The sequence below is a fragment of the Neptunomonas japonica DSM 18939 genome, from assembly GCF_000422765.1.
GTDB lineage: Bacteria > Pseudomonadota > Gammaproteobacteria > Pseudomonadales > Balneatricaceae > Neptunomonas > Neptunomonas japonica.
Map to the genome: position 1 here is coordinate 1 of NZ_AUGR01000010.1, position 115,343 is coordinate 115,343.

Consider the following 115,343-nt stretch of genomic DNA (forward strand, 5'->3'; position numbering starts at 1 on the left):
ATGATATAGGATATACGCATCGACGCTCGGTTCATCTTGGGTCAGATGTTGCTGCTCATGAATCTATGCCAGGCGTTCATCGCGTTGCTGCCTTATTGCAACGGTGGTTGCTAGGCACACATCATGGGGCGATACAGCCAAAACAACTTGATTCATATCTAGATGAGTTTGTTTTTCGTTTTAATCGACGGACCTCAAAATCTAGAGGCTTACTTTTTTATCGACTGCTTCAGCGTAGTATTTTAACATCCCCAATTACCTACAAGGATGTGATAAAAAAGTAAAATGTTGCTGATTAGTATATGAATGGAGCTAAAGGGATACCCCTTTTTTATATACAGCATGGTAATATTTGCCCTTTTTGCATATGTTATGAGGCCAATGGCAACACTAATGGATTTGTGCTTTATGACAAGGAAACTAAAAGTGTCTTCAAATCATAACGTTAATTCTCTTTTTTTAAACAGTTCATTTTTTCGTGCCGGCCCTCTAATAACTGTTATGAGGCCAACGGCCTCTTAAACGGGCTGTTAAGTGTCACGGAGATGATGGAGCAAATAAGCAAACTCAAAGATCGGCCAGTATTAACCAGCTTCTTTGGCTGGTTGTTGTTTCCTGGTATGTATTTACTTGTTGGTGTTTTTACTGCGCTAGGAGTTTCTGTAGAGACTTCATTTATCGTCGCATCACCGGCAGGATTTCTAGGGTTTTGTTGTTGGGTCGCTGCATTTATCATTAGTTCGCGACAACTGATAAAAGGAAAAAATGTCGCAGTTTCAATTGTGGGGCTGATTTCTAGCTTAATCCCATTGGCATTTTTAGGTTTCGCATTTTGGGTGGCTGTAAATGGTGGTGTATAAAACACTTAACAAGTTTGTCAACGAACGCACTTCGTGCTGGACAGCTTTAAGCGTGGCTTCGCCACAAAGCTGCCCGTTACAAAGGCGTTAGCTTTACATCACCGGAGAACGGATAGCTCCATGAACGATTTTCAGAAATACTTAACACCAAACAGAGATGGCTTTGGCAAAGATCCTTTTGGTTATAGTGCTTTAGCAAGGCATAAGTGGGGCATGGCTAGTACAGTCGCAGGCTTCCCAATCGATATATCAAAGCCTGCAACTGATGAAGAACTCAAAAACCCTGTACTCTGGATGTCACAAGCCCATGCGCTATCAGAAGCTGCGGTAGCTGTCCTAAATAAAGATCAACAATTCCAAGTTATGCCCCCTACTGTACGTAGTGCATGTGACAGTCAGTATTGTGCAGTGGGGTTAATGCTTGTCGGTTATAGCTTAGAAATATGCCTAAAATCGATGATAATCATTAAAGAAGGAATTGATGGTTATCGAAAAATCGAGAAAAAAACGAAGCATCATCGTTTGCACGATTTAGCTAAATTCATTCCTAGTCTTAGTAAAAAAGAGATCGCCATCCTAAGGGGGCTGACACATTTTGTTTATTGGGCTGGTAGGTATCCAGATCCAGGCACTGGAAAAGAAGGCGAAGCGGAACAGATATTCGATATCTCAGAAAAGTACAAAATTTCAGCTCAGGACCTGTTCAAATTGTCAGCAAAGGTTATGCAGCATGCACAGACAGTGACGGAAAATTTATGAGCAAATTAAAAGCTAACAAAGCAATCAACTGCCGCCAGCAAGCTGGCTCGGAACTCCAAACTGCTGCGCAGTGTTCCGTCCCGTTATTGCGGCGTTATATTTCAAGGAAGTCATGCATAAAGATTCAGCTAATCATTTAAAGCCTATTCCCAAAACAGGCGCTAGGATCATTGGATTAGTATTATGTGCTCTTGCCTTGTTAAATGCCTATGCAATATATAGTTCTCCTAACGAATCTGGTTTGTACATTGTGCTAATGGTTGTTGTTGGAGCACCTCTTGGTTTAATGGGCTTAAAGTTGCTTTTTACATCTAATTCGCAAAGAGAGCATGGGTTGTTTTCGCCTATCACTTTAGTTGTTCTTGGTGCTTTAACTTCTTTCGCGGGAGTCTACTTATCCTTTGAAGGTGCAAAAGGCGCTTCAATTTTTGTGGGTGGTGGATTAGCGTTAATTGGGTTGGCAAAAGTTAGAGCGAAAACACGCAAAAACAATCGTAGATTATTTAGAAAATGAAATATAACACATATGAGCCTTCTCAAGTAAATAAGCCAAAGTAACTCTTATCGGCCGCGTTAGCGGCCAATAATAAAACCATTAGCAAGACCGTTTACTTCATCTGTCTTTGTCGGCTGTTAAGTACACTTACAGCAAACACATATTGAGGCTCTCTTATTGCGGCGTTTACCGCTGCCTGCTTACCAGTCCTTTAGCAATTCAGGGGCACTAGACATTCATCGGTTAACCTGTGGCTGTCCTATTCAAAAGACGGGCTGCATACTCCAGTTAGTTTCAGGTTCAGCCCAGGTGTAAGCGCACTTGCTGATGATATTAATGCACGCCAACGAGGTGTCTAATCAAGAGCAAGGGGCTTCATGAATAGAAGTAGAGTATCTTTTCAGATGTCGAGCATCAGTTAACACACGTAGATACTCAGCACTCTCCGGTGCGATCCAGTTAGACGTTCAGCTCACCTCGTTGCGTGACTAACCCGCTAAAAACTTACGCTCATCGAAAACCTTCTCCTGCTTCAGCATAAAATACACCGCACGCCCCAGCTTATGAGCTAATGCCGATAACGCTTTGGCTTTATTCATCCGTTTCTGAAGTCGTTGTAAGTACTTTTGAGCCTCTGGATTACCGCGTAAAAAGAGGACAGCGGCTTCAGAGAAAGCCCATTTCAAATGGGCATTACCAATCTTATTGCCCTGAGTACCATAGGTTTTACCGGCGGATTCTGCTTTACATTTGACTAGCCGTGAATAGGACGCAAAGTTCTGTACTGACTCAAAGCGTTGAATCTCGCCAATCTCATAAAGAATTGTTAGTGCCAAAATACGGCCGACACCGGGTATGCTTCTGAGCAAGGTGAAACAGACGGGATTATGATGTTTAGCCTGTTGTTCCAGGTGCCATTCGAGCTTGCTTAACTCGTGGTGATAGCAGTCTAAAATACTCAGATCCAAATCGATATTACGTTGCGCTTCAGGATTTTCAAACGTCGATTTGAGTTGCTCACGCGCACAGACATTTTTCAGATTAACCTTGTTTGGAGGCAGGTTGTATTGACTTGTCGTGTTAACGATATGTGCTTTCAGATCTGCACCGTGGCGAACAATACGTGTACGTCGTCGCAGCAAATCGCGTGTGGCCCGCAACGCTCGCGGATAGACATAAGCTAATGGAAAATTGCCACCACGCATCAATTTGGCAATTTTGTAAGAATCGATCCGATCATTCTTGGTTTTACCGCCATGTATGGCTTTCATATACAGCGCGTGGCCCAGAATAAAGTGAATGCCGTGATCCTCACAAAAGTCGGCCACCCAATACCAGCAATGCATGCACTCGACACCCATAACGAGATCGTCAAGATAGGGGGTAATCAGTTGGTAAAGTGTTTCGGGGTTGGCGGCTATCTCTTTATGCAGCAGCGTTTTGCCATCTTGGTCAATGATACAGACGTAAAGGGATCGAGCATGTAAATCGATTCCACAATAATGGAGATGAGTGGTATTGTAGAAATTCATGGGTCTTCTCCTTTTTTGGTTTGGTTGCCTTCCAGCTTACCGCTACTGCGGTGGCTGGGGGAGAAGGCTCAATAAGTATCAAGCAAAGGCAGCGGACGCTAGAAGCGCAGCTGCTTTGAGCGTTAAAGTGCCCTTCGACTATGAGCATTGAAATGAGTGCGATGCCAAGATATGAAAAAATACAAATGGTGCTTTTGGGCATCATTTCGGCGTCTGTTCTTTTCGGTTACGGTCTATATGCATTCTTTCAAGCCACGTGCACCTTAGTTGGCAGGGGTAACCCGCCTTTTGGAACATTTGTAACTTTCTATGGTGCTGAGGCGAGGCTGCTTAGCACGATTTATATTGGGGCTGGTATTTGGCTATTTGCGGGTTCTTTTCTCAGCAAACGCCATGCACGCCACAGCAGCAAGGCGCTCTCTTGGGTTGGTGCCATTACATTAATGTTTGGTATGTGTTCACTAGTGACAATTCTATGTTTACCTTTGTTCCAGCAGTGAGCACATTAACAAGTCAATCAACGAACGCCAGCAAGCTGGCTCGGACCTCCAAACTGCTGCGCAGTTTTCCCGCCCGTTATTGAAGCGTTATACACCTTATGGAAGATGAAACTCAGTACTATCGTGGATTACGCAAAATCATAAGCAAAAATGAGACATGTAGATCTTACTTCATGCCGCTTGTGCTTATGTTGCTTGTATTCGGAGCATTAGGAATAGTGTTTCGACTCTTTTGGGTGCTTGAAACAGCCTCGTTATGGTTTCTTCTGTTCCTGATGTACAGGACGTGCTTTTCAAGGTGCCCTCGATGTAACGGTTTCTACTGGGGTATACCGCTGTTCGGTTATATACCTGGAATTTGGGGGCACAGCCATACAAGCAGATGTGCTAAGTGCGGTTTAAGGTTAAGTACCTTGCCAGAAATTACAGTACCAACAAATGACAAAGATGGTGGTTGGGGTGGCTAAGGGTATAACACATATGAGCCTTCTCAAGTAAATAAGCCAAAGTAACTCTTATCGGTCGCGTTAGCGGCCAATTATAAAACCATTAGCAAGACCGTTTACTTCATCTGTCTTTGTCGGCTGTTAAATACACTTACAGCAAACACATATTGAGGCTCTCTTATTGCGACGTTTACCGCTGCCTGATGAGCGGCCTTCAATCATATCATGGGCACTAGACATTCATCGGTTAACCTGTGACTGTCCTATTCAAAAGAAGGGTTGCATGCTCCAGTTAGTTTCAGGTTCAGCTCAGGTGTAAGCGCACTTGCTGATGATATTAATGCACGCCAACGAGGTGTCTAATCAAGAACAAGGAGCTTCATGAATAGAAGTAGAGTATCTTTTCAGATGTCGAGCATCAGTTAACACACGTAGATACTCAGCACTCTTTAGTGCGATCCAGTTAGACGTTCAGCTCACCTCGTTGCGTGACTAACCCGCTAAAAACTTATGCTCATCGAAGGCCTTCTTCTGCTTCAGCATAAAATACACGGCTTATGGGCGAGCGCCGATAACGCTAGGGCTTTATTCATGCGTTTTGGAGCCGTTGTAAGTACTTTTGAGCGTCTGGAAACCTAGCAGGTCTTGCATTGTGCAGCTTTGGATATTTTGAGTGATTTTTTATCCGGTTTATATATTTAAAGCCTCTTATTCTTAGGGGTTCGTAATGTACCTGAGAGTGTATCTTGGTCTTCTTCTATACCGTCAAGCGCACTTTCTAGGTCGGCCAGCGCTGGCAGTGTTCTATTAAAAAGCCTTTCTCCTGCACCGTTTAATGACATTCTTCGTGTGGTTCGTTCGATTAACCGCACCCCTAAACGGCTTTCAATTCGCTGTAATCGTTGCTAATTTCGTTGTGCAGATGACTAATGAAAAGTCTGGTGGCAAAGGGCGAGTAGTGATTGGCTATTGTCGTGATGGAAAGGGTAGTTGGAAAATGGCGCTTGATGTAGACAACAACGACTAGCCAGCTTGTGTAAAAATACATTGAAGGCCATTTGTATTAAACCGTATGGATGGTTGTCTTTCTGCGAAAAGGTGCACTCTACATGTTGGGCTGTGGCACGCATATGGGTGAAGTGCGCAATGTGAAATGTTAAGTGATGTGAAGGGGTGACCTATTGGCAAATATATTCAGTAATATTCCATCAGAATTACCCAATGAAATATTCGAAGATATTATCACTACAGAGAAGCTAAGAGTCGAGCGTATCGTATCTAAGGGGCAAATATCTCCAGATACCGGCTGGTACGATCAAAGTGAAAATGAATGGGTTATTGTTTTATCAGGTTACGGTGTAATTGAGTTTATCGATGGTGTGAAGGTTACCCTTAAACAAGGTGATTACTTAAATATCAAAGCGCATGAAAAACACCGGGTGATAGAAACATCATCTGATGAAATGACGGTTTGGTTAGCCATTTTCTATTAAGCGCAATAATTGTACGGTTGTATTTTTTCGGTGGGTTCATCAATTATAGGCAGACGCTATGTGCCTTATATTAACCATAAATATGGCAAGAGCGGCTCAATCTGGGAGGGGCGATATAAAGCCTGTTTACTTCAGGGTGATGTCTATTTTCTTACGGTAATGAGACGAATTCGAGAAGCTTCGCAGACGGTTAGACCGCTAGGTAACGATATTTTTCGTGATAAGATCGAGGAACTGCTTCAATGTAAAGTCGGACAGGCAAGACGGGGGCGTCCAAAGAAAACTACTGATTAAAAAGGGCTTTGACCCTTTTAATGCTCTATTTTAGTCCGCATGTTGAGGAGTTAGCTGGTATTGAGTTTTACGTACGTTACATAAATCGGAGGATCTATGAAAGGTAAAGGTAAGTGCTTGTGTGGCTCTGTTGAATTGGAAGTAGAGTACGCTAGTAGCGAATTAGCAGCTTGTCATTGCAGTATGTGCAGAAATTGGTCGGGTGGCCCGATGTTAGCCATTGACTGCGCTGATTCGGTAAAAATTTCAGATGAAACAAGTGTTGTTAGGTATCCATCATCAGAATGGGCTGAAAGGGGATTTTGCGGTAAATGCGGGACGCACCTGTTTTACTATCTGAAGCCGAATAACCAGTACCACCTTCCTGTTGGCTTACTGTCCAGCGAAGACACCTACAAACTAACTCATCAAATATTCATCGATGAAAAATCCGACTATTACGACTTTGAAAATGAAACTCAAAATATGACGGGGCCCGAAGTTTTTGCGCATTTTGACGGTGGTGAGTAAACGGCTAACTAAAAGGGGTCCTAGAAAAATATACTCGGCTCCCGTTTTTATTTACATTGGACGCTTCTGTTATTATTTACCTAGTGACAAACAAGTAGATAACAAGACTAGCATCGAGTTAGGTATCAAAACGTTCAACTATCATTTACAAAATTTACTTTGATCCAAAGGACAGTTATGACAACTACTTTAATCCCTAATAACACATTAATTACAGAAACGCCTGAAGAGGGCCGTGCTTTGGCAGTAAAATTGTCAAGGCTCATTATTAAAGCGACGCAACCCGACGAAGAGGCTCGCAATAAAATGCGCGGTGTTTATGCCAATGACCCAGCCATGCTTATTAGCATTGGTCAGGTTGTCGCAACCGAGTTTGCTACCATCGCTGCTGCCAATAACTATTGGCGTAAATAGAGCTACCTAAAGCTGCGTGTTTATGAATATCTACCCCATCGATTGGTGAGGTTAAAAATGGGGACATAGTATATCTATGTTGCCCTGTATTTTTTGAATCGAATTAGGTTCTGGCAACAACTTGCTTAATAGTTCTAATAAGCAACGCCGCTGGTTCTGGTGAATCTTTGCTGCATGCACTAAATGTGCTGCTGAGATAGGAACTCTATCGGTGATATATAAATTATGCGTGTAGTTATTGTCTGCTTCCTTATGCTTGTTTCCGCCGTAGTGAGTGCCGAAAATATAAAGCCTTTCACTTCTGACGGCTGTAGCGCCTTCCCAGACGGGACGTTTGAGCAAAACGAATTATGGTTATCTTGCTGTACTGCGCATGATTATTCTTATTGGCAAGGCGGTACATATGATGAAAGGCTCATCGCAGATCAGCAGTTGCAACAATGTGTTGCTAAAGTAGGCAAGCCGAAAATCGCAAGTTTAATGTTAGCAGGCGTTCGTGTTGGAGGAAGCCCTTACTTTCCTACATCATTCAGGTGGGGGTATGGTTGGTCTTATCCTCGCTTTTATAAGGCATTAACGACAGCCGAAAAAAAGCAGATAAGCGCTCAATAAAAGGATAGATATGTATACAAACGAAGATCTTAATTTTGCAGTTAAAAAGGGAATATTTACTGCATGTGCGGTTGACGAGTTTAGGGCGCAGCTAGAAAGTGATAAAAAGACGCACTTTGCAGATGAAGAAAATTTTCGTTTAGTGAGCAGTTTTAACGATATCTTTGTCGTGATTGCTTGCGCGTTGCTGTTGTTTTCTTCGCTATGGGTTGGAGAAGGTATCAGGGAAGGTCTTGGCGGGCTTATTTTTGCCTTGCTATCGTGGCTGCTAGCTGAGGTTTTTACCCTCAAAAGAAAGATGGCTTTGCCTTCAATCGCTTTGCTGTTGTCATTTATTGGCGGTGTATTTAGTTTCTGCCTGAGCTTGTTTGATGATCCAGCTGAGCTTGCGTTCATTATTGCTTCAACAGTGTCGGCCTTTGCCGCATGGTTACATTGGAAGCGTTTTGGTGTGCCCATCACTATTGCGGCAACTACGGCAGCGTTAACAACGCTCATTGTTTCTATCGTGCTAAGTTTGTTCCCCGATACTAAGGCTTATATGTTATTTGCCTTCTTTTTATGTGGCATCGTTATTTTTAGCTTTGCGATGTATTGGGACTCTTCTGATATTACACGAACTACACGTAAATCGGATGTGGCGTTTTGGCTGCATTTATTAGCAGCGCCTTTGATTATTCATCCTGTTTTTACAGGGCTAGGTATATTTGAAGGTAATGAAGATCTCGGCAATATGTTGGTTGTGATAGTGCTTTATATCTTCATGACGATGTTATCCATAATAGTGGATCGTCGTGCCTTTATGGTGTCGTCATTGGCTTATGTTATATACGCGATTACTGCTATTTTGAACGAGATTGGGGGCGTTGGTCTAAGCTTTGCACTAACCGGCATCTTTTTAGGCAGTGCGTTATTAGTCTTGTCGGTATATTGGCACTCAATTAGGGCGGGTTTGTTAGGGCGTCTGCCTTTGAATGTTCAGCGCTATGTTCCTAAGATTAACTAGCAGTCACAGAGATTAAACTGAATATACCATGGATAAAAATTATACCTATCGAGATCGTCACGTTGAGCTCGATACCGATAAGCAGTTTCGACTTGGCGAAGGGAAAATCAGCGGCTACTGCTCGGTGTTTCTTGGGGTGTTGAGCCTTTTAGCGGTTATTGCTTATCTGTTTCCTTCTTATTTAACTACTAACGAATTACGCAATCTATATGATGCTGCTGTTCTGCAAAATGTATTGAAGTATGGAATGTACTTTTCTTTGTTGTTTGGGTTTATCACCTTTTATCTAAAGAGATACCGCCTTATGGGGGCTGTCGGGATCTCTTTAACAAGCTGTGCATTTTTACTCGGGGGGTACACTGTGCCAGTTGGTCCGGTAGAAGCCAAGCGCTTATCGTTAGGAGTGGACTGGTTAATACTGGCGTTTTTAGGTTCTGTTTTTATATTCTTGGCGCTTGAAAAACTATGGCCCAGATATAAGAACCAAGTCATTCTGCGTAGCGGCTGGGGTTTAGATCTTTTCTATTTTTGCTTTAATCATTTAGCTATTTCGGCGGTGTTGGTTTATGCAAACTATCATGTCAGCCATTTTGATTGGGCCTTGAGTGCTTCGCTACAAGAAAGCATACAGTCAATGCCGGTACTACTTCAGTTTTTGCTGGTGGTATTGAGTGCTGATTTTGTACTGTATTGGGAGCACCGTTTGTATCATGAGGTTAAATGGCTGTGGCCCATTCATGCCGTGCACCATTCAGTTGAAAATTTAGACTGGTTGGCAGGTTCTCGTGGGCATTTCATCCAAGTGTTTTCAGAGCGAGCGATGGTGATGGTACCGCTGTACTTGCTGGGTGTTGATGAAACCGCGTTGAATATTTATGTAGCCTTTGCCGCATTACAAGCCGTGCTTATTCACTGTAATACTAACCTGCCATTTGGCTATTTGAAGTACATTATTGTTACGCCTCAATTCCATCATTGGCACCACAGTTCGGAGAAACCGGCTATTGATACCAATTATTCAGCGCACACTATTCTTTTTGATTGGCTGTTTAATACGATGCACTTGCCGAAAAAGCATTGGCCTGCAGAATATGGTACAACTAAAAAGCTGCCGGAGTCTTTTATTGGCCAAACGTTATATCCTGTTACTAGCCAGTTGAAAAATAGCAAAAGCGAAACGCATCAGTAATAGGGTTAATTTTTTTGAACAACAGATCTATTAAGTACTAAAAGTAGTTTAATTCGCCGTTACGCTTCATTAATCTAGAGGTTTTACGATGAAAGAGATCACAAGAATCAATCACGTTGGGCTGAGGGTGGCAAGCTTAGAAGTGGCTCGTGGGTTTTATGAAAAGCTTGGGTTTGATTTTATCGTTGGCCCAGTAGGGCCTGAGCCTGTTGCAGTGATGGAGCATCCTTCGGGGATTAATATTAACTTTATTTTAAATGCCTCTGCTGGAAAAAAACAAAATGTACTGATGGATGTGCCCGATAAGCATACGGGTTTTACGCATATAGCGTTGGAGGTTACAGACCTTGCGGCAGCGCAGGCGTACTTGGAATCAATAAGTTACACGATTACAGAGGGGCCTATTGTCACCCCTCAGGGAGCCTCGTTCATTTTTATACGCGACCCAGATGACAATGTGATTGAGTTTCACCAGCCCGCATCATAGCAAAGGATTATTTGATTCGTTAATTTAGGCTAGTAATTAGCTTAGAGAGGTGGCTTGAATATAGTGCTGTTAATTTATAAGGAATTGTATGAAAGAGTCGGATCTTTACCTTCCATTAAAACACTTTTTAACCTCTCAGAATTATGAAGTGAAGGGGGAAGTTCACGACTGCGATGTCTTAGCCGTACGTGCTGAAGAGCCTCCGGTTATTGTTGAGCTTAAGCTATCGCTTAATCTTAGCGTAATTCTCCAAGCCGTTGAGCGGCTTTCGTTAACATCTAGTGTTTATATCGGTGTGCCTAATCGTTGTAGTAGCTTAGAGCGTAAACGTAAGAAAATTATTAAGTTACTGCGCATGCTGGGTTTAGGTCTTATGGTGATAGAACCAGTAAAGGAGGGCTATGTGAAGGTGCTTCTTGACCCTGGTGAGTACAAGCCCCGTAAGTCAGAGCGGCGAAAAGTTTGTTTGTTAGGTGAGTTCTCAAGACGAGTAGGTGACCCTAACCTCGGTGGAGTCGATAGAAGAAAAGGCCTTGTAACGGCTTATCGGCAAAAGGCTTTACTCATTGCTCAATTTTTAAGGGAGCACGGGTCAACAAAAGCTGGGCTAATTTCCCAGCGTATTCAGGAGCCTAAAGCGCGAGATATTTTATATAAAAATGTTTATGGTTGGTTTGATAGGGAGTCGCAAGGTATTTACGCACTCTCTCCTCGTGGGGAGCAAGAGATACCTTTTTGGGAGAAAAAATCAGATCAATCCTAAACTATAAACCTAGCTAATGATGCTATCGCCTCTTGTTAACGCTCCGTTATAACACCACAAACCTTTAATTGATTTAGGGTTTGTGGTGTTTATCCAGAAAACCGCAGCTCTCTAGCGCAGTACTCATAGATAATAACTATCGTATGCATAGCTAAAGCTAATTAAGAATGTTGATGCAGGTCAGGTCTATCAAACAGCGTTTGCTCTAATGTTGTTCGTGCTGGATTTTCCAGCTTTCTATAGACATAAATACGCTTAATAAAGAGCCCACAGATGGCGCTCTATCCTTCTCAACTGGCAGGCTGCGTAGGATAAAGCCCCATCGTGCGGACCTCTCAAGGAGATTGATATCATGAAACGGCCATCCAGTCTGTTTTTTTTTAGTTTAATTGCTTCATTATCTGTTCAAGCCGCAGAGCCCATTCAGCCTATTGTTGCTCACCAGGCTACCGATCAGGCCAAAGTAGAGTTAGGGAAAAAGTTGTATTTTGATCCACGGCTATCCAAGTCAGGGTTTATTTCTTGTAACTCGTGCCATAACTTGAGTATGGGTGGCACTGATAATATGCCGACGTCGATTGGCCATAATTGGTCATTAGGCCCTATTAATGCCCCGACAGTGTTGAATAGTAGTTTAAATGTGGCGCAGTTCTGGGATGGCCGTGCTAAAGATTTACAGGAACAAGCGGGAGGGCCTATCGCCAATCCGATAGAGATGGGTTTTAGCCATCAACTGGCCGTCGAAATGTTAGAAACCATTCCTGGTTATCGGCGTGAGTTTAACCAGGTATTTAATGACAAGCAGATTAATATTAACAGTGTCACAGATGCCATTGCGGCCTTTGAAGAAACCCTCGTAACACCTAATGCCCCCTTTGATCTGTACCTAAAAGGAGATCAATCTGCCATTTCTGATCAAGCCAAAGCAGGCTATACATTATTCAAGTCTATTGGCTGTACCGCATGTCATAATGGTGTAGCGGTGGGGGGCAACTCTTTTCAGAAGATGGGGTTGGTGAAACCTTATAAAACAACAAATAAGGCAGCAGGAAGGTCTGCTGTTACGGGGCAAGAAATCGACCGGTTTAATTTCAAAGTGCCGACTCTGCGAAACGTCGAACTTACCTATCCCTACTTTCATGATGGTGCTGTTTGGAGCCTTGAGGAAGCCGTAGGAACAATGGCAGAGCTACAATTAGGTAAAAAGCTGAAAGAGCAAGAAGTGGCTCAGGTCGTTGCTTTTCTGAAAACACTCACTGGGGACCAGCCGAGTTTCAGGTTACCGCAATTGCCTCCATCAACTAATCAAACTCCACGACCAGACCCCAGTGCTAATTAGTGCTATGAGTCTCTGAAAAAGGAAGCAATTTTCCATTACTATCTTACAGCCTTGGAGTAATGACAAAGCCTTAATTCATATTGTTAAAGTGATTATACAAGCAAACACTAACAACTCAGAAATTAGGCTTTGTCACATTGTTAAGTGTTTGTACTTAAAGTAATTAGAAATTAACTTCCGTTTTTGAATAGTTCCTTATCGTGAAGCAGTTGTCCTTTTAACCAATCAATAAATACTCGTATGCGTGTTAGTTCCAGAAGCTTAGGGTGTTGCAGCAGCCACAACTCTCGTATTGAAAAAGTTTTTGTTAATGGTCTGAGTTGGTAGTGGCTAGCAAGGTAACATGGCAGGCAGGCTACCCCAATCCCTTGTTTTACAGCTTCTACTGAGCCTAAGCCAACATTAGTACGTAATACCGGCCTTGCTGAAGATACATGCTGCCTTACCCACTTGGCTTCTGGCAGGTTGGCATACTTATCATCCAGTATGACCCAAGGATGGTTACTTAGTGTGGTTTCTGGCTGCGTGTCTTTATTGCCATATACCGCATAGGCAATATCTGTGAGTTTACTAATGATGAGTTGGCCTGTTTCAGGGCGCCCCATACGGATAGCAATATCTGCTTCGCGCTGGCTTAAACTGAGCTGGCTAGCATCTGCAATCAATTCTAGTTGTATATCTGGATAGCGGCGCTGAAAGTCAGGTAGTTTTTTTAATAAGTAACCATTGATGAAGGTGCTAACGGATGTAATGCGCACTATGCCAGATAAGTTTTTATCTCGGCTATTGAGTTGTTGGTTTATTAAACCAAATTGTATTTCAAGCTGCAGGGCTGTTTGCAGAATGTCTTCTGCGTCGACGGTAATAACATAGCGCCCATTGGGGCGGTCAAATAATCGACAACCAAGGTCTAGTTCTAGTTGCACAATGCGGCGCGCTACTGTGGTGCTGTTCACTTTTAGTGTTTTGGCAGCACCAGCGAGTGTTTCATTGCGATAGAGTGCAAGAAAGTATTTAAGATCATTCCAGTTCATGCTGCAATTTTGCATTAATAGTCTGCAATTTAATAGGTTTTCGCTGTATTTATGCAGGTGTAATCTCATAGCTCTTAATAAAAATATGAATAGGGCAGGTAGATAAATATGATCACTTTATATACTCATCCAATGTCACCTTGTGCTCAAAAGGTCCGGATTGTTCTTGCAGAGAAGAGGGTCGCGTGGGAGCCAAAACTTATTAATTTGCAGCAAAAGGAGAATCTTCAAGCGTGGTATCTCAAGCTTAATCCGCTGGGCGTCGTGCCTACATTGGTTGAAGGTGGGCAGCCTGTGATTGAGTCCTCTATCATCTGTGAATATTTAGAAGATTGTTATCCTACTCCTTCATTACGCCAAGGAACGCCACATCAGATAGCCCAAATGAGACTATGGCTGAAACACATTGATATCAAGTTACATCCTTCATGTGGTGCATTGCAATGGCCCTTGATTATGCGCCCTGCGTTACTTGAGAAAACATCTGAAGAGCAACAAAGTCTGATTAGTCAGGTTATAGAAAAACCACGTAGGGAACGACAAAGAAGGCTTTTGGATATGGGGCTAAACGCGCCCGATGTGGTGGATGCGGTACGTACTTACGCGTTCACTATTGAGCAAATGGAGGAGGCTTTGCAAAGTCAAAAGTGGTTGGCAGGTGACCACTTTTCATTAGCAGACTGTGCTATGGCGCCTTACTTTCAGACGCTTTTACAGTTTGGCTGGGCAGCGTTTTTTGCAGCGTCCCCCAAGGTTGAGCAGTGGGTTAAGCAGGTGTGTGAGCGTCCTTCATTTATCAGTGCAGTGAGTGCTGATTTTCCAGAGGATACTTGCCGTGAGCTTCTGTTGTTAGGTGCAGATGCATGGCCAATTATTGAACAACATTTACAGGAAGAAAAATGAACAAGAGTTAAAAGAAGGGTGGCGGTGTGATTTTACAAACACGATGATGGGAGTACTCTAGAGGTTGTCGGGCCTTTCTCTTTATGGGTTTGAGTATCTTTCAACTGACGGTTGTTAGTGATGATAAAGGCTCAATCAGTATCTATACCCTTTGCTTATCTTGCGATACATAAGGGTAAGGAGAGGGAGAGTTATTATGAGTAACTATAAAATTGGCAGAGATATTGGCAATTTGTTTGCTCGGGTTAATATTCTCGAAGAAAAAGCCGCGAGTAATCACGACAAAAGCGCTTTTACAAAAGACGACTGTTGTGGCTCTTTGTGTACTAAACCGGTCGTTTCAGATGAAGAACTGTTTGAAAGCCTTAGCAATGCATCGCCGGATGAAAAAACCTTTGAAATCCTTAAATGTTTAGTGACTGATGCCGGTGATCTTACTATCAGAGATCTATTTGCTCGCACCAGTGAAGATGTGGGCTTGGCCGCATCTAATGCGATTACTCAGGCCAAAATGATTGGCTTTTTGACGTTGAGTAATAATAAGTGTTGTCACCAGGTTGATGATCCTTTCAAGGATGATTATTGCAAGAAAAAAACAGGTAAGTGGTGCAGTCTAGTGAAAAAGACCACTAAATACATGTGCACGCTAGCAAGCGACAAATGTTAATTGTTTGCCCGTTACCTGACACTACTTATATCAAGCTGCTGCGGGCTCAATGGCCAGCACGCAGCTATCTTGCTGGACTGAAGTAGCTTGGTGTAGGTGTTTTTTAGTAACACTGAGTCGGTTTCTTCAAATGATAAGCAATACAGCCGCGTTGGAGTTAATGGAGTAAACTCGAACGTCTGCTGCTTATTTGCCCCACTGACGTACACGGCCTACATCAAGGTGTACAAAATCGCTACGAGTATAAAGGCCAACTCCGCCGCCTTGTAGCGCTAAAGCCGCATGGTGCAGGTGTTTTGTGTCAACGCCTGGTAAGCGAATATCAATTGCTTTGCCTTGCATATGTAAGCTCTTTTTGGCTACTTTGTTACTGCGCTGGCTGAGCATAGCGTTAGTTTCTGCTGATCGGTAACCAGAAATAACATGAAAAGGGTCTGCTGTGCCCAGCATGTTTTTTAAGTCATGTAATAGCGTTAAAAGCTGTGGATCCATGCTGCCTACTTGGTTATTACGATGGTCACGTAATAGGTAATTAATATTGTCTAGGCTCTCGCTAACGTAGTCGCCACCGGTGTAGAAGGTTGTTTTGAGTGCTTCACCGGTATGAAGATTCTGGAACATCAATGTTTTATCAAATAGTGGTGTTTGGATGTTGCCCAGTGCCGTTGAGGATACGGCTAAACCGGCTGTAAGACAGCCCATTTGGCGCAAAAAGGATCGGCGAGACTGATGATGTGAGCGTTGGTGTTTATTTGGCATATTTCGCTTCAATTGGTCATTATTGAATTTAAAAGTCGCAATTATGCCTAATATCGGCCGATCTGTATATTAATTGACCATTTGTTTTATTTTAGTTCTGTTATTCAATGTTTGGATCGATGGCACTTATTTGATTTTCTGCACTTTTTAGCTTGGCAAGATCATTTAAATCACGCTTATAGATATCATCTCTAAAGTGTAGAGTTCCTTCTTTATCCAACCATGCTGTCCAATAAACAACATAAAGAGGAACAGGGTCCGCGAAGTTTATGTTACGTGTCTTATCTGTTTTAGCGAGTTGCTTTAATCGTGTTTTTTCAGGGCGGTTTGCAAGCGACAACAGTGCACTTGCAAGATCTTGTGCTTTCTCTAAGCGCACGCAACCGGAGCTGTAATCGCGTCGTGTACGATTAAATAAGTGTTTTGCAGGAGTGTCGTGAAGGTAAATGGCATAGCGGCTTTGCGATAGAAATTTGAACTGCCCTAGTGTGTTTCTTTTACTAGGTGGCTCAAAAAAACGTAAATATTCTGCACCTTGATACATGCTTGAAGGTACAACATTTTCGGCTGGAATAACGTCGCTATTAGGTCCCCAACCGGAGCGAATTTGTAGATTATGGCTGTTTAAAAAATTATCGTCTTGTTCCCATTTTGGCAATATATCTTTAAAGGCGATACTTTTTGGGACATTCCAAGAAGGGTTGATTACGAGTGTTCTTATGCTGGTGTCAAATACAGGTGTTTGTCTTTTTTTACGGCCCACGACTGTTTTCATCTCAAGGGTTACTTGCTCTTGATCATATAACCTCAGTTTGAACTCTGGAATATTTACCCGGATATAATGTTGCGCCGCGGGCGTACCAAAGCTTTGTTGGCGAGAGGCATTGATTTGCAGTTGCTTGATGCGAAAAGCAGGCGAGGTGTTCAACAAGCGTCGAGTATGGGGGCCTAAAATACCATCAGCTTCGGCGCCGTGTCGAGATTGGAAGTTAGTTAGAGCTTGAGCAAGCACTTGGTCAAATAGTTCCGGGTGCTCTGGTGCATCGAGAACGGCTTCTAAATCGCCGAGTAATTGCAGTTTTTGGCGTAGTAAAGGGATACTTGGATGGGTGTCATTCACACGTATAGAAGGACCTTTGGGTATTTTCTTCCACTGGTCTGAGTTTTCTAAGTCTGCATAAAAGCTCAACGCATCAGATAAGTGAGTAAAAGACTTAGCTGTGGCCATGAAGGGCCAGCTCATAAGTGATAACGATACTATAAATACGAAAAGCTTGTGTTGTGACATAGCTGCTTCCATCTGCTTTAGGGATTTTGACCCTATACCCGTTGTACACAGTACTCAGGATAGACCCGATTAGATGAGATGCACACTTTGCCAGACCGGCAGCCTACTTAAATGTTAATAACTTCCCTTTAAAATTGCCTCTGTGCCCTGTTACTAATCGATTTTATTTTTAAAAGGTTTAATAACTTTGAGTGTTGGAGGTGTTGATACGTTCCATTTGTCGATAAATGGTTTTACAGCGGGCTTAACTAGCGTGACTCAAGAAGGGGGAGAGTAACCCATACTTTGTTAGAGTATGGGCTTGTGGTGCGTTTACAATTCAGCGCTGTGGAATATGTTTTGAACATCGTCTAAGTCATTCAGCATCTCTAAAAACTTTTCAAACATCGGGATATCATCTTCAGCGATGGGAGCTGTGTTTTGAGGTACAAACTGAATTTCAGCAACGTCAAAATCAATTTCGCCAAAGGCATCAGCCAGTGCGTTTTTAGCTTTGAAGTAATCTGTATGGGGTGCAAATACAGAAACAGTTCCGTCTTCGCACTCGATATCGGATACATCAACATCGGCCATCATGAGTGCTTCTAGCGCTGCTTCTTCGTCATCACCTTTAAATACCAAGATAGCACTGTGGTCAAACATGTGGCTAACGCTGCCAGATGTGCCAATTTTACTCTTGGTTTTAGTGAAGCAGTTGCGCACATCGCCAAAGGTGCGATTTGGGTTATCAGTAAGGCAGTCAACAATAACCATGCAGTTACCGGGTCCAAAGCCTTCATAGCGAGCAGAGGAGAAGTCTTCACCACCACCGCCTTTTGCTTTGTCGATAGCCTTGTCAATTACATGGCTTGGGACTTGGTCTTTTTTAGCGCGTTCAATTAATCCACGTAGTGTTAGGTTACCGTCCGGGTCAGTACCACCGGCTTTAGCACATACATAAATTTCACGACCATACTTACTATAAATCTTGGCTTTATTATCTGACGTCTTAGCCATGGATTCTTTGCGGTTTTGGTAGGCTCTGCCCATTACGCTGTTCCATTAAAAGTATTAAAAAACAAATATTACAGATAAGTAATTATATAGGGAACCGCGAATCAGGAGAAAGATGAGATAAGGTTGTCAGCATTATCTGCTAATTCATGGCTGGAAAGCGCTATTAGGCTAATCTTTGATGGCTAATTGTCAGTAAATAACAGATAAGAGTATGGTAGAACTATTCGGATTATTGATATTAGCCATCTTTTTGGAGACACATCATGAAAACACTTCATAAAAATAACTTCTATTGCTGGAGTGTCTTTGATGAAGATCGAAATATCGATTTTCACAGTTATCTATGGGTTCGGCCGCAGGGGAATATCGTTTTTGATCCTCTACCTCTAACAGAACATGATAAGCAGCATTTGCTGTCGTTGGGTGAGATAAGTCATATCTTCATCTCTAACTCTGACCATGTTAGGGATGCGCAAGCTTTAGCTGCGAAAACGGGAGCCCTTATATGTGGACCAGAAGCAGAGAAAGATAGTTTTCCTATGGAGTGCGATCAATGGGTGAGCGCCGAAAGCCCGTTAGTAGATGGGTTGGATGTTTATAGTGTTTCAGGCTCAAAAACAGATGGCGAGTTGGCGTTTGTCGTTGAGGGCGATACCTTGATTACGGGTGATTTGGTGCGCGCGCATTCAGGGGGCAAGTTGTGTATTCTTCCAGACGGAAAGTTACAGGATAAGAGCCAAGCTGTTTCTTCGGTAACGCAGTTGGCAACTATCCGCGGCATAACGGCGGTGTTGCCAGGGGATGGCTGGCCTATTTTCAGGGATGGTGATGCTGCTTTGGCTGAGCTGGTGGCTTCCTTATCTTAAGTTAGCCAAGCTTTATTCCTATTTAAGGTGGCGCCCGCCATCAACATGCAGTGTTCTACCTGTCACGTAATGGCTATGTAGCAGGTAGTTTACGGCTTCAATGATTTCTTGTGAGCCTGGCTCAATTTCCATTAGCGACTTTTTCAGTGTTTTTATTCGATACTCGGCATCATCATCTGGGTTGAACATGATCATGGCCGGTGCAATTGCGTTAACTTTTACTTTAGGCGCTAATAGCGCCGAAAAGGATAAAGTCATATTTGCTAAGGCGGCTTTACTTGCTGCATAAGCGATGTGCTTTTTACTGCCTTTATCAACCACATAATCGGTAAAATGAATAATGTCGCTAGACTCTCTATGGGAAGACTTTTCAGCGTAGGCTTGTAACCTATCCATCAATGCTAAGTTGATTTGGTAAGGTGTATTGACGTGTATTTGCATCATTCTTTCGAGTGTTGTTGCAGGTGATAAAGAATTGCTGTCAGGTAGCCAGTCGGATGCGTTGTGAATAATCGCACGCAATCGTGGGTGGTTAGTTTTTATTGAGTGGGTGAATGCTGTGATTTGCGCATTATCATAAAAATCACAGCAATATAGTTCTGCACCTAGCTGGCGCAGTTCTTCGATGGACCCATATTCTGTTCGGTAAGTACCTATTACGGGGTGTCCTGAGTTGAGTAGATACTTTGCTAATGCATAGCCAATCCGCTTGCCGATACCTGTAATGATAATGGGGGCGTTCATAGAGGGGTCCTTAGTCACAGTACTTTTCTAATGTTAGCGAAACAGAGTCGGCAAAGCGCAATGCGTGCGGCTTATCAACAGTGACAGAGGCGTACTTAACCCAGACGTGCTGTGTACAGATATCGAGAACATCAGCGACCAATTTTTCTAATAATAAGAAACGCCCCTCCTCAACGTGGTGAATCACTTGTTTAGTAATCACTTTGTAGTTGAGTGCTTCTTCTACATTGTCAGTTTGATAGGCTTTCTCTGCAGGATAATGAATCTTGATATTGATGATGACGTCCTGCTGCTTCTCCATTTCATCTTGGTTGAAACCTATATAAGTGCGTAGCCTTAAATTGGTAATTCGAATGATTGCATCACTTATATTCATAGTGTTATCCGTAAGTTGCTTCTTCCTGTAATGAACTTTTAAGTATACATGAGCGTTATGCAGCGCAGTAGGCTATCCCTTGTACTCCCTATATTGCTCATTAGATATTTAGAGGTACACGGGGTGTTTTGTTAAGTTCAGCGTCATGATTATTTTAAAATGAACTACACTTGGTTTTGTATTCATTTTTCGTTCAGATTTGTTGAAATCTTTTATTTATGCACGACGCTAACAGTTACCGCAATACATAGGATCAGGAAGTTTTTCCATGAAAAATTTAAGTTTTAAATATAAATTGCTGCTGTTGATAGCCCTTCCGGTACTTATTAGTACAGTGATGCTGCTGCAACAGGTATTTAATAGTTACTCTGTGAGTCAGCAAAGCGGTGAGCTAGCGCTTTATACGCAGCTGACAACAGTTAATAGCGCATTGGTGCATGAGTTACAAAAAGAAAGGGGAGCAACCGCTGGCTTTCTTGGGTCATCGGGTGAGCAGTTTTCGGATGTATTGAGACAGCAGAGATCAACAACACAGAAATTCTTGACGAACTGGCAAGACTTCATTGATACCAACGCTATTAGCAATACATCACTAGAAGCGTTAATGAGGGATGTTAAGCAAAAGCTAAATAATCTTGAATCTGTTAGAGCGCGAGTCACTGCTTTAGATATTCCGCTTTCTGAAGCGCTAAAGTATTACACGGGACTGAACGCAAAACTGCTATCGGCAGGTTCTATTACCGCCAACTTAAGCCAAGATGTAAATTTAACGCGTGCTTCACTAGCCTATTACAACTTTTTGCAGGCAAAAGAGCGTGCGGGAATCGAACGAGCTGTTTTGAGTAATTCATTTGCAGGCGATGCATTCGCAGCAGGAATGTACGAAAAATACATCACGCTAGTGACTGAGCAAGATACTTATAGCCGTATCTTTAATAATTTGGCATCTGATAAGCATATCGCTTTATTTCGTGAGCTTTCAAACTCCGGTGTTGTACAGGAAGTAGAAAGGCTCAGATTAATTGCCTCAGATAAGGCTATGGCAGGAGTGTTTAATGTTGATTCCAAGCACTGGTTTGGTGAAGCGACAAAGCGTATAAACCTACTCAAAAAATTAGAAGATACTCTGGCTGAAGATGTTATTAATGACGCTAACTCTGCTCAAGATCAGGCGTATTCTGCGCTTGTCTTTTACATTGTGCTGCTATTCGCATCTCTCTTAGTTGTTGCTGTTATTGCCTTTAGTATTATTCGCGGTTTAAACCGCCAGGTGGCGTCGTTGTCTTCTGTCATGAGTAAAGTACGCCATGAGCATGATTTACGCTTACGGGTTGAGGTGTTTAGTCAAGATGAGCTGGGTCATGTAGCTGAAGGCTTAAATGATACGCTTGCTAACTTTTCAAAGGCAATACATCAACTATCGGGTAGTTGCGATACGCTAGTTGTTATCGCAGATGAAACATCTGATGTCGTAGGGCATAGCGTACAGAAATTACAGGAACAGAGGGAGCGCACCACGCAAGTGGCCGCGGCAGTGGAAGAGATGTCCGCCGCCGTTCAAGAAGTTGCTGGTAGTACCGCAAATACAGCAGACCAAGCTAATACCGCAAGCCAGATGGCTAATGACGGGCATGTGGTGGTTCAGGCATCTGTCGCTTCGGTTAACCAATTGGCAGATGATGTTAGTTCATTAAGTCAGTTGGTTAATAAACTGCACGCCAGTAGTACTAATATATCTAATGTGGTTGAAGTAATTCATCATGTCTCGGATCAAACCGGTTTGCTTGCTCTAAACGCGGCAATTGAAGCGGCACGTGCAGGAGAGCAAGGACGGGGGTTTGCAGTTGTCGCCGATGAAGTCAGGACGTTGGCTCAGCGAACACAAAAATCGACAGCAGAAATTGCGGCCATTATTCAAGAACTGCAAAGTGAAGTAGAACAGGCATTCGCTTTGGTTGAAGCTAACCATGCGAAGATGCTAGAAACTGTTGATAGTACGCATAATGTTGAAAGCTCTTTGGATACTATTGTGAATGCGGTTGCGGGCATTATGGATATGTCAGGCCAAATAGCGACAGCTTCTGAGGAGCAGGCAGCTGTGATTCAGGATGTTAGCAACAACTTAACAGTGATTGATGATAACTCTGATGAGGTGGCAACTGCTGCAGGTCAGATATCAAACTCTGCACAAAGCCTTGCAAAAATGGCGCATGAGTTAAAAGAACTAGTGCATGGCTTTAAAGTGTAATCAGCATATGGTGTGAGTTGGATAAAAAGCAGGCTTTAATGCAATGCCTGCTTTTTATTGCTCATAGCTCATTACTTATCATTGTGCTTGCTGTTAGATGAAAGCGTTTATTAAACGGGCACAGGAATGCTAAAAGACTCTTTTACTTCTTCCATGACAATATAGCTTTTTGAGTTTTTCACTCCTGGTAGCGTAAGCAACATATCCCCTAGTAGCGCACGGTATTCAGACATATCTTTGATACGTGCTTTAAGTAGGAAATCTGAATCCCCTGATACTAGATGGCATTCCATAATGTAGGGCAGTTGATTAACGGCTAGGTTAAAACGCTCGAATGCATCCGGTGATTGGTAAGACAGAGATATTTCGACAAAAACTAACATGCTGTACCCTAGGGCTTCAGGATCTAGCCTGGCATGATAACCTTGTATAAAGCCGTCTTTTTCTAGGCGTTTAACCCGTTCAATGCAGGGTGTAGTCGATAGTCCTACTTTATCTGCAAGGTCGGTGTACGATATACGGCCATCTTTTTGCAGCTTAGTTAAGATATTTTTATCGATTCGGTCTAACTTCTTCATTATATAAAATTCTGTTTATTTTTGAATAGATAGTAAAAGTAACTATTTTTTGCAAATAAAACAATAAAATTTTATTGCTATTTTCATTTATTCTAGTCGTATATCTTGTATCGACTCTGAGAATAAAAATGAAAATATTGGTGTTGGGTAGCGGTGTTATCGGTGTTACAAATGCGTATTATCTAGCAAAGGCTGGTCATGAAGTGACGGTGATTGATCGTCAGCCTGCTGCTGCGTTGGAGACTAGCTATGCAAATGCTGGCCAGATCTCTCCGGGTTACTCTTCTCCTTGGTCTGCTCCAGGTGTGCCGCTGAAAGCGGTTAAATGGATGATGCAAGATCTTGCTCCTTTGCGTATTCAGCCTGCATTAGACCCTGTGTTATTCAAATGGATGACCAAAATGCTAGGGAACTGTACGGAAGCGGCTTATCGAGTGAATAAATCTCGGATGCTGCGTATTGCCGAGTATAGCCGCGATAGCATGAATGAACTGAACAAGGATGTCGCTATTGATTACGATCAGCGTTTTGGTGGCACATTACAGGTGTTTCGAACAGAGAAACAGGTAGCTTCTTCTAAGGCCGATATAGCCATTTTAGATGAGTGTGGTGTTAAGTACGAAGTACTAAACCGTGAAGCATGTATTGAAAAAGAGCCTGCTTTAGCTCATGTAAAAGAGAAAATCATTGGTGGTCTACGTTTGCCGGGTGATGGTACTGGTGATTGCTATAAGTTTACGCAAGGCTTAGTTGCTGAGTGTGAAAAACTAGGTGTGACTTTTAGATATAACACTGAAGTGAAAGGGCTTGTTAAAGAGTCCGATGAGATTCAGGGTGTTCAGCTAGCAAATGAAGTACTTAAAGCTGACCGTTATGTCATGGCATTGGGTAGTTATAGTCCAATTTTATTGGCGAAAGTGGGCATTAAAATACCGGTATACCCTGTAAAAGGTTACTCACTAACGCTGCCTATTATTGATGAAAGTCGTGCACCTGTTTCTACCATTATGGATGAAACTTACAAGATTGCAGTGACACGTTTCAATGATCGCATTCGTGTAGGTGGTACCGCTGAATTAACAGGTTATGACCTGAGCTTGAAAGAAAAGCGCAGAAATAATGTAGATTTTGTTGTGAGCGATCTATTTTCGGGTGGTGGTGACTTGTCTAAGGCCGAATTTTGGACAGGCCTGCGTCCGATGACGCCAGATGGTACGCCTGTGTTAGGTGCGACTAAGTATTCTAATCTTTATCTCAATACTGGGCATGGCACTCTGGGTTGGACGATGGCTGTTGGTTCTGCTCGTTTTGTGACCGATTCAATCATAGGTCGCAAGACAGATATCGATCCATCAGGGCTTGGCATAGAAAGATATGTTTAAAAAAAGTGTCTGACCCATTATTGTTATGCTTTTGAACTACATGACCCAACATAATTATTTTAAAGAGAGCTTATTATGAATCGCAGCATTATTTCTACAGACAAAGCCCCAGCAGCTATCGGACCTTATTCTCAGGCTGTTAAAGCGGGTAACACCGTATATATTTCTGGTCAGATCCCATTGGACCCAGAGACCATGGAAATGGTAACAGAGTCTTTTGAAGCGCAGGCTGTTCGTGTATTTGAAAACATGAAAGCAATTGTAGACGCTTCAGGTGGTTCTTTTTCAGATGTTGTTAAACTTACTATTTTACTTTCTGATCTTAAGTATTTTGCCGAAGTAAACGAAGTTATGGCGCGTTATTTCTCTGAACCATACCCCGCTCGTGCTGCTTTTGCCGTAAAAGCATTGCCTAAAGATGCTGATATTGAAGTTGAATCCATCATGGTTATCGCAGAGTAATTCTGGTTTAGCTAAAGACTGAAAAGGGGATACCTATGGGGCGGGCAACACGGGCGATTATTGATTTGTCGGCTATCTGTCAGAATTATCGTTTGGCAAAATCATTAACGGCGGGTGCTGATGCGGTCGCTGTGATTAAGGCTGATGCATACGGTCATGGTGCTGTACGTGTTGCTTTATCTATGGAGCCTGAAGTGCCTGCGTTTGGGGTGGCTTGTATAGAAGAGGCCATTGAAATACGTGACGCAGGCGTGCAGAAACCTATCTTATTATTAGAAGGTTTCTTTACGGCTGATGAGCTGACGACTATTGCAGAGAAAAATTTCTGGACAGCGATTCATCGTGTAGAGCAGATAGCAATGCTAGAAGAGGCCCAGCTAGTAGCGCCTGTTAACGTTTGGCTTAAGTTAGACTCGGGTATGCACCGTTTAGGTCTGGATGCTCCGGACTATCGACAAGCATACGAGCGCTTGCAGGCATGTAAGAATGTTTCTGATATCGTTTTAATGAGCCATTTGGCATGTGCGGATGAGCTGGATAAGCCTCATACCATGCAGCAGGCAGCGTTATTTGATCAAACAGTTGAAGGCATATCTGCACCTCATAGTATTGCTAACTCTCCTGCAACGTTAGCGTGGCCGGCTTTGCATCGTGATTGGGTTCGCCCTGGCTTAATGCTGTATGGAGCGTCTCCATTTGAAGCGTCTCAACCTAATGCAGATAAGCTGTTGGCAGCAATGACACTTGAGAGTGAAGTGATTGCTGTTCATGACTTAAAAGCAGGAGAGGCGGTTGGCTATGCGGCTTCTTATGTGTGTGAAGAAAATACACGCGTAGGAACGGTAGCGATTGGTTATGGTGACGGTTATTCGCGCCATGCAGGGACTGGCACGCCCGTTATTGTGAACGGCCAACGAACCAAAATTATTGGTCGTGTATCAATGGATATGTGCGCAATAGACCTGACAGGCCTAACAAATGTGGATGTGGGATCAAAAGTAGAGTTGTGGGGGGCGCAATTAAGCGTCAATGAAGTGGCACGCCACTGCGGCACTATTCCTTATACGTTGTTTACTGGTATTACCAGGCGAGTTCCAAGGCATTACATTTAACCGAATGTGACAGCTTTTATCTAAAACCCCGATAATTCAATCGGGGTTTTTTATTATGAGCGATAGCTACTTACTTTTCAGGGGCGTGAAATAGTAAGAATAGATCAACTAAAATATCAGGTATTTCGTTAGCCATTTGTTCTGCTACAGCGCTATTTTTGCGGATCTCTTTGAATTCTTTTTCATCAAATAGATTCGAAACAACCATGATAGGTAGCATCAACTCAGCAACAGTTTCTTCTTTAGATGTGCCTTCTGAGAACCACTCGTCTTCGTTAAGAAAGACGCCTTCCATAAAGGCTTGTGCCCAAATCTCAAGCTCGGATTCTTCATTTTTTGTTTCGAGTGTAAGTTCGCAAGGCATGCCGAGTTCACTGTCGTTGCTTAAGTCACTGTAAATTGAGCTTTTCCAGCGATTCAGCGTGCTAGTGATCTCTTTTTCTTGCTCTGCAGAAGTCCATTTAGGTACTCCATCAAACAGAACGTCCATCCATTCCTCTTCAGAAGCAGGAGCAGGACTAATATTGAGCGCGCATAGGAAACCATGAATGCCGATAAGATCAAGAGAATCTTCTGATACAACGTCTGAAAAGATGAAAGTTTCTAGACGATCGAGTTCATCATCGGATAAAGGCGTACTATTTAATGTACTTTGCATATTCGGGTTTCCTAAAAGAAAGGCAGTTTTCGCTATTCTACTCCTAGACGAATGCGTAGTCAGTGATAATTTGAGATGACAGTGGTCTAGCCTTTACGGATAATCAACGGATGACGAATAAAACCCTCCATGTGTTAAAAGAAATATTTGGTTATGACCAGTTCCGCGCACCTCAAGATGAGGTGATTCAGAGCTTGTTGGATAACCGAGATGCTTTAGTGATTATGCCAACGGGGGGAGGAAAGTCGCTCTGCTATCAATTGCCAGCTTTGTTACGTTCTGGAACTGCGTTGGTTATATCGCCATTAATTGCTTTGATGTATGACCAAGTTACGGCGTTATCGCAATTGGGAGTTAGAGCCGCTTGTCTTAATTCATCCCTGGATTATGTGATTCAAACAGAAGTTGAGCAGGCGCTGCTTAGTGGTCAGTTGGATCTATTGTATATTGCACCAGAGCGTTTGACGCAGCCAAAAACACTCGCACTATTGCGGCAGTGTGAGATTGCTCTTTTTGCCATTGATGAAGCGCATTGTGTATCACAGTGGGGGCATGATTTTAGGCCCGAGTATTTAAAGCTGGCATCATTGGCTGATGCATTTCCTGATGTGCCTCGTATAGCGTTAACCGCCACGGCCGACCCGAGAACCCAGCAAGAGATTGTTGATCGCTTAGGGCTACACAATGCGCGTATTTTTATTCAAGGTTTTGACCGTCCTAATATTCGTTATCGTATTGGTCAGAAAAATCGTGCGCGTGAGCAATTGCTTTCTTTTCTAAAGCAAGAGCACCCCAATGATGCAGGTATTGTTTACTGTCTATCTCGTAAAAGTGTTGAAGAAACGGCGGCATGGCTGACGGAGCGAGGCTTTAACGCGTTGCCTTATCATGCCGGACTCTCTACTGATTTGAAAAATCATAACCAGCATAGGTTTCTTACGGAAGAGTCGATCATTATCGTTGCCACTATTGCGTTCGGCATGGGTATTGATAAGCCTAATGTGAGGTTTGTGGCGCATTTGGATTTACCGAAAAGTATCGAAGCTTATTACCAAGAAACAGGGAGAGCTGGGCGTGATGGTATGCCCGCTGATGCTTGGATGGTTTACGGTCTGCAAGATGTGATTTTTTTAAGGCAGATGTTAGAAGGCTCGCAGGCGGCGGAGCAGTTCAAGCAAATTGAGCGACAGAAGCTTGAAGCAATGATGGGTTTTTGTGAAATTACCACCTGTAGGCGACAGGTATTGTTGGGGTATTTTGGTGAGAAAGACCATGCGCCATGTGGTAACTGTGATACCTGTTTAGAGCCTGTTCCGCAATGGGATGGGACTGAAGCGGCGCGAAAAGCATTGTCATCTGTATACCGAACAGGGCAGCGCTATGGTGTTAATCATGTCATTGATGTTCTCTTAGGTAATCTAACCGATAAAGTGAAATCTGAGCGCCATGAAAAGGTATCAACATGGGGTATTGGTGTCGGTCTTAATCGCAATCAGTGGCGGTCTGTTTTTCGGCAATTAGTCGCGCGTGGTTATCTTAATGTAGACCCTGATGGCTATGGTGTTCTCCATCTGAGTGATCGTTGTCGGTCTTTACTTAAGGGGAATGAAACACTGCTGCTTCGAGAAGATAAGCGAGAGCGCAGTAGTGGTTACCAGAAAAATAGAGGGCCTCAGCAGCAATTAGATGCTGCGGATCATAAGCTTTGGGAATTGTTAAAGAGGTTGCGTAAACGCTTGGCGGATGAGCAAGATGTGCCTCCGTATGTGATTTTTCATGATGCAACCTTGATGGAAATGGTGATGTATCGCCCGGCGACTAATGCGCAGCTGCATAAAATTAGTGGTGTAGGTGAGCGAAAGTTAGAGCTTTATGGTGAAGTGTTCCTAGAAGCTATTTGTCAGGAGCCTTCCGCTGAACAAGACAAGGGTAGTCAGGCGCAGGAATCGGTCGCACTTTTTAAAGCGGGAATGACCATAGCTCAGGTTGCTAAGATGCAAAAGCTCTCAGAGAAAGTGATTTTTATTCACCTATCCGCGGGCATTAAAAAGGGTGAACTGTCTGTTGAAGAGGTGGTTGAGCTGCCAGAGGCGGAGTTGCAGCATATCCAGCAAGTTATTTTGGATTGTCAGGAGCGTTTTGGTCAGGCGTTGAAACCTGTTTATGATGCGTTGGCAGGTGTGTACGAAATCGGTGTTTTGAGCTGTATCCGCCAAGGGTTGGAGCGATAATGGATGCTGATCTTGTCGGTTTGTTTTTTAGTAGTTTGGTCTCTTCTACCTTGTTGCCAGGAGGTTCAGAGGCTTATCTTGCTTGGTTAGTCTCTGATGGTGCAATCTCGGCTTGGGTGCTGATAATAGTGGCAACGTTAGGTAACACCTTAGGTGGTGTAATTACCTATGGCATGGGAAGGCTTGTTGCCATGCGCTATCCATTTAAACTGTTGGATAAGAATAAGCACCAAAGAGCAAAGCGCTGGTTTGAAAAGGTTGGTAGTAGTGTTTTGTTGTTATCTTGGTTGCCTGTTGTTGGTGATCCGCTGTGTTTTGTCGCCGGTTGGTTAAAGGTCAATGCCATCGCTGGAATCTTCTTTATTGCCTTGGGGAAGGCAATCCGGTATATGCTGATAGCGGGTCTATTTGTATAGCAGGAGGTCGCTGGCATATTGCTGGTTTCTGATATGTTTCAAAAACTACGTTTGGTATTACTTATAGCTGTGCTGGTGGTAGTTAGTTTAAATGCCGTGCTATCTCAAATTCGCACGACAGATTGGAGCACCACTTTATGGGTTGTTGTTTATCCGCTTAATGCTGACGGTAGGGAGGATACGCAGCGTTATATTGATTCATTAAAGGAGTCGCGGTTCGATGATATTGAAAGCTTCTTTTCAAAAGAGTCTAAGCGTTATCAGTTAAACATAGAAGCCCCTGTGCAGGTTATGTTAGCGCCTCTGCTTAAAGAGCAGCTACCAGAGCCCCCAGAGAATCCAAGTATTATTGATAACGTGCTTTGGAGTCTGCATATGCGCTACTGGTCTTGGCGACAAGATAGCTGGCAAGGGCCGGATCCTGATGTGAAAATATATATGCGTTTTTATTCTCCTGAGAATCCCAAATTGTTGCGCCATTCGTTAGGTTTGCAAAAAGGTTTGATTGGTATAGTGAATGGTTATGCGGATGTTGAGTATCAGGGGCAAAATAATTTAATTGCAGCGCATGAGTTGTTGCATACCTTAGGTGCTTCAGATAAATATGACCCAGCCACCAATTGGCCTATATGGCCTGATGGGTATGCAGACCCCACACAAGAGCCATTGTTACCACAAACCAAAGCCGAAATTATGGGAGGGAGAGTGCAAATATCACCCGCCATCGCATTAATACCACCGAGTTTAGAGCATGTAGTGGTGGGGGCTGCCACTGCGATAGAAGTTAATTGGCATTCAGGTGAGTAGCTTTTTGTATTCAATGACTTTTATTTAGGCCAAAAAAAACCCGCACAAAGCGGGTTTTTTTATAGCGTTGCAATTACTCTGGGTAATCGCGCTTGCTTGGGCCCATATACAGCTGACGAGGGCGGCCGATTTTATTCGGGCTGCTGTGGAACTCGCTCCAATGAGAGATCCAGCCAATAGTACGAGACAGAGCAAAGATTACCGTGAACATATTGGTTGGAATGCCGATAGCTTTCAAGATAATACCTGAGTAGAAATCAACGTTCGGATACAGCTTACGGTTTACAAAGTACTCGTCTTCAAGTGCGATCTGTTCAAGACGTTTAGCGATTTTTAGTAAAGGATCGTTCTCAATACCTAGTTCAGCTAGTACTTCGTCACATGTTTGCTTCATAACTTTAGCACGAGGGTCAAAGTTGCGATATACGCGGTGACCAAAGCCCATTAGGCGGAAGCCATCTTCAGGATCTTTAGCGCGTTCGATGAACTCAGGGATATTTGCTTCATCACCGATCTCTTCAAGCATCTGTAATACGGCTTCGTTTGCGCCACCGTGAGCAGGTCCCCAAAGTGCAGCAACACCGGATGCGATACATGCAAATGGGTTCGCGCCAGAAGAACCGGCTAAACGTACAGTGGATGTAGAAGCATTTTGCTCATGGTCTGCATGTAGTAAGAAGATGCGGTCCATAGCTTTTGCAAGAATCGGATTTGGGACGTATGTTTCGCAAGGCGTACCAAACATCATATGCAGAAAGTTGTCAGCATAGTCTAAATCGTTGCGTGGGTACTGGAATGGCTGTCCCATGCTGTATTTGTAGCACATCGATGCAATAGTAGGCATTTTAGCAATAAGGCGGTATGCACATACTTCACGATGATGCGGATCATCAATATCCAAAGAGTCGTGATAAAAGGCAGATAAAGCACCCACTACACCCACCATGATAGCCATTGGGTGAGCATCACGACGGAAGCCGTTAAAGAAGTGGTTCATTTGTTCGTGAACCATTGTGTGGTTTTTAATGGTTCCAACAAATTTAGCTTTCTGTTCTGGAGTAGGTAACTCGCCGTTTAACAGCAAATAACACGTTTCCAGATAATCAGAGTGTTTAGCAAGTTGTTCTATCGGGTAACCGCCGTGTAGCAAGATGCCTTTATCACCATCGATATAAGTAATGCTGGATTCGCAAGCTGCGGTAGATACAAAACCTGGGTCATAGGTGAAAAGACCAAGGCCGGTTAGAGGGCGTACGTCAATAACGTCCTGTCCTTCAGTACCGGAATAAACAGATAGTTCAATTACTTCTTCAACACCATCGATTGTCAAACGTGCTTTTTTATCAGCCATTATAGGCTCCTATCATTTTATTCATTATATTAGACTGCTGTGATATATAGGTTATATCCAAGGTTATATCCAGAGTCTTAGTCCGCTTGGGATATGCTCAATATAAAGATTGATTCAGGATTGTCAATCTGGACACTCAGTGCTTTTTCTGCATTGCAGCAATCGAGGGTGATTTTTACCAACAATAGGCCTTGGGAAGAATACTCTTTTAGTTGTATAAGGCGTTCCTAAGTAGTTGATGGCTAGGGTTTGTATTCACTAGACGTTAGGCTTATAGCTTGATCTGGCGCGTTGTATTCTAATTTTTAACTGTCTATAATCTCACTCCGAAGTACGTGTATGGTAAGTGTTGACACGTATTTTTGTCTGAGGAACTACTCTCTGAACACTACCTAGCAACCTTGCCCCACGATGGGCAGCAAAGTGTGAATAAGAGCCGTGAACAAAAAAAGACCTGTAAACCTAGATCTAAGAACTATCAAGCAGCCACTTCCTGCGATTACATCCATATTGCATCGTGCAACTGGTGTTGTGTTGTTTTTCGGCACACTCTTTATGACATATGCATTGGGAATGTCCCTCGAATCAGAAGCTGGCTTTAACGAAGCAACTACCATGTTAGAAGAGGGCTTCTTCGCGAGGCTGATTACATGGGGATTAGTATCTGCATTACTGTATCACCTGCTTGCGGGTGTTAAGCATCTCATTATGGATGCTGGGCACTTAGAAGAGCTTGAGAGCGGAACAATGGCAGCGAAAGCTACCTTGATCGCTGGTGCAGTCGCAATTCTACTGGCAGGAGTTTGGGTATGGTAACAAGTATCACTAGCTTTGGCCGAAGTGGCTTATATGACTGGATGGTCCAGCGAGTCACAGCAGTAGTATTGCTGGCCTATACAATCTTTATGATTGGTTATCTGCTGTTTAATTCAGATATGGATTATTCGCAGTGGAAATCACTATTTGAGTGCACATCGATGCGCATCTTCACCCTGCTGGCTTTACTATCTATGGCTGCACATGCCTGGATCGGTCTATGGTCAGTAACTACAGACTATATCAAACCAACTGGCTTACGTTTTGTTGTCCAGTCTGGTTGTGGTTTGTTGACGTTTATCTACGTCGTTTGGGGTATTCAGATTCTGTGGGGTGTCTAAGCGATGAATGAACTGCGCACGTTAACTTTTGATGCGATTGTAGTTGGTGGTGGTGGTGCAGGTATGCGTGCCGCACTACAGCTGGCGCAATCTGGGTTAAATACAGCCTGTGTGACTAAAGTGTTTCCAACACGTTCACATACTGTATCTGCTCAGGGCGGTATTACCTGTGCAATCGCAAGTGCTGATCCAAATGACGATTGGCGCTGGCATATGTATGACACCGTTAAGGGCTCTGATTATATCGGAGATCAGGATGCTATTGAGTATATGTGCTCTGTAGGTCCTCAGGCTGTGTTTGAGCTTGATCATATGGGTATGCCATTTTCTCGTACTGAGATTGGCCGAATTTACCAGCGCCCTTTTGGTGGTCAATCAAAAGGTCCTGATAATCCAACTCAGGCTGCACGTACATGTGCTGCTGCTGACCGTACTGGGCATGCTTTGTTGCATACTCTTTATCAGGCTAACTTGAAAGCCGGTACAACTTTTCTTAACGAATGGTTTGCTGTAGATCTAGTTAAAAATGAAGACGGTGCTGTTGTCGGCTGTATTGCCATCTGTATAGAAACAGGCGAAACAGTTTACATTAAGGCCAAAGCAACAGTGCTTGCTACTGGTGGTGCTGGCCGTATCTTTGCTTCTACTACTAATGCCTTGATCAATACTGGTGACGGTATGGGCATGTCTTTGCGTGCTGGTGTTCCGGCGCAGGATATGGAAATGTGGCAGTTCCACCCAACCGGTATTGCTGGTGCGGGTGTGCTTGTTACTGAAGGTTGTCGTGGTGAAGGTGGTTACCTGATCAATAAAGACGGTGAGCGTTTCATGGAGCGTTATGCGCCAAACGCAAAAGACCTTGCTGGTCGTGATGTGGTTGCGCGTTCAATGATTCTAGAAATTCTAGATGGCCGTGGCTGTGGTCCTGATGGCGATCATGTATATCTGAAACTCGATCATTTGGGTGAAGAGGTGCTGCTATCTCGTTTGCCAGGTATCTGTGAGCTTTCTAAAACATTTGCTCATGCTGATCCAGTGAAAGAGCCGGTTCCAGTTGTTCCGACTTGTCACTATCAGATGGGTGGTGTTGCTACCAATATTGGTGGGCAAGCCTTGGCTCCTAACAAAGATGGCGATCATGCAATTATTGATGGTCTGTTTGCTTGTGGTGAAGTGGCTTGTGTGTCAGTTCATGGTGCAAACCGTCTAGGTGGTAATTCATTGCTTGATTTGGTTGTATTCGGTCGTGCTGCAGGTATTCAGATTGAGAAGCAGATGCGCGAAGGCTATGAAGCCAAAGAAGCAACTGCGGCTGATCTTGATCGTGCTATGGCGCGCTTGAATCGCTTGAATGGATCTACTTCAGGTGAAAGTGTTGCTGATGTTCGTAAAGAGCTTCAGGCAACGATGCAGCTTTACTTCGGTGTTTTCCGCGATGGCGAAAGCATGCAGAAGGGTCTTGAGCTATTGGGTGAAATCCGCGCTAAAGTCGGTAACCTGTATCTTGAAGATAAGAGTAATGCATTCAACACAGCACGTTTAGAAGCATTAGAGCTTGAAAACCTAATGGAAGTTGCAGAAGCAACAGCGATTGCCGCGGAAGTTCGTAAAGAATCTCGTGGTGCGCATGCTCGTAACGACTTCACAGAACGTGATGATGAAAACTGGTTGTGCCATTCGGTCTTCTTCCCGCAGGATAAAACAGTTGGTAAGCGTGCAGTTAACTTCTCGCCAAAAACTGTTGAAGCTTTCCCACCAAAAGTTCGTACATACTAAGGGGTAATTACAGTGTTAGTAAGCGTATATCGTTACAATCCTGAGACTGATGATGCTCCTTACATGCAGGATATCCATATTGATATCCCTGGTGGAAAAGACATCATGGTTTTGGATCTCCTTCAGCTATTGAAGGATAAAGATACATCACTGGGTTACCGTCGTTCATGCCGTGAAGGTGTGTGTGGTTCTGATGGTATGAATATGAATGGTAAGAATGGTCTGGCTTGTATTACTGCGCTTTCTCAGGTGGTAGTAGATGATAAGCTCGTTCTTCGTCCTCTTCCTGGGCTGCCTGTTATCCGCGACTTAGTTGTTGATATGTCGCAGTTCTATAAGCAGTACGAGAAAATTAAGCCATTCTTAATTAACGACACGCCAGCGCCGCCGATGGAGCGTTTGCAGTCTCCTGAAGAGCGTGAAGAGCTGGATGGTTTGTATGAGTGTATCTTGTGTGCATGTTGTACAACGGCTTGTCCTTCATTCTGGTGGAATCCTGATAAGTTTGTAGGGCCGTCTGGTCTATTGCAGGCGTATCGTTTCCTAGCCGATAGTCGAGATACCGCAACTCGGGAGCGTTTAGCGGAGCTGGATGACCCGTTTAGTGTATTCCGCTGTCATGGCATCATGAACTGCGTAAGCGTTTGCCCGAAAGGTTTGAATCCTACTAAGGCAATCGGGAAAATTCGCAACATGCTGATCCAGCAAGCGACATAGAAATAACAAACGGCACCTTGGGTGCCGTTTTTTTTGCCTGTTTAGCCGAAAGACTTATGCTTCAATGCGGTAACTTTCTGTAGAATTGGGCATTGTTTGATATATAAAGGCTGATATAAAAGGCGTACAATATTGCCCGCATTTCCATGCCACATCGTGGTAGTGCAGGGTTAAGACAACGGAAACACAAGAAGGGGCATCTGCACGGGTTAACGCCGGTATTCTAAAGCCGTCTCCGTAGACAGTCCCTCGAGCCAGGGTGAACAACTAATGCAAGAAGGCGTAATGGAGTTGCTGTGGAAAAATGCTCACCTTTATGGTGGCAACCTTTCTTACATCGAGCAACTATATGAAACTTACCTTATGGACCCCAATGCTGTTCCTCAGGAATGGCGAGAAGAGTTTGACCGCTTGCCAAAAGTGGGAGAAAGCATTTCTCTGGATGTCCCTCATTCTCCAGTGCGTGAGCACTTCCTTCATTTATCTAAAAACCAGAAGCGTAGCCAGCCAAGTGCTGTGAGTAGTGTTTCTTCGGAACATGAGCAGAAGCAGATTCGCGTGTTGCGAATGATCAATGCTTACCGCGTTCGTGGTCATCAGGTAGCGAAAATTGACCCGTTAGGGTTGATGGGACGTGAAGATGTGCCCGATTTAGAGCTGCGTTACCATGAATTGTCAGAAGCTGATTTTGATACAAAATTCCAATTAGGTTCTTTGTTCTTCGGTCCTGATGAAGCTCCACTTAAAGATATCCTTGCTGATCTGAAAAAAACTTACTGTGCGACAGTCGGTGCTGAGTACATGCATATCGTGGATACGCAAGAAAAGCGTTGGATTCAGTCTCGCCTTGAGCCTGTGCGTTCTCATCCACAGGTAGAAGTTGGCAAGAAAAAGATGATTCTGGAGCGTTTGACGGCTGCAGAAGGTTTGGAAAAGTATCTGGGTTCACGTTATGCCGGCGCTAAACGCTTTGGTGTGGAAGGTGGTGAATCACTGATAGTTTCATTAAATACCTTGATTCAACGCGCAGGTAAGCAGGGGGCCAAAGAAGTAGTCATTGGTATGGCTCACCGTGGACGCTTGAATACGCTGGTTAATATTTTTGGTAAAAACCCAGCTGAGTTATTTAGTGAATTTGAAGGTAAGAAGACGCTAGAAACATCAGGTGATGTTAAATATCACCAAGGCTTTTCTTCTAATGTTATGACTGCCGGTGGTGAAGTTCATATTGCGATGGCATTTAACCCATCTCACTTAGAAATTTCTGCGCCTGTTGTTGAAGGTTCTGTTCGTGCTCGTCAAGATCGTCGAAGTGACCCAATAGGAACGTCGGTTGTTCCTGTTAATATTCACGGTGACCAAGCGTTTGCCGGCCAAGGTGTGGTGATGGAGACATTTCAGATGTCTCAAACTCGCGCCTATAAAACCGGTGGCACAATCCATCTTGTGATTAATAACCAAGTCGGTTTTACAACGAATAAAAAAGAAGATTCTCGTTCGACTGAATATGCAACCGATGTTGCAAAAATGATTCAGGCACCGATCTTCCATGTTAACGGTGACGATCCAGAAGCTGTGCGTTTTGTGACGCAGGTTGCATTGGATTACCGTAACGAATTTAAAAAAGACGTTGTAATTGATTTGTTCTGTTATCGCCGTCGTGGTCATAACGAAGCTGATGAGCCATCTGGAACACAGCCGTTAATGTATGCGCAGATTAAAAAGCAGAAAACAACGCGTGATCTGTATGCTACTCAGCTTATCAGCGAAGGTGTCATTACTGCTGAAGAGAGCAAGTTGCAAGAAGTTGAATACCGTAAGTTGCTAGAAGACGGTGAGCATGTTGTTCAGTCTTTAGTGCAGCAACCAAACTCTGAGTTGTTTGTCGATTGGCAGCCATACTTAGGGCATCAATGGTCCTTTGAGTGTGATACTCGTGTGGATCTCAAATTGCTTCAAGAGATTGGTGCGCAGATTTGTGAAACCCCTGAAGGGTTCTCGGTACAGCGTCAAGTTCAAAAAATCTACGATGACCGTAAGCGAATGGCTGCGGGCGCAATGGAATTGAACTGGGGTATGGCTGAATCACTTGCTTATGCCACTATTCTTGCGGAAGGACATCCTGTACGTATAACAGGTCAGGATGTTGGGCGTGGTACGTTCTCGCACCGCCATGCTGTATTGCATGATCAGAAAACGCAGGAAACTTACTTGCCGTTGGAGAACTTATCTGCTGATCAGCCGCGCCTTACTTTGCACGATTCTTACTTGTCTGAAGAAGCTGTATTGGCATTTGAATACGGTTACTCAACTACCATGCCTAATGCATTGGTTATTTGGGAAGCTCAGTTTGGTGACTTCGCCAACGGTGCTCAGGTAGTAATTGACCAATTTATTACCAGTGGTGAGCATAAATGGCAGCGTCTATGCGGCTTAACGCTACTCTTGCCTCATGGTTTTGAAGGGCAGGGGCCAGAGCATTCTTCTGCACGTTTAGAGCGCTTCTTGCAGCTATCTGCTGAGCATAATATTCAGGTTTGTACACCGACTACACCTGCACAAATTTACCATTTGTTGCGTCGTCAGGTTGTACGTCCTCTGCGTAAGCCGTTGGTGGTTATGTCACCGAAGAGCTTGCTGCGCCATAAACAGGCTACATCTACTTTAGAAGAACTGGCAGAAGGCACCTTCCTTCCAGTGATTGGTGAAGTGGATACACAGGAACCGAAAAATGTGAAACGTTTGGTTCTATGTGGAGGTAAAGTTTATTATGACCTTTACAATCGTCGCGCTGAACTTGAAAAAGATAATGTTGCGATTGTGCGTATTGAGCAGCTTTACCCGTTCCCTGAAAAAGATCTGGCTGAAACAATCAAAGAATATACCAATTTAGATTCGGTAGTCTGGTGTCAGGAAGAGCCTATGAACCAAGGAGCATGGTATTGCACGCAACACCATATGCGCCATGTTCTTCATAAGCACGATTCTTCTCTCGCATTAGAAGGTGTTGGTCGACCAGCATCTGCAGCACCAGCGGTTGGTTATATCTCTGTGCATGTTGAGCAGCAAGAAACACTAGTAAATAAAGCAATCAACGGTTAATGACTAAGCTGCCCAAAATAGGGGCAGCTTTTTGAGCATATAAGGAATAGAAATGTCCATCGAAATTAAAGCCCCTACATTTCCTGAATCGGTTGCCGACGGTACTGTTGCGACTTGGCATAAACAACCAGGTGAAGCATGTTCTGCTGATGACCTGATTGTTGATATTGAAACAGACAAAGTAGTTTTGGAAGTTGTTGCACCACAAGACGGTGTTATTAAAGAAATTCTTAAAGGCGAAGGCGATACCGTTCTTAGCGATGAGATTATTGCGGTTTTTGAAGCTGGTGCTGCTGCATCTGCTGCGGCTCCTGCCGCTGAAGTTGCTTCTGCTGAAGCAGGTGATTCAGATAAAGTAGGCCCTGCTGCACGTAAGTTGATTGATGAAAACAACCTTGATGCAAACCAAATCCCAGGTACGGGTAAAAATGGTGGCATTACTAAAGAAGATGTTTTGAACTTTATGAAGTCAGGCGCACCTGCTGCTACTGCAGCGCCCGCAGCAACTAAAGCCGCTGCACCTGCACCTGTTGCTGTTAACGTTGCTCCAGGTGAGCGTGTAGAAAAACGTGTTCCTATGACGCGTTTGCGTGCCACTATCGCTAAGCGTTTGGTTGAAGCGCAGCAAACAGCAGCTATGTTGACTACTTACAATGAAGTTAACATGAAGCCTGTTATGGAGCTTCGTAAGCAATACAAAGAGCTGTTTGAAAAAACACATAATGGAACACGCCTTGGTTTTATGTCTTTCTTCGTGAAAGCTGTAACTGAAGCGCTAAAACGTTTCCCTGCTGTAAACGCGTCTATTGATGGTAACGATATGGTTTATCATGGCTACCAAGATATCGGTGTAGCTGTATCAACTGATCGTGGTCTGATGGTTCCAGTTCTGCGCGATACTGACGGTATGGGGCTTTCTGATATTGAAGCAACCATTGCTGATTTCGGTAAGCGCGGTCGTGACGGTAAATTGGGTCTGAATGATATGCAAGGTGGTACTTTTACTATCACTAATGGCGGAACATTCGGCTCACTTATGTCTACTCCTATCCTTAACCCACCACAGACTGCCATTCTGGGAATGCACAAAATCCAGGATCGTCCTATGGCTGTGAACGGTGAAGTGGTCATTCTTCCAATGATGTATCTGGCATTGTCATACGACCATCGTATGATTGATGGCAAAGAGGCGGTACAATTCCTTGTTACGGTTAAGAGTCTGCTGGAAGATCCTGCTCGCATTCTCCTTGATGTGTAATTTCAACCCTGTAACCAACGTGAGAATAGGAAAGACACATGTCACAAAAATTTGATGTTATCGTAATTGGTGCCGGTCCTGGTGGATATGTTGCTGCCATTCGTGCTGCACAGCTAGGTCTGAATACTGCGTGCGTTGAGAAGTGGGTTGATGATAAGGGCGCTACCTTATTAGGCGGTACATGCTTGAATGTTGGTTGTATCCCTTCAAAAGCATTGTTGGAATCTACTCATAAATTCCATGAAGCTTCACATGACTTCGATGTTCATGGAATCCAGACATCTGATGTTCAAATGGATGTTAAGAAAATGGTATCTCGCAAAGATACTATAGTGAAAAACCTAACCGGTGGTATTACGGGTCTGTTTAAAGCCAATGGTGTAACAACGCTTTCTGGTATGGGTAAGTTGTTAGCTAACAAACAGGTAGAAGTCACTGCTGCTGATGGTTCTGTATCTGTTTATGATGCTGAAAATGTTATTTTGGCATCTGGTTCAGTTCCTGTAGAGATTCCGCCAGCACCACTAACGGAAGGTCTAATTCTTGATAATGCCGGTGCATTGGATATCAATGAAACACCTAAGCGTTTGGGTGTTATCGGAGCAGGTGTTATTGGTCTAGAAATGGGTTCTATCTGGGCTCGTCTTGGTTCTGAAGTAACAGTGCTTGAAGCAATGGACGGGTTCTTGTCTCTTGCTGATAAAGATGTTTCTAAAGAAGCTAAAAAGCTGCTGGGTAAGCAAGGTTTAGATATTAAGCTGAATGCTCGTTGTACTGGCACTGAAATCATTGATGGTAAAGAAGTCAAAGTTAAGTACACGGATGCTAACGGTGAACAAGAACTTGTCGTTGATAAGTTGATTGTTGCTGTGGGTCGTCGTCCGCAGACTTCAGGCCTATTGGCTGGTGATAGCGGTGTGAAACTGGATGAGCGTGGCTTTATCTTTGTTGATGAATCTTGCCATACAGGAGTGCCGGGTGTTTTCGCTATTGGTGACTCTGTACGTGGTCCTATGCTGGCACATAAAGCTTCTGAAGAAGGTGTTATGGTTGCAGACATCATTGCAGGCCACAAAGCGGCTATGAATTATGATGTGATCCCTAACATTATCTACACTTACCCTGAATTAGCCTGGGTTGGGAAAACAGAACAAGAACTTAAGGCCGAAGGCGTTAAAATTAAGGTTGGTAAATTCCCATTTGCGGCTTCTGGTCGTGCAATGGCTTCTAATGCGACAGATGGTTTTGTTAAAATCATTGCAGATGAAGAAACTGATCGTATTTTAGGTGTTCATATGGTCGGCGCTATCGCATCTGAGCTTATTGCTCAGGGTGGTATTGCTATGGAATTCTGCTCAAGTGCAGAAGATCTACAGCTAATGGTATTTGCTCACCCAACAGTGAGTGAAGCCGTGCATGAAGCTGCATTAGCAGTAGACAACCATGCAATACATATTGCTAATCGTAAAAAGCGCTAATTTAGTACATTATTAAAAACGTTTTTAAAGTTTTGGCCGGGTAATACCCCTGGCCAAATTAGCGAGAACTTGTCGTAAGACCTGTGGGCTGGGTCAGTTTTGGCTGATCCAGAATAATCAGAGACAACACAACGGACTAGAGCATGAATCTTCACGAGTACCAAGGCAAACAATTGTTTGCTCAATATGGTCTGCCTGTATCCAAAGGTTACGCGGTAGACACTCCAGAAGCTGCAGTAGAAGCAGCTAACAAAATCGGCGGTGACAAATGGGTTGTAAAAGCTCAGGTTCACGCAGGTGGCCGTGGCAAAGCGGGCGGAGTTAAACTGGTTGAAACACCAGAAGCTGCAAAAGAATTCGCTGCTCATTGGCTAGGTAAAAACCTAGTAACTTATCAGACTGATGCCAATGGTCAGCCTGTTACTAAAATACTGGTTGAAACATGTACTGATATCGCTGAAGAGCTATATTTGGGTGCTGTTGTCGATCGTTCTTCACGTCGTATCGTTTTCATGGCCTCTACTGAAGGTGGTGTTGAAATCGAGAAAGTTGCTGAAGAAACACCAGAAAAAATCTTAAAAGCAACGGTTGATCCTTTGACCGGTGCGCAGCCATACCAGGCACGCGAGCTGGCTTTCCAGCTAGGTTTGAAGGGTGACCAGATTAAGCAGTTTACCAAGATCTTCCTAGGTCTGGCTAAAATGTTTGAAGAGAAAGATCTTGCTTTACTTGAGATCAACCCTCTTGTTATCACTGATGCCGGTAATCTGCATTGCCTAGATGCTAAAATTGCTATCGATGGCAACGCTGTTTACCGTCATAAAGATCTTCAGGAAATGCATGATCCTTCACAGGAAGATGCTCGTGAAGCTCACGCAGCTACTTGGGACCTTAACTATGTTGCACTCGATGGTACTATCGGTTGCATGGTGAACGGTGCTGGTTTGGCTATGGGTACAATGGATATCGTAGCTACACACGGTGGCTTCCCAGCTAACTTCCTAGATGTTGGCGGTGGTGCAACTAAAGAACGTGTTACTGAAGCGTTCAAAATCATTCTGGCTGACGATAAAGTTAAAGCCGTTTTGGTTAACATCTTTGGTGGTATCGTACGTTGTGACCTGATTGCTGAAGGTATCATCGGTGCTGTTAAAGAAGTAGGTGTAACCGTACCTGTTGTTGTACGTTTAGAAGGTAACAATGCTGAGTTGGGTGCACAGCGCCTAGCTGAGTCTGGTTTGGATATCATTGCTGCTACCAGTCTGACAGATGCTGCTCAGCAAGCAGTTAAAGCTGCGGGGGGTAAGTAATAATGTCCATTCTGATTAATAAAGATACCAAGGTTATCTGTCAGGGTTTCACCGGTGGTCAGGGTACTTTCCACTCTGAGCAAGCGATTGCTTACGGTACTAAAATGGTCGGTGGTGTTACACCGGGTAAAGGCGGTACTGAGCATCTAGGTCTTCCTGTATTTAATACAGTTCAAGAAGCAGTTGACGTGACAGGTGCTGATGCATCAGTTATCTACGTTCCTGCTGCATTTTGTAAAGATTCAATTCTTGAAGCGGCTACTTCTGGTATCAAGCTGATCGTTTGTATTACTGAACATATTCCAGTTATGGATATGCTGCAGTGCAAAGTGAAGTGTGATGAACTAGGCGTTCGTCTAATTGGTCCTAACTGCCCAGGTGTTATCACTCCGGGTGAATGTAAGATCGGTATCATGCCTGGCCATATTCACTTGCCAGGTAAAGTGGGTATCGTTTCTCGCTCTGGTACATTGACGTATGAAGCTGTTAAGCAGACTACTGATGCAGGTTTCGGCCAATCTACTTGTGTAGGTATTGGCGGTGACCCTATTCCTGGCGCTAACTTCATTGATATTCTGGAAATGTTCCAGAATGACCCGCAGACTGAAGCGATTGTAATGATCGGTGAGATCGGTGGTTCTGCTGAAGAAGAAGCGGCTGCTTACATTAAAGCAAACGTGACTAAGCCTGTTGTTTCTTACATTGCAGGTGTTACTGCTCCTGTAGGTAAGCGCATGGGTCATGCTGGTGCAATTATCTCTGGCGGTAAAGGTACTGCTGATGAGAAATTTGCAGCACTTGAAGATGCTGGCGTTAAAACAGTTCGTTCTTTAGCTGATATCGGCAAAGCGCTATCTGAAGTTACCGGCTGGTAAGCTCGTCTTGTATATAAAAGGCAGCTTCGGCTGCCTTTTTGCGTTATTGTGAGCTGATTATTATTTGCTGATTTTCAGGCTTTGTACGTGAACTCTCCTCTAAGTATTATCGTTATTGCCCAGTTACTGGGTACTTCTTTATGGTTTACGCCAAATGGTGTAGCTAGCGCTCTTATAGTCGATTGGGCGCTTTCTCTTGATCAGCTGGGATATCTTACTAGTGCTGTGCAATTCGGATTCATTATTGGCACGCTGTTTGTTGCTTTTAGTGGCCTTGCTGATCGTTACCGTGCCAGCCGTATCTTCACTATCAGTGCTGTATTAGGGGCTGTATTTAATGCACTTTTTATAGTCTCTGAGGGTAGTTTTGCTTCTGCGTTGTTATGGCGTTTTTTGACGGGTATTTGCCTTGCCGGTATTTATCCCTTGGGTATGAAGTTGGTCGTTAGCTGGGTACCGAATAAAACGGGTCATGCACTTGCGTGGTTAGTGGGAATGCTGACGTTAGGTACCAGTTTGCCTCATGGTATGCGAGGCATGAGCAGTGGTTTTGATTGGCAGTGGGTTGTGCTGGGGGCATCATTACTGGCGCTTTTTTCTGCTGTAATGATTTATCGCCTAGGTGAAGGGCAGCATCTTCCTGCAAGTTCAGCATTAGTAATGAAAGGCAAAGCACTGGCTGCATTTAAAGTGCCTGAATTTAGGGCTGCGGCATTGGCTTATTTTGGGCACTGTTGGGAGCTCTATGCTTTTTGGACACTGCTTCCTGTGATTGTTTTAGCAACGCTTGAGCAAGCTAGCTTTTCCTTATACTACGCGCCGTGGGTCTCTTTTATTATCGTCGCTATAGGTATGCCGGGCTGCTTAATTGCGGGGCTCTTAAGTCGTGAGTGGGGTAGTGCTAAAACGGCTTATTTGATGTTATTTATTTCAGGTTTAATTTGTTTTATTTGGCCGTTTTTTGCTGAATCTAGTCTTATTATAGTGCTGATTTTGTTATTGGTATGGGGTGCGACGGTTATTGCCGATTCAGCTCAGTACTCGGCGTTGGCGGCAGCGACTTGCCCTAAGGAATATTTGGGTAGCGCCCTGTCTTTGATGAACAGTATTGGATTCTTGATGACTATTTTCTCTATCTCATTAACGACGATGCTGTACTCATATATAGGTAATTATGTTGCTTGGCTGATGTTACCGGGCCCGCTTGTCGGCTTGTGGAGTATGCGGCTATTATTATCTTCAGATCCTACAAAATAATGCCTAGATACTTGCTTTCATTCTGTTGCTTTTTTGTGGGAGAGGGAGCTAGTTTGGAATACTTAACTTCAATGTGTCACCCGATTGTTGTAACTCAAGGTGCTTAAGGAAGCTCATTCCTAATAAGGCTGTTTGACCATTCATAAACGGGTTTATATGGCCTCTTACATTTTTCAGTACGATGTGCCCGAGTTGCACACTATCTAATATGGTTGAGTAAACTTTAATTGACCCGTTGGCAGTGCCAACCTGTACCTGGGTTCCTTTTTTTAGGCCCATCTGTGCTGCTATATTTTCAGGAATACTAATGACGGTAGCGCCAGTATCTAGCAAAAAAACAACAGGCTGCTCATTCACAAGCCCTGATGCAATATAGTGTCCTTGTCTGTTTCTTTTAAGGATAACTGGAGTGTCTATATCAACATTAACATTAACCGAGGCTAGCGCCGCATTAGGGTTTTGTTGTTCATCTAACCAATTATTAAACAACATGGTCAGCAGAGCCAGTGCAATCAACCAGGTTAAGTAGCGCATAATGCTAGACATCTTATCTATAGTAGTAATTTATCTGTCCTCTTTTGGTCTGCATTATTAGAAAACTATCTGTTAGTAAAGTTCATTGAACAGGAGTCTAGAGTCTATACTCTAATAAGTATCGGGTAATACTATATATGGAGATATTATGCGGCCTATGTTGGAAAATGTTGGATCTATGCTGGCTGAGTATTTATCGGCTCCACGAGACGACAATACATTTGTAGCTACAAGTTCACCAGAAAGATTGGCATCGAGCATTAAGAAAGGTGATGTGCTGCTAGTAGAAGGCACCAGTCGTGTGAGTACTGCCATTAAGTATCTTACTCAGTCTACTTGGTCACATGCTGCGGTGTATATCGGCGACAGCATGGACTTAATGGATCAGCCCGATGAAGCTAGAACCCTAATAGAGGCCGATATTATTGAAGGTGTAAGGGCTATTCCTTTAAGCATCTATTATGACCAGCACACACGCATTTGCCGGCCATCAGGTCTTTCAGCACATGAAATTGATGATGTTATTAAGTATTTAGTTTCGCGTTTAGGTGATCAATACGATCGTAAGAATATCTTTGATCTGGCGCGTTACCTTTTTCCTACCCCCCCAGTCCCCACGCGTTGGCGCAGGAAGTTACTCCAATTGGGCAGTGGCGATCCAACGCGCGCTATTTGTTCTTCACTAATAGCGGAAGCTTTTCAGTCTGTGCACTATCCTATACTACCGTCGGTAGTTAATGGTGAAGAGGTCGGCCAGAGAGAACGAATGCTTTACAGTCGCCATTCCAGTCTATTTACACCAAGAGATTTTGATGTGTCACCTTATTTCAAGGTGATTAAGCCTATGTTGGAAAAAGGCTTCAATTATCACAACATTGTTTGCTGGGGAGATCCACTACCAGGGAGCAATGTGATACTTCCTGAGCCTTTAGAGCCGCTAATTGAAGTAGAGAGTGGCACTCCAGCAGCGCACAAAAACAAAGTAAATGAGAATGCGGTGATTGAAAGTGCGAAGGTCGACGTTGCAGAAAATAGCAGTGTTAAACCTGCAAGTGCTGTTAGTGAATAGTCTGTCAAAGAAATATTAACAAACAACCTGTTCAGTCTATATTAGAGACTTTATTAATGAGCCAGCACCAGATCGAACTTCTTGTTAAATCACGTACGCCTTTGATCGTTATTGAAACAGATGAAGAGAATCAAGCGCTTTCAATGATTACAGGAATGCATTCAGTATTGCAGCGTCCTATCTTTAAATGGAGCTTAACAGAAGGTTTTGAGCGTCTTGATCAACCCATGGCTGCGCAAAAACTTTTTTCTAAGCCTACAGATGCTCTGGGGCATATTAAGTCTGTTCGAGTGTCTGGTGTGTATGTATTGGCTGACTTCCATCCTTTTATTGATGACCCGTTGCATGTGCGTTTACTCAAAGATATAGCACTTAATTTTGAGCGTTTAGGTCATACATTAATACTCATTAGCCATGCATTTGATATTCCAGTAGAGCTCAGAAAGCTGAGTGCAAAACTGGAAATGTCATTACCGAATAAAGTTGAGTTGGAACAGATTGTTAGGGAAGAGGCGCGTCAATGGACGCAACAAAGTGGCTAAAGAGTACAGACTGATAATCAAACTTTGGGATTATTAGTTAGCAATCTCACTGGGTTATCACACATGGATGCTAGGCGATTAGCGCGCAACGCTATCTATGATGATGGTGCTATTACACACAGTGATATACCGAGCGTTACGCAAGCCAAGTATGAATTGCTTAGCGATGATGGGAATTTGAATTTTGAATATGATACCGCCAAGTTTTCAGATATCGCAGGTTTTGCTCGTCTCAAAACATGGTTGAGTGAGCGTAAGGCATTTTTCACAGGCGATGCTCAGGTCGCGCATATGCCTGCCCCTAAGGGTGTTCTATTGTTGGGAGTACAGGGTTGCGGTAAAAGCTTGGCGGCAAAAGCAGTCGCTGGAGCATGGCAGGCACCACTACTACGTTTAGATTTTGGCTCCTTATATAACAAATATTATGGTGAAACAGAGAAAAATCTCAGAGATGTCTTAAAAACAGCAGAAGTGATGTCCCCCTGTGTTTTATGGCTGGATGAAATAGAAAAAGGCATTGTTAGCGGTGGTGATGATAGTGGCCCTGCTAAGCGGGTTTTGGCTACCTTATTAACATGGATGGCCGAGAAAAAAGCACCTGTGTTTCTAGTGGCAACGGCGAATGATATTACTGCTCTTCCTCCTGAGTTGGTACGTAAAGGTCGCTTTGATGAGATATTCTTCGTTGACTTGCCTACTGAGGAAGTGCGCTTTGCCATTTTTGATATTCATTTGAAGCGCCAAAAGCAATCGCCTGAGTTGTTTGATTTTGCGCGTTTAGTTGATATTAGTGAAGGCTTTTCGGGTGCTGAAATAGAACAGTCCGTGATCTCGGCATATTACTCTGCACATGCTCAAGGGGTTTCATTTTCGCAGGAGTTATTGATGAATGAACTTCGTAAAACGCGGCCATTGTCTATCGTAATGTCTGAGCAAATAGCCTCATTACGCCACTGGGCTCAAGATCGTACGGTTCCTTGCGATTAACTTTCTTACGATTGGAGCTTCTTATGCTTAAGACTCTTTATGACTAAGCTGTACTTTTAGGTATTCGCTGAGGCGGTTTGCCTCCTTATCATTGAGGCTCAACCCCAGTTTAGTTCTACGCCAAAGCACATCTTCAGTAGATAGTGCCCATTCATAATGGGTTAGATAATCGACCTCTGCGGCATATAAATTTGCGCCAAAGCACTCACCTAAATCTTCCAGTGATGTTGTGTTGTGTAAAAAAGTATATACAAGAGTGCCGTAGGTGCGCATATAGCGAGTGCGTAGCTTATCAGGTAGCCAAGGATATTGTCGCTGCACCTCATTTGAAAGCGAAATATGATCCTTAAAGTCACCGCCAGGTAGGTGTGCCTCCTCTGTCCAAGCTGGGCCTGTCGCATTGAGAAAATCACTGAGTGTATTGACGGCAGCTTCGGCCAGTTTTCGATAGGTAGTGATTTTTCCACCAAATACACAGAGCAAAGGTGCGCCATCTCCTGTGGTGTCGATCTCAAAGCTATAATCACGGCTCACTGCTTGGGCTGAATCAGATTCATCATCGTCCAAAAGAGGCCGTACACCAGAGTAGCTCCAAGTGATATCGTTAGCACTTATCGGAGTTTTGAAGTATTCATTTGTCACTGTGATGAGATAATCAATTTCTGCCTTGCTAATAGAAACCTTTGAAGGATCCCCCTCGTACTCGACATCGGTTGTGCCAATAAGTGAATACTTATCCTCATAAGGGATTACAAAAATTATGCGCTCATCTTTGTTTTGTAGAATAAATGCTTCAGGACCATCGTGTATCCTAGGAACAATAATGTGACTGCCTTTTACTAATCGAATTTTTTTTGATGCAGAGTCAGTTGAAGGAGCTAGTTGTATAACATCATTTGAAAACAGCTCGGTTACCCAAGGACCTGTGGCATTAATAAGGGCTTTTGCTGTGACGATTTGTAGCTCTAAGTTAAACGTGTTTTGTAAAGTGATTATCCAGTGATCAGCGTTACGTTTAGCGCTTATGCAGCGGGTGCGAGTTTGAATACAAGCACCTGCATCGCGCGCGGCTACCGCATTTAAAACCACTAAGCGTGCATCATCTACCCAGCCATCAGAATACTCAAAACCATGCCTCATGTCTGAGTGCAGAGGGCTATTAGCTCCAAAATCGACACTTTCAGAAGCGCCTAATGTGGTTCGAGTGGCTAGATGGTCATACAGAAAAAGACCTGCTTTAATCACCCATGCTGGGCGCAAGTGTGGTTGGTGTGGCAATAAAAAGCGCAGTGGCCAGATAATATGAGGTGCTTTTTTTAGCAATACTTCACGCTCGGCAAGCGCCTCTTTTACGAGTCGAAACTCATAGTGCTCAAGATAACGTAAGCCGCCATGAATGAGTTTGCTGCTGCTAGATGACGTTGCTGAGCCTAGGTCATTCATCTCGCATAACATGACTTTTAAACCTCGCCCAGCTGCATCAGCAGCAATCCCTGTGCCGTTGATACCACCACCTATCACTAACAGGTCATAGGTCGAGTCTTCATCGCTCATATGTAGAGTACCTTTGTGCTATAGGTGATGGCTTGTATTGCGAATGACATGCCAGAAACGTTGCGCTTAAAGTATGTTTTATCTTAAATACTATGAATATACGATTAAATATCATGCGAAAGAATCAAGCTCTGGTGACCCTCACCGTGAAGTATTAAAATACTCCACTAATACTAGCTTGCTTTGGGTTGACGGGCATTCACAACTACCCGTGTACCTCTATTAGAATGATGAAATATAGGAATATAAAAGATTAATATCGCACATTTTTTTCCAACACAAACCTTACGTTTGAGAATTTTTCTGGCGATTACGCTGGTTGTTTTTATTGCGGGACTGGTAACGCCAATTATTACAATGACGAAGTTTTTATTGTTGGAAAACACCTTCTCAGTGCTAAGTGGTGCTTTGGGTTTATTACAAGAACAGCAGTACTTCTTATTTATTGTGATTACGGGGTTTAGCGTTGTATTGCCGCTGTTAAAGATGGGGGTGCTGTATAAGTTATTGAGTGCTAAGCAGCAGGGCGGTGTGCATCTAGATAAGTATTTACATTGGATGCATTTGTTCGGGAAGTGGTCGATGTTAGATGTTTTTGTTGTGGCGATATTGGTGGTTGCCGTTAAACTGGGTGCGATAGCGAGTGTAGAGATGCGCTTTGGCCTGTATGCTTTTACCGCAGCTGTAGTGCTAACAATGTATATAACGGCAAGAGTGGTAAGTTTGATGGATAGCATGCCCGCGGAGCAGCAAGAGATACACATTAATAAGCAGTAGATAAATACACTTTAGCAGGGGCAATAGTGAGCCCTTATGTTAGCTATTTAGGAAGATAATGTGACAGATAAACAGGCAAGAAAAAAAACGCTTAAAGCTGATAAAGGCCACGACTTTACTAAGAAATATAAAGTGTCAGTATGGGCATCACAACACCCTTATGCAGATGTCCCTGATGATTATTTTGAAGAGACATTCAGTAAAAACAATACCCGAGCGGTGAATACCTGGTCTAAAAACTTTAATCTTAAAAATTTCATGCCTGAAAACTTAGAAACTAATGGTGCTGAAGAGGGGCGAGTTAGTATTGAAGTGGCGGCAGGTGAGTGCTCGTTTTCTACTTCATATATCGAAACCTTGATGAGTAAGGCCAGAAAGAAAAAGCTTGAAGAAGTTAGCTGGATCATCATGTTGTTTGAGGTTGAATATAGCCTCAAAATTTCGGGAGTAGAAAAAGATCAGTATATGACTTTTTTAGGTGCGTTTGATTACGATGATGCAGCAGAGAATGTCTATGACGTCGAAGATTTTGAAGAAGATGAAGAGGGTTACGATCAAGAAGATGCTGAAAACCCTATTGAGCCTAGCTAATACTTGTCAGTAAGAGCGCTCATTGAATACCGCATCACTCGTTGAGGCGATGCGGTTCAAGTTCTACATGTGTAATACGTAGGCTCAGCATAATCACTTTACCTTGGTAGCGGTCCTCACCTGTTGAGGAAAATTCAAATATATAGCGCCGCCATATTCTCAATTGTCCATTGTCATCTCGCTTTAACCAGAGCGCCCTTAAGCTGACACTTTCATCCAATAACTGTAATGACATCTCTTTACAGCGTTTGCGTGCTGCATTGAGTGCAATCTCTTTCACTTGCTGTGCTGACCACCAGTACCATAGGCAAAGGCAAATCAAGGTGAACCAGAACAGATCAGAAAACTCTATAAACATAGCAATAATACTTCAATAGGCTTTTTATCAGTTTGAGGTAAAAGTCTTTGAAAATAAAGGCTGAAAACTGAATCGTTTGATTGTACTGGGGCGTAAGCAAGAGTCTGTGATGCTAGTAGTTGAGTAAAATGCTATGGTATGTTCCAGTAAAAGGTGAAGACATACTGTGGCGTTAAGAGTGAAGGTTGCTATGAAGCGGGGCATGCTAAAAACAATAAATGAATTAACACTGGAAAATACTTATCTTGATTTTCCTGATCATTTTTATCATCGAGTAGACCCTAGCGGATTAAAGAACGCACACCTCATTAGCTTCAATCCTGATGTAGCCACAATACTGGACTTAGACCCATGTTCAGTACAGCCTTCTGATTTAGCGCGTTTCTTTGGTGGCGGAGACGTTTTGCAAGGTAGTGAACCTCTCGCGATGAAGTATGGAGGGCACCAGTTTGGGCAATATAACCCGGACTTAGGTGATGGTCGCGGCTTGTTATTAGGCGAAGTGCTTAACAGTAAAGGTGAGCGTTGGGATCTGCACCTTAAAGGCGCAGGCAAGACCGCTTACTCTCGTTTTGGCGATGGCCGTGCAGTGCTGCGTTCAAGTATCCGTGAATATTTGATTAGTGCTGCAATGCAGGGGCTGGGTATTCCCACAACACAAGCACTGTGCCTTGTCGGTAGTGAAGAGTACACCATGCGTGAAGGGATGGAGCCTTGTGCCAAAGTATTGCGTGTTACCCAATGCCATATTCGCTTTGGGCATTTTGAGCATCTTTATTACACCCAGCAACATGACAGTCTTAAAACGTTAGCTGACTATTGTTTGGATCGCTACTTCCCTACATGTAAAAAACAAGCTGATAATCCAGCCACAGCTTACCTTGCCATGTTTAAAGAGATTCGTGATCGGTCAATCCTGATGGTCGCTAAATGGCAAGTGTACGGTTTTGTTCATGGCGTCATGAATACTGATAACATGTCTATCTTGGGTGAGACTTTTGATTACGGGCCCTATGTATTTATGGATCAGTATCAACCGGATTTTGTCAGTAATCATACCGACCATGAGGGCCGATACGCTTTTAAGCGCCAGCCAGATGTTTTGCTGTGGAATTTGTCTTGTTTAGCACAAGCCTTGTTACCCCTCATTGAGCGTGATGAGCTCGTCGCTGCTTTAGATGAATACAAAGACCTGTATTTAAAAGCGTACACGCAACAAATGCGCCTACGTTTAGGTTGGTTGAGTGAGAAAGAAGATGATGATGTGTTGATTGACCAGCTCATTCGATTAGCAACAGTACAGCGTATTGACCTTAATCGATTCTTACGTGATCTATGTGACTTACAATCGGATAATGATGCAACGCTACACCAGTGCTTGAGTCATTTTAGTAACCCTGTAGCGGCGACTGACTGGCTGCTGGCTTATACACAGCGTTCTGAGCAGGAAGGTATAGATTTTACCAGTCGCCAGCAACAGATGCGCAGCGTAAATCCATGTTATCTATTACGCAGTTATATGCTTGAAGAGGCGATACGTGAGGCTAACAATGGAGATTATCGCTTGGTAAATACCTTACAGAGTGTGGTTCGATATCCTTTTGATACGAAGGATGAATACGCACGTTATGCTGGACAGCCGCCTGAATGGGCCGGAGGTATTAGCCTTAGTTGTTCATCGTAATGGCTCTCATGGTGACTCTCTAAGCTTGAAAGGATACGTAACAAATGGTCTGTTTCATCTTTTATGATGCTGAGATGTTGTTTTAAGTTAATGAAATAAGTTGATTAAACAGTCATTCCATTGGGATAATTGTTTCATTGTGAGTGACTAATAGCGTTTTTGAGGAAAGTTCATGCCATTGCTTGATAGCTTTACTGTTGACCATACCCGTATGCACGCCCCGGCTGTACGTGTGGCTAAATCGATGCAAACACCGAGCGGTGATACTATCACCGTGTTTGATTTACGTTTTTGCTTGCCAAATAAAGAGATTCTCAGTGAGCGCGGTATTCATACGTTGGAGCATCTTTTTGCAGGTTTTATGCGTGACCACCTTAATGGCGATAATGTAGAAATTATCGATATCTCGCCAATGGGATGTCGTACTGGTTTTTACATGAGCTTAATTGGCCAGCCCGATGAGAAAAAAGTAGGTGATGCTTGGTTGGCTGCCATGGATGATGTAGAAAAAGTTCAAGCTCAGAGTGATATTCCAGAGCTAAACGAATATCAGTGTGGAACAGAAGCGATGCACTCTCTGGATGAAGCTAAGTTGATTGCTGCTGATATTAAGTCGCGTGGTATTTCAGTTAATAGTAATGACGAGCTGAAACTAGATCCTGAGTTTCTAAAAAGTCATTCTTAAGTAAGTTGTAGTTGTTACATAAAGCCGGGCTTTAACATAAAGCCTGGTTTTTTTGTTGTGTAGGGTTGTTTATTAGTTAGATTGCTTATTAATGACATTACTTGATAGCGTATTACGTTTATCTGCTTGTGACCCCAATATAACAGAACCAATTCCACCACCAACCACTAACACGACCCCTGCAAAAGATAGCCAATCCGGTATTTGATCCCAAAAATACCAGCCCCAAAATCCCGTAAATACCACACCTGTATAGCTCAGCGGTGAAATAACAGACGCTTTCGCATAAACGTAGGCTTGTGTGTATAACCACATGGTTAACCAAATTGATAATCCAATCAGAGCCAAAGGTAATAATGCTTTTGCCGGAATGGGTTGCCAGTTAAGCAATGCTAAAGGCAAACTAGCCGCCGCGGATAGAGCAAAATAGTAAAACAATACGCGGTTTGTTGGCTCAGTACGTGTCAGCATGCGCGTTGTGATTATTGACCCTGCCAATGTGATGGCAGAGCCAAAGCCAACTAAGTGCCAAATATTAAGAACGTTGCCGTCGGGTTTGAGGATGAGCCCAATGCCTAAAAAGCCAATAGCGATAGGAATCCAGCGGACCCAAGCAAAGCTCACTTTATGTATTATCAGCACGAAAAAAGGAACGCATAAAGGTGCTGCGTTACGTAGTAAGGCCGCCTCAACCAGTGGAACGTGTGCGATGGCTAGGTAATATGTATAAAAACATGCCCAGCCACACAGTGCTCGAATAATATGTAAACCGAGCTTGTCTGTTTTGACACCTCGCAGGCCCTTTTGCAAAAGCCAAGGCAGCATAAATACCACGCAAATTGCATACTGTACTGCCACAATGATCTCGATAGTGATTAGTGTAGCGGTGTATTTAATCAAAGCGGCAGCAATACTCATGACCAAGGCTGTTGCTATGGCATAAAAGGCACCAAGGCCAATATTTTCAGTTGGTGATGAGATCAATTGAGAATCCTGACACTTCAACTACAATGGGTGCTTACACACCCGCTGGAAGAGATAAATGGAAGAAATTTCCGCGTTTTTAATACAAAACTGGTTAAACCTCACGGCTCTCACGTGGTTCTTACTCTGTTTTCGTGGCTATATGTATTATGCCAAAAGTAAGAGTTTCACAACGCCGTGTTTGGCTAGTGTTTTACATCTGTATCGTCAAGAATGGATGCTGCGCTTAATGGAGCGCGACGTTCGTATTGCTGATACATCAGTCATTGCTAACCTTGAACGTAGTGTATCCTTTTTTGCTTCAACTACCATGCTGATTTTAGCCGGTTTAATGACAGTGTTGGGCTCAACTGAAAAAGCGATAGGTTTAGTGGCCGATATTCCTTTTGCTGTTCTGGCAACGAGACAAGAGTGGGAACTTAAAATCCTGTTATTAATTGTGCTTTTTGTCTATGCATTCTTTAAATTTACATGGAGCTTACGCCAATACGGTTTTGCTTCGGTCATGATTGGTGGGGCACCTTCCCCAGAAGAAAATGCCTCTCAGCAGATAAAGCAAGCTACTGCTGAGCGAATAGCAAAGATGACCTCTAAGGCGGCGAACAATTTTAATACGGGTCTGAGAACATTTTACTTTAGTCAGGCCGTTTTGGGCTGGTTTATCAATCCGATACTCTTTATGGGCCTAGCTACCTTCATCGCTTATATACTCTACCGTCGTGAGTTTAACTCATCTACCTTGCATATATTAATGATGTCGTCAGAGACTGAGAATAAGTTATGAGCGAGAAAATTTTGGGTAAATGCCGGCGTTTTCTTGGTTCTTTAGCGCATATGCGTAAGCTGCAAATGCAGGTAATAAAAGCAGATGAAAAAAGTGTCACGGTTGTTCTACCGGTGCAGGATCAACTGCTGAGTTCTGAGTTAGATACTTATATGCATGGAGGTGTTTTAACAACACTGGTGGACACCGCGACGAGCTTATCAACGATTCCGGCATTAAAAGAGTACGAGTTATGCCCAACGTTGGACTTAAGAATCGATTACATGTCGGCCCCAGTAACTAGCCAGCCGATGTATGCACATGCCGAATGCTATCGTGTCACCCGCAATGTGTTATTTACACGTGCGACTGTGTATCAGGAAAACCCGAGTAAACCCGTCGCGTATGCTATTTCTACCTTTATGCGTCCTGGTGCTGGTAATACTGATCTTGCTTTTAAGGCGCTCGTTGATGGCGTAGAGGAGACGGTTTAATGGACCTGTTACAGCAACGAGTCAACCAAGCGCATGCGAGTGGCGATTATCAGCCTGTCATTGATCTTATTCCTTATGCCGGTGTTTTAGGTGTGCAGTGTGAGCGTTTTGGTGAAGAGATGATTTTTCGCTTACCGCGCAACGTGGATAATATCGGCAATCCAACTATCCCTGCGATTCATGGAGGAGTGATAGCTTCTTTTATGGAATTGACTGCTGCCTTTCAGTTGACGCTTCAGTTAGAACACCCAGCGCTTGCAAAAATCATAGATTTTTCGGTCGATTATATGCGTGCAGGATTAGATAGAGATACTTTTGCTATGTGTACTGTGGAGCGACAGGGGCGCCGGGTTGCCAATTGCTCAATCATTGCCTGGCAAGAGCGTAAAAGCCAACCGATTGCGTCTGCACGCGGGCACTTCTTACTCGATTCATTCTCATCGCTGACATAATCTAAAAAATACCCTTGAAAAGAGAAACAGTGCCCCCATCTCTCAGGAAGTGAAAAAATCATTTTTCTAAGAGAATAAGGTACTGTATTTATGAGCACAGAAACGCAGAAAGAAACACTTGGTTTTCAGACGGAAGTAAAACAACTCCTCAATCTGATGATCCATTCTTTGTACTCTAACAAAGAGATCTTCCTGCGCGAGCTGATCTCCAATGCATCAGACGCGGCTGAAAAATTACGTTTTAAAGCGCTTTCTAATGGCGATTTATACGAAAATGACGGAGACCTTAAAGTCACTGTTAGTTTCGATCCAGAAGCAAAAACCGTCACAATCGAAGATAACGGCGTGGGCATGAGCCGCGATGACGTTGTTGAACACCTAGGTACGATTGCTAAATCGGGTACAGCGAGCTTTTTAGGCCAGCTAACCGGTGACCAAGCGCAAGATAGCCAGTTAATCGGCCAGTTTGGTGTAGGTTTCTACTCTGCATTTATTGTTGCTGAGCAAGTAGATGTTTATACGCGTGCTGCCGGCGCTCCTAGTGCTGAAGGTGTTCATTGGAACTCTGCTGGTGAAGGTGAGTTCAGTATTGCGACGATTGATAAAGCAACGCGCGGTACACAAATCGTCTTGCATTTGAAAGAAGGCGAAGAAGAGTTTGCTGATGGTTCGCGTTTGCGTAATCTTGTACGTAAATATTCAGACCATATCGCTATGCCAGTCATGATGATGCAAGAAGCACCACTAGGTGAAGAAAGCACTGCAGATGAGGCCGCTGAAGGTGAAGAGAAAGAAGTAGCTGTGCTAGAACTGGAAACAGTCAACAGCGCTACCGCTTTATGGACGTTGAACAAAGGCGATATTTCTGAAGAAGAGTACAACGAATTCTATAAGCATATTTCACATGACTTTGGTAACCCGCTAACGGTAGGCCATAACCGTGTAGAAGGTAATCTAGAATACACTAGCTTGTTGTATGTGCCAGAAACTGCACCTTACGACTTGTGGAACCGTGATGCACCACGCGGTCTAAAATTATACATCCAGCGCGTTTTCGTAATGGATCAGGCCGACTCTTTCCTACCGTTGTACTTGCGCTTTATTAAAGGTGTGGTTGATTCAAATAACCTATCACTGAACGTATCTCGTGAAATTCTACAGAAAGATCCAAACGTTGATAAGTTGCGCTCAGCACTGACAAAACGCGTATTGGATATGCTTACTAAGCTGGCTAAAAATGAGCCAGAAAAATATGCTACTTTCTGGAAAGCGTTTGGTAGCGTAATCAAAGAAGGGCCAGCTGAAGATTACACTAACCGTGAAAAAATCATGAAGCTGTTGCGTTTTGCATCCACTAATACAGACAGTGATGAGCCAACAACATCTCTGGATGAATACATTAGCCGCATGCAAGAAGGCCAGACTAAGATCTACTACGTGGTCGCAGAAAACTACAACACCGCTAAAAACAGTCCTCACTTAGAGATCTTCCGCAAGAAAGGTATCGAAGTATTATTGATGACTGAACGTGTTGATGAGTGGATGATGAGCCACTTGTTCGACTTCGATGGTAAGTCTCTACAGGATGTCACCAAGGGTGAACTAGAGCTGGGCGAAACTGAAACCGAAGAAGATAAAAAAGCTCAGGAAGAAGCCGCTAAAGAAGCTGAAGGCCTAGTTGAGCGCCTGAAAGAGCGTCTTAAAGAGAAGGTGTCTGATGTACGTGTTACGCATCGTTTAACTGACTCTCCAGCATGTTTAGTATTGAATGCTTACGACATGGGTGCTCAAATGCGCCAGATTATGGAAGCTGCAGGTCAAGCGGTTCCAGATTCTAAGCCAGTATTTGAAGTAAACCCAGAGCATCCCTTGATTCAAAAATTGGATCAAGAACCTGATGAAGATCGTTTTGGTGAATTGGCATTGATCATCTTTGATCAAGCAGATTTAGCAGCAGGTGGGCATTTGTCTGACCCTGCAGCCTATGTTGCGCGTCTGAATAAGCTATTACTGGAACTAAGCCAGTAAATTTCAGGTGAGTATTTAAAAGCGGGCTTTTGCCCGCTTTTTTGTGCCTGAAAGTCGCATGAACCTCATGTTGAATGAAAGCTGCCGAGAAGCTCAATGGCAGTGTTAGGTTATTCTTTATGACTAATGAGAGTAATCGATTGGTAGCGCGGCTTTTTAATCGTTAGCAAATATGCTTCAATCATTCGCTTCAATTCATGTTTACTTTTATTGTATTGCTGCTCTGCAGGCAGCTGTATGCCGATGTAACACAAACTGACGATACTAAAATGAAAAAATTGATAATGTGTGCAGGCTTATTGTTATTGCCTATGTTGGGTAATGCTCAAGAACAGCGCTCTGATGATTATGTGGAGTATCGCCAAGCGGCTTTTAATGCGATGGGCTGGCACTTTAAAAAAATGGGCGCCATGATTCAGGGTCGAATCCCTTATGATGCTGCAGAGTTTAAACGCCGTGCGACGGCTGTTTCTGTCTTATCTAAACTGCCTGGCGAAGGTTTTGCGGCTGAAACAGAAAATACAGAACTTCCAACGCGCCTGAAATCTGAAATGTGGTATCAGAAAGAGCGTTTTGATAAGTATATGCAGAATTTAATAAAGGCAACGGCTGAGCTGGCATCAAAAGCAGGGGTTGAAGACAAAAATGACCTCAGGTCTACTTACGGGAACACCGCTAGACAGTGCAAAAGCTGCCACGATCGTTTTCGCGAAAGCAGCTGATTTGCTAATGAGTCGTCAGTTTTAGAGAGCTCGTATTAATGTAAACGCTGCTGTTAAAAGCGCGTTTTTATATATAATTCTTCAACCTTGCTGCGTGCCCAAGGTGTTTTTCGCAGGAATTTCAAACTTGATTTGATGCTCGGATCGCTCTGAAAACAACGAATGTTGATCAGTTGTCCGAGTTGTTCCCACCCATAATGTGCTTCCAAAGCGGTAACTATTTTCTCAAGAGACAATCCGTGTAGTGGGTTGTTCTTTTGAATATCATTTTCTTGATCACTCATTGATAACGTGTGTCCTAGGCGAATGGTTTTATCACAAAAATTTCATTTAAAACTTTCCAGCAATAGGCTTATTGGTAGAGAGTTGACGCCGATTATACGCAATTGGATAAGCGATTGCTGCCTATCTTGCATGAACCCGCTTAGCTTAGTCGCTAGGTTTAACCTGTCGTAAATGGGTTATGTCTCGGCGTCACCAGTCATGGCACTTATCAGTGTGGCCGCTATTATCAGGTCCTTAACCCTTTTTACCAGAAGCCTAGGTTATTTTTGATCTGAGACGTCATACTCAGAGAACCTCACCCAGGGATTACGGGCTTCTGGCTTTTCTATTATATTTATCGAGACTGCTTTGTGAATTAAGACTTCAATAAAGCTTAGGTAACGAGTGATGTGTAGCTTAGTGAGTCTTTGACCCATTTATTCGAGCTTCTTGATAGCGTAATGTAGGTTTATTAACGGTGTGGCTTGGGTTTAGCAATGAGTGAGTCGAGTATTGATAATCAAGGCGATAGTGCCTTCATAACGAAAAAAATTGGGTTTATGTTACTCAATAATTTCACGATGATATCACTAGCCTCCGCTGTTGAGCCTTTGCGTATGGCTAACCAGTTGAGTGGGGAGACGCTGTATGAGTGGTTTACTCTTACAGAAGAAGGCCTACCGGTTAGTGCAAGCGATGGCATTCGGATAACACCTGATTCCAGCCTATTTAATGCGGCATCATTGGATACAATTATTGTAGCCGGTGGGCTTAATGTTACGCGTGCCTTTACAAAAATTCAGCTCAATTGGCTTAAGGTGCAGGGTCGTAAAGGTTGTCGCTTAGGGGCTATTTGTACCGGTGCCTATGTTCTTGCAGAAGCTGGGTTGTTAGATGGTTATGATTGTAGCGCTCATTGGGAGTATATTGCCGCGTTACAAGAAGCTTTTCCTCGAGTCAGTTGTTCTAATCGCCTTTTTAGTATTGACCGTGACCGCATGACCTCCACGGGAGGAACAGCGCCGCTTGATATGATGCTGCATATGATCAAGCAAGAACATGGAACATTGCTATGTACAGCGATTTCAGAAATGTTCATCTGCGACCGTATTCGCAGCGAAACAGATAAGCAAAAGGTCCCGTTACAGTATGTTTCCGGCACGACGCAGCCTAAGTTGGTTGAAGTAGTGGGGCTGATGGAAGCCAACTTGGAAGAGCTAATTGATATGGATGAGCTGGCGCATTATGCGGGCCTTTCTAGGCGTCAATTAGAGCGATTGTTTTTAAAATACTTACAATGCTCCCCTTCAAAGTACTATCTGAAATTGCGCTTACTACGGGCACGCCAATTACTAAAACAAAGTAACTTACCCATTATTGAAGTCTCTACTGCGTGTGGGTTTGTTTCTACTCCTCATTTTAGTAAATGCTACCGAGAGCAGATGGGGGTTCCTCCGAGTGAAGAGCGCTCAGGTAATTCGCGTGCTAAAAGCGTGAAGCAAAATGTGCCGCCCACAATAGCGCAAGTTCCTCAAGAAGAGCTGCCGCAAAGACGGCAGCTAAGAGTGCAAGACAGTGAGTTATCGGGTGCCCACCAAGAAGAGTCTGGCTCTCCCTCAGAGAACAGGAAAAATAGTCCTCAGCAGGAAGGAAAACGCGATTCAACGGCGAGTGATGCATTAGCGCAAGCGCGCTCGGAATCAACTTTTGGTAGTGTTCGCATTAAAAAATAACTAAGTCTGCTCGGACTTAGTTGTATCTCGTTCTCATCTATCCAGAATCCAGCTGCATTTATTTCACAACAAATCACAAGTGACGGTTTTGGTAACAAGAGAGTCGCTTCCAGCGTCTTGATGATCCCCATGAAATTTTACACTGGCCTGAATGTTGGGGAGATTGATGTATTCGGTCTGTCCCTCACTTCAGCAAACGTATCTGTTGAGGTGTTATTGAATCAGGGCTGAGTAATAAGCGAAAAGCCCGGGATAGAAGGATAGAAAAAATGAACGCTGCTGAACTGCACCAAGACGCCATTGTTATTGATGGTCTGATCTGCGCGAAATGGAATCGTGAGCTTTTTGAAGACATGTCAAAAGGTGGGCTGACTGCTGCCAACTGTACTGTTTCCTTCTGGGAGAATTTCCAGAATACGGTGAATAATGTTGTTGAGATGAACCAGCTAATTGAGGCCAGCAGTGATCTGCTTCTTAAAGTGCACACCACTGCTGATATTCATCGCGCTAAACAGGAAGGCAAAACCGGCGTCATGATGGGCTTTCAGAATGCTAATGCCTATGAAGACCAGATTGGCTATGTGCAGGTATTCAAAGACCTCGGCGTTGGTATCGTTCAGATGTGTTACAACACGCAGAATTTGGTAGGCACTGGCTGCTACGAACGCGATGGTGGCTTGTCTGGTTTTGGTCGTGAAATTGTTGCTGAAATGAATCGTGTTGGCGTCTTGTGTGATCTATCTCACGTGGGTGCTAAGACCTCTGAAGAAGTTATCCTCGAATCGAAGAAGCGTGTTGCGTATTCACACTGTCTACCTACCGGCTTAAAAGATCATCCTCGTAATAAGTCAGATGCTGAACTGAAGTTTATAGCAGATCACGGTGGTTTTGTTGGCGTCACCATGTTCGCACCTTTCTTGAAAAACGGTATTGACTCAACTATCGAAGATTACGTAGAAGCGATTGAGTATATCTACAATATTGTCGGTGAAGACAGCATTGGTATCGGTACGGACTTTACTCAAGGTCAAGACCAGAACTTTTTTGAATATCTGACTCACGATAAAGGCTATGCGCGCCGTTTGACGCGTTTCGGCAAGATTATCAACCCAGAAGGCATTCGCACGGTTGGTGAGTTCCCTAACCTGACCGAAGCATTGTTGCGTCGTGGTTTCTCCGAAACACAGGTGCGCAAAATTATGGGCGAAAACTGGGTCACGCTTCTCAAGGATGTTTGGGGCGCTTGATCACCTACATACTGACGCTGCACTGCTTGGCGATGTGGCGCTAGCATTAAGAATTAGCACAAAGAATTAAAACAAAAAGAATTTTGAGGTTAGAAGAAATGAGCGTACACGCACCAGAAATGCCAATTGATGTTAATGATGAAACCGGAGTATGGACGACTGATGCGCTGCCGATGTTATATGTGCCGCGTCACTTCTTTGTGAACAATCATATGGGTATTGAGGAAGAGATCGGTGCTGAGAAATACGCCGATATTCTCTATAAAGCAGGCTATAAATCAGCTCATTACTGGTGCGAGAAAGAAGCAGCTGAACACGGTATGTCTGGTGCTGATGTATTCGAGCACTACATGAAGCGTTTATCGCAACGTGGTTGGGGCTTCTTTATTACTGAAGAACTCGATCTTGAAAAAGGTACCGCCAAAGTACGCTTGGAAAACTCTGCTTTTGTTTATCAGTACGGAAAAGTGAATCGTAAAGTTGACTATATGTTTACGGGATGGTTTGCCGGAGCAATGGATCAGATCGCAGAAAGCTTAGGTTATGAAGTGCGCACTAAAGCCGTTCAGACTCAGTGTGCTGCAGAAGAAGGCTGTGATGTCGGGTACTTTGAAGTAGCGCCATTATAACAAGCGATGAAAGGGTGTTGAAAACACCACGAATGTTTTCAATTGTCTTTTAAGTTTTAAAAGAGTTAACGCAGCCAAGAACCGTCTGCGCCAATAATAAAATCGAAACGGGTCATCAGGCTAATAATTTCTGCTCTGTGTGACCTGTCAATCTGTAAAGGTGGGGTACGATCATGTCCCAGTTTGATATCCTGTTTGAACCGCTAAAAATTAATAACCTGACTATTCGTAACCGTATAGTGAGTACTGCGCACGCCGAAGTTTATGCAACGGATGGCGGAATGACGACTGAACGCTATGTTAAGTATTACGAAGAGAAAGCCAAAGGTGGTTGTGGCTTGTCGATCTGTGGTGGTTCCAGTGTGGTATCGATAGATAGCCCGCAAAGCTGGTGGAGCTCAGTTAACCTGTCGACTGATCGTATTATTCCTCATTTTCAAAATCTTGCTGATGCGGTGCATAAGCATGGCGGTAAGATTATGATTCAGATTACCCACATGGGACGTCGCTCCCGTTGGGATGGTGGTGATTGGCCGAACCTGATGTCGCCATCGGGTATTCGTGAGCCTGTTCATCGCGCTACATGTAAAACCATTGAAGAAGAAGATATCTGGCGCATTATTGGTGATTTTGCGCAAGCCGCTCGTCGTGCCAAAGAAGGTGGCTTAGATGGTGTTGAGTTATCTGCCGTACATCAGCATATGATCGATCAGTTTTGGTCACCGCGTGTAAATAAGCGTACCGACCAATGGGGCGGTAGTTTAGAAAACCGTATGCGCTTTGGTATTGAAGTACTAAAAGCTGTACGTGAAGAAGTAGGCCGTGACTTTGTTGTTGGTATTCGTATGTGCGGTGATGAATTCCATCCAGATGGCCTTAGCCACGAAGACCTTAAACAGATTGCTAAGTACTACAATGATACCGGTTTGCTAGATTTCTTCGGTGTAGTGGGTTCTGGTTGTGATACCCATAATACGCTGGCAAACGTTATTCCTAATATGAGCTACCCACCTGAGCCATTCCTGCATCTTGCTGCTGGTATTAAAGAAGTAGTAGATGTGCCGGTTATTCACGCGCAGAACATCAAAGACCCAAACCAGGCTAAACGTATACTGGAAGCGGGATATGTTGATTTTGTGGGTATGACGCGTGCGCATATTGCTGACCCGCATATCATTGCAAAAATAAAGAACGATCAAGTCGATCAGATTCGCCAATGTGTCGGTGCTAACTATTGTATCGACCGCCAATATATGGGTCTGGATGTTCTGTGTATTCAAAATGCTGCTACCTCGCGTGAGCATATGGGGATGCCGCACATCATCGAGAAAACCACCGGTGTTAAGCGTAAAGTTGTGATTGTTGGTGGTGGTCCTGGTGGCCTAGAAGCTGCACGTGTCGCTGCTGAACGTGGCCATGATGTGACGCTTATTGAAAAACAGGAAGAGCTGGGTGGTCAGGTTGTTATTGCTGCAAAAGCGCCACAACGTGATCAGATGGCAGGTATTACTCGGTGGCTAGCAATGGAAGTAGAGCGCTTAGGTGTTGATGTTCGATTAGGAACCAGTGCTGATACCGATCTTATCCATGAGCTAAAACCCGATGTGTGTATTTTGGCAACCGGTGGCCGTCCGTTTATTGATCAAGAAGCAGGATGGGGTGCAGAAGAAGGGCTGTGCGTTTCTAGCTGGGATATTCTAATGGGCAAGGTAGAGCCTGGTAAAAATGTGCTGATCTACGACACCATTTGTGAATTCTCCGGTATGTCGGCAGCAGACTATCTTGCGTCAAAAGGCTCATTAGTTGAGTTAGTCACTGATGATATCAAGCCAGGTGTCGGTATTGGTGGCACCACATTCCCAACTTACTACCGTAACTTGTACGAAAAAGAGGTCGTTATGACTTCTGACATGCTGCTCATGAGTGTTTACTGCGAAGGTGACAACCTAGTGGCCGTACTAGAGAACGAGTATACCGGTCAGAAAGAGGAGCGTGTGGTCGATCAGGTTGTCGTTGAGAATGGCATCCGTCCAAACGAAGAGTTGTATTACGCGCTGAAGCAAGATTCATGTAACAAGGGGCAGCTGGATAACGAAGCACTGTTTGATGCTGCACCACAGCCTGTTTTAGCTCTCTCTGCTGAAGAGAAGCATGGCAATATGATTCTGTGGCGCTTGGGTGATTGTGTCTCGCAACGTAATGCTCATGCAGCAATTTATGATGCGTTACGCCTGTGCAAGGATCTCTGATCAGAGCTATTGCACTTGATAGTGCTTAGTACTTAATAGCCGGCTCGTGGTGCTTTATGCACCGCTCGTCGATACGTGCTTTGCACTATTTGCGTTCATCACGCTTTGAGCGTGGTCTGCTAACAGACGTATTTAAACGATAGCTTCCAAACCGGAGCTGATAAAAATAACAGGGTAGATTTCACTGCCCATCCACCTGTTTGATGAGGGTGAATTATGACTTTTGAGTGGTTACACCCCTTTCTTATCGCGACGGCGTTATTGCTCGCCGCGGTGGGTGCTGTACGCCGAGTGAACCTGTGGCGAGCTGGGCAGCCTGAATCAGTAGATTTTGTTGCTGGTTTAATGGCGATGCCTGGTCGTTATCTACATGATCTGCACGATATTGTAGAGCGCGACAAGTATATGTCTAAAACGCATGCGGCCACTGGCGGCGGTTTTGTGCTGTCGTTGTTGTTGGTTATTTTAGTCCATTTATTTGGGGTTCAGAGCCAAATTTTAGCCTGGGCGCTGCTTGCCTCTTTAGCATTGATGTTTATCGGTGCTGTTTTTGTCTTTAAACGTCGTTTGAATCCGCCGAGCCGCTTATCAAAAGGCCCGTGGATGCGCCTACCTAAAAGTTTACTTGCCTTCTCTAGTGCCTTTTTTATTCTTACATTGCCGATGGCAGGTGTTTTACCTGAAGTTGCGGGTGGCTTGCTACTGACAATTGTTCTAAGCATTTTTATTGCTATGGGGTTGTCTGAGATGTTGCTTGGAATGACGTGGGGTGGGCCGATGAAGCACGCCTTTGCGGGAGCGCTTCACCTAGCATTTCATCGTCGTCCCGAACGCTTTGGTGGCGGACGCTCAACTGGGCTTAAGCCGGTAGCGCTGGATCAGCGAGTATTGGGCGTACAAAAGCCTGAAGATTTCAAATGGAATCAGCTATTAGGGTTTGATGCTTGTGTGCAGTGCGGTAAATGTGAGGCCGTATGCCCAGCGTTTGCAGCCGGACAGCCGCTAAATCCTAAAAAATTAATTCAAGATATGGTTGTCGGTATGGCGGGTGGCAGTGATGCTCGCTACGCCGGAAGCCCCTATCCAGGTAAAGAGGTTGGGCAAGCTAATGGAGGCCCATTATTAACTATTACAGAAGGCTTAATTGATCCAGACACCTTGTGGTCTTGTACTACTTGCCGTGCTTGTGTTGAAGAGTGCCCGATGATGATTGAGCATGTTGATGCGATTGTTGATATGCGCCGTTTTCTTACCATGGAAACGGGCAGCACGCCTAATAAGGGTGCTCAAGTGCTGGATAACCTCATAGCAACAGATAACCCTAACGGCAACGCACCAGCGAGCCGTACCAATTGGGCTGCTGATCAAAATTTGCCACTATTACGAGATCTTAAAGAAACGGATGTTGTTTTTTGGGTCTCTGATGGTGCCTTTGATATGCGTAGCCAGCGTATTTTACGCGCGTTCGTAAGCTTGCTTAAAGCCGCTAATGTGGACTTTGCCGTACTGGGTGATGAGGAATTAGACAGCGGTGACGTCGCACGACGTTTAGGTGACGATGCCACTTTTCAAAGTCTCGCTAAGCGTAATATTGCAGCCTTAAGCCAATATAAATTTAAACGTATCGTGACCACCGACCCTCATGCTTATCATTGCTTACGTAATGAATACGCTGATTTTGCTGACGGCTTATTCGACAATATTGAAGTCTTACATCACACCACTTATCTAAATGAACTAGTGCAAGCGGGTAAACTTAAGTTGAGCCGCTTCAAAGGTGGAAAGGTCACTTATCATGACCCTTGTTACCTAGGACGTTATAACGGCGAATACGAAGCTCCACGTGAGTTATTACGATCACTGGGTATTGAGATTGCCGAGATGGAACGTTCAGGATTTCGTTCACGTTGCTGTGGCGGTGGTGGCGGTGCTCCGATTACTGATATACCGGGAGAGCGTCGTATTGCCGATATGCGTATGGAAGACGTACAAACAACAGGTGCAGAATTGATAGCCGTCGGTTGTCAGCAATGTACAGCCATGCTCGAAGGTGTGGTTGAGCCGCGTCCTCAAGTAAAAGATATCGCTGAGATTTTGGCTGGTGTATTACTTGAAGATGAGGCAGAGAATAACGTGGAAAGTCAGCTTGAGGAGGCGTTCTGATGTCTGATTCTGACTATTCGGATATTCTTCGTAGAGACCCGCGCGGCGAAAGAATCGCACGTAACCGTTTACACCCACTGCATAGCACTGTTGCTATGCAGGTAGGTGAAATGCGTGGGCCTTCTGGTTTGTTACGCAAGAACCCTCATTCAGTGGGCTTCATTGGCCCGAATGGCATTAAACGTATCGATAGGCTCAAAGGTAATGCGGTTGCCATGTCTGGCCGGCGTAATGCACAAAGTAGCCAAGAGGTGTTACTGCCATTGCATCAAGTCCGTGAACCCGCTTTCACGATTGTTGTGGTGCCTGACATGGTCGGTGGCCGATTGACTGCGCATGATAAAGATATTCTAGGGCAAGCACATCAACTGGCTCGATCGATGGAAAACGACAGTACAGGGCTTGGCGCTGTCATGGCGGTTGTCTTTGGGTCTAGTAAAGAAGATAGTTTTGATAAGGCCGGTGTTGATCGCTTGTTATTACTTGATGGCAGTGAATATGAAGGTTACTGCCCTGAGCAACAAGTCACTGCACTAGAGCAAGTAGAAGCACGTATTAAACCTCAGTACTGGTTGTTCCCTGATAGTGTCCATGGCGGCACTGATTTAGGGTCGCGTTTGGCTGCACGTTTGGGAGAGAGACCCGCTACACAAGCGTGGCAGGTGAATACTGAAACGACCATCTGCCGTGGCGCAAGTGGTTCAATAGATATAACGCGCGATACGCCTCGTTTACTGATGTTGGCACAAGAGTGTGCTAATCCTATTGATGAAACCCGACATGAAGCGCTACCGGTTGAGTGGGCACCCGTTCAGTCGGTGTTACCAGAGTTGCATGATCTAGGGCAAGTGGCGGTTGATCCTAATGCTATTCCGTTAGCTGAAGCCGAGTTCATTTTGGCGGCAGGTAACGGCATTACAAATTGGGATCAATTTCATGCCACAGCGAAAGCACTTGGAGCAACGGAAGGTGCAAGCCGTGTAGCCGTAGATGATGGCAATATGCCACGTTTTCGCCAAGTAGGTGCCTCAGGAACATGGGTGACTGCACGCGTATACTTAGCGGTAGGTATTTCGGGTGCAATACAGCATATGCAAGGGATTGGTCAGTGTGACAAGGTTGTCACGATCAATACCGATGCAGGTTGTGACATGGTAAAACGTGCTGACTTAAGCACGATTGGGGATGCTGAAAAAGTCTTAGATGAGCTAGTAAACCTGGTTGCTACACATCGCCAACAAGCTTCGCATAATCACAGCGCTGAAAAAGAGGGAGCCAAAGATGCTGCTTGATGCTAATACCTCGATGGATTTAAAAATAGTCTCATTAATTTCTGTGGGCAAGCACCCTACGTCAGGGCGGGCCCGTCGTGCAGAGCAGGATGGCAGAGCCGTTGAGTTGGGTTTATCCGTGGCTGAAGCAGGGCGCGGAAAACAAAACCTAACAGTATTGCATGCAGGGGACTCTCAACAATCTGCATTGCGTAGTTATGCGGGGATGGGGCTAGAGTCTGTACGAGTAATACAGCTACGTGAGAGCGCTGATGCAGTTAGTCCCTTGACTGAATACTTACGTAAGCATGCGCCTGATATTATATTAACGGGTGTACGTGCCGAAAGTGGTGAATCTTCAGGAATGGTGCCTTATTTATTGGCTGAAAAGTTGGGCTGGCCGGTGGTGCCGCGTATCGCCAATATAGTATCCATTAAAGAGGGTGTGGCCGAAGTACTGCAGGCTCTACCACGAGGACAGCGCCGAGCCTTGACGGTGCGTTTGCCGTTTATTGCCAGTGTTGATAATGCCGCAGCAGAACCACGCCAAAGTGCATTTGGTCCTGCTAGCCGTGCATTAATAGAGCAACAACAGGCTAGCAGTGATGCGGACGCTGTGCGAAGTGAATGGAGCGAGTTACCCGCGCGTAAGCGACCTAAGCGGCTAAAAGTTGTTAAGGCAAAAACGGCAGCTGATCGTTTTAAAGCAGCAACGGCAAAACCGCAGGGTAGTGGAGGAAAAGTTTTAAAAGATGAACCAGTAACTGAACAAGCGCAGGCTATATTTGACCTTTTATTGGAAGAAGGCGTGTTGCGTTAATCGTCTTTACTGATAATTAGCGATCACTTATGGTCGCTAAAAAGTCATTATATAGTTATATTTGCTCACAAAATTTACAATATTATGTGTGGGCCTTGTCAAAAAGCGTCAATCCAATGTTGAGATCTGTCGTAAATTGCAACACTACGCTGCAGAACTCTTCGTAAGATAGATGCGAACACAAAGCCATCACTGAATGGCACATAATAAAAAAAAGCGGAGTAGTACTATGAACGAAAGCACTCGAAGTGCCGCAGAGTATGCGGACAAAGGGGCTGAATACACCTCTGATTACAAAGCAGGACAAGATAATGTGAAGATTATAGGTATGGATGTTCATAATCCGGTGTTTGGGACCAGCGCATTTATCATTCTGTTATTTATCGTTTTGGCCCTTGTTTTTCCGGCTGACGCAAAAGAAACATTGGTTGGGGCGCGCACCTGGTCAATTGAAACTTTTGACTGGTTATTTATGATCGGAGGGAACGTCTTTGTTCTATTCTGTTTAGCGTTGATCTTTTTGCCTGTCGGTAAAATTAGACTAGGCGGAACTACGGCAAAACCTGAGTTTAGCCGTATCTCTTGGCTTTCTATGCTGTTTGCTGCTGGTATGGGAATAGGCTTGATGTTCTGGAGTGTTGCAGAGCCAGTAGCTTATTATACCGACTGGTATGGTACTCCACTTAACGCTGCTGCTAATACGCCAGAAGGTGCTTCTGCGGCAATGGGCGCCACTATGTTCCATTGGGGATTACACCCATGGGCAATTTACGGCGTTGTTGCTTTAGCGCTGGCATTTTTTACTTATAACAAAGGTTTACCTTTAACTATTCGTTCAGCGTTCTACCCTTTGCTAGGCGAAAGAGTCTGGGGGCCGATTGGTCATGTGATCGACATTGTTGCCGTACTTGCAACAATTTTTGGTTTGGCTACATCACTTGGCTTGGGAGCGTCGCAGGCAGCAGGTGGTCTTAACTTTTTGTTTGATATTGATAATACGGTTGCTGTACAGATAACCATTATCGCGGTGGTAACTGCGATTACTATCTTCTCTGTAATGCGCGGGCTCGAAGGCGGTGTAAAGCTGTTGAGTAATGTCAACATGATGATTGCTGCTGTGTTGTTACTGTTTGTAATTATCACAGCCTCTTTTAGCAACTTCGTCGGTAACTTTGCTGGTGTACTAACAAGTTATGCAGAAAACATCATTCCATTGAGTAACTGGGTTGGTCGTGAAGATGAAACTTGGTACCACGGTTGGACTGTTTTCTATTGGGCTTGGTGGGTTTCTTGGTCTCCATTTGTCGGTATGTTTATCGCACGTGTGTCTAAAGGGCGTACGGTACGTGAATTTATGATAGCTGTACTGCTTATTCCAACTCTAGTATCTGCTGTGTGGATGGCTGCGTTCGGTGGAAGTGCTCTGGATCAGATCCAGAACAATGTAGGTGAGCTAACGAAAGGTGTGGGAGATGTATCTCTAGCCATGTTCCATATGCTGGAAAACTTGCCTCTTGCTGAAATATCTTCATTCTTGGCAATTGTCCTCGTATTGGTGTTCTTTATTACCTCTTCAGATTCAGGGTCATTGGTAATTGATTCTATTACTGCCGGCGGTAAGGTTGACTCTCCAGTACAACAGCGTGTTTTTTGGGCTGTATTAGAAGGTTTAATTGCTGCTGTATTGCTATACGGCGGTGGTGCTGAAGCACTTACCGCACTGCAGGCTGGTGCGATTACTGTGGGCTTACCGTTCACGATTATCTTGCTATTTATGTGTGTTAGCTTGTATAAAGGTTTGAAGAGCGAAGTGTATTAATTAACATGTAATTGATACGATTTTGCACCTCACTAAAAGCCGGCATTTTTGCCGGCTTTTTATGTATTAAAGCGTAATGTTAAAAGTGTGAAGGATATTTTGTATGATGATTGCTGAGCTGGTTGATCAAGATGATTTTTATCAGTTATTACAATCTGCTGGCATCCCTCTTGAAAGTCACTGGACATCAGAGCAGTGTGCACTGATGGCATTGGAGTGGCGCCGTGATGATCAGCGCAATGCTCAAATGGCTGCTGAGTTTGATCGAGTCATAGGTGAGCTAAAACACAAAGAGCAGTTGTTGTTACCTGAAGTAAAAGCTGCGCTGCAAATACTTGTATAGCCTATAGTGATTAAGTAACTATTTTAAATTAGAGAGCTTTGCACGTGCGAACAACCCTTGTGGCACTTATACCCCTCTTTATCAGCTGCTTTATTCTGCTGTTAGGCAACGGTTTAATTAATGTCCTGATACCCGTAAGAATGGGGTTAGACGGTATGGATACCAATACTATTGGTACGGTATTGTCTCTGTATTTTGTAGGCATGTTGCTAGGGGCTATCTACAGTAAAAATCTTATTAAGCGTGCTGCACATATCCGTGTGTTTGCCGGGTGTGTTTCACTTGGCGCTGTCAGCATACTCATTTGTAGCTTGTTCTCAGATCCCATACTTTGGGGAGGGATGAGAATTGTTATAGGTTTTTGTAATGCCTGCGCCTTTACGGCTATGGAAAGCTGGTTGAGTGAAAGCTCCACTAAAGAGACGCGAGGCAAGGTGCTGGCCGCTTATACTGCTGTTGTTTTAAGTGGCTTGTTTTTTGGGCAGTTCTTTATGAACATCGCAAGCCCAGAAGATTCTACATTATTCGTATTCAGTGGAATATTGCTTTGTGCGGCGGTTATTCCTATGGTGCTAAGCCGTAATAGCGGGCCTGCGATATCGGAAGTAAGCTCGATGTCACTACTCGCATTGTATAAAATTTCTCCACTTGGCGTCGTTAGTTGCTTGGTTTCCGGAGTGATTTATTCTGCTACATTTAACCTGTTACCTGTGTTTGCTAAAGACTATGGCATTGTTGATTTTCAATTGTCGCTTTATGTTGGGGCCGCTATTTTGGGCGCTTTTTTACTGCAGTTTCCTGTTGGGTATTTATCAGACCGGTTTGACCGGCGTACAGTGCTAGCTATTATTTTGTTTATTTCAGCCATTGCTGACTTTTCGGTTCCAGTGCTCGCGTCTCAGGATATTTTATGGGCGGTGTTTTTAGGTACAGCTATCACCTGTGGGATTATTTCTTGTACTTATCCACTGAGTATTTCAGAAGCGTTCGATAAGCTGCGCCAAAGTGAAATGGTGGCGGCCATGGGGAGTATGATTTTAGCCTTCTCTATTGGTGGAGTGTTAGGGCCTTATACCGCCTCTATCGCGATGGATTATTACGGCAACGCAGCGCTGTTTTACTCTGTAGCATTGATACAGTTGCTGCTGGCAGGCTTTGTTATGTATCGCATGGCGGTTCGGGAAGCATTACCAGTAGAAGATCAAGAGCAGTTTGTCATGCAAGGTGCCTCTATTACCGCCTCTGTTGAGCTTGATCCACGTACTGAATATATAGAACAGCAACCAGAGTTGAGTTCTGAGGCCGAAACTGCCGTGAGTATTGCCGAAACTGACCCTGCAGCTGCGGTTAAAATGGCGCGTGCTTTGGCTATGGCAAATCCGGTATTGGGTGTAGAGGTAGCTGCTGCCGTTGCTACCGTGCATGGTATTGATGTTTTACGCTTGTATGAAGTGATGAAAGAAGCGGTACCAGACCAGATATTGGATGTGACCCGTGCCGTGGTAACTGTTCGCCCTGAACTGGCCTACGAGCTTGTCTCTAAACTAGCAGAATGGTATCCAGAACAGGTAGTGCCGGTTGCTGCAGAGATAGGGCAGGCATTACCTGAGCAACGCGTAGAGATGGCAAAAGTGGCCGTTGAATATGCGCCTGAATCGGTAGCTGAAGTAGCAGAGTATTATGCGCAGGTGTTGGCCGAAGAACATGAAGCTGTACGCCCAGCAGACCGTGACGAAAATACCAGTGAAGAAGATGCCGCCAGTATTGCTTCCGAGTTGTGGCAAGCCGCACCAGAGCAAGCATTGGATGTTGCCGTTGTGATGGTTGATGCGCTACCTGAATCTGCCGTTCTTGTAGCTGAAGAGTACCTAGCCAGCAATATTGCAGAAACTGACGAAGAAGCCAGCGCTGCAGGGAGCCCAGATATAGCAGAAGCTGGCCAAGCGACAGTAGAGTATCAAGAAGGCGAAGAAGTCTGGAGCCAAGAATGGACACAAGAATCAACAGATGATTACCACAACACGGTTGAATTGGTGGCAAGGTTAGCAGAAGCCGCGCCAGAACAAGCACTCGATATGGCCGTGGCTGTAGTAGAAGCTGTACCAGGCAGTGCTGCTGAAGTGGCTTCTGAAATGGCGGGTAATTTTTATGAGAGTAAACCTGATGATACAGATGAGCCTGTAGTTGAAGTTGATGAAGAGCAGGAAACCAAACCGCTCGACTATGAAGACGCTGTAGAACTCGTGCAGCGTTTATCCGATGCCTCACCAGAAAATGCTATGAATGTAGCCGTTGCGGTGGTGGAAGCCATTCCCGAGTCTGCCTCTGAGGTTGTTGACGCAATAAGCCAAGGTGACGAATCTACAGAAGGTGAGTGGATTAACTCTGTAGACCATAAACCTGCTGACCCAGTTTGATGAAATTTTAAGCCGATTGATCTAGTTTGTGAGTTGAGCCGTATGTAATGACATAGTGAAGATAACCTTCTTGAGGTGGCTATGTTGTTCGGTTTATCTTGGAAAATCTGGATCAATTTTTTGGGCTTTAATCTGATCTGGGCGTTAAGTATTTTTAGCGGTAATGAAGCAATGCTTTGGGTATTGTTGCTTTTACTGCTGCATTTTATGATTATGCCAGAGCCTTTGATTGAGCTGGCGGTTGTATTATCGACAGCTTTGTTGGGCTACAGCGTTGATTGCTTATTGACGCTTCTGGGTGTGTTCAAATTTGAACAGGTTCAAGGTATTACGCCTACTTGGCTAGTTTTCCTGTGGGTTGGCTTTTGCTCAACCCTTAGACATAGCTTGAGCTTCTTTTCACAAAAATATCTAACCGCTTCCTTAGCTGGTGCTATTGCTGGTAGTTTTACCTACCTGTTGGCTGCACACTTTGGCGCGGTCGAGCTACCGCTTTCCTCTGTTGTTAGTTTTGCTGTTCTGGCAAGTGTATGGGCTGTGCTATTCCCTGCGTTGCTGTGGCTTTCCTCTGCATTGTATAAAGCGTTGAGCCAAGCAATGAGTAAGCGCATATGAGTATAAAAGCGCTTTTCTGCCTTTTGTTATTAATCTCTGTAGAGGTTTTAGGACAAAACCTGCCACAAAATTGGCAGCGTATAGGTGAGGCTGATCTCAGTATTCTCTGGTTTGATGTTTATAACGCAGAGCTTTTATCGGCTGATGGCCGTTATTTAGGTGTATCAAACCCTCTGATCCTTAAACTTAATTACCGACGCAATATCAGCCAGCGCGATTTATTGGATGAGACCCAAAAGCAGATAGAGAAGTTTACTCATACGGAGCAAGTCGATGTGTGGTTAACCAAGCTGTCACAGATGTGGCCGAGCATAAAAAAAGGAGATCAGCTGGCGTTTTGGGTTGATCAAAAAAACACAGGGCATTTCTTCTTTAACGATAATTGGATCGGCTCATTAGAAGATCCCGCATTTAGCAGAGCATTTATTCAAATTTGGCTTTCCGACAAGAGTAGCTATCCCGACTTGGCTAAAAAACTTAGAGGGAGTGTTAAGTAATGACGTTTCTGGCAAAGGTGACTCTTATGGTTTCTATTCCTTTCATAGCGGCTTGCAGTACTACTATTGATGATTACAGTGAGGTGAAGCCTGAGCTGGACCTTAGTGAGTTTTTTAATGGTCACCTTGAGGCTTACGGTATTGTTCAGGATTTTAAGGGAAAGGTTAGCCGGCGCTTTGCAGCGGATATTCTGGGACAGTGGAACGGTGATAAAGGTGTACTGGATGAGCAATTTATTTTTGCCGATGGTGAGACACAGCACCGCTGCTGGCATCTCAACAAATCAGGGAAAGAGTACACGGGTACAGCGGGTGATGTGGTTGGAGAAGCGAAAGGAAAAGTAGCAGGTAATGCGCTGAATTGGTCTTATGTATTGTCTGTTCCTATCGAGGGTAAATATTGGGACATTAGCTTGAATGATTGGATGTACTTGGTGGATGATAATAACCTGATCAATCGCGCAAAAATGAGTAAGTTTGGCTTGGAAGTAGGGCAAATAACACTGTATATCCGTAAAGTCTCTTCGCAAGCTCACCGCCCTTTGACTCAAGGCTGCAGTTAAATGAGCACGAATAAAAACCTACCCTGGGCAAGCGTATGGGTGACGGGTGCAGGCCGAGGTATTGGTGAAGCACTGGCTATTTTATTCGCACAGAAAGGATTAACGGTTTATGCGTCGTCGCGAACCACCTCGGAACTAGAAATTTTGCAAAAACGCAGCCAGGGCTACTCTGGGACTATAATCCCCATAACTCTTGATATAACAGACCCTCATCAGATTGAGGTGTTAATGCACAGCTGGGATCAGGGCGAAGGCTTACCTGAACTGGTTATTTTAAATGCGGGCACGCATGATCCTTTTCCTGCCAAGGAGTTTAGCGCGCAGCGTTGCCAGCGGGTGTTTGATATCAACCTTCAAGGGACGATCAATTGCCTTGATCCAGTATTAAAGCGCATGCTAAAAAGTAACTCAGGGCAGCTTGCCGTGATGGCATCTGTTGCGGGGTATAGAGGTCTACCAACGGCTGCCGCATATGGTGCGAGTAAAGCGGCGTTGATTCACCTTTGTGAAGCGCTACGCTTGGACCTAAAAGACAGCAATGTAACATTGCAGGTGATTAATCCTGGGTTTGTTCGTACACCGCTCACCGATAAAAATGAATTTAAAATGCCTGCGCTACAAGAGCCAAAAGAGGCCGCTGAGAGCATTCTCATAGGCTTGTTGAGCACGGGTTTTGAAATAGCGTTCCCGAGTCGCTTTGTCTACTTTTTAAAATTACTACGTATTTTTCCATATCGTTGGTATTTTGCGTTGATAGGTAAAACCGTCAAACCATAGCTTATAGAAACCTTATAGAAACAATAGCATCTACAAACAGTTGGGGTAGTAATAGGGTTTAATCAATAGGATGCATGAATATGGATAACTGGTTAGCCGACTATGTTGAGGTACTGGAAAATCTCAGTAGTGAAAACCTAAACAGCCTAAGCAATATAACCACAGAGGCTTTTAGCTTTAAAGACCCGTTCAATCACACTCATACGCAAGCCGATTTCATCGCTATTATGGAAAATATGTTCCAGCGCCTGTCCCATGTGCGCTTTCAGGTACACCGCTCAGTACAGCAGGGGCAACACGCCTTTATATATTGGACTTTTTATGGTGAGAGTAGCTTTACCGGTGAGTTTAGCTTTGAAGGTGTAAGTCGGATTGAAGCGAATGAAAGCGGAAAAATAACATTGCACCATGACTTTTGGGATGGCTCAGAACTCATGGAAAAACTGCCTTTGCTAGGCGCAGTTATTCGTAAAGTACGTAAACAATTATCACATAATTAATAAGTCTGAGAATAAACGGCAGAGCAGTATATTTCTACGTTTTTAGATTGAGTGCGTATTATGCCACTAATGGCTTCTTTTTTTATGTACGGTTTGTTCTGGCATTTTAGTGGGAAACTGTGCATTATCAAATAGATAAGGAAGAGCGCAAGCATTGGAGTCTGCCATAGCGTTAAATGAGGGCGCTTTCATAACGCATACTCTAGCAAGAATAAGGAAAACACTTGAGAAATGTGTTTCTGAAGAAATTGATAAGGCTTCATTACGTCACCTCACAGCATTGCACGAGATAGAGCAGGAAGATTTTATCTTTCTATCCAAGAAATCTAGGGCTTTTCTATCTGAGCTTCATGATAGTTGCTTGATGATGTGCAGTATGGAACTAGCTCTTTCTGGAGAGGAAGGACATTCCGAAATGACACAAAGCACGATCCTTGTGTATGAATCAGCGATGAGCAATATAGATCAATGTTTGCAAAGCCTTTACGAAGAACTTGAATTTCCATCGAATGAAAAATAGAGATAATAAGGTTGTCAAAAATCGGCAGCAAGTTTCGCTTGCTCCGGCCTTTTACAGTAGTGTTAATATCAAGGAGAGATAAATGAGTAAAATTGTAAAATATTTAGCAATGATTTCTTTAATTTCGATTTCTAAAATTGCATTGGCTGCTCTTGTAACGTTCGATTTCTCAGGCCAAATGTTACCTAGTGCATTTGGCAGTAATTGGAACGTGGGGGATCAGATATCTGGCTATTACCAATTTGAAACCGATTCTGCGTATAGGATCTATGATGGTTTTCATCAGTATGATGAAGGAGATTTTTCCATAAAGTCCTTCTATATAAATGTAGGAGGCGATGAATATTTTGGAAATGAAGGGTACATAGCGATTCAAAATGATACCTATCTGGGTTGGAGTAGCTCATATCATGATCGATATATTGCAACATTGTTTACCACAGGGGCTCCTGATGTATCTTATTTTCAAATTGATTTAGCAAGCCGCAACTCAAGTGGTCCTGTAGACCTTGTTGATTCTACAAACTTGGTGCCATATGTACCGAACTATTTATTAGTTAACGATAGTGGAAGGTTTGTATTATCAGATGGTCAACAGCCGAGACTTGTTATTTCAAACATGGAGGCAACGACAATTCCTTTGCCTTCTACTCTATTGCTCTTTTTAAGTGGTCTTTTGAGTGTGTTTTTTACAAAGTGCGTTCGTTTGCCTAACACATATGAGCCTTCTCAAGTAAATTGGCCAAAGTAACTCTCATCGGCCGCGTTAGTGGTGAATAATAAAACCATTAGCGAGGTCATTATCGTTGGTCGAGCTTTAGTCATAATAGTTAAAAAGGGCTTTAACCCCTTTTATATGCGGGCACCTGCGTCGCCGGCCGTTTACAAAAGCGTTTTATATATTTGGGATTAACATGACCAACGTATTATTTATCTGCAGCCAAAATAAATTAAGAAGTCCGACTGCCGAATCTGTTTTTTTGTGATGTTCCTGGCTGGGACGGACGATCAGCAGGTCTTAACAATGATGCAGAAGTACGTATTAGCTCTGAAGATATAATTTGGACTGAGTATATTTTTGTAATGGAACAAGCGCACACGAGAAAGCTTAAGAAAAAATTCAAAAGTAATCTTAATAAACAACATATCATTTGTTTAGGCATACCCGATGATTATGACTACATGGATAAAGGGCTAGTAAGTTTATTAAAAAATAAGGTGCCTCAATTTATATCTTAGCTTGAGGCCGAATAGAGCCAGCAATCAGATTCCGCAAACGTGTCACCTTTTGTGCATCAAAGGTCGCACAAAAGTCGCCAAGTTCGCTATGCTGTTGTGGTTTGCGTTAACTTTCAAAAGGTACGAAGAATCCAATGCAAGCGATGAATATCAAGGAAATTGCTATAGAGTTGAAAAAGGCAGAGGACAACTGCACTCAGCTTAATCCTATCACCTCTCAATTCTTGAACTTCAATATTGCTGATGCCTATGAAGTGGCGCATCTCGTACATGAGAAACGTCTTGAAGAGGGTTTAGTTCCCGTTGGTCGAAAGATAGGTTTTACTAACTCGACGTTGTGGGCTAAATATGGTGTTCGCGAGCCCGTATGGGCTTATATGTACGATAATTCAGTAACCTACCTTGCTGGGTCGCAGGCCGAATGTTATATCGGTAATTTTTCAGAACCAAAAATTGAACCTGAGATAGTCTTGCACTTTTGCTCCACACCGCCAGTCAGTGCCACACCTTCAGAACTATTAGAATGCATTGACTGGATTGCTCTTGGCTTTGAAATTGTGCAATCTCACTTCCCCGGTTGGAAATTCCAAGCTGCGGATACCATCGCTGATCGTGGACTACATGCAAAGCTATTTATAGGTGAGCAGCAAGCGGTTAATCAACTAGGGCACAATGTTATTCAAGATTTGGAAAGATTCGAAATAGCATTGTCCTGTAACTCAAGGTTGTGTGAGCTGGGCCATGGAGGGAACGTTTTGGGTAGTCCACTCAATGCTGTTTTACATCTAATATCAGTCCTTTCCAGCCAAAGTGCCGCGATGCCAATACAGGCAGGTGAGATAATTACAACTGGAACTTTAACGTCAGCATTCACTATAAGTGCAGGGCAATTCTGGAATGCCCAGCTAAATGGAATTTTTTTACCAGAGCTAAATATCCATTTAGAAATATAGATATGAGCTTAACAAATCATTGCAGCGCATAAGTTTCTGGATCAAGTGTAAATGCCTGCTTGAAATCGACAGCTCCCAAGTTTAATTCTAGTCAGTGCAAAATTAATTTTCAGCCACGACCTTTAAAAAATAGAGGCCGGTAAAAACGGCCCCTCTTTTTCACACTCCATTTATCGCATCTTACTTAGCTAGGCCTCATCAGTATGGCAAAGAACATACAAGCCAACATCAATGGAGCCGTGTTCAAAGCCGCCTTCGCAGTAGGCGAGATAATAGCGCCATAAGCGGTAAAAGGTCTCATCAAAGCCTTGATCACGAATATCTTCCCAGCTGTGTTCAAAGTCTTTGTACCATTCGCGTAAAGTACGGGCGTAGTCTTTGCCGAATAACTGGTGCTTTTTCAACACAAAGCCGTGTTCACTTATTTTATCTTTAAGTATGCTCACACTAGGTAACATGCCACCAGGGAACACATGCCTTTGAATAAAGTCAGCTTGTTTGCGGTAGGTGTGAAAGCGCTCATCTTCAATGGTGATCACTTGTAAAACAGCGTTTCCCCCCGGTTTTAGTACTCGCTTTAGTGTTTCGAAATAAGTATCCCAGTGTGCTTCGCCTACGGCTTCGAACATCTCTATAGAGACCACCGCATCGTACTGTTGGTTAAGGTCTCGATAGTCCGTCAGGCTGAGTTTCACTTGCTCGTTTAGCGCCTCGCTTGCTATGCGTTCTTCAGCCCATTTAAGCTGTTCTTTTGAGAGTGTAATACCATGAACGTTAAGCTCGTGATCACGGCCTGCTTGCAATGCAAAGCCTCCCCAACCACAACCTATCTCTACGACATGTTGGCCCGCTTTGGCTTGTAGTAATTCCAAAATTCTAGCGTACTTGTTGTGTTGGGCCTGGTGTAATGAGTCATCCGGGTGGTTATACAAAGCGGCAGAGTAGGTCATGCTTTGGTCAAGCCAGTGTTTATAAAAGTCGTTTCCTAGGTCGTAATGGGCTGCAATATTTTTGCGGCTGCCTTTGCGGCTATTATCCCTTTGCCAGTGATAAAGGTTATGTAAAACTTGCGTAAAGAAACTCGCTTGCGATAAATCTGTCAGCGTATCTTCATAGGCTAGCGCCCATTTCACTAATGTTGTTAAATCAACACTGTCCCACTCGCCAGCAAGGTAGCTTTCGGACCAGCCATTAGTGCCTCCAAAATACAGGCGCACGAGAGGCCGAAAATTATTTAGACGGATATGGGCTTCTGGCTGGTTACTACCTAGTTTGCAGACAAAGCCGCTGGGGAGCGTCAGGTGTAATGTTCCGCAATCTTGGCTTAATGTTACCTGTAGCTTTTCGAGTAGCTTTTTTTCAAACCACGTAGGCTCAGAACAATTTGTATTCACATAAGTTGTTGATGGCTCATAAACTTTCATAATGCGACACTCCACTTTTATCCTGCCAGCTAATGCTGTGGCTTTTACCGGTATCACGAGGCTGTAATGTTAATTTTTTGCGCCATAATTTGAGTGCTTCCCAATGGATGCCTGTCATGACTTTTAAGGTCATCAAGGGGTATTTAAAGAAGACGCTGAGTAATGAGCGGTCATTCAATGCGCAGTGCTCACCGGTAAACATGGCATGCAGAATCGGTTGTTTTTCTGCGCTGTTATTCACCTGTTCTGATTGGCGAATACATACCGAGACACGTTGCTTGGGAGGTTGGATACGAAAGCCGTAGGCGGTTTGCATCGGCATGAAGGGGCTAACATACATCTGTTTATCACAGTGATGGCGTACTTGATCAGTATTAGGGCTCGCTTCAAGTAAGTAGGTATGACGGGAGCCAAATGTGTTACTGACTTCGTAGAGTATGGCTTCTAACTCGTCGTTACTGTTGTAACAGAAGTAAGTACTTAACGGATTAAAGGTATAACCCAAAATACGTGGGTAACAGAGTAAGCGTATATTATGGGTGGCGCTGTCGTAGCCTCGTTCAGTTAAAAGACCACGAATATTGTCAGCCAGATTACCTTTACCTGAGCCGTGATCTTTTTCGTGAAATGAAAACAGATTAAAACGATCGATCGAGAAGAATCGCTGCTTGTTTAATTGCGACAGCTCATCCAAATCAAGGCACACACAAAATACACGATAGATGAAGCGGTTTTTAGTGGGCCGAAAACGGTGATGCATTACCACGCCTTTATAAAGGCAAGAATTTAGCTCATCCATGGGCTTGTTCCTTCTCATTGTTGCTCTCTGTAAAAGAGGAGTTCTGCTGTGATGACAGCTCTTTTACAAAGATACGGCTATTTTTATCGTCAAGGTGCCAAGGGCGGGGTACTCCACCCAGTTGTTCTGCTACCGCAAGGCCTGATTGCAAGCCGTCTTCATGAAAGCCGTAACCGAAGTAAGCACCACAGAACCAGGTTCGTTGTTTGCCTTGCAGTGTCCATAGTTGCTTTTGTGACTGTAAGGCTTCGCGGCCAAATTCTGGATGGTCGTAAAAGAAACTTCGTATAATGCTGCCATCTTTTGGCTCGCGTAGAGGGTTTAATGAAACGAAAACGGGTGTGTCGGTATTGAGTGGTTGTAGCTGGTTCATCCAATAGGTGACTGATACTTCTTGTGATTGGTCTCGTTTGCCTTCGGACAGGTAGTTCCAACTCGACCACACAGCTTTACGTTTTGGCATTAATGAAGCGTCTAAATGAAGATAGGCTTTATTACGCTGATACGGAAAATGCCCCAGCAGGCGTTGTTCATCTTCTGTTGGCTCATCCAACAATGCGATGGCTTGGTCTGAATGGCAAGCCAGCACTACATCATCATAGTATTCACGATTACCGTGCAGGTCTTCGATAATTACGTGATCACTATTACGGATGATCTTGTGTATGCGGCTATTTAGGCGGACCTTTCCTTCTAACTGGGTTGCTATTTTATTAACGTATTGTTTGCTGCCGCCAATCACCGTACTCCATTGAGGGCGGTTATTAAGTTGTACCAGACCGTGGTTGCGACAAAACCGTAGGAAGCTGCTGGCAGGGTAGTTCAGCATCTTGTCTACAGGAGTTGACCAGATAGCAGCCCCCATCGGTAAAAGATGGTTATAGATAAAGGCTTTGCCATAACCTTTTTGCTGCAAAAGCTCACCCAGTGTTATTTGATCAAGATCTTGCTGCTGCATCACCTGTTCAGACTCACGATAAAAACGCATTAGCTCCTGAACCATTCGCCAAAATGATGGGCGAATAAGGTTTCGCTTTTGTGCTAATAAGCCCGATAAGCCGGTTCCTGAATATTCAAGCTCACCTTGGTTTACGGATATTCCAAATGACATATCCGTTTCACAGGTAGTAACATCGAGTGTTTTAAAGAATTTTACTAAGTTGGGGTAATTAACAGGGTTAAAAACAATAAAACCCGTATCAACATCAACGTGATTATTTTCTAAATCGAAGGAGACGGTATTGGAGTGCCCGCCTAAGCGGTCATCTTTTTCATACAGGGTTACTTGATGGGCCTTGTTGAGTAACCATGCGCAGCTCAGGCCAGAAATACCAGAGCCGACTACAGCAATTTTTTTAGGACGTATAGCCGTGATATTCATCGGTTCACCCATCATTATTAAAATGTATTGCAGCTTGTTACGTAGCTATATAAAAAAAAGATCACATTAATCGCACTGCATTTTATTTTTACCCTTATATTTAAAGTAATAGGGTTTTGGGTGATCCACCCAGAGTGATTCATCGTAAGGGGTATTATGGAAAGCAAACCACCGGGTGAAGATGTGAATAATGTAGTGGCTATGCGACAGGCAGAAGCTCCTAAGGTTTGGAGTGATCGGCTTTCAGATTTGGCTAAAACAAAAGAAAAAGCGTTGTATATACAACTGTTTCAACATTTTGCGCCAAAAGTAAAAGCTTACATTATTCGTTTGGGTCTGGTTGAGACAACGGCAGAAGAGCTAATGCAAGAAACGATGCTAGCTGTTTGGCGCAAGGCTCATCTCTACAATCCTTCTAAAGCGGCAGCCAGTACTTGGATTTTTACCTTAGCAAGAAACCAAAGCATAGACTGGATGCGCAAGCAGAAGTACCCGGAATATGGCTTAGAGTCATGGCATGAAGAGCCAGATGAAGAAAACGACGTCTGCGAGCAGGTGATAACATCTGACCGCATGGCCAAAGTTATTTCGCAGCTACCGGAAGATCAGGCACAGGTGATTTATATGTCTTTTTATGAAGGGCGCTCACACTCTGATATATCAGACCGGCTGGGTGTACCTTTAGGCAGTGTTAAATCAAGAATCCGTTTGGCCGCAGGAAAAATTAAAATGATGTGGAGTGATGAAGTATGAACATCAAACATCACTTAGATGAAGCAACCCTGATGAGCTACACCGCTGGCTCTATGTCTCAGGCAATGGCGCTGGTGGTTGCTTGCCATCTCTCTATGTGTACTGCCTGTCGTGAAAGGGCTCATGAATCTGAAGCGATTGGCGGCATGCTACTCGATAGCCTTAAACCCGCTCCAGTGGGTGATGATGCATTAGCGCAAGTACTTGCTTGTATAGATGGGTTGCCAGAAGCGGAGGCTGAGGCTTTAGATGCTTCATATAAAGATACTCAATCTTGTTCGGAAAATAAATCGCATTTAAACATTGGTTCAAGCGTTCCAAGCCCCCTAAGTATCTATATTGGCAGCTCATTGGATCATATTGAGTGGACGAGAATAGTACCTGGCGTCCATTACCATGACCTGCCCTTTAAAACCGAGCGCGGGGGCGTATCACGCTTATTGCGTATTGCACCCGGTAAAGCGATGTTGCCGCACTCGCACGATGGAAACGAGCTTACTTTGATTTTATGCGGCTCATTTACTGATGAGGTAGGGCGCTTTACGGTGGGGGATATCGCTGATCTGGATAACGAAATACAGCATCAGCCGCTGGTGGATAGTAACGAAGATTGCATTTGCCTTATTGCTACTGATGCGCCGCTTAAATTTAGTACTTTGCTGGGTAAAATTGTCCAGCCAATGACAGGTTTTTAACGATTTAAATTGTTTTTGATGGAGAAAACTCACATGGAAAATATTGTAGCTAAACCGTCAATTCCAGTAGGTATTAGTGCCTGTTTGTTGGGACAAAAAGTTCGTTTTGATGGTGGGCACAAACGCTCGAAATACTGCTTAGATGTATTGAGTGAATGTTTTCAATACACTCCTCTGTGCCCTGAAGTATCCATCGGTTTAAGCATACCGCGTGAGCCTATTCGCTTGGTGGGCAGTGCACAAGATCCTCGTGTGGTCGGTGTGAAAGATCCGTCGTTGGATGTGACAGACAAATTAAAAGAATATGCCGATGACGTGAGCCGTACGCAAACAGATCTGTGTGGCTATATATTGATGAGAGGCTCACCCAGTTGCGGCATGGAGAGAGTAAAAATCTATCACGAAAACGGAATGCCAAATGTCTCTGGCAGTGGCGTGTATGCTGCCAGATATATGAAAAATAACCCAGCCTTACCGGTAGAGGAAGAAGCTCGCCTGAATGACGCCGTGTTGCGTGAAAACTTCATTACGCGGGTGTTTGCTTACTATAACTGGCGAGAAGAGGTGATGACTGCACCTACTCTGCATAAGGTTATTCAGTTTCATAGCCGCCATAAATATCAGTTGATGGCGCATAGTTACGAAGGCTACAAGCAGTTGGGCAAGTATCTGGCGGATGACGCCGCCAAGCAGCCGTTGGAAGAGGTTCTTGAAAAGTACATCGTGGACCTGATGACCCATTTACAGAATCGTGCAAATCGTAAAAGCCACACCAATGTGCTGATGCATATTATGGGTTATCTAAAACAGGATATTGATGGCGAAACTAAACAAGATTTAGTAGAGGCGATCGAAGATTATCGCACCGAGAAGGTGAATCTAATTACCCCTTTAACCTTGCTTAAGCACTACTTAAAGCGCCATGGTTCTGAGTACATTCAATCACAGGTGTATCTTGATCCTTACCCGCATGAGCTTGGTTTAAGAAATTACATTTGAACTTGTATGTAAATTATAAAATGTAAGCCCCAGAACGGAGTGCTCTCTAGAATGGCACATCATAAGCTAGTTTGGTTTCGTAATGACTTACGAACAGAAGATAATCATGCGCTTTATCATGCCTGCCAAAACAGTGCTGATGCTGGCGTTATTGCTGTTGTCGCGATTACACCAACGCAGTGGCAGATGCAGGGTGAGGCTAAATGCAGAGTCGAGTTTTGGTTAGCCAATCTGAAAATGTTAAAGCAGGATCTGGCAGCACTTAATATTCCGCTTAAAATAATACGCGTTGCCACTAACCGTGAGTTGCCAGAGCAGTTGTTGGCTCTCGTTCAACAGCTTAATGTTAGCGATCTGTATTTTAATAGAGAGTACCCTGAATATGAGCAAGCGCGTGATCAACAAGTAGAGCAACTGCTCTTGAAAAAAGGTGTTGCTTGTCATGTGTCTGACAGCGACTTAATACTGCCAGCAGGCTCTGTGTTGAACCAGCAAGGCCAGGCTTATAAGGTGTTCACACCTTTTAGCAAGGCTTGGCGCCAGTTGTATCTGCAGCAACCTTGTGCGCCGTTACCTTCTCCCGTCCAATTATCTAAGCAAAACTACGTCATTACTGGTAGTGACTGCATGAGTGAGAGGGTACCAATGGATGTTGGCTACGGGAATCAAGTCGGTGCTAGCTGGAATAATAGCTTGTGGCCCGCAGGCGCTGATCATGCTCATCAATTATTACAACAGTTTGTGCATGAGAGATCAGATAATTATAAGCAGTTACGTGACTTTCCTGCACAAATAGCGACATCGTCACTATCACCTTATTTGAGTGCAGGCGTACTAACTACGCGCCAATGTATCGCCGCTATGCAGGCTTACTCTGAAGATCCTGATTGGTTTTATAGTCAGTGGATAACTGAGCTCATCTGGCGTGAGTTCTATCGTCATTTGTTAGTCGCGTTTCCCCAAATGAATCGTTGGCAGCCGTTTAAGCCGGAAGTTGAGGCTAAAATCAGCTGGCAATATGATGAAAAGCTCTTTCGTGCTTGGTGCGAAGGAGAAACGGGCTTCGCTATTGTCGATGCCGGTATGAAGCAGCTGCTAGAGACAGGCTGGATGCATAATCGTGTAAGAATGATTAGTGCCTCTTTTCTTACAAAGTTACTGCGACAGGACTGGCGCTTGGGTGCACGTTTTTTCATGCAGCACCTCATTGATGGCGACTTTGCCTCTAATCTTGGTGGTTGGCAGTGGAGTGCTTCTGTCGGTGCTGATGCCGCGCCGTATTTTCGGATTTTTAGCCCGAGGCGCCAAACCGATCGGTTTGACCCGCAAGGAGCCTATATCTCGCGCTGGTTGCCTGATGAGTTAAACAGGAACCTCCCAGCCCCTGTGATCGATTATGCAGTTGAGCGTAACCGCAGTATTGATGAATACAAAAACAGCGGAGTTTTTAGATGAGCGGTGTTAGTCATATAAATACGTTTAACCCAAACAAATTGTTGTTGTCTAAATGGACCGCTACAAAGCCATATCAGAAACAGAAACATTTTCTTGTTATTGAGCTTATCAAAGATGAATTAGATGAAAACATTATTGCTTGTATGTTAGAAGCCGTTATCAATAAGCAAGCTTTTAAGATTGACTGGCAAGAGCTAATAGACGCGGAACGATGGATACAAGGTTGGAAGTAAAGACCTTCTTTAAAAAGAAGGTCTTATGTTTATTAGCAGAGCTCGATGACTAATCACCCACTTATGCTGATATGCGGCTCATTTCATTGAGTTCAAAGCTCGCTACTGCACCTTCTGTTGCTGCCATGTATGCTTTTAAGTGCGCATTTTCCATATGTGCTAGCCACAGGTCACGGCTCTCCCAGTTTTCATAAAACAGGAATATCGCAGGGTTTTCGTTATCCTGGTGTAGGTCGTACTGAATGCAGCCTGTTTCTTCACGCGTAGGTTCAACCAGCTTAATCAGCTCTGACTTAACCCGCTCAATCTGATCAGGGTTTGCTGTAATTTTAGCCACAATTGTGAGGGCTATACTCATGGTATTTTCTCCAAAAATGCTGTGTGTAAAGTCAGTATTAAAAGCCTTCTAAAACAATTTTTCCGATAGTTTTACCACTTTCAAGGTCGGCATGAGCACGTTTCAGGTTATCGGCACTGATGATGCCGTAGTGCTGGCCCATGGTTGTTTTTATTTCACCGGCATCAATTAAGCCAGCAACCTTATTGAGTAACTCTCCTTGTTTAGCCATATCATCAGTAGCGAACATAGAGCGGGTATACATAAATTCCCAATGCAACGAAACTGACTTCATTTTTAATAACGAGATATCCAGCGGGGTGCTTGGGTCATCAATTAACGCAAATTTACCTTGGGGTGCAATGACTTTTGCAATTTCACTAAAGTGTTTCTCTGTGGCGTTCAAGCCAATGACATGAGAAACGCTGGTTATACCTATTTGCTCTAACTCCTCACTTAACGGTTGGCGATGATCAATGACATGATCTGCGCCTAGCTCGGAGACCCATTTCTGGCTTTCTTCGCGAGATGCGGTACCAATAATAAGTGCGTTTGTTAGCTTAGATGCAAGCTGTACTAAAATAGAACCCACACCACCGGCTGCACCAATGACTAATATTTGTTGTGTATGGCGTGTATCTGCTGCGGTGCTTTGCTCAATCTGTAAACGATCAAACAGTAGCTCCCAAGCCGTGATGGTTGTCAGCGGAAAAGCCGCTGCTTGTGCATCTGAAACAGATGTCGGTTTATGGCCAACAATACGCTCATCTACTAAATGGTACTCAGCGTTAGTGCCAGGGCGGGTAAGGTCTCCGGCATACCATACTTTGTCACCTTTTTTATAAATAGAAACGGCATCGCCCACTTCAACAACTTCACCAACAGCATCCCAACCGAGAATTTTGTGTTCGCCGTTTTCAGGTTGTGCCCGCATTCTTACTTTCGTATCAACTGGGTTTACAGAGATGGCTACTATCTTTACTAGTAGGTCATGACCTGTTGGAGATGGTGTGCTTTGTTCAAATTCAATGAGTGAATTTTCTTGAGTAATTTCTAGCGAGTGTAGGTAGCCAATTGCTTTCATCGTGTCTCTCCAAGAATGTTATGGAGCTATTGTGTGATAATCGAGAAGAATTAAAAACAGGGTAGTTCTTTAATTACTTTCAAAAAAAAATTGATAATAATCTGGGTAAATATTCTTATCTTTATCGTGATTAAGATGAAAAGCTACTTTAATGACGAAGGAGGTATTCGACAGCTACCTTTGCATTGATCTGCACTTCGACGTTTAAATCTCCAGTTGGCAAACCTCTTATAAACAATCTCAAGAGGTTTTTCTAACATCAATACTCGGGTTATTTTGGCTAGGTAACGGTAGTATTCCAAGTTATCCCAGATCAATAAAAAAGCAGCGACGCCTGATACTTGTGTACCTGATGCGTCAATGCCGTGTAGACGTGCCATAGCGGTTTTATATTGAATGCCAAATGTCTCTAGGCGATCAATGTTCGTTGTTAGGTCTAGCCACTCGACTCTTTGTTTGTAATCGACTCGTTGGTAGTGGTTAATTTCCTTACGACACAGAGGGCAGCTACCATCATAAAAGATAATCGGTTTTACCGGTGTCATTGAAGTCATGTGAGGTAATCGGCTTTCATTAATTTAAGAACTCGGCACGTGTGCGCTCATTACTTTTAAAAATGCCACCTAACGCGGTTGTCTCTGTTTTAGAGTTAACATCCATGACTCCGCGGGATTTAACACAGTAGTGAGTAGCATTAATAGAGATAGCAACGTTGTTGGTTTCTAGCAGTGTTTGTAAAGCAATCAGAATCTGTTTAGTCAGGCGCTCTTGCACTTGTGGACGTTGGCTAAAAAAACGTACTAAACGATTGATCTTTGATAGGCCAATGATTTTTGTGTTAGGGATGTAAGCGACTTTCGCTGTGCCATCGATGGTGACGAAATGGTGCTCACATGAGCTAAGCACGCTAATATCGCGCACCTTGATCATCTCTTCTACACCCATTTTATTATCGATCATGGCAATATCAGGGAAGTTTTTGTAATAGAGTCCGGAAAAAACTTCATAAACGTACATCTTGGCAATTCGGTGCGGTGTTTCTTGTAGGCTGTCGTCTTCTAAGTTAAGACCCAAGGTGCTGAGCACTTCTGTCATTAGCCCTTTAATTCGCTCGTAGCGTTGCTCTTGAGGCATATTATTGTCGATAGTCGGTGTCTCGAGGCCTTTCTCAATGAGTTGGTCGCGAACTGACATTGCTTCAGAGGAAATCATGGTTTTATCCTTTAGGCCGGTAAAATACTGTGTCGTTATAATGCACTTATTTGCCTCTTACGTAATAAAGATATTTTTAGATGACTACAATTGTGTTCTTCAGAAGAGAGATGGCTGAGGTTTAGATTATTGTTAGATAAGTTCTCGTTGAAGAATGACCTGTTCTGCCAGTTTATTAGCGCTGAACCATGCTCCTTCGATATCACCAAGTTCAAGCCAGTCCCCACACGCCCCTATCTTAGTATTTGCATCCCATAGGTAGCCTACATTCAAGCGCTGGTCTAAGTGCGCGGTAGTATGTCGAGAATATAGCCAGCGATGCACGCGCTCCGCAGTGATGATTGGTTGTGTGTTGAAGTCACGGTTTAGTACAGCGAAAAAGGCTGACCGGAGCTGCTCTGCAACATGCTTTGGGTCGCTATCACTATTAAGCGCACTCCACTTTGGTGTTGCTTCTATCAGCCAGGTATCACTGTTTTCTTCGCGTACTCTTTTGGGCTTAGCGCTGTCTTTTATACAGCGTAATAATAGAGGATGTGACCCTTGGATTAGCTCTGCTGTTATAGGTACGACAGAGCTTATCTGTATCACAAGAACCCAGCTGATTGTGGGTGTCGCGGCTTCTACTTGGCGCACAAAGCGTGGTACTGCTTCCAGTAGTGGCGCTGCTTGTTTTGCCGGAACTGTTACTATTGCTGCATCGTAATGGCCAAGAGCTTTGCCGTGTTCATCACGAAGCAATACTCTGCTTTGTTCTTCTTCATACGGCGCTTGATTTCGCTCGGGCCAGAGATAACCTACTCGGATGGAAGTATAAAGGTTTGCACCTTGTATTAGCTCGCGAGTAAGTGAGCTTTGTTTCGGTGTGGCAATAAAGTGTGTCTGGTTTTTGCAATGCTTGCCATTAAAACGATAGGTACTTGGCGTCCATTCGTTAACATTGGGTTGCTGTGTTAGCCATTGACGAAATATATCAGAAGCAGGGCAAAGGAATGGTGCGCCTAAATCTGCACTGTTGTCTTCTAAGCGGCAACTAGCCATTCGTCCGCCAGTGCCTCTGCTTTTCTCATATATGCTTACCTCATAGCCAGCGCTCAGCAGCTTATTTGCCAATGTCGCTCCTGCTATGCCTGCGCCAATAATTGCTACGTGTTGATTGCTTTTATTCATGAGATACCAGAGTAAGGTTTGCGCAGATACATTATTTATAACTCTATACGCTGATAGCTCTACTCTAGATCACAGAATGTAAGCTTACTTATTGGCTTTTTTTGTTAACTAGGTCGGTATAGTTATTAAGGCGAGTAGTAGTGTAGGGCTGTTAGCAGTTATTTTTTAATGCATGCTACTAAGTTATTGCTACTAAACTCTTGTTATGAAATCGTTGTTATAAAAATGCAGAGGGGAAAATACTGTGGATATGGATTTAAGCTTAAATCAAACCCGTGTCATTGGTTGTTTGATTGAAAAAGAGATTACAACACCGGATCAATACCCTCTGTCATTGAATTCGTTAACGGCGGCGTGTAATCAAAAGAGTAACCGAGAGCCTGTTTTAGCGCTTAGTGAGTCTGATGTTCAAGAGATTTTGGATGAATTAGCCAAAAAGCGCCTTATCAAAGAAGAGGTCGGGTTTGGTAGCCGAGTTGTAAAGTATAAGCACCGCTTCTGTAATACCGAGTTTAGTGAGCTTCAATTTAGTGAGCAGGCTTTAGGCATTATTTGCACATTGTTTTTGCGAGGTTATCAAACACCGGGTGAGCTGCGTACTCGTACTAACCGGCTATGTAAGTTTACTGATGTCCATGAAGCTGAGAGTGTATTGCAGTACTTAAGTGAAGCAGAGAATGGCTCATACGTGGTGCGCTTACCGCGTGAACCAGGTAAGCGAGAGTCTCGCTATGCGCACCAATTTAGTGGCGAAGTAGATACTTCAGGTATTGAGTCTTCAGGTTTGTCATCTAGCGCAAATGTCTTGCATACAGCTAGCCGTGTCCAAGATACTGATAAAATTGAAGTACTAGAGCAGCGCGTCACTGAACTAGAGCAGGAATTAGCATTATTAAAAGCACAGTTTGAAGAATGGTCTTCATGAATTGGCCCTCTATGTAATGGGGGTAGTGAATGATGATTAGCGCTGATTTTGCACTATCTTTTTAGTCATTGAACACGCTAATTCTATTACCAATGGATACTCGTAAATCATTGGATTTAGGTTCATTTTTCAAAAAATTGAACTATGCTTTGGGTGTTAGCAAGTGCTAAGGCATACAACGTAATAGCATATGAAGGAATTTACTGACCTCATTCAATTTATGCTTAATATTTTTACGATGTTTTGTTGGGTCGTAGTATGCGTGACTAATAAATATAGCTTTTGATTCAGCACCGAATGGGAAATGGACCTTCATTAATGAAAAATTTTTACATCTGCGCAATTTTTTCTACATTAGTGTGCTCTCAAGTAGTGCAAGCTAATAGGGAGTCGGATAGCTTTGAGCTTAGTTTGCAGGAGCTTTTAGAAGTTGAAATTACTTCTGTTTCAAAACAACCACAAGCGCTATCTAAGGCTCCCGCTGCTATTTATGTTATTACCAATGATGATATAAGACGCTCAGGCGCTACTTCCATCCCTCAAGCGTTACGAGATGTTCCAGGGTTACATGTTGCACAATTAGATTCTCAAAAATGGGCTATTGGTAGTCGTGGATTTAGTGGACGGTACAATAATAAATTACTGGTTATGATGGACGGCCGTACTTTGTACTCACCTGAGTTTTCTGGTGTTTATTGGGAAGTTCAGGATACTTTGATGGCAGACATTGATCGTATCGAAGTCATTCGTGGGCCTGGTGCAGCTATGTGGGGGGCAAATGCGGTTAATGGTGTTATTAATATTATCACTAAGCATAGTGCTGACACACAAGGTGGTTATGCTGAAATTGGCGCAGGAGATTATGAGAAAGGGTTCGCTAGTGTTCGCTTTGGTGGAAAGTTAGATGAAGGAGCGACAATTCGCGGTTATGTTAAAGGCTTTAAAAGAGACTCACTGCCTTTTAATGATCAGGATATGTTAACTCTCCAGCGAGCAATGATGAACGGCGTTAGCTCCGATAATGATTGGGGGGATTTGCAGGGAGGAGGGCGAGTTGATATAGCGTTAGAAGGCGCATCATCACTAACTGTCAGTACCGACTTTTACCGCAGTAAGCTACAACAAACTGTTTTTACGCCAACAGTGGATGCTCCTTTATATGGTAAGTATTACAGTGATGAGTTTGATGCGAATGGCTGGAACTTATTAGCCAAATTTACAGAGGCCTTATCGGCTACGTCTGAATACAGTATTCAAGCGTATTATGATCATGCTCGTCGTGATGACAGTTTATTTGGTTTTACCACGGATACCGCGGATATAGATTTTCAATACCAGTTTAAAGCAGGTACGAGTCACAATATTATTTGGGGGCTTGGTTACCGGTATATCAATGATGATATTAATGTCGCGCCTATTATCACGTCAGAAAAAAGTTTAGACACATCAACCGACCTCTGGAGCGCTTTTATGCGTGATGAGATCATGCTAAATGACTCTCTTTGGCTAACGTTAGCTGCTCGTGTTGAACATAATAGTTACACAGGCGCTGAGATTCAGCCTAACCTGCGTTTGTTATATAAAATTGATGATGTTAATACGGTTTGGTCATCTGTTGCATATTCAGTCAGAACCCCTTCACGTGCTGAGAACAATCTATCAATAAATGCTGTGAATATACTGCCGAATGTAAGCATTGCACCACCAATGCCTGCGGTACCCTATTTGACAAAGATAGTGGTGGTCGGAAATGGTGACTATGCTTCAGAAAAATTGATGACTTATGAAATAGGGTACCGGTACACGCCTTTCAGCGTGTTTTCACTCGACAGCTCACTATTCTATAATAATTACAGTGACCTTCGCTCAGTAACTACTGGTATAACCGATCTTAGTACTATTCCAAGAGGGTTCATAACACAACATAATTCTTTCTCGAACAATGCTTCTGGGCATAGTTATGGAGCGGAAATATCTGCCCAATGGTTGGTTTCCAATGACTTTAAAATGAAGTTGAATTATAGCTTTTTTGAAGGTGACTTTAGTGAGAGCCTTACTCAGAATACTTATGCTCCAAAGCATATTATATCTTTAAATGCTGACTGGTCGCTCAATAAACATGTTGGCATAAATGCAACATGGCGTTATACCAGTGATGCGTTAGCGTTGTCTCCTTTTACTTTTACCGATAAAACTATTGGTAGTCATCAAGGTGTTGATGTTGGTGTTAATTGGAGCCCTTCTTCAGACATTACTTTGTCTTGGTTTGGTAAGAACTTATTAGGTGGCTCATATGTAGAATATGAAGCTGAGCAGTTCCATATACCTTATCGAGTTGAGCCTTCCTTTTATGGCAAATTGTCAGTTTCATTTTGATAGAGATGAATGATGATTTCGAACATAATACGTAAAAGCGCTCTGAAGCTATTCATCTGTTTAGGTGTCCCTCTCTCTCTTTTTTCTAGCTCTTTTGTTGGTGCTCAGAGTGCTGATGTATACCCACTAAAAACGGCGCTGGTTTACAACTTCGCTAAATTTACTCAATGGCCAGAGACTGCCGTCAGTTCGGTTGTAAATATTTGCTATTTTAGCGAATTATATAAGCCAAGTATGGAGCGGCTTGCGGGTAAGAAAATCTCAAAGTCGCTAGTTTTAGTAAAACAAGTTAAAAATATTGATGAGGTTGATCAGTGTCAGCTTCTTTATATTGATAAATCTCAGCGTGAAAAATTGAATCGTTTATTTCTTAAAGTTAAAGGGAAGCCTATTCTGACGGTCTCTGATATTTCAGGGTTTTATGGTGAAGGAGGAATGATAGAAATTACAGTGAAAGACAATAGATTACGCTTCCTCATTAACTTATTCCCGGTTAATGAATCAGATATGGTGCTTAGTTCTCAAATGCTAAAGTTGGCTGTAGAGGTTAAACGTTAATGAATATGTTTAAGTCTCTAAAAATAAGGCTCTTGCTGTCGATGATATTCCTTGTTGTTCTAGTGATAACAGTCATTTTATGGGCCGTCATAAAAAACCAAACTCAAGCTGCAAAAGAACAGGCAGAAAGCGAGTTAATATCTATTAGTGAGATGGTCGCAGAAAATACAGTAGCCGCTTTATTATTTTCAGATCCTATTTCGGCAAAAAACACATTAAATTCACTAAAAGCAAAGCCAGATATTTATAATGCTATAATTTATGATATCAATGGAGATGTTTTTTCAGAATATGGTTTTCCAGAATCTTATTCACATCTTCATAAACATGAAATCATTGATGTTTCTCATATCAGCAAGAGTGAGGTTCATAGTGATGGTAATGGGCTTCATACCTATATGCCAATATATAGCGAAAGTGAAGTTATAGGCTTGGTTTATATTGCCGATAATTTAATGACATTTCAGGATCGTATAAATAATTTATATTATTGGGTTTTTTTGACAAGTACCTTAGCGCTAGCTGTTAGCTTTATGATTATGCTCTTTTTACAAAGAATTTTCACTAAACCTTTGAATGAGCTTCTTTTTACAATACAAAATATTGCAGATAAAAAAGACTATACAAAGCGTGCACCAGAGAGTTCAACAACTGAATTTGAAGTGTTGGGGCGTAATTTTAATTATATGTTGACTGAGATATACCAAAGAGACAAACAGCTGGCGTCTATCAATTCAGAGTTAGAGCTTAGAGTTGAGTCTCGTACAAAAGATTTGGCCGCTGCTTTGAATCTTGCTAATGAAGGAAATCGAGCTAAGTCTGAGTTTTTAGCGGTAATGAGTCATGAAGTGAGAACACCATTAAATGGAGTGATTGGATTCTCGGAACTTTTAAAAATGCATGAGTTTGATCAAGAAATTTCGGAAAAAATAAAATATTTAAATACTTCAGCACATTCGTTGTTATCACTGCTTAATGAAATTTTAGATTTTTCAAAGCTCGACGCCAATAAAGTTGAGATAGAAAATAATGAGTTTTGTTTAACTTCACTTCTTACAGGTGTGGTGGAATCTCTAGCACCCATGGCTAGTAAAAAAGATGTAGCTATCAGGTTAGATATGTCTGAAGTACCTAAAGGAACCTATTTGGGAGACTCTATACGTATTAGGCAGGTTTTGAGCAATATTATTAATAATGCGGTGAAATTCACAGATACAGGTAACGTGGTGATTGCTGTGTCTCAATCTCATGCTCAATCAGACACAGTGCTTCGGTTTGCGGTTAAAGATACAGGTATAGGGATCGCGCCTGAGTACTTAGATAATATTTTTTCTCCTTTTGTACAAGCTGATAGCACGATCACACGAAAGTACGGTGGAACAGGGCTCGGGCTCGCAATTTGCAGGCAGTTAATTGAGCTTATGGATGGGCAATATGGAGTGAAAAGTACAGTTGGGGTCGGAAGTGATTTTTGGTTTTCAATTCCACTAACAAGAGTGAATGTAGATTCAAAATTTATAAATGTAATAAAAGAAGATAAAACTGTCAGCCATAGAGCAGGTAAAATATTAATAGCTGAAGATAATGAAATTAATCAATTGGTAATTAAGAAATTATTAATGTCTTTTGGCCATACATGTAGTGTCGTATCTAATGGGATGATGGCTATTTCGGAAGCAACGGTTAAAAAATATGATTTAATATTTATGGATTATCATATGCCTGAAGCTGATGGTGTTGAAGCTACAAAAAAAATACGTGAGTTAGGAACTGAATCTATTAATTATACGACACCTATTATCGCATTGACTGCTGATATACAGCCTCAAGTCAGTAAGGTTTTTCGCCATGCAGGTGCTAGTGATATCTTATTAAAACCTTTTACTCGTGAAAAGTTGGAGTTATGTCTGAACAAGTGGATGGGTAAAGAATTAATATTATCAGCTAATGAGAAAGTTGATAATGGTTTTAAAATAGTTAACCTTAAAGTGTTAGAAGAGATATCTGATATTTCACCCGATGACGCTATTGTTCAGCAGATCATTTCGTTGTTTTTTGAGAAAACTCCTGAGTTAATGGAAAATATTAAAAAATCTATAAATGAAAATGATGGGAAGTCTTTATTTCTTTTTTCTCACTCACTCAAATCAAGTGCCGCAAATATCGGCGCGGAGTGCTTATCTGATATAGCAAAAAGATTAGAGTATTTAGGGCGAGAAAACTTAGTTCATGAAGCGAGTGAATTAACGCCACTACTATACAGTTGTTTTGAAAAAACATCAGATACCCTAAATAGGTTGCTAAAGGACTCGTCAGTATGAGTAAGTCAGATATGTCGTATACCGTGCTTATCGTTGATGATGACCCTGGCATACGCCTGTTAATGAAGTATGCATTACAGGATGAAGACCTAACAATATTTGAAGCAGAGAATGGCGATAAAGCGCTACAAGTGTTCCAGGAAGTATCGCCTGATATAGTTTTGCTTGATGTTTCTATGCCTGGAATGACGGGGTTTGAATGTTGTCAGCAGTTAAGAAACTCTAATATGGGCGCTCAATGCGCGATAGTCATGGTAACGGCACTTGATAAGCCTGAAGATATAGAGGCAGCTTTTGAGGTCGGTGCCACAGATTTTATGACCAAGCCTTTAAAGTGGCCTTTGTTCAATCATCGTGTGCGCTATATTCTTAAAGCGAATAAAACGCTTTTGGCGTTGAGCCGGAACCAGTCAAAGTTATCAAAAGCGCAGTCTATTGCGCGTTTGGGTTATTGGGAGTGGGATTTTAAGTCTCCCTTTATTGAGTGCTCGACTGAGTTGTTTTCCATGCTAGATATTCAAAAAATGGATGATGCAGTGATGTATCGCTCTGTTTTAAAGTGTATCCATCCAGAGGATCGTCGAATATTTAATGATGCATTTCGACAAGCATTGCATGAAAACAAATCGTACGATATCGAGTATCGCGTGGTTCGCTCAGATGGCGAAGTCATTATTTTTCATGATCGTACCGATATCATTGAAGAGTATGGACACAAACGTATCATCGGTACCTTGCATGACATCACTTCTCAAAAAAATACAGAGCGAGAAATATCGTACTATGCATACTACGATACACTCACAAAGTTACCCAACCGGCGCTTGTTTCTCGATCAATTTGAAACCTCTCTAGCGACAGCAAAGCGTCGTCATGAAGAGGTCTCTTTGTTATTTATTGACCTTGATCATTTTAAGAATATTAATGACAGTTACGGTCACCATGTTGGTGATCAAGTTTTAACGCAGACTGCCAGCAGGATTAAAAACTCAGTCTGTATGCCTGATGCAGTTACTATTGATATTGAAGGCTCACAAAATAAAGTCGCTCGTCTAGCAGGAGATGAATTTACTGTATTACTTTGTGAAGTTAATGCGGTTGATAATGTAGTGACGATAGCCCAGCGAGTACTTGATTCACTGTCTCAGCCATTTTTACTTGATAACCACACCATTCATATTACGGCGACTATTGGTATCGCGCTTTATCCTGATGACAGCGATAACGTACAAGAGCTATTACAAAATGCTGATGTCGCTATGTATCATGCGAAAGAAAGTGGCCGAAATAGCTATCAGTTCTTCTCAGAAGAGTTAAATGTTTATCACAAAAATAGACTCTCTATAGAAAGTGGTTTGCGCTCTGCCATGTTGAATAATGAACTCGTTATTTATTATCAACCGCAATTCAGTGGTGAGCCTAACGAAATTATTGGCTTTGAAGCGCTACTTCGGTGGGATCACCCCACCAAAGGGCTGCTCTCACCAGATAAGTTTATGAATGTTGCAGAAGCCTCTGGTCTAATAGTGCCGATTGGTGGTTGGGTGCTTGAGCAAGCCTGTAAGCAAGCGCACGAGTGGTCGCAAAGAAGCACTAAACCTTATCGTATGGCTGTTAACTTATCAGCACTTCAATTTAATCATAAGAACCTCTCTGAGCAAGTTCTTGGTGCGTTGGAGGTTTCGGGACTTGACCCTTCTTTGCTTGAGTTAGAGATCACCGAGTCGGCTATTATCCAAAATATTAATGAAACACTTGCTCTATTAGTGTCCCTAAAAAGTTTGGGTATTAATTTAGCTATTGATGATTTTGGAACCGGTTATTCTTCCTTAAGCTATCTTAAGAACTTTCCTATAGATACGCTAAAAGTGGATAAGTCATTTATTGATGAAATAGTGACCAGCAAAAAGGATGCAGCTATTGCGCAGACCATTCTTCAGTTGGCAGACAATTTAGGCTTGCTAAGTGTTGCGGAAGGAGTGGAGACTAAAGAACAAGTAGCAGGTTTAACTGATATGGGGTGTACACAGTTCCAAGGGTATTATTTTAGTAAGCCGTTACCGGTCGAGTTAATTGATATGTTGATCGATTAACTAAAATAAATAAGTTTTATGGTTAGGGAGGCGTAACCACCTTCCTCTCTTTTGCTGTTTATTTTGTCTTCTAACAGCGTATTTTTCCTGTCGTGTTAATCTGCGCTACATCTTTTAAGCATATAGTGTTAAATAATTATCGTTTTTCGCGTTGCACCTGCACGCTTACCCATTTTTAACGAGGAGCCATCATGTCAAATCTGACCTTTAAGTACCTTGATAAAGCACTCTCCCAAGTTCGGGAATTAGGCTTGATGCCTGAAAAAGTAGATGAAGCCCCTGTGGTAGCGCTTATTGAGCGTCTATCTGATATTGATGAGACTAAAACCTTAGCTATTGCCCGAACATTGACTCAAGCCTCCGTTTTTAATGAGATTGTACGTGAGCAAGTATCTCAGATGAAAATTGGCCAGCGTTATGCCGAAATTACCGAGTCTTTTAATAGTATTCGTGATGATGCTAAAAAGATGGTTGAGCAAGTTGAAGATGGTAAAATTGATACGTTTGAACGTGCCAGCAATGCATGGATGAAAGTTACGCGTGGCGATATAGCCAGCCGTTTTGACAAGATTAAAGATACTTATTTAGAAGTAGCGCGTGACTCTAAAGACCAAATAGAGCGTGAGCATGTGATTTTAAATGCATACCAAGATTTTCGTGGTGCGATTAAAGAGTCCGAAATTTATGCGCTTGACCTATTAAAGCAAACAGAAGCGTTGTGGAATGCACAGAAAGACGCGCTAAAGCAAGCCGGTGACAAGGTGCAGCAGTTTGCAGGTGATGATCTTGCAGAGCGTGCCAAGCTTGAATTAGCCCGTGACGAGAGCATGCGTAGTTTACAGTTTGCAGAAGATCGCTATCAGGTAGCTAAAGACTTGTCAGATAACCTCACTGTTAGCTACAACACATCCGAAGTGATTATGATGCGCTTAATGCAAACCAACAGTGCTAAGGACCGTGTTTATAAGCAGTCGATTACCTTCTTTGGCACCAATGAGTCTGTGTTCACGGCATTAACGGCTTCTTATACTGGCATGTTTGGTTTGCATGAAAGCACAGAAACTCTTAATGAAATGAAAGATGGGGTCTCAAAAAGCTTGGAAGATTTGGCTTCTATTGGCGGGAAAGTGCAAGAAGCCGCGATTAAAGCAGGTTACGGCCCAACGATTCGTGCTGAGTCGGTTAAAAAATTAGTTGAGTCTGTTGTTAATTTTCAGGAGCGTTCGCAAGAAATTATTGAAGAGATGCGCATCTTGTCCACAAAAAATGCAGAAGAAATTCGCGAATCAGTTGAAGATGGTAAACAACGTTTAGCACGTGTTATTCAGCGTGGAGGCTCATTACCATTGCCTGATTTTTCTCAAGCGAAGTAAGTTAATTAGTTATTGTTAAGTAGTATTTAAGATGCGTTCAAAAGTAGTGAGTAATTGAATGGATAGTATGAATGCGGCCAGTGCTTCTACTGATCAGGTTGAAGTGCCCAGAGCAAAACTTGAAGATATTATGGTGGCGATGGATGTGGTGGATACACTACGTCATCGCCAAGGCATGGTTGAGCGGGAGCTTGGCACGGATGCGCGACGTGAGCAGTTACTGGAACGTTTACGTGAAATCTATGCTGAACAAGGTATGGATGTCCCTGATCATATTTTGGAAGAGGGTATCAAAGCGCTGGATGAAGACCGCTTTAAGTACTATCCGTCTAAGAAGAATTTCTCTACTACGCTGGCTCATCTTTATGTAAGCCGTAAAACGTGGGGCAAGCCTATAGCTGCGCTCTTATTGGTAGGGGCTTTGGCTTATGCTGGAAATTACTTTATAAATGAGAGACCTCAGCAACAAGCACTTGAGGCGTTACCGAACACTTTGCAGCAAACTTATAATGAGATACAAGCAATAGCCAAGAACCCACAAGTGGTTGTCCAAGCACAAGAGCTTAAGGGTTCTGCTAGTGCTGCTTTAGCTAACAGTAAGCCTCAAGTGGCTGAGTCGTTATTAAGCGATATGGAAAATATGCTGACTCAGTTAAGGGTTAGTTACAAAATTAGAATCGTATCCCGCCCTGGTGAGCAGTCTGGCGTTTGGCGTATCCCTGATGTTAATTCCAATGCACGAAACTACTATTTAATTGTGGAAGCGATTGGTCGCGGTAATAACGTACTAACCTTGCCTGTGATGAATGAAGAGTCAGGTAAGCGCAATGATGTAGATAAGTGGGGAATACGGGTTAATTACAGGGCCTTTAACTCAGTGGCTGCTGATAAGCGTGATGATGGCATTATCCAGGCAAACATAGTGGGTGATAAGCCTGCCGGTTACTTGAAACCAAAATATAAAATTGCCACCAGTGGTGCCACTATTACGCGATGGTAAACCTAGCTTTATGCACTTTTACATGTATTTATCAGCACAATTAATAGAAGGGTTTAGATGATGTGGAGTGGTTCAACAGCTTTAAACAGTATCGATAGCACCTTACGTACGGTGCGTGATGATATTGATCGTCTGGATCAGAGTTTAACGCGACTGACTGAAAACCTGACTGATAATCTGCGCCAGCAAGGTAAGGTTATTCATGAGATTGCTAAGGTTCGCTTATTAGAAATAGATACAGGACAGTTGCAAGACACTTTGACTGCAGCCGACCTTGATGCTAAAAATATTTTGAGTGACCGTGTTCAGTATATTCAACAAGTTGAGCATGAAATTAAAAATTTAAAGCAGCAGTTAGAAGAGGCAGAAGTAGCTCGAGAAAAACTCTTGTTGGTTGCTAATGATATATCAACAGATCTTGCAGAGAATGAAACTACCATTCAGGAAGCGTTGCGTGAAGATTCTGCTTATCTAGCACAATTTGAGCGCGCGAGTAAGGCGGAGTCTATCGCTGCTGAGGCGCTACAGAAAAGCCAGACAGCTCAATCTGATATGGATATTAAAGATGAGCCTTATCAAGATGATAAGTTGTTTATGTATCTATGGCGGCGTAAATTCGCTACGCCTGACTATGTAGGAGGCCTGTTAACACGTTCTCTCGATAAATGGGTCTCTGGGCTCATTAAGTATGAAAAAAATCGAGTTAATTATTGGAACCTTCAAGAGATACCTAAACGTTTAGCTGCACATGCCCAAAGAGTACAAACTGAAGCGGAGAATCAGTTTGTATTACTTCAAGCATTAGAGACTCAGGCATTATCAGATGCTGGCGTTCCTGAAGTAGAGCAGCGTTTAGATGATGCGCGTGTACAACTAGATGCGCAGGATGACCAGATAGAGGCGTTAGAAAACCGGTTGAGCGCAACGTTGGAGCAGCGCGCTGAGTTTACTTCTGGAACTGATGAATATACACAGCGTAGTATCCAGTGTTTAAGTGATGCGATGGCGCATAAAGATGTGTATCAGATAGATCGCTATGTGAGAGCTACATTGTCTCCCGTTGATGATGAGTTAGTCAGAGAGCTTCGTCAATTTCAGGATAATTATGAAGATAGTGAAGATGACTTAGCAGACTTTCGCCGTGCGCATTCTGCAAAAATAGCAAAATTAAAAGAGCTGGAAAGCGTACGTCATAGTTTTAAAAATAACCGTTTTGATGATGTCCGCTCAGGTTTTGGTAATGAAGACTTGATCAAGTCAGTGTTAGGACAGTTCTTGCAAGGAGCTGTAGCGGGCAGTGATGTGTGGCGAGTACTTAAACGTAATCAGCGTTATGATAATCGAGGTGCGCAGCCTGACTTTGGTAGTGGTGGTATTAGTGGCCGATCACCCGGCAGAAATACATCAAACAGTAACAGCACATTTAGGTGGCCGAGCTCACGTAGCGGAAGTGGCGGGTTTCGTATCCCGGGAAGCGGTCGTAGTAAACGAAACGGTGGCGGTGGTGGTTTTCGTACAGGTGGTGGTTTTTAGTTAATGCTATAAAAAGCACTCCGGTTATCCTTAGAGTATTATGTGGATGGATAACCGGAGTGAACGCCGCTATTTAGGTTAGCGCCTACCAGAGATCTATTGTCTTTATATTAGTTTTGAGCTGTTTTAGCTTGTGCACTTTCAGGTACGTAGTTACGAGCGGTTTCACGTAACTCTTTTAGTGCAGCGGCGGCATCAACATCACGATTTGAAACACGCTTAAGGTAATCTTCATCCATACCTATAATCATGGCTTGGAACTCTTTATCGATGAGGTCGCCTTTCTTAACTTCTAAAATGGAAACGCCTGCGTTTTTGGCAGTAACTAGCCCTTGTGCATCACCACCATCCCATGCACGTCCTGCAAGGGCGGATAGTTTCTCACCAGAAACGGCAAGAATTGCAGCTTTGTCTTCTTTGCTAAGGCCGTCTAAGAAATCTGGGTTCATAAAGATAGAAAAGCTCATGACGTACATACCGCCGGGTAATAAAACGAGTTGTTTGGTGACTTCGTTTAGGCGTAAAGTTTTCTGTTCACCTGTAGGGATGAATACACCATCAACAACACCTTGTTGCATCATTTCGTACACTTTAGGCGCGGGTGCTCCAACGGCTGTCACGCCCATGCGTTCCCCCAATTGTGTTTGAATACCACCACCGAGACGAATCTTACGGTTTTTCATATCGGCCAGGGAGTCGATCGGTTCTGCTAAGTGTATTTGCCCCGGGCCATGGGTGAAAAGGGCCGCAACAACAAGGCCTTCGTGTTCATTTGCCTGCTTATAATATTTATTACTGACTCGCCAAAATGCGACAGAAGCTGCTTCTGCATTCGCATTTAGGTTGGGTAGCTCTACAGATTCTGTCAATTTAAAGCGACCCGGAATATAACCGTGAACGCTCCAACTAGCATCAACAACGTTATCTTCTACGAGGTCAAACATGGTTTTAGGATGTCCCATACCGTATTCAATCTTCATTTTCACACGGCCTTGAGTGGCCTCATCTATCCATTTACCCCATGTCGTTAGAACAATGGCATTTTGTGGATGCGTTGGGGGAAGCCAGCTAGCAACTCGCATGACGGAGTCAGCCAGTACGCTGCCAGATAACAGAAGGCCTAACGACAGCCCAGTAGATGACTTTATTAATGTTTTTATTTTCATATGAATTACCTTCTTATTGTATGCCTTCATGTGAAAGGCTTGCTTTCAAAGTTATGAGCAGTGAGTCTTAGGTTATTAACGTGAGTTATCCGTTTTAGTGCCCGTCATGGCGGCATCAATGATTTGAATCCAGTGTTGGATAGGGGTATTGGATTTACCCGAAAGGTGTGTCATGCAGCCGATATTGGCACTGCCGATGATATCGGGGTTTGCTTTTTCAAGGGCTTCAACTTTCTGTACACCTAGCTGGTTGGCGAGTTCTGGCTGGAAAATTGAGTAGGTGCCAGCAGACCCGCAGCAGATGTGCCCATCACTGACAGGTTTTATTGGAAAGCCTAATCGGGCTAGTACGGTTTCAACGGAACCTGATAACCCTTGAGCGTGTTGCAGTGAGCAAGGGCATTGAAAAGCGACGCTGCTCGTCGCATTGAGTGTGAGCTTTTCTAACGGAAGATCTGTAAAGACTTCAACCAGGTCCTTTGTTAGTGCAGATATGCGTGCTGCTTTTTCAGCATACAAATGATCATCTTTAAGCAGTTTTCCATACTCTTTTATGGTCGAACCACAACCGCTAGCAGTCATGACTATTGCTTCACAGCCTTCTTCTATTGTTGGCCACCATGCGTCTATGTTGTTACGCATAAAGTCTCGGCCGTCTTCCTGCTTATTAAGGTGGTAACTAATCGCACCGCAACAACCCGCTTTATCAGCGGTGATCAGCGAGATATTAAATTGGCTTAACACTCTCGCTGCCGCGGCATTAATGTCGGGTGCGAGTCCTGGTTGAACACAACCTTCTAGTACTAGCATGCGTTTTTCATGAGCCCGTTTCGGCCAACTGCTTTTTGATGACCGTAGTGGAATCTTTGTTTTTAGTGCTTTTGGCAGGAGAGGTCGAATATGTTGGGCGGCTTTTAGCAGAGGCGTAAACCGAGCTGAATAGGGCAGAACGCTGAGTATCGAATGGCGTAGCGCTTTTTGTGCAAAAGAGCGAGGTACTTGTTTTTCTACCACTTGTACGCCGATATCCAGCAGACGGTGATAGTCAACATTTGCAGGGCAGGTTGTTTCACATGCACGACAGTTTAAGCATGCATCAAGGTGTGACTGTGTGATCGCGGAGGCTGGCTGCCCCTCTAAAACCTGTTTAATTAAGTAGATACGCCCACGGGGGCTATCTAACTCATTACCTCGTAAATTATAGGTTGGGCACGTTGCTAAACAGAAGCCGCAATGTACACATTTACGCAGGATGGCATCGGCCTCTTTTCCTTGCGCAGTGCTATTAATGAATTCAGCTATGTTGGTCTGCACGGTATCTCCCCCAGTGTTGGGTTGGTTATAGGTCTACGTATAAACGACTGGGGTTGAGAATGTTGTGTGGGTCAAAGCTGTGTTTTATGCGCTTGCTTAATGCAAGAAGTGCAGGGCTCAGAGGGCTGAAAGTAGAACCGTTACCATCACTACTATTAGTCTTGCTATTATTAAAATCAGAGACATTACGAAAGCAACTGGCATGCCCCCCGTTATCAATAGCCCATTGTTGTATCGCATCAGTATCTTTTGGATACACCCAGCGTTGTGCTCCTCCCCACTCAGTGATTGACTCTGTATCAATTAGTAAGTCAGGGATGCACGGGGCGCTTGGGGGTAATGACACACGCCATAACGACCTATCTTGATTAAAGTAAGGGAGATGTTGCTCTTTCAGCTGGTGCCAAAAAAGGTCTGCTTGTCTGAGAATGTCACCACCTATGTTTTCTGCCGCGGATACTACCCCAGCTTTAGCGCCGGAGAAGCGTACATATAAAAGGTTGTTATGCAGATATGTGGCAGAAACCGGTATTGGCTGGCGACCCAGTGAGCTTAATAAAGAACTCATTTGCTGGTGGTCATAGGGCAGAATGCGTGTTTCTTCAACAGCTGGTTTAGGTATGACTTTCAGTGATATGTCTAGCAAGACGCCTAAAGTACCTAATGCCCCTGTCATTAGCCGCGACACATCATAGCCCGCTACGTTTTTCATGACCTGACCGCCAAACTTTAAAACTTCGCCTTTACCATTGATGATGGTCGCGCCTAAAACAAAATCTCGGACAGCTCCAGCATAAGGGCGGCGAGGCCCTGAAATCCCGCATGCTACGGTACCGCCAAGAGTGGCAGTATCTGAAAAAGAAGGCGGTTCAAAGCCAAGAATTTGTCCGTGCTTTGCCAAGAGCTCTTCTATCTCTTTTAATGGCGTTCCTGCACGCGCCGTTATGACAAGTTCAGAAGGCTCATAATTGATGATGCCACTGTATCCTGAAACTGATAGCTTAGTGCCTGTGGTACGGCGTCCATAAAATGCTTTACTACTACCGCCTGTTATTATCAACGGTGATTTCTGTTCGTAAGCAGTGTTGATCTGCTCTGCCAGTGTTCTTGCTGTTATTGCGGGTGGCTGAACTGAAAGCATTTAAAACCGCTCCAAATGAGGAAATGGCATCTCGCCATTATGTACATGCATTGCATGGAACTCAGTGCAACGCGCTAGAGTAGGGATCTGTTTGCCAGGGTTAAGTAATGCTTTACTATCGAAGGCTAGTTTTAATGCATGAAATTGACTTATTTCTTCATCGGTAAACTGCAAACACATCTGATTTATTTTTTCTAAACCGATGCCATGCTCTCCGGAAATAGTGCCACCCACTTGAACGCATAACTCAAGAATGCGTGTGCCAAGCTCATTGGCGCGTTGATGTTGATCCTCATCGGAGGAATCAAACAAAATGGAAGGGTGCATGTTGCCATCACCCGCGTGAAATACATTCACGACTAGAAGCTGATACTCATCAGCAAGTTGATTGATTTTTGTCCACACTTGGGCTAACGCTCGACGCGGGATAGTGCCGTCCATCACGTAGTTGTCGGGAGCTAAGCAAGCAAGGGCAGGGAAGGCGGCTTTGCGAGCAGCCCAGATGCGCTTGCTTTCAGCTTCGTTGGTTGAGATTTGAATGTCTGAAGCATTTAAGCGATTGAGTATTGCAAGGACACTGCTCAGTTCATCTTCAACTTCTTCAGCGCTGCCATCTAATTCACAGATAATTACTGCCGCTGCATCAACCGGGTAGCCTGCATGCATCAGTGCTTCAATTGCTTGAATGCCTTTTTGATCAATCATTTCAAGGCCTGCTGGAATAATGCCTGCACCAATGATTTCAGAGATAGTGTTACCGGCATCTTCAATGGTGGCGAAGGCGGCGAGTAACACGCGAGCGCTAGCAGGCTTCGCTAAAAGTTTTACGCGAATACCAACAATAATCCCTAGTAATCCTTCGGAGCCGGTCATGACTGCCAAGAGGTCGTACCCTGCAGAATCCAGCGCTTGACCACCTATAGTGATGCGCTCTCCCTCAATGGTGATGACGTCTAGTTCTAGAATATTGTGGACGGTCAGACCGTACTTGAGACAGTGAACGCCGCCAGCGTTTTCAGCAACATTGCCTCCGACAGAGCAGGCGAGTTGTGAGGATGGGTCGGGTGCGAAATACAGGTTGTAGGGTGCAGTAGCATCGGAGACGGCTTGGTTGCGAACGCCAGGGTCTATCCATGCGCTGTGGTTATGCAGATCAATATCATGAATTTTGTTGAACTTGTTCATACCAAGGAGAACACCGTTCTCGACAGGCATTGACCCTGCGGTTAGTCCGGTGCCTGCTCCACGAGCCACGAGAGGGATATCAAGCGCATGGCAGCAACGCATGACATGCTGAACTTGCTCGATACTATCAGGGAGTACCGTTAGTAACGGCATTTGGCGCATCGTGGTAAATGCATCGCACTCGTAGGCTTTGAGCTGTTCTGGCTCACTCAAGATTGCATGGTCAGGAATCATCTGGTTCAGCATTGGAATGAGGCTGGCAAGTCGTTGTGTTCTGATGCTTGCTGCAATGTTTGAGTTCATGGCGGTATCCAAGTGGCTCGCTGAAGAGGTGGAACCTAGATAACACTAAAGATGAAATGCTATTTAAAAAAATACATAATAACTATAATTAACCATATGTTTTAGTTATGGAGAAAATATGAAATTTACTCAGCTTAAGTATTTTCTGAAAATTGCAGAGGTGGGTAGTGTTTCAGCCGCCGCCCGTGAATTATTTATCGCGCAACCTGCGTTGAGCCATCAGGTCGCCGCGTTAGAAAATGAACTCGGCGTTGCGCTTTTTGTTCGCAGTGTCAAAGGAGTTCGGCTCACACTGGCTGGCGAGAAGCTGGTTCATCACGCGAAGGTAATACTGCGTCAGGTTGATATTGCAAAGGCGGATGTTATTAGCGATGAATTTTCTCCGCGCGGTGAGGTCGGTGTTGTTATTGATGCTTCGAAGGCTTACACCCTAATCCCCCTGCTAGTAACTGAATGTGCTCAGCGCTTTCCAGAAGTGCAGCTAAAAATTTATGATGCTATGAGCTTGAATGCTGCGCAAAATATTGCCGATGGCAAAGTTGACATAGGCCTGATTCCGAACGCTGCGGATTTGAGTGGGGTTCATGTCACTCCGGTGTATCAAGAGCCATTGCACCTAGTGGGAAAAGGGATTGCTGCAAAACATCCGATGGGCACGATACTTTTTGAGGAGTTATCCAATTACCCGTTGGTTGCACCCTCACGGCCGCACAATATTCGTTTGCATATCGAGCAAAAAGCGCTGGAAGCAAAGTGGCCTTTGGATATCCAGTTTGAGCAAGATACTGGGTTGACACTACGTTGCTTGATGAACAACGGAATTGCTAATGCCATTATCCCCTATGACGTGATGACTCCAGAACTTGAGCATGGTGAGCTGGATGCACTGAAAATTATTAACCCTTCGATTGATCGAATTCACGCTATTGTCCGCCTAGAAAATAGACCCTTTACAGCGGCTTGTCGGGCTATTGAGCTTCTCCTCATCGAGTTGATTCAGCGACTTTGCGAGCAGGAAATTTTAGATGGTGAGGTGTTGATTTAAGCACCATAAAAACCACAAAATAATTGTTGTTATATCTGTTTTTTTATGTTTATTCTAAAAAAAGAGCGAAATTCTTAAAAATAGTTTTTCGATAATTTGTCTTATAATCCATTAAATGTGGGTTAAATGTTGCTAAATTCTATTAATGTTTGGGTTATCAGGTTGGGTGGGGCTCATTGCTTTGTGGGGTCGTATCAAGAATTAGCAGCCTGGTTTTTAGAGGAATAGGTAATGAGCGTTATTCATAAAGAAAAAATTACAGATCCATCAGCATGGAAAGGTAAGGACTTAAAAGATGACGATTCGTGGATTTATCATTGGTCCGATGAATCCATTAGTGTTTTGGAAAAGGCCTTGGAAAATGTTAAACAAAAAGGCTTGCAAGTACCCGACTTCACTAAAGAAGATTTTCCGATTTCTGAACTATCCGAAGAGGTCGCTTGCTTCAATGAAGAGTTAGAAAATGGCAAGGGTTTTATATTAATTCGGGGCTTGCCCATTGAGCGGTATACGGATGATGAAGCAGCCACTATTTACTATGGTCTTGGCCTTCACATGGGCACGCCTGTCCCACAAAATTTAAAAGGCGATATGTTAGGGCATGTTAAAAATATTGGGGCAATAGATCCGAAAAGTGTTCGTGTGTATGAAACGAATGAGTATCTTCCTTATCATGCCGATTTATCAGATGTTGTTGGTTTGCTTTGTCTTCGTAAAGCAAAATCAGGAGGTATGAGTAGTCTTTCAAGTGCGATGACGCTTTACAACGAAATTTTGGAAAAAAACCCAGAGTATATTGGTCTTCTCCATCGTCTATACCAATTGGAGCATCTTGATGACGGAGATCCAGGCTTTACGCCAATCTTTAGTTACCATAAGGGTAAGTTAAGCGCTCGATATTTACGTCAATATATAGAAATTGCACAAAACAACGCCGGTGCTCCCTTATCGAATGTAGAAGTTGAAGCTTTAGACCTTATTGATGCAACTTTAAATGATCCAGATATTCGTATAGATATGATGATGGAACCAGGCGATATCCAATTCGCAAATAATTATACAATTTTTCATTCTCGCACTAGTTTTGAAGATTACGACGAATTAGAGCGTAGAAGGCATCTGTATAGGTTGTGGCTGAAGATGCCTAACGCCAGAGAATTAGCGCCTGACTTTCCTGGACGAAACGGTATTACGAGGCGTGAAGCGTAATCTAATATTCAAATACTAAAAAATGCCGCGGATTCTAACGCTCAGTATGGAGGAATTAATTTTGGAGCCGGCTCTCTGTATCAGGATAGTTGTCGGATCATTTGATTTCCCTTAACCCAGGATAGAGGGCGTATGTTCTCTATCTGTATTTCTATAGCTGCCTATTTATCATTGGTAATGAATGAAATTGCTCGTTTCTCATGCCAATAGTCAACGTAAAGCGACAAATAATTCTCTATTCTCGCCAGAATTTTCTCTATACACAGTGAAAAACTTAACGCAAAGCGACCTGATATATCAGGGTTTTCTATCTTAAGTCACTAAAAAATCTTCTATTACCTCTCTTTATGTCCCTAAATGTACTTAAAGTAACGCATTCGTTAATTTTAAATTCTCAGTTATTTCTCATTACTTTATTGTTTGCGGCATTGGCGTTTTTTTGACATCTGCATAAAATTTAGTCAAAGTTATTTTTAATTAAACGTTCAGTTAATAAAAAATTTGATAACAGCGTATAATAACTTTTATGTAGAGCGGCGAGTGTCAGTAAAACGCGTTATCTGAGGTCAAAAGTAAGATCTATATTCGATAATGCTGCTTGCCTCCGAGCCGCCATGAAACGAAATTAGCAGGATATAGTTAGATGCAACACACTCTTTATATAAATGGTCAATATCAAGATGCCACATCGGGTGAAAGCTTTATTACTCGTAACCCTGCGACAGGAGAAGTATTGGCTAACGTTCATCAAGCGTCGCTGGCTGACGTCGATAAGGCGGTAGAAGCAGCGCAGGCAGGTTTTCTCGTCTGGTCTGCGATGAGTGGTGCTGAGCGAGGGCGCATTTTGATGCGTGCTGTGGCCATTTTACGCGAGCGTAATGATGAACTTGCTATGTTAGAGGTGTTAGATACAGGCAAGCCTTTACAGGAAGCTAACTGTGTTGATATTGCCTCCGGCGCTGACGTTATCGAATATTATGCGGGGCTCGCTGCCACTATACATGGGCAGCAACAGGATTTAGGCGGTAATAATTTTTACTACAGTCGCCGTGAGCCTTTGGGTATTTGTGCCGGTATAGGTGCGTGGAATTACCCCATTCAAATTGCTATGTGGAAATCTGGGCCTGCATTGGCTGCGGGCAACTGCATGATCTTTAAGCCTTCTGAAGAAACACCGCTGAGTGCTTTAAAGCTAGCAGAGATCTTCACTGAAGCAGGCCTGCCTGATGGTGTGTTCAACGTTGTGCAAGGTGACTACCGTGTTGGGCAAGCGCTTTCGCGTCACCCCCAAATAGCCAAGGTTTCATTTACAGGCGAATGCGGTACAGGCAAAAAAGTCATGGCTGATGCGGCTGGCTCGTTAAAAGATGTCACTATGGAATTAGGTGGGAAATCGCCTTTGCTCGTATTTGGCGATGCCGATCTTGATAACGCCGTATCAGGTGCATTACTGGCCAATTTTTATACGCAAGGTGAAGTCTGTACGAATGGTACGCGCGTGTTTGTACACGACAGTATTTATGACGAATTTGTCAGTAAAGTAGTTGAGCGAACTGAGCGTATGGTCATTGGAGACCCTACAGACCTGAACACGCAAGTTGGGGCACTGATTTCTGAAGAACATATGCATAAAGTGCTCGGTTTTATCGATGCTACAAAAGCGGCGGGCGCGCGCTTAGCTTGCGGTGGTGAGCGTGTTGTCGATGGAGACCTAGCTAAAGGTTACTTCGTTAAGCCTACCGTGTTTGCGGACTGCACCGATGATATGCCTAACGTTAAAGATGAAATATTCGGGCCTGTTATGTCGATTCTGCGTTTCAGTGATGAGGAAGAGGTTATTCGGCGTGCTAATGATACAGAGTATGGCTTAGCAGCGGGTGTTTTCTCAACCAACTTTTCTCGAGCGCATCGTGTTATTGCGCGTCTTCAGGCGGGTATCTGCTGGATTAACACCTGGGGTGCATCGCCTGCAGAAATGCCTGTGGGAGGTTATAAACAGTCCGGTATTGGTCGTGAAAATGGTATTGAAACACTTAACCACTATACGCAGATTAAAAGCGTTTATGTTGAGTTGGGTGATGTTGATTGCCCTTATACCTAAGCTATTAAAAATAGTGGTAAGCCAGTACAAACGCGTGTCTAAGCTGCGACCTGAGGGATGAGAATTAGTATGACCACTGATACACAATATGACTACATCATTGTTGGCGCAGGCTCGGCTGGTTGCGTGCTGGCTAACCGCCTGACGGAAGATGGACAGTACAATGTGCTGTTGTTGGAGGCAGGGGGTTCGGATAAGAGTATCTTTATTCAGATGCCGACGGCGCTGTCTTATCCAATGAATACGCCTAAATATGCGTGGCAGTTTCATACCGAAGGAGAGCCTTATTTGGATGGTCGCTCTATGCACTGCCCGCGTGGAAAAGTGTTGGGTGGTGGTTCGTCGATAAATGGCATGGTCTATGTCCGTGGACATGCGTGCGATTTTGATGAATGGAGCGAAAAAGGTGCCGTTGGGTGGGGGTATCAGGAGTGTTTGCCTTACTTCAAGAAAGCAGAAACATGGGTTCAGGGAGGAGATGACTATCGGGGCGGTAGTGGCCCTTTGTTTACTTGTAATGGTAACGACATGAGACTGAACCCTCTTTATCAGGCATTTATTGATGCAGGTGAAGATGCGGGCTACCCAACGACAGATGATTACAACGGTTATCGCCAAGAAGGTTTTGGTGCAATGCATATGACAGTCAAGGCAGGTGTGCGAGCATCTACGTCGAATGCTTACCTACGTGAAGCGATGAAGCGCTCTAACCTGACGCTTATCAGTGGCGTCCTGACTCGCAAAGTCATTATGGAGGGTAAGCGTGCTGTTGGTATTGAATATGAAAAAAATGGCAGTGTAATAAATGCGACTGCCAATAAAGAAGTTGTGTTAGCGGCGGGATCTGTTGGTTCTCCGCATTTGCTACAGCTATCAGGCATTGGTCCTACAAAAGTATTGAAAGAAGCTGGTGTTGAACTCGTACATGACTTGCCGGGTGTTGGTGAGAACTTACAAGATCATTTGGAGGTTTACTTCCAATACCACTGTAAGCAGCCCATTACGTTGAATGGAAAACTTAATTTAGTGAGCAAGGGTATTATAGGTGCGCGCTGGATGTTGTTGAAAGACGGTTTAGGGGCGACAAATCATTTTGAATCTTGTGGCTTTATTCGCTCTCGTGAAGGTTTGAAGTGGCCCAATATTCAATATCATTTTTTACCGGCTGCTATGCGTTATGACGGTGGAAAGGCTATCGATGGGCATGGGTTTCAAGTGCACGTAGGGCCTAACAAACCGCAGAGTCGTGGCCGAGTATGGATTAAATCAGCCGATCCGAAAGCGAAGCCGAGTATTTTGTTTAACTACATCAGTACCGCCCAGGACAAACAAGACTGGCGAGACTGTATTCGCTTGACGCGTGAGATTTTAAAACAACCCGCTTTGGATCCTTTCCGTGGTGATGAAATTCAGCCGGGAGAGCAGGTAACGAGCGATAAAGCAGTAGATCGTTGGGTGCGAGAGAATGTTGAGAGCGCCTATCACCCTTCATGTACCTGCAAAATAGGTGCTGATGATGATGTTATGGCAGTGCTAGATACACAGTGTCGAGTAAGAGGGATCGAATCACTACGTGTTGTAGATTCTTCAATTTTCCCGACTATCCCCAACGGAAACTTGAATGCTCCCACTATCATGGTGGCAGAGAAAGCCGCAGATATGATTTTGGGTAAAGAGGCTTTATCTAATGAAAATGTTGATGTTTGGATTGATCCGGACTGGCAGCAGAGTCAGCGTTTAGGTAGCCCTAAACGTGAGGTGAAATAAGCAGCCCTAGTACTTAGTTACTAGGCGCTTGATTAATTGTTATAAAAGTAAAACTTATCGTAAGAGAATCAAAAACTAAAATAAGGTAAATAATCATGACAACTCGTAAGAATAGAATTAACCGTAAACATAATTTAATGCGTGGCGTAACCGTAGCGATGGGCTTGTCCGCATCTATGGTGTTTGCTGGCCAATGTGACACGGTACGTTTCTCCGACGTGGGTTGGACTGATATTACAGCGACGACGGCAGTCACCAGTGAAGTGGTTGAAGCGCTGGGTTATAAATCAACGACTCAGCTGTTGTCTGTGCCGGTGACTTATACCTCTCTCGCTAACGCAGATATCGATGTGTTTCTGGGTAACTGGATGCCTACGATGGAAGCGGATATAGCTAAATACCGTGAAGCCGGTACTGTTGAAACCGTGCGCGCCAATCTTGTAGGGGCTAAATACACATTGGCTGTGCCTAAGTATGTGTATGACGCGGGCGTAAAGAGCTTTGCTGATATTGCTAAATTCAAAGATAAGTTCAAAGGTCGTCTTTACGGGATCGAGCCTGGTAATGATGGCAACCGCTTGATGCAAGATATGATTGATCAAGATGCTTTTGGCCTGAAGGGTTTTAAGCTAGTTGAATCGAGTGAGGCGGGAATGATTTCACAGGTTTCACGTTTAGCTAAGCGTGAGCAGTGGATTGCCTTTTTAGGTTGGGCGCCTCATCCAATGAATGCCAACATCGAAATGGAATATTTGCAGGGCGGTGATGACTTCTTTGGTCCTAACTATGGTGGGGCCAGTGTTTATACCAATGTGCGCCAAAATTATAGCCAGGATTGCCCAAATGTAGGCCGCTTGTTGCAAAACCTATCTTTCACACTCGAAATGGAAAACGAAGTGATGGGTGCCATTCTTGATGATGGTAAAAAACCTCAAGCGGCTGCACTCGCTTGGTTGAAGTCTAATCCTGAAGTACTTAATAGCTGGTTAGAGGGTGTAACAACCAAAAAGGGTGGCGATGCGTCGGCTGCTGTGCGTAAA

Annotated in this window: 111 protein-coding genes (1 of these 111 running past the window's edge); 83 read left to right on the forward strand and 28 right to left on the reverse strand. The window is 43.6% G+C overall.

All coding sequences use genetic code 11. From position 1 onward, the window contains the following. From G511_RS0107860 to G511_RS0107875, 4 genes are all read left to right on the forward strand, one after another. Window positions 1-284, forward strand: a 284-nt coding sequence (locus G511_RS0107860; RefSeq protein ID WP_028469157.1) for a transposase, incomplete at its 5' end; no start/stop codon positions are given. Window positions 285-545: 261 nt separating this feature from the next. After that, on the forward strand, window positions 546-860 hold the full coding sequence (locus tag G511_RS0107865) for a hypothetical protein (protein ID WP_156905176.1): 315 nt from the start codon (window positions 546-548) through the stop codon (window positions 858-860). Window positions 861-980: 120 nt separating this feature from the next. After that, window positions 981-1,619 (forward strand): HEPN domain-containing protein, encoded by a 639-nt coding sequence (locus tag G511_RS0107870; RefSeq protein WP_028469159.1) that lies wholly within the window; start codon window positions 981-983, stop codon window positions 1,617-1,619. 112 nt (window positions 1,620-1,731) lie between these two features. Further along, window positions 1,732-2,133 (forward strand): hypothetical protein, encoded by a 402-nt coding sequence (locus tag G511_RS0107875; protein WP_028469160.1) that lies wholly within the window; start codon window positions 1,732-1,734, stop codon window positions 2,131-2,133. Between the two features lie 470 nt (window positions 2,134-2,603). Here the strand turns inward: G511_RS0107875 and G511_RS0107880 are convergent, their stop codons facing one another. Beyond that, a complete protein-coding gene (locus G511_RS0107880; RefSeq protein ID WP_028469161.1) occupies window positions 2,604-3,647 on the reverse strand; it encodes an IS110 family RNA-guided transposase in 1,044 nt (347 codons plus the stop codon). Window positions 3,648-3,787: 140 nt separating this feature from the next. Here G511_RS0107880 and G511_RS0107890 point away from each other — a divergent pair, with 140 nt between their 5' ends. Continuing rightward, window positions 3,788-4,147: a hypothetical protein gene (locus G511_RS0107890; protein WP_028469162.1), complete on the forward strand. Its 360-nt coding sequence runs from the start codon at window positions 3,788-3,790 to the stop codon at window positions 4,145-4,147. Between the two features lie 1,144 nt (window positions 4,148-5,291). Here the strand turns inward: G511_RS0107890 and G511_RS24340 are convergent. After that, window positions 5,292-5,465 carry a hypothetical protein gene (locus G511_RS24340; protein ID WP_425411389.1) on the reverse strand — a complete coding sequence of 58 codons (174 nt, stop codon included), beginning with the start codon at window positions 5,463-5,465 and terminating at the stop codon, window positions 5,292-5,294. On the opposite strand from G511_RS24340, the gene G511_RS0107900 reads away from it, so the two are divergent. From G511_RS0107900 to G511_RS0107950, 10 genes are all read left to right on the forward strand, one after another. Beyond that, complete coding sequence (locus G511_RS0107900) at window positions 5,441-5,620, forward strand: hypothetical protein (RefSeq protein ID WP_156905178.1); 180 nt, start codon at window positions 5,441-5,443, stop codon at window positions 5,618-5,620. The genes G511_RS24340 and G511_RS0107900 overlap by 25 nt on opposite strands. A gap of 154 nt (window positions 5,621-5,774) precedes the next feature. Next, entirely contained in the window at window positions 5,775-6,086 is a 312-nt protein-coding gene (locus G511_RS0107905; RefSeq protein ID WP_028469164.1) for a cupin domain-containing protein, read from the forward strand. A gap of 390 nt (window positions 6,087-6,476) precedes the next feature. After that, on the forward strand, window positions 6,477-6,890 hold the full coding sequence (locus tag G511_RS0107915; RefSeq protein ID WP_028469165.1) for a GFA family protein: 414 nt from the start codon (window positions 6,477-6,479) through the stop codon (window positions 6,888-6,890). Between the two features lie 177 nt (window positions 6,891-7,067). Further along, window positions 7,068-7,304 carry a hexameric tyrosine-coordinated heme protein gene (locus tag G511_RS0107920; protein ID WP_036551669.1) on the forward strand — a complete coding sequence of 79 codons (237 nt, stop codon included), beginning with the start codon at window positions 7,068-7,070 and terminating at the stop codon, window positions 7,302-7,304. A gap of 225 nt (window positions 7,305-7,529) precedes the next feature. After that, a complete protein-coding gene (locus G511_RS0107925; RefSeq protein WP_028469167.1) occupies window positions 7,530-7,916 on the forward strand; it encodes a hypothetical protein in 387 nt (128 codons plus the stop codon). A gap of 10 nt (window positions 7,917-7,926) precedes the next feature. Further along, window positions 7,927-8,922, forward strand: coding sequence for a hypothetical protein (locus G511_RS0107930; protein WP_028469168.1), 996 nt, complete (start codon window positions 7,927-7,929; stop codon window positions 8,920-8,922). 28 nt (window positions 8,923-8,950) lie between these two features. Beyond that, window positions 8,951-10,111 carry a sterol desaturase family protein gene (locus G511_RS0107935; RefSeq protein ID WP_028469169.1) on the forward strand — a complete coding sequence of 387 codons (1,161 nt, stop codon included), beginning with the start codon at window positions 8,951-8,953 and terminating at the stop codon, window positions 10,109-10,111. An 88-nt stretch (window positions 10,112-10,199) separates the two neighbouring features. Continuing rightward, window positions 10,200-10,598, forward strand: a complete 399-nt coding sequence (locus G511_RS0107940) for a VOC family protein (protein ID WP_028469170.1) — start codon at window positions 10,200-10,202, stop codon at window positions 10,596-10,598. Window positions 10,599-10,686: 88 nt separating this feature from the next. Beyond that, window positions 10,687-11,361, forward strand: a complete 675-nt coding sequence (locus G511_RS22155) for a DUF2161 family putative PD-(D/E)XK-type phosphodiesterase (RefSeq protein WP_036551670.1) — start codon at window positions 10,687-10,689, stop codon at window positions 11,359-11,361. Window positions 11,362-11,713: 352 nt separating this feature from the next. Continuing rightward, window positions 11,714-12,700 carry a cytochrome-c peroxidase gene (locus G511_RS0107950; protein WP_028469171.1) on the forward strand — a complete coding sequence of 329 codons (987 nt, stop codon included), beginning with the start codon at window positions 11,714-11,716 and terminating at the stop codon, window positions 12,698-12,700. 170 nt (window positions 12,701-12,870) lie between these two features. Here G511_RS0107950 and G511_RS0107955 read toward each other — a convergent pair whose 3' ends face one another. Then, entirely contained in the window at window positions 12,871-13,734 is an 864-nt protein-coding gene (locus tag G511_RS0107955) for a LysR family transcriptional regulator (RefSeq protein WP_169565739.1), read from the reverse strand. 108 nt (window positions 13,735-13,842) lie between these two features. Between G511_RS0107955 and G511_RS0107960 the strand changes: the two genes are divergently transcribed. After that, window positions 13,843-14,637, forward strand: a complete 795-nt coding sequence (locus G511_RS0107960; RefSeq protein WP_028469173.1) for a glutathione S-transferase family protein — start codon at window positions 13,843-13,845, stop codon at window positions 14,635-14,637. A gap of 196 nt (window positions 14,638-14,833) precedes the next feature. Continuing rightward, window positions 14,834-15,304 (forward strand): hypothetical protein, encoded by a 471-nt coding sequence (locus tag G511_RS0107965; RefSeq protein ID WP_028469174.1) that lies wholly within the window; start codon window positions 14,834-14,836, stop codon window positions 15,302-15,304. 186 nt (window positions 15,305-15,490) lie between these two features. Here G511_RS0107965 and mepK read toward each other — a convergent pair whose 3' ends face one another. From mepK to G511_RS0107980, 3 genes are all read right to left on the reverse strand, one after another. Continuing rightward, the gene (mepK, locus tag G511_RS0107970; protein WP_028469175.1) at window positions 15,491-16,063 is read right to left on the reverse strand and encodes a peptidoglycan L,D-endopeptidase MepK; all 573 of its coding nucleotides are present in this window, start codon (window positions 16,061-16,063) and stop codon (window positions 15,491-15,493) included. Window positions 16,064-16,163: 100 nt separating this feature from the next. Beyond that, window positions 16,164-17,351 carry a L,D-transpeptidase family protein gene (locus G511_RS22160; protein ID WP_051221723.1) on the reverse strand — a complete coding sequence of 396 codons (1,188 nt, stop codon included), beginning with the start codon at window positions 17,349-17,351 and terminating at the stop codon, window positions 16,164-16,166. Between the two features lie 312 nt (window positions 17,352-17,663). Beyond that, a complete protein-coding gene (locus G511_RS0107980) occupies window positions 17,664-18,380 on the reverse strand; it encodes a YebC/PmpR family DNA-binding transcriptional regulator (RefSeq protein WP_028469176.1) in 717 nt (238 codons plus the stop codon). A 230-nt stretch (window positions 18,381-18,610) separates the two neighbouring features. On the opposite strand from G511_RS0107980, the gene G511_RS0107985 reads away from it, so the two are divergent. Beyond that, window positions 18,611-19,213: an MBL fold metallo-hydrolase gene (locus tag G511_RS0107985; protein ID WP_028469177.1), complete on the forward strand. Its 603-nt coding sequence runs from the start codon at window positions 18,611-18,613 to the stop codon at window positions 19,211-19,213. An 18-nt stretch (window positions 19,214-19,231) separates the two neighbouring features. Here the strand turns inward: G511_RS0107985 and folM are convergent, their stop codons facing one another. Together folM and folX are read right to left on the reverse strand one after the other, a co-directional pair. Further along, a complete protein-coding gene (folM, locus tag G511_RS0107990; RefSeq protein ID WP_028469178.1) occupies window positions 19,232-19,957 on the reverse strand; it encodes a dihydromonapterin reductase in 726 nt (241 codons plus the stop codon). A 10-nt stretch (window positions 19,958-19,967) separates the two neighbouring features. After that, window positions 19,968-20,333, reverse strand: a complete 366-nt coding sequence (gene folX / locus G511_RS0107995; RefSeq protein ID WP_028469179.1) for a dihydroneopterin triphosphate 2'-epimerase — start codon at window positions 20,331-20,333, stop codon at window positions 19,968-19,970. Window positions 20,334-20,601: 268 nt separating this feature from the next. On the opposite strand from folX, the gene G511_RS0108000 reads away from it, so the two are divergent. Then, window positions 20,602-22,581 (forward strand): methyl-accepting chemotaxis protein, encoded by a 1,980-nt coding sequence (locus G511_RS0108000; protein ID WP_036551671.1) that lies wholly within the window; start codon window positions 20,602-20,604, stop codon window positions 22,579-22,581. A gap of 110 nt (window positions 22,582-22,691) precedes the next feature. Here G511_RS0108000 and G511_RS0108005 read toward each other — a convergent pair whose 3' ends face one another. After that, window positions 22,692-23,159: an Lrp/AsnC ligand binding domain-containing protein gene (locus G511_RS0108005; protein ID WP_028469181.1), complete on the reverse strand. Its 468-nt coding sequence runs from the start codon at window positions 23,157-23,159 to the stop codon at window positions 22,692-22,694. Window positions 23,160-23,287: 128 nt separating this feature from the next. Here G511_RS0108005 and G511_RS0108010 point away from each other — a divergent pair, with 128 nt between their 5' ends. The 3 genes from G511_RS0108010 (at window position 23,288) to alr (ending at window position 26,115) form a co-directional block, all read left to right on the forward strand. Then, window positions 23,288-24,541, forward strand: a complete 1,254-nt coding sequence (locus G511_RS0108010) for a D-amino acid dehydrogenase (RefSeq protein WP_028469182.1) — start codon at window positions 23,288-23,290, stop codon at window positions 24,539-24,541. 72 nt (window positions 24,542-24,613) lie between these two features. Next, entirely contained in the window at window positions 24,614-25,003 is a 390-nt protein-coding gene (locus G511_RS0108015) for a RidA family protein (RefSeq protein ID WP_425411393.1), read from the forward strand. A gap of 35 nt (window positions 25,004-25,038) precedes the next feature. After that, complete coding sequence (gene alr, locus G511_RS0108020; RefSeq protein WP_028469184.1) at window positions 25,039-26,115, forward strand: alanine racemase; 1,077 nt, start codon at window positions 25,039-25,041, stop codon at window positions 26,113-26,115. Window positions 26,116-26,185: 70 nt separating this feature from the next. Here alr and G511_RS0108025 read toward each other — a convergent pair whose 3' ends face one another. Next, complete coding sequence (locus G511_RS0108025) at window positions 26,186-26,773, reverse strand: YecA/YgfB family protein (RefSeq protein WP_028469185.1); 588 nt, start codon at window positions 26,771-26,773, stop codon at window positions 26,186-26,188. Window positions 26,774-26,883: 110 nt separating this feature from the next. Here G511_RS0108025 and recQ point away from each other — a divergent pair, with 110 nt between their 5' ends. Genes recQ through G511_RS0108040 form a run of 3 tightly spaced genes read left to right on the forward strand, consistent with a single transcriptional unit; the run spans window position 26,884 to window position 30,227 of the window. Beyond that, window positions 26,884-29,004 carry a DNA helicase RecQ gene (gene recQ / locus G511_RS0108030; protein ID WP_028469186.1) on the forward strand — a complete coding sequence of 707 codons (2,121 nt, stop codon included), beginning with the start codon at window positions 26,884-26,886 and terminating at the stop codon, window positions 29,002-29,004. Next, complete coding sequence (locus G511_RS0108035) at window positions 29,004-29,420, forward strand: YqaA family protein (RefSeq protein ID WP_028469187.1); 417 nt, start codon at window positions 29,004-29,006, stop codon at window positions 29,418-29,420. Before recQ ends, G511_RS0108035 begins: the two co-directional genes overlap by 1 nt. Window positions 29,421-29,453: 33 nt before the next feature. Then, window positions 29,454-30,227, forward strand: a complete 774-nt coding sequence (locus tag G511_RS0108040; RefSeq protein ID WP_036551672.1) for a hypothetical protein — start codon at window positions 29,454-29,456, stop codon at window positions 30,225-30,227. Between the two features lie 73 nt (window positions 30,228-30,300). Here G511_RS0108040 and gltA read toward each other — a convergent pair whose 3' ends face one another. Further along, window positions 30,301-31,578, reverse strand: a complete 1,278-nt coding sequence (gene gltA, locus G511_RS0108045; RefSeq protein WP_028469189.1) for a citrate synthase — start codon at window positions 31,576-31,578, stop codon at window positions 30,301-30,303. Window positions 31,579-32,016: 438 nt separating this feature from the next. Between gltA and sdhC the strand changes: the two genes are divergently transcribed. The 10 genes from sdhC (at window position 32,017) to G511_RS0108095 (ending at window position 44,508) form a co-directional block, all read left to right on the forward strand. After that, window positions 32,017-32,394 carry a succinate dehydrogenase, cytochrome b556 subunit gene (gene sdhC, locus G511_RS0108050; protein ID WP_028469190.1) on the forward strand — a complete coding sequence of 126 codons (378 nt, stop codon included), beginning with the start codon at window positions 32,017-32,019 and terminating at the stop codon, window positions 32,392-32,394. Further along, window positions 32,388-32,735 carry a succinate dehydrogenase, hydrophobic membrane anchor protein gene (gene sdhD / locus G511_RS0108055; RefSeq protein WP_028469191.1) on the forward strand — a complete coding sequence of 116 codons (348 nt, stop codon included), beginning with the start codon at window positions 32,388-32,390 and terminating at the stop codon, window positions 32,733-32,735. Before sdhC ends, sdhD begins: the two co-directional genes overlap by 7 nt. A 3-nt stretch (window positions 32,736-32,738) precedes the next feature. Then, complete coding sequence (sdhA, locus tag G511_RS0108060; protein WP_028469192.1) at window positions 32,739-34,511, forward strand: succinate dehydrogenase flavoprotein subunit; 1,773 nt, start codon at window positions 32,739-32,741, stop codon at window positions 34,509-34,511. Between the two features lie 12 nt (window positions 34,512-34,523). Then, the gene (locus tag G511_RS0108065) at window positions 34,524-35,228 is read left to right on the forward strand and encodes a succinate dehydrogenase iron-sulfur subunit (protein ID WP_028469193.1); all 705 of its coding nucleotides are present in this window, start codon (window positions 34,524-34,526) and stop codon (window positions 35,226-35,228) included. 270 nt (window positions 35,229-35,498) lie between these two features. Continuing rightward, entirely contained in the window at window positions 35,499-38,330 is a 2,832-nt protein-coding gene (locus G511_RS0108070; protein ID WP_028469194.1) for a 2-oxoglutarate dehydrogenase E1 component, read from the forward strand. A 52-nt stretch (window positions 38,331-38,382) separates the two neighbouring features. Then, window positions 38,383-39,588, forward strand: a complete 1,206-nt coding sequence (odhB, locus tag G511_RS0108075; RefSeq protein WP_028469195.1) for a 2-oxoglutarate dehydrogenase complex dihydrolipoyllysine-residue succinyltransferase — start codon at window positions 38,383-38,385, stop codon at window positions 39,586-39,588. Window positions 39,589-39,626: 38 nt separating this feature from the next. Further along, window positions 39,627-41,066, forward strand: coding sequence for a dihydrolipoyl dehydrogenase (lpdA, locus tag G511_RS0108080; protein ID WP_028469196.1), 1,440 nt, complete (start codon window positions 39,627-39,629; stop codon window positions 41,064-41,066). 143 nt (window positions 41,067-41,209) lie between these two features. Continuing rightward, entirely contained in the window at window positions 41,210-42,376 is a 1,167-nt protein-coding gene (gene sucC / locus G511_RS0108085; RefSeq protein ID WP_028469197.1) for an ADP-forming succinate--CoA ligase subunit beta, read from the forward strand. 2 nt (window positions 42,377-42,378) lie between these two features. After that, window positions 42,379-43,251 carry a succinate--CoA ligase subunit alpha gene (sucD, locus tag G511_RS0108090; protein WP_028469198.1) on the forward strand — a complete coding sequence of 291 codons (873 nt, stop codon included), beginning with the start codon at window positions 42,379-42,381 and terminating at the stop codon, window positions 43,249-43,251. An 87-nt stretch (window positions 43,252-43,338) separates the two neighbouring features. Then, complete coding sequence (locus tag G511_RS0108095) at window positions 43,339-44,508, forward strand: MFS transporter (RefSeq protein WP_036551673.1); 1,170 nt, start codon at window positions 43,339-43,341, stop codon at window positions 44,506-44,508. A gap of 48 nt (window positions 44,509-44,556) precedes the next feature. On the opposite strand, the gene G511_RS0108100 is transcribed toward G511_RS0108095, so the two are convergent. Further along, on the reverse strand, window positions 44,557-45,054 hold the full coding sequence (locus G511_RS0108100) for a retropepsin-like aspartic protease family protein (RefSeq protein ID WP_028469200.1): 498 nt from the start codon (window positions 45,052-45,054) through the stop codon (window positions 44,557-44,559). 136 nt (window positions 45,055-45,190) lie between these two features. Between G511_RS0108100 and G511_RS22165 the strand changes: the two genes are divergently transcribed. From G511_RS22165 to G511_RS24900, 3 genes are all read left to right on the forward strand, one after another. Next, on the forward strand, window positions 45,191-46,111 hold the full coding sequence (locus G511_RS22165; protein ID WP_084629041.1) for a YiiX/YebB-like N1pC/P60 family cysteine hydrolase: 921 nt from the start codon (window positions 45,191-45,193) through the stop codon (window positions 46,109-46,111). Between the two features lie 56 nt (window positions 46,112-46,167). Then, window positions 46,168-46,653, forward strand: coding sequence for an AAA family ATPase (locus tag G511_RS24895; protein ID WP_342664787.1), 486 nt, complete (start codon window positions 46,168-46,170; stop codon window positions 46,651-46,653). A 63-nt stretch (window positions 46,654-46,716) separates the two neighbouring features. After that, window positions 46,717-47,640 carry an AAA family ATPase gene (locus G511_RS24900; protein WP_342664788.1) on the forward strand — a complete coding sequence of 308 codons (924 nt, stop codon included), beginning with the start codon at window positions 46,717-46,719 and terminating at the stop codon, window positions 47,638-47,640. A 27-nt stretch (window positions 47,641-47,667) separates the two neighbouring features. Here G511_RS24900 and glpD read toward each other — a convergent pair whose 3' ends face one another. Beyond that, window positions 47,668-49,194, reverse strand: coding sequence for a glycerol-3-phosphate dehydrogenase (gene glpD, locus G511_RS0108115; RefSeq protein WP_028469201.1), 1,527 nt, complete (start codon window positions 49,192-49,194; stop codon window positions 47,668-47,670). Window positions 49,195-49,485: 291 nt separating this feature from the next. Between glpD and G511_RS22175 the strand changes: the two genes are divergently transcribed. Both G511_RS22175 and G511_RS22180 read left to right on the forward strand, forming a co-directional pair. Then, a complete protein-coding gene (locus G511_RS22175) occupies window positions 49,486-49,971 on the forward strand; it encodes a paraquat-inducible protein A (RefSeq protein ID WP_084629042.1) in 486 nt (161 codons plus the stop codon). Window positions 49,972-50,031: 60 nt separating this feature from the next. Continuing rightward, window positions 50,032-50,562, forward strand: a complete 531-nt coding sequence (locus G511_RS22180) for an immunity 22 family protein (RefSeq protein WP_051221726.1) — start codon at window positions 50,032-50,034, stop codon at window positions 50,560-50,562. 34 nt (window positions 50,563-50,596) lie between these two features. Here the strand turns inward: G511_RS22180 and G511_RS0108130 are convergent, their stop codons facing one another. Then, window positions 50,597-50,920, reverse strand: a complete 324-nt coding sequence (locus G511_RS0108130) for a DUF3301 domain-containing protein (RefSeq protein WP_028469202.1) — start codon at window positions 50,918-50,920, stop codon at window positions 50,597-50,599. A gap of 202 nt (window positions 50,921-51,122) precedes the next feature. Between G511_RS0108130 and G511_RS0108135 the strand changes: the two genes are divergently transcribed. After that, the gene (locus tag G511_RS0108135; protein WP_028469203.1) at window positions 51,123-52,604 is read left to right on the forward strand and encodes a protein adenylyltransferase SelO; all 1,482 of its coding nucleotides are present in this window, start codon (window positions 51,123-51,125) and stop codon (window positions 52,602-52,604) included. A 172-nt stretch (window positions 52,605-52,776) separates the two neighbouring features. Beyond that, window positions 52,777-53,289 carry an S-ribosylhomocysteine lyase gene (gene luxS / locus G511_RS0108140; RefSeq protein WP_028469204.1) on the forward strand — a complete coding sequence of 171 codons (513 nt, stop codon included), beginning with the start codon at window positions 52,777-52,779 and terminating at the stop codon, window positions 53,287-53,289. A gap of 72 nt (window positions 53,290-53,361) precedes the next feature. Here the strand turns inward: luxS and G511_RS0108145 are convergent, their stop codons facing one another. After that, window positions 53,362-54,273: a DMT family transporter gene (locus tag G511_RS0108145; protein WP_245573855.1), complete on the reverse strand. Its 912-nt coding sequence runs from the start codon at window positions 54,271-54,273 to the stop codon at window positions 53,362-53,364. 58 nt (window positions 54,274-54,331) lie between these two features. Between G511_RS0108145 and G511_RS0108150 the strand changes: the two genes are divergently transcribed. The 5 genes from G511_RS0108150 (at window position 54,332) to G511_RS22185 (ending at window position 58,732) form a co-directional block, all read left to right on the forward strand. Then, the gene (locus G511_RS0108150; protein ID WP_028469206.1) at window positions 54,332-55,057 is read left to right on the forward strand and encodes a DUF599 domain-containing protein; all 726 of its coding nucleotides are present in this window, start codon (window positions 54,332-54,334) and stop codon (window positions 55,055-55,057) included. Beyond that, window positions 55,054-55,530 carry a PaaI family thioesterase gene (locus tag G511_RS0108155; RefSeq protein ID WP_028469207.1) on the forward strand — a complete coding sequence of 159 codons (477 nt, stop codon included), beginning with the start codon at window positions 55,054-55,056 and terminating at the stop codon, window positions 55,528-55,530. The genes G511_RS0108150 and G511_RS0108155 overlap by 4 nt, the downstream gene beginning before the upstream one ends. Continuing rightward, window positions 55,530-55,982, forward strand: a complete 453-nt coding sequence (locus tag G511_RS0108160) for a PaaI family thioesterase (RefSeq protein WP_028469208.1) — start codon at window positions 55,530-55,532, stop codon at window positions 55,980-55,982. The genes G511_RS0108155 and G511_RS0108160 overlap by 1 nt, the downstream gene beginning before the upstream one ends. A gap of 90 nt (window positions 55,983-56,072) precedes the next feature. After that, window positions 56,073-58,010 (forward strand): molecular chaperone HtpG, encoded by a 1,938-nt coding sequence (gene htpG / locus G511_RS0108165; RefSeq protein WP_028469209.1) that lies wholly within the window; start codon window positions 56,073-56,075, stop codon window positions 58,008-58,010. A 269-nt stretch (window positions 58,011-58,279) separates the two neighbouring features. Continuing rightward, complete coding sequence (locus tag G511_RS22185; protein WP_169565741.1) at window positions 58,280-58,732, forward strand: c-type cytochrome; 453 nt, start codon at window positions 58,280-58,282, stop codon at window positions 58,730-58,732. A 53-nt stretch (window positions 58,733-58,785) separates the two neighbouring features. Here G511_RS22185 and G511_RS0108175 read toward each other — a convergent pair whose 3' ends face one another. Continuing rightward, complete coding sequence (locus tag G511_RS0108175) at window positions 58,786-59,016, reverse strand: VF530 family protein (RefSeq protein ID WP_028469210.1); 231 nt, start codon at window positions 59,014-59,016, stop codon at window positions 58,786-58,788. A gap of 477 nt (window positions 59,017-59,493) precedes the next feature. On the opposite strand from G511_RS0108175, the gene gbdR reads away from it, so the two are divergent. From gbdR to G511_RS0108275, 18 genes are all read left to right on the forward strand, one after another. After that, window positions 59,494-60,729 (forward strand): choline metabolism transcriptional regulator GbdR, encoded by a 1,236-nt coding sequence (gene gbdR, locus G511_RS0108180; protein WP_028469211.1) that lies wholly within the window; start codon window positions 59,494-59,496, stop codon window positions 60,727-60,729. Between the two features lie 269 nt (window positions 60,730-60,998). Further along, window positions 60,999-61,976, forward strand: coding sequence for a dipeptidase (locus tag G511_RS0108185; protein WP_028469212.1), 978 nt, complete (start codon window positions 60,999-61,001; stop codon window positions 61,974-61,976). Between the two features lie 98 nt (window positions 61,977-62,074). Then, entirely contained in the window at window positions 62,075-62,605 is a 531-nt protein-coding gene (locus G511_RS0108190; protein WP_028469213.1) for a 4-vinyl reductase, read from the forward strand. A 173-nt stretch (window positions 62,606-62,778) separates the two neighbouring features. Continuing rightward, on the forward strand, window positions 62,779-64,854 hold the full coding sequence (locus tag G511_RS0108195; protein ID WP_028469214.1) for an NADH:flavin oxidoreductase: 2,076 nt from the start codon (window positions 62,779-62,781) through the stop codon (window positions 64,852-64,854). Between the two features lie 216 nt (window positions 64,855-65,070). Further along, the gene (locus tag G511_RS22190) at window positions 65,071-67,017 is read left to right on the forward strand and encodes a (Fe-S)-binding protein (protein WP_051221730.1); all 1,947 of its coding nucleotides are present in this window, start codon (window positions 65,071-65,073) and stop codon (window positions 67,015-67,017) included. Next, window positions 67,017-68,309 carry an electron transfer flavoprotein subunit alpha gene (gene etfA / locus G511_RS22195; protein WP_036551674.1) on the forward strand — a complete coding sequence of 431 codons (1,293 nt, stop codon included), beginning with the start codon at window positions 67,017-67,019 and terminating at the stop codon, window positions 68,307-68,309. Before G511_RS22190 ends, etfA begins: the two co-directional genes overlap by 1 nt. Beyond that, on the forward strand, window positions 68,299-69,108 hold the full coding sequence (gene etfB / locus G511_RS0108210) for an electron transfer flavoprotein subunit beta (RefSeq protein WP_084629043.1): 810 nt from the start codon (window positions 68,299-68,301) through the stop codon (window positions 69,106-69,108). The genes etfA and etfB overlap by 11 nt, the downstream gene beginning before the upstream one ends. 229 nt (window positions 69,109-69,337) lie before the next feature. Beyond that, window positions 69,338-70,927 (forward strand): BCCT family transporter, encoded by a 1,590-nt coding sequence (locus G511_RS0108215; protein ID WP_028469216.1) that lies wholly within the window; start codon window positions 69,338-69,340, stop codon window positions 70,925-70,927. 103 nt (window positions 70,928-71,030) lie between these two features. Further along, the gene (locus G511_RS0108220) at window positions 71,031-71,270 is read left to right on the forward strand and encodes a single stranded DNA-binding domain-containing protein (RefSeq protein WP_028469217.1); all 240 of its coding nucleotides are present in this window, start codon (window positions 71,031-71,033) and stop codon (window positions 71,268-71,270) included. Window positions 71,271-71,329: 59 nt separating this feature from the next. Continuing rightward, complete coding sequence (locus G511_RS22200; RefSeq protein ID WP_425411394.1) at window positions 71,330-73,687, forward strand: MFS transporter; 2,358 nt, start codon at window positions 71,330-71,332, stop codon at window positions 73,685-73,687. A gap of 81 nt (window positions 73,688-73,768) precedes the next feature. Next, the gene (locus G511_RS22205) at window positions 73,769-74,302 is read left to right on the forward strand and encodes a DUF2878 domain-containing protein (RefSeq protein WP_051221733.1); all 534 of its coding nucleotides are present in this window, start codon (window positions 73,769-73,771) and stop codon (window positions 74,300-74,302) included. Next, on the forward strand, window positions 74,299-74,799 hold the full coding sequence (locus tag G511_RS0108235; protein WP_051221735.1) for a chalcone isomerase family protein: 501 nt from the start codon (window positions 74,299-74,301) through the stop codon (window positions 74,797-74,799). The genes G511_RS22205 and G511_RS0108235 overlap by 4 nt, the downstream gene beginning before the upstream one ends. Then, a complete protein-coding gene (locus G511_RS0108240; RefSeq protein WP_028469219.1) occupies window positions 74,799-75,362 on the forward strand; it encodes a DUF3833 domain-containing protein in 564 nt (187 codons plus the stop codon). Before G511_RS0108235 ends, G511_RS0108240 begins: the two co-directional genes overlap by 1 nt. Then, window positions 75,363-76,139, forward strand: coding sequence for an SDR family NAD(P)-dependent oxidoreductase (locus G511_RS0108245; protein WP_028469220.1), 777 nt, complete (start codon window positions 75,363-75,365; stop codon window positions 76,137-76,139). Window positions 76,140-76,219: 80 nt separating this feature from the next. After that, window positions 76,220-76,639 carry a nuclear transport factor 2 family protein gene (locus G511_RS22210; RefSeq protein ID WP_051221737.1) on the forward strand — a complete coding sequence of 140 codons (420 nt, stop codon included), beginning with the start codon at window positions 76,220-76,222 and terminating at the stop codon, window positions 76,637-76,639. Between the two features lie 154 nt (window positions 76,640-76,793). Further along, complete coding sequence (locus G511_RS0108260) at window positions 76,794-77,159, forward strand: hypothetical protein (RefSeq protein WP_028469221.1); 366 nt, start codon at window positions 76,794-76,796, stop codon at window positions 77,157-77,159. An 82-nt stretch (window positions 77,160-77,241) separates the two neighbouring features. Then, window positions 77,242-77,910, forward strand: coding sequence for a hypothetical protein (locus tag G511_RS0108265; protein WP_028469222.1), 669 nt, complete (start codon window positions 77,242-77,244; stop codon window positions 77,908-77,910). 622 nt (window positions 77,911-78,532) lie between these two features. Further along, window positions 78,533-79,351, forward strand: a complete 819-nt coding sequence (locus G511_RS0108275; RefSeq protein ID WP_028469223.1) for a 2-keto-4-pentenoate hydratase — start codon at window positions 78,533-78,535, stop codon at window positions 79,349-79,351. A 188-nt stretch (window positions 79,352-79,539) separates the two neighbouring features. On the opposite strand, the gene G511_RS22220 is transcribed toward G511_RS0108275, so the two are convergent. Genes G511_RS22220 through G511_RS0108290 form a run of 3 tightly spaced genes read right to left on the reverse strand, consistent with a single transcriptional unit; the run spans window position 79,540 to window position 82,955 of the window. Further along, the gene (locus G511_RS22220; RefSeq protein WP_036551676.1) at window positions 79,540-80,775 is read right to left on the reverse strand and encodes an SAM-dependent methyltransferase; all 1,236 of its coding nucleotides are present in this window, start codon (window positions 80,773-80,775) and stop codon (window positions 79,540-79,542) included. Then, window positions 80,762-81,574, reverse strand: coding sequence for a DUF1365 domain-containing protein (locus G511_RS0108285; protein WP_028469224.1), 813 nt, complete (start codon window positions 81,572-81,574; stop codon window positions 80,762-80,764). The genes G511_RS22220 and G511_RS0108285 overlap by 14 nt, the downstream gene beginning before the upstream one ends. Further along, complete coding sequence (locus G511_RS0108290; protein ID WP_036551677.1) at window positions 81,567-82,955, reverse strand: NAD(P)/FAD-dependent oxidoreductase; 1,389 nt, start codon at window positions 82,953-82,955, stop codon at window positions 81,567-81,569. The genes G511_RS0108285 and G511_RS0108290 overlap by 8 nt, the downstream gene beginning before the upstream one ends. A 156-nt stretch (window positions 82,956-83,111) precedes the next feature. On the opposite strand from G511_RS0108290, the gene G511_RS0108295 reads away from it, so the two are divergent. From G511_RS0108295 to G511_RS0108315, 5 genes are read left to right on the forward strand one after another with little or no spacing between them, the layout of a single operon-like run. After that, window positions 83,112-83,708, forward strand: a complete 597-nt coding sequence (locus G511_RS0108295) for a sigma-70 family RNA polymerase sigma factor (protein WP_028469226.1) — start codon at window positions 83,112-83,114, stop codon at window positions 83,706-83,708. Next, the gene (locus tag G511_RS0108300; protein ID WP_028469227.1) at window positions 83,705-84,403 is read left to right on the forward strand and encodes a ChrR family anti-sigma-E factor; all 699 of its coding nucleotides are present in this window, start codon (window positions 83,705-83,707) and stop codon (window positions 84,401-84,403) included. Before G511_RS0108295 ends, G511_RS0108300 begins: the two co-directional genes overlap by 4 nt. 33 nt (window positions 84,404-84,436) lie before the next feature. After that, the gene (locus tag G511_RS0108305; protein WP_028469228.1) at window positions 84,437-85,402 is read left to right on the forward strand and encodes a YbgA family protein; all 966 of its coding nucleotides are present in this window, start codon (window positions 84,437-84,439) and stop codon (window positions 85,400-85,402) included. 51 nt (window positions 85,403-85,453) lie between these two features. Then, the gene (locus tag G511_RS0108310; RefSeq protein WP_028469229.1) at window positions 85,454-86,857 is read left to right on the forward strand and encodes a cryptochrome/photolyase family protein; all 1,404 of its coding nucleotides are present in this window, start codon (window positions 85,454-85,456) and stop codon (window positions 86,855-86,857) included. After that, complete coding sequence (locus G511_RS0108315; protein WP_211224880.1) at window positions 86,854-87,090, forward strand: TIGR02450 family Trp-rich protein; 237 nt, start codon at window positions 86,854-86,856, stop codon at window positions 87,088-87,090. Before G511_RS0108310 ends, G511_RS0108315 begins: the two co-directional genes overlap by 4 nt. A 61-nt stretch (window positions 87,091-87,151) precedes the next feature. Here G511_RS0108315 and G511_RS0108320 read toward each other — a convergent pair whose 3' ends face one another. From G511_RS0108320 to G511_RS0108340, 5 genes are all read right to left on the reverse strand, one after another. Continuing rightward, complete coding sequence (locus G511_RS0108320; RefSeq protein WP_028469231.1) at window positions 87,152-87,448, reverse strand: putative quinol monooxygenase; 297 nt, start codon at window positions 87,446-87,448, stop codon at window positions 87,152-87,154. A 37-nt stretch (window positions 87,449-87,485) separates the two neighbouring features. Beyond that, the gene (locus tag G511_RS0108325; RefSeq protein WP_028469232.1) at window positions 87,486-88,511 is read right to left on the reverse strand and encodes a zinc-binding alcohol dehydrogenase family protein; all 1,026 of its coding nucleotides are present in this window, start codon (window positions 88,509-88,511) and stop codon (window positions 87,486-87,488) included. Window positions 88,512-88,654: 143 nt separating this feature from the next. Next, window positions 88,655-89,065, reverse strand: a complete 411-nt coding sequence (locus G511_RS0108330) for a thiol-disulfide oxidoreductase DCC family protein (protein WP_028469233.1) — start codon at window positions 89,063-89,065, stop codon at window positions 88,655-88,657. Between the two features lie 19 nt (window positions 89,066-89,084). Further along, on the reverse strand, window positions 89,085-89,723 hold the full coding sequence (folE, locus tag G511_RS0108335; protein ID WP_028469234.1) for a GTP cyclohydrolase I FolE: 639 nt from the start codon (window positions 89,721-89,723) through the stop codon (window positions 89,085-89,087). A 132-nt stretch (window positions 89,724-89,855) separates the two neighbouring features. Then, window positions 89,856-90,893 (reverse strand): NAD(P)/FAD-dependent oxidoreductase, encoded by a 1,038-nt coding sequence (locus tag G511_RS0108340; RefSeq protein WP_028469235.1) that lies wholly within the window; start codon window positions 90,891-90,893, stop codon window positions 89,856-89,858. Window positions 90,894-91,143: 250 nt separating this feature from the next. On the opposite strand from G511_RS0108340, the gene G511_RS0108345 reads away from it, so the two are divergent. The 8 genes from G511_RS0108345 (at window position 91,144) to G511_RS0108380 (ending at window position 103,072) form a co-directional block, all read left to right on the forward strand. After that, the gene (locus tag G511_RS0108345; RefSeq protein WP_342664789.1) at window positions 91,144-91,818 is read left to right on the forward strand and encodes a YceH family protein; all 675 of its coding nucleotides are present in this window, start codon (window positions 91,144-91,146) and stop codon (window positions 91,816-91,818) included. A 318-nt stretch (window positions 91,819-92,136) separates the two neighbouring features. Continuing rightward, window positions 92,137-94,194: a TonB-dependent receptor plug domain-containing protein gene (locus G511_RS0108350; RefSeq protein ID WP_051221741.1), complete on the forward strand. Its 2,058-nt coding sequence runs from the start codon at window positions 92,137-92,139 to the stop codon at window positions 94,192-94,194. Between the two features lie 9 nt (window positions 94,195-94,203). Further along, window positions 94,204-94,752 (forward strand): YfiR family protein, encoded by a 549-nt coding sequence (locus tag G511_RS0108355; protein ID WP_084629045.1) that lies wholly within the window; start codon window positions 94,204-94,206, stop codon window positions 94,750-94,752. Further along, the gene (locus G511_RS23795) at window positions 94,752-97,073 is read left to right on the forward strand and encodes an ATP-binding protein (RefSeq protein WP_084629046.1); all 2,322 of its coding nucleotides are present in this window, start codon (window positions 94,752-94,754) and stop codon (window positions 97,071-97,073) included. Before G511_RS0108355 ends, G511_RS23795 begins: the two co-directional genes overlap by 1 nt. Beyond that, window positions 97,070-99,166: a two-component system response regulator gene (locus tag G511_RS0108365; RefSeq protein ID WP_028469240.1), complete on the forward strand. Its 2,097-nt coding sequence runs from the start codon at window positions 97,070-97,072 to the stop codon at window positions 99,164-99,166. Before G511_RS23795 ends, G511_RS0108365 begins: the two co-directional genes overlap by 4 nt. 191 nt (window positions 99,167-99,357) lie before the next feature. Beyond that, on the forward strand, window positions 99,358-100,539 hold the full coding sequence (locus G511_RS0108370; protein ID WP_028469241.1) for a hypothetical protein: 1,182 nt from the start codon (window positions 99,358-99,360) through the stop codon (window positions 100,537-100,539). Between the two features lie 58 nt (window positions 100,540-100,597). Then, entirely contained in the window at window positions 100,598-101,539 is a 942-nt protein-coding gene (locus G511_RS0108375) for a DUF6384 family protein (protein WP_051221743.1), read from the forward strand. A gap of 57 nt (window positions 101,540-101,596) precedes the next feature. Continuing rightward, complete coding sequence (locus G511_RS0108380; protein WP_028469243.1) at window positions 101,597-103,072, forward strand: coiled-coil domain-containing protein; 1,476 nt, start codon at window positions 101,597-101,599, stop codon at window positions 103,070-103,072. Between the two features lie 110 nt (window positions 103,073-103,182). Here G511_RS0108380 and G511_RS0108385 read toward each other — a convergent pair whose 3' ends face one another. The 4 genes from G511_RS0108385 to G511_RS0108400 all read right to left on the reverse strand — a co-directional run bounded on the left by G511_RS0108385 (window position 103,183) and on the right by G511_RS0108400 (window position 108,181). Continuing rightward, on the reverse strand, window positions 103,183-104,238 hold the full coding sequence (locus G511_RS0108385; protein ID WP_028469244.1) for a TRAP transporter substrate-binding protein: 1,056 nt from the start codon (window positions 104,236-104,238) through the stop codon (window positions 103,183-103,185). A gap of 75 nt (window positions 104,239-104,313) precedes the next feature. After that, a complete protein-coding gene (gene glcF / locus G511_RS0108390; protein ID WP_028469245.1) occupies window positions 104,314-105,552 on the reverse strand; it encodes a glycolate oxidase subunit GlcF in 1,239 nt (412 codons plus the stop codon). 25 nt (window positions 105,553-105,577) lie between these two features. Then, window positions 105,578-106,693 (reverse strand): glycolate oxidase subunit GlcE, encoded by a 1,116-nt coding sequence (glcE, locus tag G511_RS0108395; RefSeq protein ID WP_036551683.1) that lies wholly within the window; start codon window positions 106,691-106,693, stop codon window positions 105,578-105,580. Further along, complete coding sequence (locus G511_RS0108400; protein WP_036551684.1) at window positions 106,694-108,181, reverse strand: FAD-linked oxidase C-terminal domain-containing protein; 1,488 nt, start codon at window positions 108,179-108,181, stop codon at window positions 106,694-106,696. 118 nt (window positions 108,182-108,299) lie between these two features. On the opposite strand from G511_RS0108400, the gene G511_RS0108405 reads away from it, so the two are divergent. The 5 genes from G511_RS0108405 to G511_RS0108425 form a co-directional block, all read left to right on the forward strand. Beyond that, the gene (locus G511_RS0108405; RefSeq protein WP_028469248.1) at window positions 108,300-109,226 is read left to right on the forward strand and encodes a LysR family transcriptional regulator; all 927 of its coding nucleotides are present in this window, start codon (window positions 108,300-108,302) and stop codon (window positions 109,224-109,226) included. Window positions 109,227-109,457: 231 nt separating this feature from the next. After that, entirely contained in the window at window positions 109,458-110,435 is a 978-nt protein-coding gene (locus G511_RS0108410; RefSeq protein WP_028469249.1) for a TauD/TfdA family dioxygenase, read from the forward strand. Between the two features lie 643 nt (window positions 110,436-111,078). Continuing rightward, window positions 111,079-112,536, forward strand: a complete 1,458-nt coding sequence (gene betB, locus G511_RS0108415) for a betaine-aldehyde dehydrogenase (RefSeq protein ID WP_028469250.1) — start codon at window positions 111,079-111,081, stop codon at window positions 112,534-112,536. Between the two features lie 69 nt (window positions 112,537-112,605). Beyond that, entirely contained in the window at window positions 112,606-114,303 is a 1,698-nt protein-coding gene (gene betA / locus G511_RS0108420) for a choline dehydrogenase (protein WP_036551685.1), read from the forward strand. A 137-nt stretch (window positions 114,304-114,440) separates the two neighbouring features. Next, window positions 114,441-115,343, forward strand: partial view of a choline ABC transporter substrate-binding protein gene (locus tag G511_RS0108425; protein WP_036551714.1) — the 5' portion only. The gene runs 15 nt beyond the window's last position; the window shows 903 of its 918 coding nt (coding positions 1-903); its start codon is at window positions 114,441-114,443; its stop codon lies beyond the right edge, outside the window.

Excerpts from the sequence above, each read along its gene's own strand:
- G511_RS0107865 (WP_156905176.1), top strand. The coding sequence starts at position 546 with ATGATGGAGCAAATAAGCAAACTCAAAGATCGGCCAGTATTAACCAGC.
- G511_RS0107870 (WP_028469159.1), top strand. The coding sequence starts at position 981 with ATGAACGATTTTCAGAAATACTTAACACCAAACAGAGATGGCTTTGGC.
- G511_RS0107875 (WP_028469160.1), top strand. The coding sequence starts at position 1,732 with ATGCATAAAGATTCAGCTAATCATTTAAAGCCTATTCCCAAAACAGGC.
- G511_RS0107880 (WP_028469161.1), bottom strand. The coding sequence starts at position 3,647 with ATGAATTTCTACAATACCACTCATCTCCATTATTGTGGAATCGATTTA.
- G511_RS0107890 (WP_028469162.1), top strand. The coding sequence starts at position 3,788 with ATGAGCATTGAAATGAGTGCGATGCCAAGATATGAAAAAATACAAATG.
- G511_RS0107915 (WP_028469165.1), top strand. The coding sequence starts at position 6,477 with ATGAAAGGTAAAGGTAAGTGCTTGTGTGGCTCTGTTGAATTGGAAGTA.
- G511_RS0107920 (WP_036551669.1), top strand. The coding sequence starts at position 7,068 with ATGACAACTACTTTAATCCCTAATAACACATTAATTACAGAAACGCCT.
- G511_RS0107925 (WP_028469167.1), top strand. The coding sequence starts at position 7,530 with ATGCGTGTAGTTATTGTCTGCTTCCTTATGCTTGTTTCCGCCGTAGTG.
- G511_RS0107930 (WP_028469168.1), top strand. The coding sequence starts at position 7,927 with ATGTATACAAACGAAGATCTTAATTTTGCAGTTAAAAAGGGAATATTT.
- G511_RS0107935 (WP_028469169.1), top strand. The coding sequence starts at position 8,951 with ATGGATAAAAATTATACCTATCGAGATCGTCACGTTGAGCTCGATACC.
- G511_RS0107940 (WP_028469170.1), top strand. The coding sequence starts at position 10,200 with ATGAAAGAGATCACAAGAATCAATCACGTTGGGCTGAGGGTGGCAAGC.
- G511_RS22155 (WP_036551670.1), top strand. The coding sequence starts at position 10,687 with ATGAAAGAGTCGGATCTTTACCTTCCATTAAAACACTTTTTAACCTCT.
- G511_RS0107950 (WP_028469171.1), top strand. The coding sequence starts at position 11,714 with ATGAAACGGCCATCCAGTCTGTTTTTTTTTAGTTTAATTGCTTCATTA.
- G511_RS0107955 (WP_169565739.1), bottom strand. The coding sequence starts at position 13,734 with ATGAACTGGAATGATCTTAAATACTTTCTTGCACTCTATCGCAATGAA.
- G511_RS0107960 (WP_028469173.1), top strand. The coding sequence starts at position 13,843 with ATGATCACTTTATATACTCATCCAATGTCACCTTGTGCTCAAAAGGTC.
- G511_RS0107965 (WP_028469174.1), top strand. The coding sequence starts at position 14,834 with ATGAGTAACTATAAAATTGGCAGAGATATTGGCAATTTGTTTGCTCGG.
- mepK (WP_028469175.1), bottom strand. The coding sequence starts at position 16,063 with ATGCCAAATAAACACCAACGCTCACATCATCAGTCTCGCCGATCCTTT.
- G511_RS22160 (WP_051221723.1), bottom strand. The coding sequence starts at position 17,351 with ATGTCACAACACAAGCTTTTCGTATTTATAGTATCGTTATCACTTATG.
- G511_RS0107980 (WP_028469176.1), bottom strand. The coding sequence starts at position 18,380 with ATGGGCAGAGCCTACCAAAACCGCAAAGAATCCATGGCTAAGACGTCA.
- G511_RS0107985 (WP_028469177.1), top strand. The coding sequence starts at position 18,611 with ATGAAAACACTTCATAAAAATAACTTCTATTGCTGGAGTGTCTTTGAT.
- folM (WP_028469178.1), bottom strand. The coding sequence starts at position 19,957 with ATGAACGCCCCCATTATCATTACAGGTATCGGCAAGCGGATTGGCTAT.
- folX (WP_028469179.1), bottom strand. The coding sequence starts at position 20,333 with ATGAATATAAGTGATGCAATCATTCGAATTACCAATTTAAGGCTACGC.
- G511_RS0108000 (WP_036551671.1), top strand. The coding sequence starts at position 20,602 with ATGAAAAATTTAAGTTTTAAATATAAATTGCTGCTGTTGATAGCCCTT.
- G511_RS0108005 (WP_028469181.1), bottom strand. The coding sequence starts at position 23,159 with ATGAAGAAGTTAGACCGAATCGATAAAAATATCTTAACTAAGCTGCAA.
- G511_RS0108010 (WP_028469182.1), top strand. The coding sequence starts at position 23,288 with ATGAAAATATTGGTGTTGGGTAGCGGTGTTATCGGTGTTACAAATGCG.
- alr (WP_028469184.1), top strand. The coding sequence starts at position 25,039 with ATGGGGCGGGCAACACGGGCGATTATTGATTTGTCGGCTATCTGTCAG.
- G511_RS0108025 (WP_028469185.1), bottom strand. The coding sequence starts at position 26,773 with ATGCAAAGTACATTAAATAGTACGCCTTTATCCGATGATGAACTCGAT.
- recQ (WP_028469186.1), top strand. The coding sequence starts at position 26,884 with ATGACGAATAAAACCCTCCATGTGTTAAAAGAAATATTTGGTTATGAC.
- G511_RS0108035 (WP_028469187.1), top strand. The coding sequence starts at position 29,004 with ATGGATGCTGATCTTGTCGGTTTGTTTTTTAGTAGTTTGGTCTCTTCT.
- G511_RS0108040 (WP_036551672.1), top strand. The coding sequence starts at position 29,454 with ATGTTTCAAAAACTACGTTTGGTATTACTTATAGCTGTGCTGGTGGTA.
- gltA (WP_028469189.1), bottom strand. The coding sequence starts at position 31,578 with ATGGCTGATAAAAAAGCACGTTTGACAATCGATGGTGTTGAAGAAGTA.
- sdhD (WP_028469191.1), top strand. The coding sequence starts at position 32,388 with ATGGTAACAAGTATCACTAGCTTTGGCCGAAGTGGCTTATATGACTGG.
- sdhA (WP_028469192.1), top strand. The coding sequence starts at position 32,739 with ATGAATGAACTGCGCACGTTAACTTTTGATGCGATTGTAGTTGGTGGT.
- G511_RS0108070 (WP_028469194.1), top strand. The coding sequence starts at position 35,499 with ATGCAAGAAGGCGTAATGGAGTTGCTGTGGAAAAATGCTCACCTTTAT.
- odhB (WP_028469195.1), top strand. The coding sequence starts at position 38,383 with ATGTCCATCGAAATTAAAGCCCCTACATTTCCTGAATCGGTTGCCGAC.
- lpdA (WP_028469196.1), top strand. The coding sequence starts at position 39,627 with ATGTCACAAAAATTTGATGTTATCGTAATTGGTGCCGGTCCTGGTGGA.
- sucC (WP_028469197.1), top strand. The coding sequence starts at position 41,210 with ATGAATCTTCACGAGTACCAAGGCAAACAATTGTTTGCTCAATATGGT.
- sucD (WP_028469198.1), top strand. The coding sequence starts at position 42,379 with ATGTCCATTCTGATTAATAAAGATACCAAGGTTATCTGTCAGGGTTTC.
- G511_RS0108100 (WP_028469200.1), bottom strand. The coding sequence starts at position 45,054 with ATGTCTAGCATTATGCGCTACTTAACCTGGTTGATTGCACTGGCTCTG.
- G511_RS22165 (WP_084629041.1), top strand. The coding sequence starts at position 45,191 with ATGCGGCCTATGTTGGAAAATGTTGGATCTATGCTGGCTGAGTATTTA.
- G511_RS24895 (WP_342664787.1), top strand. The coding sequence starts at position 46,168 with ATGAGCCAGCACCAGATCGAACTTCTTGTTAAATCACGTACGCCTTTG.
- G511_RS24900 (WP_342664788.1), top strand. The coding sequence starts at position 46,717 with ATGGATGCTAGGCGATTAGCGCGCAACGCTATCTATGATGATGGTGCT.
- glpD (WP_028469201.1), bottom strand. The coding sequence starts at position 49,194 with ATGAGCGATGAAGACTCGACCTATGACCTGTTAGTGATAGGTGGTGGT.
- G511_RS0108130 (WP_028469202.1), bottom strand. The coding sequence starts at position 50,920 with ATGTTTATAGAGTTTTCTGATCTGTTCTGGTTCACCTTGATTTGCCTT.
- G511_RS0108135 (WP_028469203.1), top strand. The coding sequence starts at position 51,123 with ATGCTAAAAACAATAAATGAATTAACACTGGAAAATACTTATCTTGAT.
- luxS (WP_028469204.1), top strand. The coding sequence starts at position 52,777 with ATGCCATTGCTTGATAGCTTTACTGTTGACCATACCCGTATGCACGCC.
- G511_RS0108150 (WP_028469206.1), top strand. The coding sequence starts at position 54,332 with ATGGAAGAAATTTCCGCGTTTTTAATACAAAACTGGTTAAACCTCACG.
- G511_RS0108155 (WP_028469207.1), top strand. The coding sequence starts at position 55,054 with ATGAGCGAGAAAATTTTGGGTAAATGCCGGCGTTTTCTTGGTTCTTTA.
- G511_RS0108160 (WP_028469208.1), top strand. The coding sequence starts at position 55,530 with ATGGACCTGTTACAGCAACGAGTCAACCAAGCGCATGCGAGTGGCGAT.
- htpG (WP_028469209.1), top strand. The coding sequence starts at position 56,073 with ATGAGCACAGAAACGCAGAAAGAAACACTTGGTTTTCAGACGGAAGTA.
- G511_RS22185 (WP_169565741.1), top strand. The coding sequence starts at position 58,280 with ATGAAAAAATTGATAATGTGTGCAGGCTTATTGTTATTGCCTATGTTG.
- G511_RS0108175 (WP_028469210.1), bottom strand. The coding sequence starts at position 59,016 with ATGAGTGATCAAGAAAATGATATTCAAAAGAACAACCCACTACACGGA.
- gbdR (WP_028469211.1), top strand. The coding sequence starts at position 59,494 with ATGAGTGAGTCGAGTATTGATAATCAAGGCGATAGTGCCTTCATAACG.
- G511_RS0108185 (WP_028469212.1), top strand. The coding sequence starts at position 60,999 with ATGAACGCTGCTGAACTGCACCAAGACGCCATTGTTATTGATGGTCTG.
- G511_RS0108190 (WP_028469213.1), top strand. The coding sequence starts at position 62,075 with ATGAGCGTACACGCACCAGAAATGCCAATTGATGTTAATGATGAAACC.
- G511_RS0108195 (WP_028469214.1), top strand. The coding sequence starts at position 62,779 with ATGTCCCAGTTTGATATCCTGTTTGAACCGCTAAAAATTAATAACCTG.
- G511_RS22190 (WP_051221730.1), top strand. The coding sequence starts at position 65,071 with ATGACTTTTGAGTGGTTACACCCCTTTCTTATCGCGACGGCGTTATTG.
- etfA (WP_036551674.1), top strand. The coding sequence starts at position 67,017 with ATGTCTGATTCTGACTATTCGGATATTCTTCGTAGAGACCCGCGCGGC.
- etfB (WP_084629043.1), top strand. The coding sequence starts at position 68,299 with ATGCTGCTTGATGCTAATACCTCGATGGATTTAAAAATAGTCTCATTA.
- G511_RS0108215 (WP_028469216.1), top strand. The coding sequence starts at position 69,338 with ATGAACGAAAGCACTCGAAGTGCCGCAGAGTATGCGGACAAAGGGGCT.
- G511_RS0108220 (WP_028469217.1), top strand. The coding sequence starts at position 71,031 with ATGATGATTGCTGAGCTGGTTGATCAAGATGATTTTTATCAGTTATTA.
- G511_RS22205 (WP_051221733.1), top strand. The coding sequence starts at position 73,769 with ATGTTGTTCGGTTTATCTTGGAAAATCTGGATCAATTTTTTGGGCTTT.
- G511_RS0108235 (WP_051221735.1), top strand. The coding sequence starts at position 74,299 with ATGAGTATAAAAGCGCTTTTCTGCCTTTTGTTATTAATCTCTGTAGAG.
- G511_RS0108240 (WP_028469219.1), top strand. The coding sequence starts at position 74,799 with ATGACGTTTCTGGCAAAGGTGACTCTTATGGTTTCTATTCCTTTCATA.
- G511_RS0108245 (WP_028469220.1), top strand. The coding sequence starts at position 75,363 with ATGAGCACGAATAAAAACCTACCCTGGGCAAGCGTATGGGTGACGGGT.
- G511_RS22210 (WP_051221737.1), top strand. The coding sequence starts at position 76,220 with ATGGATAACTGGTTAGCCGACTATGTTGAGGTACTGGAAAATCTCAGT.
- G511_RS0108265 (WP_028469222.1), top strand. The coding sequence starts at position 77,242 with ATGAGTAAAATTGTAAAATATTTAGCAATGATTTCTTTAATTTCGATT.
- G511_RS0108275 (WP_028469223.1), top strand. The coding sequence starts at position 78,533 with ATGCAAGCGATGAATATCAAGGAAATTGCTATAGAGTTGAAAAAGGCA.
- G511_RS22220 (WP_036551676.1), bottom strand. The coding sequence starts at position 80,775 with ATGAAAGTTTATGAGCCATCAACAACTTATGTGAATACAAATTGTTCT.
- G511_RS0108285 (WP_028469224.1), bottom strand. The coding sequence starts at position 81,574 with ATGGATGAGCTAAATTCTTGCCTTTATAAAGGCGTGGTAATGCATCAC.
- G511_RS0108290 (WP_036551677.1), bottom strand. The coding sequence starts at position 82,955 with ATGAATATCACGGCTATACGTCCTAAAAAAATTGCTGTAGTCGGCTCT.
- G511_RS0108295 (WP_028469226.1), top strand. The coding sequence starts at position 83,112 with ATGGAAAGCAAACCACCGGGTGAAGATGTGAATAATGTAGTGGCTATG.
- G511_RS0108300 (WP_028469227.1), top strand. The coding sequence starts at position 83,705 with ATGAACATCAAACATCACTTAGATGAAGCAACCCTGATGAGCTACACC.
- G511_RS0108305 (WP_028469228.1), top strand. The coding sequence starts at position 84,437 with ATGGAAAATATTGTAGCTAAACCGTCAATTCCAGTAGGTATTAGTGCC.
- G511_RS0108310 (WP_028469229.1), top strand. The coding sequence starts at position 85,454 with ATGGCACATCATAAGCTAGTTTGGTTTCGTAATGACTTACGAACAGAA.
- G511_RS0108315 (WP_211224880.1), top strand. The coding sequence starts at position 86,854 with ATGAGCGGTGTTAGTCATATAAATACGTTTAACCCAAACAAATTGTTG.
- G511_RS0108320 (WP_028469231.1), bottom strand. The coding sequence starts at position 87,448 with ATGAGTATAGCCCTCACAATTGTGGCTAAAATTACAGCAAACCCTGAT.
- G511_RS0108325 (WP_028469232.1), bottom strand. The coding sequence starts at position 88,511 with ATGAAAGCAATTGGCTACCTACACTCGCTAGAAATTACTCAAGAAAAT.
- G511_RS0108330 (WP_028469233.1), bottom strand. The coding sequence starts at position 89,065 with ATGACTTCAATGACACCGGTAAAACCGATTATCTTTTATGATGGTAGC.
- folE (WP_028469234.1), bottom strand. The coding sequence starts at position 89,723 with ATGATTTCCTCTGAAGCAATGTCAGTTCGCGACCAACTCATTGAGAAA.
- G511_RS0108340 (WP_028469235.1), bottom strand. The coding sequence starts at position 90,893 with ATGAATAAAAGCAATCAACACGTAGCAATTATTGGCGCAGGCATAGCA.
- G511_RS0108345 (WP_342664789.1), top strand. The coding sequence starts at position 91,144 with ATGGATTTAAGCTTAAATCAAACCCGTGTCATTGGTTGTTTGATTGAA.
- G511_RS0108350 (WP_051221741.1), top strand. The coding sequence starts at position 92,137 with ATGAAAAATTTTTACATCTGCGCAATTTTTTCTACATTAGTGTGCTCT.
- G511_RS0108355 (WP_084629045.1), top strand. The coding sequence starts at position 94,204 with ATGATGATTTCGAACATAATACGTAAAAGCGCTCTGAAGCTATTCATC.
- G511_RS23795 (WP_084629046.1), top strand. The coding sequence starts at position 94,752 with ATGAATATGTTTAAGTCTCTAAAAATAAGGCTCTTGCTGTCGATGATA.
- G511_RS0108365 (WP_028469240.1), top strand. The coding sequence starts at position 97,070 with ATGAGTAAGTCAGATATGTCGTATACCGTGCTTATCGTTGATGATGAC.
- G511_RS0108370 (WP_028469241.1), top strand. The coding sequence starts at position 99,358 with ATGTCAAATCTGACCTTTAAGTACCTTGATAAAGCACTCTCCCAAGTT.
- G511_RS0108375 (WP_051221743.1), top strand. The coding sequence starts at position 100,598 with ATGGATAGTATGAATGCGGCCAGTGCTTCTACTGATCAGGTTGAAGTG.
- G511_RS0108380 (WP_028469243.1), top strand. The coding sequence starts at position 101,597 with ATGATGTGGAGTGGTTCAACAGCTTTAAACAGTATCGATAGCACCTTA.
- G511_RS0108385 (WP_028469244.1), bottom strand. The coding sequence starts at position 104,238 with ATGAAAATAAAAACATTAATAAAGTCATCTACTGGGCTGTCGTTAGGC.
- glcE (WP_036551683.1), bottom strand. The coding sequence starts at position 106,693 with ATGCTTTCAGTTCAGCCACCCGCAATAACAGCAAGAACACTGGCAGAG.
- G511_RS0108400 (WP_036551684.1), bottom strand. The coding sequence starts at position 108,181 with ATGAACTCAAACATTGCAGCAAGCATCAGAACACAACGACTTGCCAGC.
- G511_RS0108405 (WP_028469248.1), top strand. The coding sequence starts at position 108,300 with ATGAAATTTACTCAGCTTAAGTATTTTCTGAAAATTGCAGAGGTGGGT.
- G511_RS0108410 (WP_028469249.1), top strand. The coding sequence starts at position 109,458 with ATGAGCGTTATTCATAAAGAAAAAATTACAGATCCATCAGCATGGAAA.
- betB (WP_028469250.1), top strand. The coding sequence starts at position 111,079 with ATGCAACACACTCTTTATATAAATGGTCAATATCAAGATGCCACATCG.
- betA (WP_036551685.1), top strand. The coding sequence starts at position 112,606 with ATGACCACTGATACACAATATGACTACATCATTGTTGGCGCAGGCTCG.